Genomic DNA, 80,950 nt, shown 5'->3' with positions numbered 1-80,950 from the left:
AACTCTTTCACCCACTGGGTGAAAACAATATTTTAATAGATTATTGATATACTGGGCCTGACAATTTATTTCGTGGTTGCTATGAATAATTCAGGTATAATTAACACAATCAAGTTATAATTAACACAATCAAGTATAATAGAAATAAATTCATCTGAAAAGATTTAGAAAAAGGAAGTTGGGGCACTATTGCAGATATTTGCTAAGCTTAAAGAAGTTTTGAGATTACCGGATATGGGCGGGAATGGTGATTACATATTTAAAGTAAGAGAACAGATAAATAAAAAAACAAAGGCTAATCTTGTCATGTCAGTAGATGGACCAAGTGGACCTCAGCATGAAATTAAAGATGTAATGGAAGCAAAAATAAGAGATAATTAGTTTTAATAATTAAAAACCCGGGCATCAGCATTATGGAAAAAGTTGGCCCGGGTTATTTTATATGTTTTAATAATTAAATTCTGCCCAGCTAGGGTCAATTATCCGATTATCTTGATTTAGCTGATCCATTTTTTCTCTTGCTTCAGCAGGCAATTCCCAGCCGAAAAGATCAAAATTTGCTTTTAAGTGTTCACTGGAACTTGCTTTAGGGATTGCTACAATATTTTTATCTATTAACCATTTAAGAGCAAGCTTAGAAGCTGATCTGTTATATTTTTCTGCCAGCTTATTAATAACTTCATTTTCAAAAATTTCTCCTCTGGCCAGTGGACTGTAAGCTGTCAGCACAATTCCATTTTCCTGACAGAAATTAAGTAGTTCTTTTTGATAAAGTGTCGGATGGAATTCTACCTGATTAACTGCTACTAAGTCAGGATAAATTTCCATTGCGTCTCGAAGATGATTTACTGTAAAGTTACTGACACCAATATTTTTAGCTAAACCCTCTTCTTTGATTTCTTTTAAAGCTTTTAAGCTTTCTTTTAGAGGTATTTTTTTATTGGGCCAGTGAATTAAAAGCAAATCCAGATATTCTATCTCTAATTCATCCAGAAATCTCTCTGCATCTGCCTTTATATCATCATAATGCAAATTTTCTGGCTTTATTTTAGAGGTTATAAATAGTTCTTTTCTGTCAATATTAGCTTTCTTAATTCCTCTACCAACAGCCTGATGATTGTCATAGCCGTCAGCAGTATCAATGTGATTATAACCGATATCCAAAGCTTCTTTAACTGACTTTGTACATTTTTCTCCTCTTAACTGCCAGGTTCCCAGACCTAAAAGTGGCATCTGATCCCCGGAATTTAATTCAACATATTTCATTTTATCAACCTCCAATTTTAATCTTAATTTATGCTTTAAATTAATTATAATCAAATTAAGAATTATTATCAACATTTATCAAGAAAAAAAGGAGATTTAGTAACTATGTTGAAATTAATTGTTAGAAGCATTTTGATTCTGCGGGAAAGGAAGTGTAGTTTTGAAATTTAAATTTTTACATAATATAGAAAATAAAATATACTTTATACCTTCAATTTATGCTATTGCAGCTACTCTGCTTTCAATTCTGGTAATATTTATTGAATATCAGTATACAGAGACCCTGGTAAATGTACTTCCATCTTATTTTTTCACTTCCTATGATCTATCAAAAACAATTTTATCAACTATAGCTGGCTCTTTATTTGCTATGATTACAGTTTCTTTTTCCACTATTATGGTAGTGCTGACTATGTATTCCTCACAATTTTCTCCAAGAACAATGCAAGATTTTCTAAAAAACAAAGTAACTTTAAAAGTGCTGGGTATTTTTATTGCAGGTTTTATTTATTCAATTTTAACTCTTCTTTTTATTGATGATAGCCTGCAGGGAAGTGGAGAATCTACAATTTTTTCTGCAATGATAGGTGTTATTGTAGCAATTGTCTGTCTGGGATATTTTGTTTATTTTATTCATCATGCTGCTAATTCTGTTCAGGTTAATTTATTAATAGAAAATCTTAAGGAAGAAGTTATAGAGATTGTTGATTCCATTGAGGCTAGAAATAATAGTAATGATCAGATTCGTAATGATCCTCCAGAGAATTTAAAAGAAAAGCTTGATCACAAATCATATGATGTTCACCCAAAGCAAAGTGGTTATATTCAGGTTATCTATGATATTGAGCTAACCAAGCTGGCAGATGAATATGACATAATAATTAGAGCTGAAAAAATGATTGGTGATTATGTAACTGAGAATACAATTGTTTTTAAGTTCTGGCAGCTGAATCAGGAAGTGGAAGAGTTTGAGAAAGAGGAAATTGAAACCATCGAAAATAAAATTATTGATAATCTGGTAATCAATAATGAAAGAAGTAAAAAAAATGATATCGAATTTGGACTTTTAAAATTGACCGAAGTGGCCTTAAGAGCGATTTCTCCCGGTATTAATGATCCTAATACAGCTATTTTTTGTATCAATCAGCTGGGATGGGTTCTATCACGGATTGCAGTCGCCAATTTGGAAAATACTTATTATTATAATGATAAAGATGAGCTCTGTTTTATTTTAGAAGATATTTCTTTCTGGGATCTGCTTTATAAAACTTTTTATCAGTTAAGTCATTATGGTAATCAGGATGTATCTGTTGCTGGCTCAATAATTGATGCCCTGGTAATTATTGCAGAAGGTAGTCCTAAAGATATTAAAGAACAGGTCTGGAAATTTAGCCATTATATATTGGGAGGTTTTGATAAAAATGTACTGGAACAGGAAGACAAAAAATTCTTAAATCATAAAATTTATAGACTGGCAAAGGAGACTGGCAATAAAGAAGAAAGAGAAAAATATTTTCAGGTGGAAAATTTTAAAATCAATTAGTAAGCTTTTAACTTAAAAACTAATTAATTATTGTTATGCTTATTTACAAAGATTAAAACATTAAATCAGAGGTGAGCTAAGAATGAAATTAAAGGGTAAAAATATTGCAATGTTAATTGGTCCGGGTTATGAGGATCTTGAATTCTGGGTTGTCTATATGCGAATGATAGAAGAAGGTGCCAGTGTAGATGTGATAGGAATGAAAAAAAATAAAGAATATAGCAGCAAACATGGCTGTCTGACTAAAAAGGCGGATTTTACTGCTGCAGAAGTATTAGATAAAGACTATGATGGAGTCTTAGTACCTGGTGGCTGGACACCAGATAAAATTAGAAGAGATAAAAATATAGTTGAGCTGGTACGTCAGAATTATGAGAAAGGGAAAATAATTGGTTTAATTTGTCATGCCGGTCTGGTAGGGATATCTGCTGGTATAGTAAATGGTAAAGCTACTGGATCTGAGGGTATTAAAGATGATATTATTAATGCCGGAGGCAGCTGGGTTGACAAACCAGCTTTTAGAGATGGAAACATAGTCTGGGGTAGAGTTGTTAAAGATATTCCAGCTTACTGCAGGGAACTGGTGGCAGCACTGGCTGATTAATTGTTTGGCAATTTAATTTGTAATTTAGATTTACTTCAAAATATATAAAGAGGTGATCATATGGCAGAAGAAGAGTTTTACAGACAGAAAGCAGTCGATATTTTAGATGATTTGAATACATCAAAAAAGGGGCTGTCTCAGTCTGAAGCAGATAAAAGACTTGCCAGAGATGGCAAAAATGTACTGCAGGCAAAAGCAGATAAATCACTATTTAAAATTTTTTTAGAACAGTTTAAGGATGTACTGGTAATTTTACTTTTAGTAGCTGCAGTTATGTCCTTTGCAATTGGAAGCTATCGTGATGGTACAATTATGGTTATTATTGCTGTAATTAATTCGGTTATAGGTTTTCGCCAGGAATATAAAGCAGAAAAGATTATGGATTCGTTAAATAAACTGGTTAAGTCTCCTTCTAAGGTTATCAGAGATGATCAGATTGGGGAAATTGCCCAGGAAGAGCTGGTTGTTGGAGATATTGTCAGTCTGGAAGAAGGAGATAAGATTCCAGCTGATTTAAGAATTATTGAGTCATTTAATTTAAGGACAAATGATGTTTCATTGACTGGAGAATCAATGCCTCAAGAAAAACAGTCCAATCATATTGAGGAAGAAAGGCCTCTTGCTGATAGAGATAATATGGCTTACTTAGGCACCACAGTAGCCTCTGGCTCAGCTAAAGGTGTTGTTGTTAGGACCGGTATGGAAACCGAAATGGGAAAAATTGCTTCTATGACACAGGAAGAAGATAAGTCTAAATCTCCTCTCCAGTCTGAGCTGCAGTCTGTAGCAAATAAGATTGCCACTTTTGCAGTAATTATTGCCCTTGCCTTATTTGGAGTTAGCATTTATCAGGGTTATGGATTAGATTTTGCTTTGATTTATGCTCTGGGGATAGCTGTTGCTGTTGTACCACAGGCTCTCCCAATGCAGGTAACAGTTGCTTTATCTCAGGGAGTTGATCGTCTGGCAGAAAAAAATGCGGTAGTTAAGAAACTTTCTTCTGCCGAAACTTTAGGCTCCACAAATGTAATCTGTACAGACAAAACCGGAACCCTGACCAAAAATGAGATGACAGTTAAAAAGGTGTTTTTTGATGGTAGTGAGTATCAAGTGACCGGACTTGGTTATGAGCCAGAAGGAGAATTAATAGGTGAAGATGGAGATCCTTTAACTGAAGAAGAGATTGCAGAAATGGAGATTATTTTTGATGCTGCAACCATGGCTTCTAATGCTGAGATTCATGAGCCAGATGAGGAGCATCCTGGTTGGTATGCAATTGGTGATCCAACAGAAGCGGCTTTAATTACTCTTTCAACTAAACTTGGTACCCGTTCTCCTACTGAAGATGAAGATAATCCTGAGTTACATGAGTTTAGTTTTGATTCTGATCGCAAAAGAATGAGCTCAATCAGACAATTCGAAGATGGCAATTATCTTAAGATGAAGGGTGCCTTAGGAAGTGTACTTTCTATTTCCAAACATATCTTAAAAAATGGTGAAGTAGTAGAAATAACTGAGGAAGATAAAGAAAGATTAAATAAATTAAATGAAAAATATTCTAAAGATGCAATGCGGGTACTGGCAATAGCCTATCGTAAATTAGAAGATGATGAAACAGATTATGTATTAGAAGAGATTGAAAAAGATGTTATCTTTTTAGGTCTGGTTGCTATGATTGATCCACCGAAAGAAGGTGTTAAAGAGGCTATTCAGGAATCTCATGCTGCGCATATTGATACCTATATCATGACTGGTGATCACGCAATTACAGCCCAGGCAGTAGGAAAAGAAATAAGCCTTTCTGTTGATGAAAATGAGGTGCCTGTATTTACCAGTGAAGATTTAGAAGCAATGAGCGAAGATGTTCTGCAGGAGAAAATGGAACAAAATGAATCTCTAATATTTTCCAGAGTTTCTCCGGAAGATAAATTAAGGATTGTTAAAAATCTAAAAGAGCAGCAGAAAATTGTTGCGGTTACTGGAGATGGAGTAAATGATGCACCGGCACTAAAAAGTGCTCATATCGGAGTTGCTATGGGACAGATGGGGACAGATGTTTCTAAAGAGGCCTCGGAATTAATTTTGCTCGATGATAGCTATCCAACTTTAGTTTATGCAATTAAAGAGGGTAGAACAATTTACAATAATCTGAAGAAAACAGTAATTGCTTCTCTTACAACAAACGGAGCTGAACTAACAATTGTGCTGCTGGGTCTTTTAGCTGCAGCAATACTGGGGACTCCAATCCCAATTTTAGCTATTCAGATACTTTCAATTGATCTTTTAGCTGAAATTTTACCACTGACAGCACTAACTTTTGATCCGGCTTCAGAACATTTAATGAAATCACCACCTCGTAAACAGGATGATCATATAGTTAATACGAACAGTTTTAGTGAGATAATGTTTCTGGCTATTCTGATGGGGGGATTGGCTTTTACTAATTTCTATTTATTTATTAACGATCAGTCAGCCGCAGTTAGAGCGGGAACCCAAATCTATGCTCGAGCAACAACCATTTCATTTTTAACAATTGCTTTTTCTCAGTGGGTTAATATTATGTCCCGCAGATATGAATATAAGAGTATTTTTAACAAAAATTTCTTTAGCAATACCAAAATGCTTTATTCAATCTTAATCTCAATTGCCATGGTTTTATTAATTATTTATTCACCAGTCAATAGTTTTCTTGGTTTTGCAGGAGTTACCATAGCTGACTGGGGAAGAGTTGTAATTGCTGGAGGTATTTTCTTGATTGGTCATGAAGTTATCAAGTTTTTCAAAAGAAGAACTGAAACCGAATAAAAGATAATTTTAAAAGTAGATTATAATGGGGGTAAGCTAAATGTTTAATATTAAATTAAAAAGAGATGGCAAAGAAAATTTATATATCCAGATCTATGAGGCAATCAGGGCAGAAATTCTGGCAGATAAGTATACACCAGATACCAAGATGCCTTCAATTCGAAAGCTTGCTTCCCGGTTGAATGTTAATACAGAAACAGTTGTCAAGGCGTATGATCTTCTGGCAGTCGAAAATTTAATCTACAAAAAAGAAGGCAGTGGGAGTTATATAGCTCCTGCTGCAGCTTTAAAAAGCAACAGTGATGATCATCGCCTGAGAATTTTGAGTTCTAAAAAGTTTTCCGCTCCTAGCAAAATAATTGATTTCAGTGGGGCTGAAAATACAGGGGAATTTTTAGAAGAGTATTCCTGGGACTTAATTTTTGACCGTTTTTACTCAGAGTTTAAGGGGAATGTTTTTAGCAGTATTGCATCTGATAATTCTTATTTTAAATTTCTCCAGGACCAGTATTCAGATTTAAATAAAAATAAATTATTTTATAGTTCGGAAACAGGTTTAAGGGATATTATGAGTGAAATAGTTAGAGGTAAAAAGGAATTCCTTTTTACCAGAGAAAATAATATTTCAGTTTTTAATAATTTTTTTAATCTAGCAAGTATGGGTTCTGAAAAAAATAATTTTCAGACTGGTTTTGATTCGGAAGCTGAACTTAATTTTTATCTGAGCCCATCTGATTATGAGAGTTTAATGGATTACCTGGAAGAAAATAAAATTGATTATTTATTTATTAGTGATGAATCGACAGCTGATGGAGTGCTGGATTGGAGCCTTTCAAAGCTTAAATCACTGCTGGAATTGGCCCGAATGTTAAAATTCAAGCTAATTATTTTTGAGTATTTTGGATTTTATCAACAAAATCCCAAAATCAAAGAGTTATTAGATTCTAAATTTGCAGATCAAATAATTTTGATTCAGGGGCTTACAGAAAGAGTTTTTCCGGGCTTAAAAATGGGATTGGTTTATCTTAAAGAAAAAGATTTAAGCAGAGATAAGGGACTAAAAATTATTGATAAGTATTCTTTAACTAAATATTTGTCCCAAAACAGCTTTTCCGCAGGAGATAATTTAGTTTATAATCTGCTGAGTTATTATCTTAATAACGGTTATTTAAAAAAGAGACTTAAGTTATTAAAGCAGAGACTGAAAAACAAAAAGCTTTTACTGGCTGAAAATGTAAAAGAACATTTTCGGGGAGTGCAGGCTGTAGAAATCAATTCTCTGTTTTATCTAAAATTAGTCCTTAATCAATCAATAAATCAACATGATTTTAAAGTTTTTGCTGAGAAAAATTCTATTTTGCTTCCTCTATATTGGAATTTTGCCGCCAGAGATGAGAGCAGTCAATTAATTATTTCGCCGGCAACATTAAATCAGTTTTCAATTAAACAGGGAGTTATGGCTCTGGCAAAAGTATATTGGCAGTTTATCAGTTAAAAAATAACTTTATATTTTATAAATTTTTGATAAAATATAATTATAGAAAAGATACTTAAATTCTTTTTTAATATTTGTCTTAGTAGTAGTCAAGAAGTAGTGAGTAGTATATTTAAATTTAATAGGGGGTTAAAAAGATGACAGAAATTAAACTGGAAACTTTAAAGGATCTAATTCAATGTCAGGAGAGTCCCTGTGTTTCAATTTATATGTCAACTAAGGCGGTTCATAAAGGAGAATTTAAAAAGCTCGAAATTGAATTCAAAAATTTGCTGCAGGAAGTTGAAGAAAAATTAGAAGAGAACTGGGACTTCAAGCAGCGAGATGTTGATAAATTTCTAAATCAGGCTTACACTCTGGCTGCAGATAGTGCTTTCTGGCAGGAACAGAATGAAGGCCTGGCAGTATTTATTTCACCTGATAGATTTGAACATTACAAACTCGCAGTTGATACCTATGATAAATCGCATGTAAGTTACAGTTTTAATTTAAAACAGCTGATTGCAGAGTTAAAGGATAATCAGCAGTATTATTTGCTTGCTTTAAGCCCCAACCATAGTCAGCTGTATCTGGCTGATCGTAATAAAATAGAAGAAGTTAATGTAGAAGAAATGCCGGCTAATATTAAAGAATTTTTAAATTTAGATGAAGAGGCAGCAGAAAAATATCAGTCTGTTAATACCGCAGGAGGCTCATCGGTATTCCATGGACAGGGAGCAGCCTCAGATGATGATAATGAAGATTTGATCCACTATCTCAAAGAAATTGACAGGGTCATTAACAGAGAATTGAAAGACTCAAATAATTATTTAGTGGTAGCCGCTGATGACAGTGTCTTTTCCCTTTATAAAAATATAAATAATTATGATAATTTACTGGCAGCTAATTTAAGTGGCAACTCCAGACAGATGAACAAAAAAGAACTTCTTCAAAATAGCTGGCAGATTGTGGAACCTCATCTTCATGATTATTTAAATAAGGACAAGGAAAGATACCTTGAACTTCAGGCAACTGAAAAAACAGCCAGTAATTTAGAAGATATAGTTGAAGCTGCTCATTACAGTAAGATTGATATTCTCTTTTTAAATAAGAGAGCGGAAAAAGCCGGAGTTTTTGTTGAAGATGAGAACGAAATTAAGACAATGGGTAATAATAAAGACTATGATCTTTATAACTTTTCCGCAGTTGAGACACTTGTTAATGGTGGAGAAGTTTATCCTTTAGATAGTGAAGAAATGCCTGTTGAGAGTGATATAGCTGCTATTTTTAGATATTAGCTTATTTCTGAGCCGTTAAAAAAATAAAATTATTTTTAATAAGCACAGTCAATCTGCATCAGTTACCAGAGGTATATTTACTGGTGACTGATGCTTAATTTTATTTAAAAATGTAATATCTTCTAAATATCTAAATAATATACAGAAAAAATATTTAAATTGATAATAGAGTAAAATTATGATTAAATAGTTTTATATAATTTTATAGAAGGATAATCTAGTGGGAGGAATTTATGGTGATAACAAAAACAAAGGAGAATAAGAGTGGTTTTAGTTTAAGTTTAAATTATAAGTTGATTTTTATTATGCTGGCAATTAGTTTAATTCCAATTACCTTACTGGGGTATGTAATTACCAATCAGAGCAGTGAAGCACTTAGAGAGGCTAATTTTAATCAGTTAGATTCAATCCGGACAAATAAAGCCAATCAAATTGAGACTTTTTATAATGATATTAAGGGAGATGTGGAGGTTTTAAGTAGGACCCCGATTATAATTGATGCTTTTAATAATTTTAATAATGCTTTTTCATCCGGCGGCTCTGAGGGTGTAATGTATCAAATTTTTATCGAACAATTTGGTCCTTATTTTAATACATATGCAGAAGAAAATAACTATAATGATATATTTTTAATTAACCCGGAAGGAGATATTATTTTTTCTCAGTCTCAAAATAGTGATTTAGCTCAAAACTTAACTAAAGGAGATTTAGCAGATTCAAATCTGGCAGAGGCATATAAACAGGCAATACAGGGTAAAGTTTCGCTGGTAGACTATCAATATTACGCACCGGTAAACTCCCCGGCCCAATTTGTAGCAGCTCCGATACTGGAGAGTGAAAAAATAATTGGAGTAGCTGTTCTTCAGATTTCAACACAGCCGATTAACCGAATAATGGGAGGTGTTTCTGGACTGGGAGAGAGTGGAGAAACATATCTGGTTGGAGAAGAGAGGCTGATGCGTTCTAATTCTAGATTTACAGATTCAAATGAAATATTAAAAAAGGAAATTAACACTCTGGCTGTTAATCAGGCTTTAGCAGGTAATGAGGGGAGTCAAATTATTAAAGACTATCGGGGAGTAGAAGTTTTAAGTTCTTATTCTAACCTTGATATTAAAGAGATTGACTGGGCCATTATTGCTGAAATTGACAAAAATGAAGCGTTTGCGGAAATAAACTCTATGAATAATAATACTCTAATCATCATTTTAATTATAGCTCTCCTGGTAATTGTTATTGCATATTTTTTCTCTAGCAAAATAACTAGACCAATCGCGCAAGCAGTTGAAATGGCAGAAGAAATTTCCTCAGGAAATCTGGCTGTTGATAAAATTAAGATTAAATCTAATGATGAAATTGGGACCCTGGCAGTTTCTTTAAATAAGATGCTGGACAATTTAAAACTTATTATTGAAAATGTATCAGATATTGCTGCCGGCCTTTCGGTATCCAGTCAGGAACTATCTGCTTCTGGTGAAGAAGTTGCGGTTTCTGCAGATCAGGTAGGAGATTCTATTCAACAGGTAGCTTCTGGAGCTGAAGAACAGTCAGCTCAAGTTGAAGAAGCCAGCAGTATTATTAATCAATTGATTGATCAGATTTCAAAAATTAACAGTATTTCGGTTGATATGAATTCACAGGCGGATACTGTAATGAACAGTATAGAAAATGGGAGTAGTTCAATTAATAATTCGGTAGTACAGATTGAGAAAGTAAAGGATAATTCGGCTGAAGTCTCCAGTGGCATAAATGATCTGGGAAAACTTTCGGCAAAAATTGGAGAAATAGTGCAGTTGATTAATGGAATTGCAGAACAGACTAATTTACTTGCTTTAAACGCAGCCATAGAAGCGGCAAGAGCTGGTGAAGCTGGTAGAGGATTTTCGGTTGTAGCTGATGAAATCAGGGAACTTGCTGAAGAATCTTCGAATGCTACTGATCAAATTGGCTCTTTAATCAAGGAAATTCAAACTGGAGTAGAAAATGCAGTAGCCAAAATGAATACTACAGAAAAAGTAGTTAATAATAGTGTTAATGCAATTGATGAAACAGGTGATTCGTTCAGCAAAATCAATCAGGCGGCAGCAGAATTAAGGAGATTAATAGAAATTATTTCCAAAAAAGCAGAACAGGTTAATCAAAATAGTGAACTTGTTGATTCTACTATTTCAGAAATTGCATCTGTTAGTGAAGAAGCTGCCAGTAATTCCGAAGAGGTAGCTGCTGCCAGCGAAGAGCAGTCTGCATCTACTGCTGAAATCGTAAACGCTGCCGATCAACTCTCTGATATGGCTGATGAACTTAAAAAAGCCATTGATCAGTTTAATTTATAATCTTTGAGAAATCTCAGTTCCTGCTGCATAAGCAGTAGAAAATGCAGCCTGCAGATTGTAACCACCTGTATCACCATCAATGTCTAAAACTTCTCCTGCAGCAAAAAAGTTAGCAATAATTCTGGATTCCATAGTCTGGGGATTGATCTGACTGAGGTCAATCCCACCTCTGGTAACCATTGATCGATTAAAATCAGCAAGAGATTTAATCTTAAATTCCAGACTGGAAAACAATTCAACAATTTCTTTTCTTTCTTCTTTCTTTAAGTGAGCAGCATTCTGACTGCCATCAATATCTGCAAGTTCAAGTATTTTTTCAATCAACCTCTGGGCCAGCGGATATTTAATTAACAGATTAAGCAGGTTTAATCTGCCCTCTCTTCTAATTTTTTTGATTATATTATCCTCTAATTCTTCTTTAGAATAATTTAAGAGCTTGATTTTGATAACATCACCCCGCTGCATATAACGCGAATAATTAATTATTCCGGGACCGGAGAGGCCTCTGTGGGTTAGCAGCAGATCATCTTTCCATCTTTTTAATAATTCATCATTCCTCCAGAGAGAAATTTCTTTATTTCTGAGCGAAATTCCACTCAGCATTTTAAATTTATAGTCTTTAATAATTACAGGTGCCAGAGCAGGGCGGGGTTCGATAATATTATGGCCCAGACTGCTGGCAATCTTAAAACCATCACCGGTTGATCCCGTTTTCGGGAATGATTTTCCACCTGCTGCAAGTAGAAAATATTTACTTTTAAGAGTTTGAGCTATAGTTTTAATTTCAAAAAATTCATCTTTTTGCCTAACCTTTTTTATTTCTGAATTATAGATTATTTCGATATTTCTATTTTTTATTTCTTTTAATAAAACATTTAAAATATCTGAAGCCTGATTTGACTTAGGGAAAATCTTACCACCTCTGGCTGTTTCAAAATTAATTCCTCTATCTTTAAAAAATTGCATTAGCTTTTGATTATCAAAGGTATAAAGGGCCCCCAGAAGGAAATTATGGTTTTCTCCATAATGATCAAAAAACTGAGCAATATCTCCTTCATGGGTCAAATTGCACTGTCCGGAGCCGCTGATCAAAAGTTTTTTGCCGGCACTGGAGTTTTTTTCTAAGATTATGATTTTTTTATTTTCATTATTTTCTGCAGCCTGAATGGCAGCAAATAGTCCTGCTGGTCCAGCACCTGCAATAATTAAATCAGCTTTCATTTTTTCATTCCTCCGTATTTATGATTTTGTGCTTCGAGATAAAAATATAAGATTACCTGATTTTAATAGAGTTTAGTTATGCCTGTCTTCATTCTGGATTTTTTAGTACTTTTACAAGAAGAGCAGTCAATTAATCTATTTAAAAACTAAAAAAATCTCCTAAAAAGGAGACTTAAAATAGTGTTATAAGTGTTGATATGTATTAAACTGGTGCCGAAGGTGGGACTCGAACCCACACGTCCGTGAGGACAACGGATTTTGAATCCGTCGCGTCTGCCAATTCCACCACTTCGGCATCAACACCATTTATTTTAACATAGAAAAATCTTAAAAGCAAGAGCTGTTATTTGTAAAATGAGATTATAGATCACAGACTGCTGTAATTATTTACTAAAAGGGTTGAATTATATAACCTGCTTTAGTACAATATAATTAACATAAAAAGAAAATATTTCAATTAAGGGCAAAACTGCTGAAAAGCAGTGACGCAAAGCTATGGGTCTTTTTGAGATCGCCAGGCTGCAGAGATGACTGCCCGACCTTTTATGGTCGGTTTTTTTAATTTTAGAATTTATTTAGCTGTAAAGTTATTATTTATCTGGAGGGTCAGCAGTGGATATTATAGAGAAATTTAAATTACAAATAGAAGAATCTACTCTATCAGAAACAAGTTTCAAAAAGTTTAATCTCATAGAAGAAATGATTGATGTCGGAATTTGGGAGTATAATTTAGAAAAAAAACAGCTATATTTATCTTATTGGGCTCAAAATAAACTTAATATTAATCAGAAATATACCAGCCAGGATCCCATTGAGTCAATTAAAGATTATATTCATCCAGATGATCGGAGAGAAGCTCAAAAAAACTGGGAAAGTTTCATTGAAAATAAAAAGGGTAAATATAAAAATATCTTCAGGATTAAAAATAAATCCGATTATATTTATATCAAACAAAGTGGTAGATTTTTAAAAGATAATAAAGACTCAGCTATTAGGGTAATAGGTACAACTACAGAAATCACAAGGGAAAAGCAGCTTGAAAACAAATTGTATCAGCTAGCTTATTTTGATGATTTTACCAATTTGCCCAATGAAAAATATTTTTCAAAAAAGTTAGAGCAACTGATTAGATCAGTTGAGAAAAGTCAGCAAACTCAGAGATTTGCTGTTTTTTATATCGAAATAATGGATATGGATAACATTTCAAATGTAGTTGGTTCACTGCATGGTAATCAAACAGCTAAAAAAATTGCAGACAGCTTAAAATCTGATCCTGATCTTAGTTTAATCAGTCATTATTATGGAAATAAATTTTTACTTTTATTTAAAAATATATATCAGAAAGAGAAAATTAAGCAAAAAGCAAAAAAAATAATAGAAGCAATTAAAGTTCTCTGGCAAGAAAATAAAATTGATTATTTTTTGGATTTCAAAATAGGAATTACAGTTTATCCTTTTGATGGGGAAAATGCCCAAACATTGATCACCAGAGCTCACCATGCGGTTCATACAATTGAAGACAGCAATCAATTTTATCAAATATATGATAAGAATATTTATTATGAGAAACTAAATAATATACATCTTAAAAATGATTTAAGAAAAGCTGTAGAAGCAGAAGAATTAAGTCTGGTTTATCAGCCCAAAATTGATTTGAAAGATGAACAAATTGTTGCATTAGAGGCACTTCTTCGCTGGCACCATCCTAAATTTGGCCAGATATCTCCAGAGTATTTTATCCCAATTGCTGAACAAAGTAATCTAATAACTAAGATAACACGCTGGTTAATCAAAAAAGTAATAAAAGAATTTAATCAGAATCAATTTTTAAGAGAATCTGAAAAGATAATTTCAATTAATCTTTCTGCTTATGATTTAAAGGACGATACTCTTATCACTTTTCTTGAAAATTTAATAGAGGCAGAAAAATTGTGTCCTCATCAAATTGATTTTGAGATTACAGAATCTATTTTTCTAGATGCTAAAGAACAAGATTTAGAAAATTTACATAAACTAAAAGAATCTGGGTTTTATATTTCTCTTGATGATTTTGGTAAAGGGTATTCTTCCCTTTCTTATTTAGCTAAACTTCCCATTGATATATTGAAACTTGATATGTCATTTATTCGAAATTTAGAACAGAAAAAAACTAGGATTCTGATTGAAAAAATTATTGAACTTTCACATGAACTTGATTTTAAGGTGGTTGCAGAAGGTGTAGAAACAGAAAATGAACTGAATATATTAAAAAAATTGGACTGTGATTATGTTCAGGGATATTATTATTATCGACCAAATTCCCTGGAAAAACTGGAAACTATTATCTGTAATGATTGCAATATGCAGACTGTATGATATAATTTTACTATAACAGATAAAAAAGGTAGGGATTAGTTATGCTGAAATCAATTAAAGCCAAAATGTTGCTTGCAATATCAATATTAATTTTAATTATTGTCGGGGGAACAGCTCTAACTTTGTATGATCAGTCAACAAATATTTTAGAAGATACAATAATGTCCAGTGCAAAGGAAAGCGCCAGGCAAAATTCAAATACCATTAATGAATGGTTAAATGGAGTGGAAGTGTTTTTAAGAGATTTAGCTAACTCTAATGATGTTAAAACAATGATGTGGAGCAGTCAGGAGAGATATTTAAAAGAAGCTGACCATTCTGATCTGGAAAATATTATTGTAGCTCGACCTGATGGCAGGGCCAATGTTGTTGGAGGGAAAAGCATTAATGTTGCAGAAAGAGAATATTTTCAGAAAGCAATGGAAACTGGCAGGGTAACATATTCTAATACTCGTCCCAGTGAGTTAAGCGAAGGTAATGTTATATCGATTGCTGTACCAATTATAGATTTTGGAGAACAGGTTGGAGTTTTAATTGGAACAATTTCTACTGAATATTTACAGCAATTAATTACCAAAATGAATATTAACGGAGCAGGTTATGGCTGGATTATTAATCAGAATAAAAATACTATTGCTTATCCGGAAAGAGATTACATAGCAAATACTGAGCTGGCAGAAAGCAATCAGGATTTACAGGAAATCACTGATAAGATGGTAGCTGAAAAAAGTGGTGCAGTTAGTTATAATTTTAATAACCAGGAAAAAATAATGGCCTATCATCCGGTAGAAATTAATGGCTGGTCTGTTGCCATGACAGCAGAACGTTCTCAGGTTATGAGTGGTCTTGATAATCTGCGTAATATAAGTCTAATAATCGCAGGAGTTGCCCTGATTTTTGGTATAATTGTTACTATTGTGATAGCAACATATATTTCCAATCCACTTAATTATGTTACTGATATAGCTCAGAAGTTAGCAGATGGCAATTTCAATTTAGATATAGAAGCTAAGTATTTAAAACGAAAAGATGAGATTGGTAAATTAACAAACTCATTTTCAGAAATGATTAATAATTTAAAGGCAATGATTCTGGAGGTTAAAAATGTATCAGATAAGGTAGCAGCTTCAAGTGAAGAATTATCTGCCAGTGGAAATCAGGTTGGAGAAAGTGCGGATGAGGTAAGTAGGGCTATTCAGGAAGTTGCTTCTAATACGGAAGAACAATCAGCTCAGGTAGAAGAGACTTCTGCTATAATGGATGAACTAATTAAGCAAATAAAAATGATCAATACCTCTTCTGATGCTATGGACAGACAGGCTGAAAATGTAATGGAAAATATTGAAAAAGGTAATCAATCAATTGATCAGTCTGCTGCTGAAGTGAATAAAGTTAAGGATAATTCGGAGCGGGTTGAGAAGGTTGTTCATTCTCTGGCAGAATCATCTCAGAGGATTGGCGAGATAGTTAATATGATAAAAGAAATATCTTCTCAAACCAATTTGCTGGCTTTAAATGCAGCAATTGAGGCAGCAAGAGCGGGCGAAGCAGGGCGAGGATTTTCTGTAGTTGCAGATGAAATTCGCGAACTAGCAGAAGAGTCAAATCAGGCTACAGATGAGATAACCGAATTAATTGAAGGTATTCAAAAAGATGTCAGAGCTTCAGTAGAGAATATGGAAGAAACAGGAGAAGTTGTTGAGTCAAGTGTTAGTTCTATTCAGGAAAGTGGCACAGCTTTTGAAGAAATTGAACATACAGCTGAAGTTTTAGGTAGAATAATTAGAAATATTAATAATAAAGCTCAAGAAATGACTGCAAATAGTGATAATGTAGAAATAGCAATTGGAGAAATTGCTTCTGCAAGTGAAACAGCCGCAGCAAATGCAGAAGAAGTTGCAGCTTCAAGTCAGGAACAGAATGCAGCTACAGATGAGATTATAACAGCTTCTCAGGAACTGGCCGAAATGGCAGAAGAACTATCAGCTTCAATTTCAAAATTCAAACTGTAAAATTGGTTCCTGGTTAATTTTCGATTCGCGATATAATTGGAAAAATGATTAAGTAGGCTGTTACAATGTATATCAGGCTGGTCAGTAACCCGGTTTTATAATTAAAATTAAAAAAATGATCTAAATAAGTATTTATTGAGACTGAAAGAATTATTAGCGATAAAGCAGGAAGCAGGAGCGAAAGCTGTTCCCAGATTGTGACTGAATAAAAATCTTTTGTTTCAGTCTTAAAGTTTAACTTACTCCTTTTTAGATCTTTAAATATTACTAACCATAATATTTTTAGAGAGTAAGCGGCGGTTAGAATACTTCCCAGGTGCAGTAAAAATTCAAATATTGGAATACTGCTTAAAGAATATTTTATTAAATCTTTGCTATTATAGCCAATAAAAAAAGGGAAGGCCATTAATGATAAAAAAGAAAGTAGGGTACTGAAAGTAGTTATTTTGTGTCTGACTGTACAGTACTTAAAATCAAAAATAGAAGTAGACTTAAATTCTTTAATCCAGTTTCCAGCACCATTAAATAATGTCGATTTAGCCAAAGCATGAGCAATAATCTGAATAACTGCTCCATAATAGCCATAGATATTACCACTGCCAATTGCCAGGGCTATAAATCCAAATTGACTTATTGAACTATAAGCTAAAATTAGCTTATAGTTTTTTTCTGCAAGAGCTTTTATTCCACCATAGAAAATCATAATTAATCCTAAATATAAGAGTAATCTATTGCCATTTGTAATAATTTTCAGCAGAGAAATATAACCGAGTTTGGCGACCAGGCCAGAGGAAATTGCACAAAAGCCAGTTGATGCCTGTTTATAAATATAAGGTAACCAGCTGTGCAGGCCGATAATTGCACTTTTAACCCCCAGTCCAATAATAAACATTAGCTGCAGCCAGACCTCCTCTACAGCCCCTATAACTTGATATCCGTTTGTATAAGCTGTTAAAACAGTAAATATTAAAAAACTTCCTCCTACAAACTGAATCACAAAATATTCCCAGGCAATATTTTTATTGTCCCAGAACAGCATTAAAGTGGTAGTTAATGTAGCAAGTTCCCAACCAAGCACAAAAACGAACCAGTTTTTGGTAGTAATTATAAGAGAAAAGCTCATAATAAAAATTACTGTAATTGTTAAAAAGATAGCTCGGTAATTTTTAATTTTTCTCCAGTTGGAGACCAGAGTAAAAAAAGTTACCAATAATCCAGTAATTAAAAATAAGCTATTAATTTTATTAATACTAAAATTGCTGGAAATAAAATAGACCATTTTAACTCCTCCTTCCCAGAATTATATCACAACTATTAATTTACTAAAAGCAAATGCTTAATTAATTGAGTCAGAAAAATTTGACAAATCCGAAATCTAATGATATATTTAAAGCACTGAGTATTCTAAACTAGTTACACTTACTCAGGTTAAATTTTAGGAGGAAGATATTAATATGGTTTACACAGGAAAAGTTAAGTGGTTTGATGAGAAAAAGGGTTATGGATTTATTGAAAGAGAAGATGGCGACGATGTATTTGTACATTTCTCTGCTTTACAGCAGGAAGGTTTTAAAACCTTAGAAGAAGGTCAGGAAGTTGAATTTGAGATTGTTGAAGGAGATCGTGGACCTCAGGCAGAGAATGTTGAAGTTATATAAGTAAAAAATTATGGAAATTACCCTGGCTATTAACTTAGTCGGGGTTTTTTTATGTTTAATAAAAAAATAATTTATTAGTTGATTTTTGTTTTCAATAAAGATAAAATTATATAATAGATAATCAAATAAAGAAAGTTTAAAAACCAAATATGGAGGTTAATTATGAACTTTAAAATAATAGTTGATAGCTGCTGTGATTTAACAGATGAAATAAGAAATAAATTTGATATCTCGACAGCACCTCTGTCAATAGATATTGGAGATAAACATTTTGTGGATGATGAGAATTTGGACCGTGAGGCTTTGTTAGCTGAAATGCGTAATCATAATCAGGCTCCAAAAACTGCCAGCCCGGGACCGGGTCGTTTTTTAGATTTATATAAAAAATATGAAAATATTTTTGTAGTAACTCTTTCTAAAGAATTGAGCGCAACTTATCAGAATGCTGTTCTGGCAAAAAATATGCTAGTTGAAGAGTCTGAAAATAAATTTATTAAGGTATTTAATTCTTTTAGTGCTTCAGTCGGAGAAACAATGATTGCTTATAAACTGGGAGAGTTAATTGAATCTGGTTTAAAAAAAGGGGAAATTATAGAAAAAACTGAAGAATATATTGCAGGGATGCAGACATTATTTGTTTTAGATTCTCTTGATAACCTCATTAAAGCGGGAAGAATGGGAAAATTAAAAGGGAAAATAGCTTCTTTTTTTAATATTAAACCAGTTTTAGGTGCAACTCCGGAAGGTACAATAACTCTTGTTGATAAAGCCCGGGGAAGTAAAAGAGCAATTAGAAAATTGGTAGATAAAATTGGAGAAAAAGGGGAAAAACTAGAAGAAAAAGTTCTCGGAATTGCTCACTGCAATGCTCTAGAGAAAGCAGAATATATTAAAAAACAGGCTGCTCAAAAATATAATTTTAGAAAGATTATTATCGTAGAAACAGCTGGGATTAGCACAGTCTATGCTAATGAAGGTGGGATAGTTATAGCATTTTAGAAAAAGCCGGTGTAGCTCAAATGGTAGAGCAGTGGTATCGTAAACCGAAGGCTGCAGGTTCAAGTCCTGTCATCGGCTCCATATATAAATTTTAAACAGATTATTTTATTCTTTCCAGGCTTCTACCAGTTTTGTCAGCCCCTGAAGGAAAAAACCACCTGCCACCCAGTAGTATACAAGTTCTGGATTGGAAATAATTAAGATTCCTACAATAATATATATTAATCCAGAAAATACTAAACTAACTTTGCTAGTTTTATCAGCTTTGTTTGCCAATTTATCCACCCCCAGAACAAAAGCATTTGAATTATAATGTTTTAATATTTTGTTTTTAGGATTAAATTCGCCAAGATGTGACCGCAGGTCTTTCCAAAAATCTGGAAAGAATATTATATTTAAAAATATTCCACCAAGTAATAAACTAAGGAGATAAGTTGAACTATTCCAGTAATTTCCCCAACTTAAAAGCAATCCAATTTCATCCATAAATAAACCAAGACCAATACCATAAATTAGAGCATTATCCCTCTGGTCAATAAATTGTGTCCTGGTTATAGAAAACCAACCTGCCAGAGCAATTAATGCAATTCCAATATACAGGTGATGAATATGATAACCAAAAAGTATAATATTGGAACCTATATAAAACTTTATATCACCAGTCTTAGCAGCATTGGATGCTGCACTACCTGCAGAACCAGCTATCATTACAGCCAGTCTAATTAATAAAAAGCTTAAAAGATAAGAGCTGCTGATAATGAAGGGAATTGACTTATCATTTTCTTGTTGAACTTTTTGAAAGTTTTCCTGACTATTAATTGGAATCACCTCCAGAGAACTAATTTACTTAAGTATAGGAAAAACAGGCATTTATTGCAAGTTCTTAAGCTGGGTTAATAGGATATTTTGTCTTTATAATAATTTTGATTTTTACAAAATAGAGGATAATTATTGTTGATCAAGAATATACATAAATAGAGAAATAATTCTGGAAATTGAATATATTTTTAAATTCGTTATGTGAGGTTGGGTATAACGGGTTAATTTTTAATGAGGTGGAGCCGGATGGCAAAGAAAAAGATAATTATATTAATTATTTTAATTATATTTATTTTGACTACAGAAGTAACTGCTGTTTCAACATTTAGAATAATGGCAGCTTCCAGTTTGCAGGAACCTTTAAATGAGATAAAAGATAAATTTGAGGCAGAAAGCAGAGATTATAGCTTGGAAATTAATTATGCAGGAAGTCAGATGCTTTTCAGTCAAATAAAAATGGGAGTAGATTTTGATCTCTTTTTATCTGCAAACTATAATTATTTAAATCAGTTATCCCGTGAAAATATAATAGCAAAAGAAACGATTTTTGCCAGAAATGAATTGATTATTATAATAAATTCTCAAAATGAGAAAATAAATAATCTGGAACAATTAATAAGCAGTGATTATTCTTTACTGCTTGCTGATAGATCTGTTCCTGTTGGCGATTATACCGGCAAAATGATCAAAAACTTTTTAGATTCAATTGCTGATCCAAAAATTAGACAAAAAATTAAAACAGACTTTAATTCTTCAATAGTTTCCAGAGAATTTGATGTAAAAAGTGTATTGAACAAAGTTAAACTGGGAGCAGCTGATGCAGGGATTGTCTATTTAAGTGATTATAATGATGATCAGGATTTATATCGAGTTAAAATCCCTGCAAAATATAATATAGAAGCAAAATATTATATGGGATTAAGTTATAATTCTACATCAGGATCAGAAAAAGTTTATAATTATATTTTAAGTAATGCAGCACAAAAAATATTTTCAAAATATAATTTTAAGAGAGTGAAAACAAATGAGTAAGGATTTAGTTCTGGATACAGAAAATCAAAAAAGAAAACAGCAAAGAATTTCTTTATTTCCACCGGATTATTTTTCGAAGCCTGAGAAATTTACCTTTTCCGATGAGTTATTAATTTTGATCCCTGCAGTTTTAAGTATCCTCTTTATTTCACTCATAATTCTTTCTTTATTTGTAGAAAGTTCAGCTGCAGAAATTATCAGCATATTTAAAAGTATGGATATTTTATCAGCTTTTAAAATTACTTTTTTGTCATTAAGTATTTCAGCTCTATTAACAATTGTTTTAGGGGTCCCATTTAGTTATTTTAGCAGTCGTAAAAATAGAAATATAAATAAAGTGATAAATATAGTCATCAGTCTTCCACTACTGCTTCCTCCAAGTATTACTGGCCTGGCTTTACTATTAACTTTTGGCAGCAGAGGAATTTTATCTAAACTGACTGACAACCTGGCTTTTACCTTTACAGCTTTAATCATTGTTCAGGTATTTGTTATGCTGCCTCTATTTATTCATACTTTAAAAAACTCTTTTGCAGCAGTTAATAAAAATATAATTGAGGCTGCTCTAGTTGAAGGAGCTGCCGAAAAAGATCTGTTATTTAAAGTATATTTACCTCTGAGTGGGAGAGGATTTATTACTGCGTTAATTATTTCTGTCCTTAGAGCTGCTGGGGAATTTGGAGCAACAATTATTTTTGCTGGCAATATGAGCGGTAAAACTCAAACACTAACTACAGCTATTTATAGTCTTAGTCAGACCAATATAACTCAGGCAATCGCACTGGCTGTTATTATGTTGAGTGCTTTTTTGCTTCCTTTGTTTTTGCTTGAGTTTAAGATAAGGGAAAAAACATAAAATTACTGGCGGAGAAAATTTAATATTTAGTCTGAAAGTTCAAACTGGCTATTTTTACTGCAAAATATTAAAATTTGATTAATACTTCAAAAAAAGAGTTTGTAGTTCCTATTTAACTATAATCACTTTAAATCAGAAATGTTAGGGCTATTTCTTTCAATAATTAGCTTGACAATCTCCTATAAAAAGTTATAAAATCTATATTAGACCGTAAAATTGTGGGAGTGATTTTTGTGAGTGATTTATTAATAATGACACCCGGTCCAACTGAGGTCAGCGAAGAAGTTAGACGGGCGATGAGCCGCAAAATTACCAACCCGGATCTTGATCCTGATTTTTTTGATTTTTACCTGGATGTTAGTTCAAAACTGCAGCAGATATTAAGGACAAAAAATGATGTGATTATTATGAGTGGGGAGGGAATTTTAGGCCTTGAGTCTGCCTGTGCTTCTCTAATTGAGCCCGGGGATAGAGTTTTAGTCCTGGACAATGGAATCTTTGGCAGAGGCTTTGCAGATTTTGCTGATCTTTATGGGGCAGAGGTTATAAGATGGGAATTCCCCTATAATAAAGAGATTGATATCGATAAATTAGAAGCAAAGCTGGCAGAGGAACATGATTTTAAATTTGCTACCTTTGTTCACTGTGAAACTCCTACTGGGGTAATAAATAATGCTGAAGCAATCACCAGTTTATTAAATGAATATAATATTTTATCAGTTGTAGATTCTGTTTCTGCAATTGGTGGTGTACCTATTGAAGTAGATAACTGGGGAATTGATATAATACTCGGTGGTTCGCAAAAGTGTCTTTCTGTACCACCAGGACTTACTTTTATGAGTGTTAGTGATGCAGCCTGGGAGGCAGTTAATAACCGAAAAACAGCTGTTAGAGGTTATTATACTAATTTACAGCTCTGGCAGAATTGGTATGAAGAAAAATATTTTCCCTATACTCAGGCAGTTAGTGATATTTATGCTCTGGATGCTGCTTTAAATAAGTGGCTGGCAGATAAAGAAGTATTTAAGCGTCACAGTAAAATTGCCAGTGCAGTCAGACATGCTATCAAGGAATCTAATTTAAATTTATATGCTGAAAATGGTTATTCTGACACAGTGACTGCAATTGAAATACCAGAAGGTATAAGTTATCAGGAATTAAATCAGCTGATGACAGAAAGTCATAATGTAATGATTGCAGCTTCTCTAGGAGAGTTTGAAGATAAATTAATTCGGATTGGTCATATGGGAGAAAATTGTTACGAAGAAAAACTTTACAGAACTTTAAAAGCATTTGACCACAGTTTAAGAGAACTAGGTTTTGGGTTAAATGTTGAATTACATAAAATTTTTGTAAATAAAATGAATTAAGGGGATGGAGCTCCCCCTTTAACCACTGTTAAATAGCAGTTGATGGCTCCTATCTTTTTAGGGTTTACCCTATCTAGATAGGGGCCTTTTTTTATTGCATTTGTTACCAGTTATTTAAAAATTATTTCTAAGCATAGGCTACAAAAGATTAAGAGAGGAGAGATTACTTTGGCTTTAAGTTTAGCTTTAATTATATTATTTGCTTTATTATTTGGTAGATTTTTTGATCGTTTAAAATTACCCGCTCTGCTGGGAATGTTGTTAATTGGAATTTTGTTGGGGCCATATGGTTTTGATCTGATAAGCCAGGATATTTTAAACATATCTTCGGATTTAAGAATGATTGCTTTAATAGTAATTTTAATTAGAGCAGGACTGGGAATTGAAAAAGAAACTCTAAAAAAAGTTGGTGTTCCGGCAGTAAAATTGAGTTTTATTCCCGGTTTAATGGAGGGAGCAGCTGTTATTTTAGCTGCTGTTTATTTTTTGAATTTTGAATTTGTGGAAGCGGGTATTCTGGCTTTTATAATTGCAGCTGTTTCCCCAGCTGTAGTTGTGCCTCAGATGTTAGCTTTAATTGATCAGGGGAAAGGTGCAGATAAAGGAATTCCCACTTTAGTCTTAACAGGTGCTTCGGTTGACGATGTTGTAGCAATTACAATATTTTCTGCATTTTTAAGTATTTATGGTGGACAACAGATTAATATATTCAGACAGATTTTAAATGTACCGGTTGCCATTTTGTTGGGGATTATTCTGGGAACAGCTATTGCTTTATTTTTAATCTATATTTTTAAAAAATATCATATTCGTGATACAAAAAAAGCACTTTTGATTTTAAGTTTTGGTATTTTAATGAATTCTTTGGAAAATTTACTGGATGGAATTATTCCAATTGCTACTTTATTAGGTATAATGGTAATTGGCTTTGTAATTCAGGAACGCTATTCTATTTTAGGAAAAAGACTATCATCTAAATTTAATAAAATTTGGGTTTTTGCAGAACTAATGTTATTTGTTTTAATTGGGGCTGAAGTTAATGTTCAGCTTGCCCTTGAATCAGGTTTATTAGGCTTAATTATTATTGCAATAGGTTTAAGTGCTAGGTCTATTGGAGTTTTTATCTCTCTTGCAGGAACACAGCTCAATTTAAAGGAAAGAGTTTTTTGTGTACTGGCCTATACCCCTAAAGCTACAGTTCAGGCAGCAATAGGAGCTATTCCACTTGCAGCTGGTGTGGCTTCTGGAGATCTAATTCTGGCTCTGGCCGTTTTATCGATTGTTGTTACAGCACCGCTGGGGGCGGTTGCAATTAAAACTGCTGGTAGTCACTGGTTAAAAGCCGATTCTAATTTATAAGTTGCTATCTCAAACTTCGCACTTGCCAAAAGATTCTTAGAGTGCTAAGTTTGAGTTTATTATTAAGATAATAGTTAATTTTCAATTTTTTTATATTTAACCAAGTTAATAACATTTGCTTATAATGGTTGAGATGTGATATTATTAACTTAGAGAAATTTGGATTAAAGGTACCTTGTGAGTACAATAGTCTGAAAATTCATGAAAGTATAACAAAATTAGTTAAATTTATCACAAAAAGGAGGGGGATTAAATGAATGAAGTTAAATCTTTATTTTACCGGGAGAGTCTTTTAGAAAAATTGCATGAAATTCAAAACAGTTATGGTTATATTCCAGAAATTGAGATTGAAAATCTGGCAGAAAAATATATGCTGCCGAGAGCCAATGTATATGGTGTTATATCTTTTTATTCTATGTTTTATACTGAACCAACAGGTAAATATATAATTAGAATTTGTGATAGTATATCCTGTCATCTTAATCAATCTGATTCTGTTTTAAATGCTGTAAAATCTTTTCTAAATTTAGAAAGCCATCAGACTACAGAAGATAAAAAATTCACCCTGGAAATAGTAGAGTGTCTGGGCCACTGTGGTGAAGGTCCTGTCATGATGGTTAATAATAAAATATATAAAAAAGTGAATAAAAACACGGCTCTTGAAATTTTAAATAACTGCTTATAATTATTTGATTTGTAATCCTCATTAAGGAGTGAGATTATGATACAGGAAAAATTATATCTAAAAGGTGATAAGTTACTGGATATATACGGTTATGAATTTAAGGCAATAAAAAATGCCCTAAAGTTGGGCAGAGAAAATACAATCAAGAAAGTCAAAGAGTCAGAGTTAAAGGGCCGGGGTGGAGCTGGTTTTCCAACAGGAATCAAATGGGAAATGGCAGCAGATATTAAGGCTGAACAAAAATTTATTGTCTGTAATGGTGATGAAGGTGAACCGGGAACATTTAAGGATAGATATCTTTTAGAAGAGAGACCACTTAAAGTTCTAGAAGGAATTATGATTGCAGCTTATGCTGTGGGAGCAGATAAAGCATATATTTATATTCGGGGTGAATATTCAAAAGCAATAGATGTTTTTTTAAAAACAATTGAAGCTGCAAGGAAAGAAAAAATTTTAGATGATTATTTTGAGGGTAGTGACTTTAAATTAGAATTAAAATTAATCAGAGGTGCAGGGGCATATGTCTGTGGTGATGAGACTTCATTAATAAATTCCATTGAGGGAAAACGAGGTCGTTCAAGGATTAAACCACCTTACCCAATTGAAAAAGGTCTATATAATCAGCCAACAGTAGTAAATAATGTTGAAAGTCTATGCTGTACTGCAGAGATTTTGAACCCTGATTCTGAAGAATTTTCTCAACTTGGTATTAAGGGGAGTCGGGGAACAAAACTTCTGTGTTTAAGTGGTGATTTGAATAAACCTGGCTTGTACGAAGTTGAGTTTGCCAGCGTCACTTTAAAAGAAATTATTTATGACCTGGGTGGAGGTTTAAAAGAAGGAGAAAATTTAAGATTTGTCATACCTGGCGGAATTTCAACTGCAATAATTAAATCTGAAAATTTAGATTTTCCCTACAGCTATCAGGATTTTGAAAAACGAGGAAATAGTCTTGGCTCTGGTGCAGTTATCGCAGTCAGTAAAAAGCATGACTTATTAGATCTAATGTTAAATGTATCTAGATTCTATATGGATGAAACCTGTGGAACCTGTTTCCCCTGTCGTGAAGGAAATAGACAGATTAATAAAATACTCAAATCATTTAAAAATGATGGTAAAAAAATAGATGCGGAATTAGTTTCGGATATTGGTAATACAATTAGACTGGCAGCTCGCTGTGGACTGGGGCAATCTTCTCTTAATTTTATAATTTCAGTTATTGAAAATTATCAAACTGATTTAGAGATTGGAGGTAAATTATATGCTTAGGACAGAAATTGATGGAATTAAGATAGATCTGGACGAAAAGATGAGTATTTTGGAGGCAGCAAAAAAAGCAAAAATAAATATCCCGACTCTCTGTTATGAAGATGGTCTATCAATTTATGGAGGCTGCAGATTATGTGTTGTGGAGGTTGAAGGAGAGGAACTACTAAAACCTGCCTGTGCAACTGAAATTAAAGCTGGAATGAAAATTAAAACTCACTCTAAAAAGGTTAGAGAACTGAGGAAAAACTTATTTGAATTAATTATTGCAACTCATAATATTGACTGCCAATTAAATTGTTTAACCTGCAGTCGAGCCAGCAACTGCGAATTAAAGGAAATTGCTGAAGATATAGGAGTTTCAAAAATGAGATTGGAGCCAATAAAACGTGGTGATAGTGTTGATAATTCCAGTTATGCCGTTATTAGAGAACCCGAAAAATGTATAAGCTGTAATCGCTGTATTAGAAAATGTGAGGAAATTCAGAGTATTGGTATATTTACCACAGCCAATAGGGGACCGGAAACTGTTGTTACCACCTTTAAAAATAGAGGTCTGGGAAATGTCGAATGTACAAACTGTGGCCAGTGTATTCTTTCGTGTCCTACAGGAGCTTTACACGAACTTTATCAGAAAGATATTGTTTTAGATATTTTAAATGATGAGAGCAAACATGTAGTAGTTCAGACTGCTCCTGCAGTAAGAATTGCAATCTCGGAACCTTTTTCTAATCAGGCGGGAGATATAGCTACAGGCCAACTGATTACAGCTTTAAAAAGACTTGGTTTTGATGCAGTTTTTGATACAAATTTTACTGCTGATTTAACTATCATGGAAGAAGGAACAGAATTAATTGAGAGAATCAAAAGTGGTCACAGATTGCCGCTTTTTACTTCCTGTAGTCCAGGTTGGATTAAGTTTATTGAACATTTTTATCCTGAATATCTGGATAACCTTTCTTCAGCCAAATCTCCTCAACAGATGTTTGGAGCTTTAGCAAAATCATATTATGCTAGAGAAAAGGGAATAGATCCTGAAAATATAGTTGTTGTTTCTGTTATGCCCTGTACAGCTAAGAAATTTGAGGCTAAACGTGAAGAAATGGCCGGAGATGTAGATTATGTTCTAACTACCAGGGAACTGGCTTCAATGATTAAATCAGCCGGGATTGATTTTCTTAATTTAGAAAAAAGCGAATATGACGAGTTGTTGGGAGTTTCTTCTGGTGCAGCAGATATTTTTGGAACTACTGGTGGAGTTATGGAGGCTGCTCTTAGAACTGCTGCAGAAATTATTACAGGTACTGAACTTAAAAAAATTGAATTTGAAAAGCTAAGAGGTTTAGAAGGAATTAAAAAAGCTGAAATAGAAATTGATGGTTTAAAATTAAAGGCTGCAGTTGCAAATGGTTTGGGTAATGCTCGTAAAATAATGGAAATGATTAAAGCAGGCGAAGAATTTGACTTTATAGAGTTTATGGCCTGTCCCGGAGGTTGTATGGGTGGCGGTGGTCAGCCTATCTCCTGTGATGATAATATATTAGAAAAAAGACAGAAAGCGCTTTATAAAATAGATAAAAATAAAAAATTAAGAAAATCGCACGAAAATCCTTATATTAAAAAATTATATGATAGTTATTTAGAAAACCCGGGCAGCGAAATAGCTCACAAACTGCTGCATACTAAATATAAAGCAAGAAAAATTTAAATTTAATTACAAATGAGTTCTTAAAGTTAAATTTAAATTAATTTTAAAATAATTAATTTTCTAAATCTTAGTTTCTCTATTGACAGCATTATTTTTTAATGGTAAACTATATCACAATAATAAAAGAATAGAACTTCCTTTTAAATCAGTCCAGAGAGGCTGGCAAAGGTATTTAAAGTTAACTCTAATTAAATTTGAGGTGGGGCTAACTATATCATTTTTGACCTTCAAACCATTCTTTCTGGTGAGAGGGTTTTATTTTTATCAATAAACTTTAGTAGTTTACTTTAAAAGTGTGTTAAAGAATCAAAGTAGTAAAGTAAAATTACTAAAATCAAAGCAATGATTCTAGTAAAAGAAAAAAGTGGAGGTAGTTAAATGAAAAAAGCAAAACTTGTTCTAGAAGAAGGGAGTATTTTCGCAGGAAAACTTTTTGGTGCTGAAAAAGATAGTGCTGGAGAAATAGTTTTTAATACCAGCATGACTGGTTATCAGGAAATCCTTACTGATCCTTCCTATAAAGGAGAAATAGTATGTATGACTTATCCTTTAATAGGTAATTATGGTATTAACGAAGACGACTTCGAATCTTTTAAATCCCATGTTAATGGTTTTATAGTTAGGGAATTTGCTGAGGAACCAGAAAACTGGCGTTTACAAAAGAGACTTGAAAAATACTTAAAAGAAAATGGAATTACAGCAATTAGCGGCATAGATACCAGAGCTCTGACTAAAATACTGCGACGACAGGGAACAATGCGTGGAATCATAACTACTGAAAATTTAAGTAACGATAAATTAATAGCTAAAGCAAAAAAAGCACCCGGGTTATCCGGTAGAGATTTAGTTTCAATGGTCAGCCGAAAGACAGTAGAAAAGTTCGGAACCCAAAATAAGTATCGAGTAGTTTTAGTAGACTGTGGAGCTAAAAATAATATTAAGGACTCACTGCTGGAGCGTAACTGTGAAGTTATTATAGTGCCTGCCAGTACTACAGCCCAGAAAATTTTAAATTATAAACCGGATGGAGTAATGTTCTCCAATGGACCTGGTGATCCGGAAGATGCTGACTATGTTTCTGAGACCATAAAGGAACTGTTAGGAGAAGTCCCGATTTTTGGAATTTGTCTTGGGCATCAGCTTTTGGGTAGGGCCTGTGGTGCAGAAACATATAAATTGAAGTTTGGTCACCGGGGAGCAAATCATCCGGTTAAAGATTTGAGTGGCAATCGAGTCTATATAACTTCCCAAAATCATGGTTTTGCAATTAAAGAAGAGTCGCTAGCAGAGCTTGATTTAGAGCTGACTCATATTAATGTTAATGATGGTACAGTTGAAGGCTTTAAACACCAGAAATATCCTGCTTTTTCAGTTCAGTACCATCCAGAAGCTTCTCCGGGGCCCGAAGATTCACACTATTTATTTGATCAATTTGTTGAAATGATGCGCTGATTGTAAACTTATGTTTTCGGGTGATTTGCAATATTTTCAGTTGAATATTCTAATATTTTATTGCAGACAAATTTTAAAAAATTTAGGGAGGAAAAGATGCCGAAAAGAGAAGATATTAATAAAGTTATGGTTATTGGTTCAGGACCAATTATTATCGGACAGGCAGCAGAGTTTGATTATTCTGGTAGTCAGGCCTGTCGGGCTCTGAAAGAAGAAGGTTTAGAAGTTGTTTTAGTCAACAGTAACCCTGCTACAATAATGACAGATGAGAATATGGCAGACCGTGTATATATAGAACCCTTAACTGTTGAAAGTATAATAGAAATTTTAAAAAAGGAAAACCCAGATGGATTAATTCCTACTCTGGGAGGTCAGATTGCGCTAAATTTAGCTATCGATCTTGCCGAAACAAATATTTTAGAAGATTTGAATGTAGAACTTTTAGGTACTCCAATTGAGACCATTGAGAAGGCAGAAGACAGAAATACTTTTAAGAAGTTAATGAATGAAATTGGAGAACCAATATTAGATAGTAAAATTGCAGAAAATATTGATCAGGCAGCTGAAATTGCAGCTGGGATTGGATATCCTGTTATTGTGCGACCGGCCTATACTATGGGAGGTACCGGTGGTGGAGTTGCAGATAATTTGGAAGAATTAAAAGAAATTACAGCCCGGGGATTTAAACACAGTTTAATAGGTCAGGTTTTAATAGAAAAAAGTATTAAAGGCTGGAAAGAAATTGAATATGAAGTAATGCGAGATAAAAATGATAACTGTATAGTTGTCTGTAATATGGAAAATTTTGATCCGGTTGGAGTTCACACTGGTGATAGTATTGTTGTTGCTCCCAGTCAGACTCTAACAGATAAAGAATATCAGATGTTTAGAAGTTCTGCTTTAAAGATTATTAGAGCTCTTGGAATTGAAGGCGGGTGTAATGTTCAGTATGCACTTGATCCGGAGAGTTTTCAGTATTATATAATTGAAGTTAATCCTCGTGTTAGCCGTTCCAGTGCCCTGGCTTCCAAAGCAACCGGTTATCCGATTGCTAAAGTTTCAGCCAGAATTGCTTTAGGTTACAGCCTGGATGAAATAGAAAATGCAATCACAGGTAAAACAACTGCCTGTTTTGAGCCAGCATTGGATTATGTAGTATTTAAGATACCACGCTGGCCTTTTGATAAATTTCATTATGCTGACCGAGATCTGGGAACTCAAATGAAGGCAACCGGTGAAGTAATGGCTATTGAACGTAACTTAGAAGCTTCTATGCTAAAAGCAGTTCGTTCTCTGGAGATTGGTCGTTATGGATTTTATTTAGAAGAGTTTAGAAAGATGACGGATTCGGAAATCAGAGAAGCTTTATTTAAAGCAGATGATAATCGACTTTTTGTGATTGCAGAAGCTTTACGGCGGGGTTGGTCAGTAGATAAAGTACATCAAATTACAGAGATCAGTACTTTTTTTCTACACAAACTAAATAATATTATTAATCTGGAATATAAGCTGGATGCAAATAAAAATAAGATAGAATCGGAAAGAGAACTCCTAAAACGGGCTAAAGAAATAGGGTTTTCAGATTCTGAAATTGCACTTATAACTGAAAAGTCGGAAGAGGAAATAAAAGCTATCCGTGATCAGCTTAATTTAAAACCAGTTTATAAAATGGTTGATACCTGTGCGGCAGAATTTGAAGCAGAAACCCCTTATTATTATTCTTCGTATGAGAAAGTTAATGAAGCGGAACCAACTGAAAAGAAGAAAGTTATGGTTATCGGTTCAGGACCAATTAGAATTGGTCAGGGTATTGAATTTGATTATTGCAGTGTTCATTCTGCCTGGACTTTAAATGAAGAAGGTTATGAGTCGATTATTGTTAATAATAATCCGGAGACTGTAAGTACAGATTTTGATACTTCAGATAGATTGTATTTTGAACCTTTAACTAAAGAAGATATAATGCATATCATTGATAATGAAAAACCAGAAGGAGTAATCTGCCAGTTTGGTGGGCAGACAGCAGTTAACCTGGCTGAGCCGCTGGCAGAAGCTGGAGTTGAAATATTAGGGACCTCAGTTGATTCTATTGATCTGGCAGAAGACCGGGATCGTTTTATTGGACTTTTAAATGAGCTTGATATTCCTGTACCAGCAGGTGAGGTTGCTGCTTCACTAACGGAAGCAGAGAAAATAGCTGCAGAGATTGGTTATCCAGTGCTGGTTAGACCATCTTATGTACTCGGTGGTCGGGCAATGGAGGTTGTATATAATGCAAAAGAGTTAGAAGAATATATGAAAAATGCAGTTAAAGTTTCACCTGATAGACCTGTACTGGTAGATAAATATCTGACTGGAACTGAAATTGAGATTGATGCCATTTCTGATGGTGAAACAGTGATTGTACCTGGCATAATGGAGCATGTAGAAAGAGCGGGTGTCCATTCCGGTGATAGTATTGCTGTTTATCCTCCTCATCGTCTGACAGAGAATTTAAAAGAAAAAGCTGTCGAATATACAGAAAAAATATCAAGAGCACTTAATGTTAAAGGAGTCGTTAATATTCAGTATGTTGTTAGCGAGGGGAAAATTTATGTAATTGAAGTTAATCCCCGTTCAAGCCGGACAATACCTTATTTAAGTAAGGTGACTGGAGTACCAATGGTTGACCTGGCAACAAAGGCTCTGCTGGGCAAAAAACTTAAAGATCTGGGCTGGGAAAGCGGTCTGGTGCCTGAGAAGTCTCATTTTGCAGTCAAAGTTCCAGTTTTTTCTTTTTCTAAATTAACTCAGGTTGATACTAATCTGGGGCCTGAGATGAAATCAACCGGAGAAGTTCTGGGTCTGGCTGACAGCTATGAGAAAGCACTTTATAAAGGCTTGATAGGAGCCGGTCTAGAAATTCCTCGACAGGGAACTATTCTGGCCACAATAGCAGATAAGGATAAAGATGAGGCGGTAGAGTATATTAAAGATTTTGCAGAGCTTGGTTTTAAAATCGCAGCTACTGAAGGAACAGCTGCTGCTTTAAATGAAAAAGGTCTTAAAGTAGAAATAGTAAAGAAATTGGGAGATGGTTCACCTGATTCGCTGGAGTTAATTTCTGATGATCAGATTGATCTGGTAATTAATACTCTGACAAAAGGAAAGATTCCAGAAAGAGATGGTTTTAAGATCAGAAGATCAGCAGTAGAAATGGGAATTCCTTGCCTTACTTCACTGGATACCACTCGAGCTATGCTCAAGGTCTTAAAGGAAATTGAGCATGGTGAAAGAATAGAATATAAAGCTTTACAGGATTATCAGAAGTAAATAAATATAACTATACCGGGGGCAGAATCAATTATTTTCAGCACCCGGTATTTTTATTTTAGATTTATACTTTCATTCACTATAACCAGGTCCAAAACTCTCATTTTATACCTGGTTCAGAAATTAACCCTTGACTTAAAATCTTGATTCTGATAAGATAAATTCAAATAAGATAATTGTTCTTTAAATTAGTCCAGAGAGGCTAGTAAGGGAAAATATAAATTTTAGCAACCTTCTTACTATGCCGTGAGAAGGTTATTTTTTTGCCGCTAGAAAATATTCTCCCCACAAAGGAGGTAATTTTTTTGGATAAGTCAGAGATGGTAGTCAAAAAAGAGCTGATTGATTCAGCCGCAATGGGCAGAGCTATCACCAGAATTGCTCATGAGATTTTAGAAAAAAATAAGGGTACTGAGGATCTGGTTTTAATTGGAATCAGAACCAGAGGGGTACCACTTGCCGAAAGACTGGCAGCAAAGATTGAGGAAATTGAGGGAATTGAAGTTAAAACCGGTATTTTAGATATCACCCTTTACCGGGATGATCTCTCTACTGTTGCTCAGCAGCCAATTGTGCACCGGACAGAAATACCTTTTGATATCACCGGGAAAAAGGTTGTACTGGTTGATGATGTGCTTTATACAGGTCGAACTGTCAGAGCAGCCTTAGATGCCTTAATTGATCTGGGCAGACCGCTGCAGATTCAGCTGGCAATTATGATTGACCGCGGTCACCGTGAGCTGCCGATTAGAGCAGATTTTGTCGGTAAAAATCTTCCAACATCTAAAACTGAAGTTGTAGATGTTAATTTTAAAGAAATTGATGAGAAAGATGCAGTCTTATTGCTGGAAAAAAGCTAGAATAAAAATAATTAAATATCGTATCCTTTAAATTGGTCCAGAGAGGCCGGTAAGGAATAGAAGCTCGAACTGTGTTTGGCTAAAAGTTTAGATTTAAAACGGCCAGCAAAGTAGGGCAGCTACTAATAGATTTTAAACTCCTTATCAGGCTCAAACTGGTAGGGAGTTTTTTTAATAGCTTAAGTTATTAGTCAAAGCAAGTTAAATCAAAGAGGGAATTAGACAAATATTTTTCGAAATTTGATCAAAAAAGTTTTTCAATAATTTTATAACATCCAGGAGGTATAAAATGAAAATTTTAGCACAGAGTAAAGAAAATTTAAATCAATTAGAAAAAGATGGGATTACAAAACACCGACTATTTATACTGGCACTTCAACATATGTTTGCGATGTTTGGATCTACAGTTTTAGTACCAGCACTTACAGGTTTAAATCCAGCGGTTGCCCTTTTTACATCAGGGCTTGGTACTTTGATTTTTCATTTAGTTACAAAAGGAAAAGTACCTGCATATTTAGGCTCTTCATTTGCTTTTATCGGGCCAATAATTGCAGCTCAAGAACAGTTTGGTAGAGATGGTGCAATGCTTGGAATTGTAACTGCCGGTCTTGTATATATTCTGATGTCAGCGGTGATCAGAATGCTGGGAACAGACTTTTTTCGAAAACTTCTGCCTCCTGTAGTAGTTGGACCGGTAATTATAACAATTGGGCTTGGTCTTGCACCAACAGCGAAAGATATGGCTTCAGAACATCTATTAGTTGCGGCTGTAACTCTTGCAATTGCAGTTGGAGTTAGTGTTTTTGCCAAAGGAATAGTTAAGGTAATACCAATTTTACTCGGAATCATTGGTGGTTATGCATTTGCAGCCTTCTCAGGTCTGGTGGATTTCACACCGGTAATGGAAGCTTCCTGGTTTGCTTTTCCAAAATTCGCACTACCAGCTGTAGAAGGAAATTTAAAAGCGATTTCTTTAATAGCTCCAATTGCCCTAGTTACAATGGTTGAGCATCTGGGTGATGTTGTAGCAATTGGTTCAACTGTCAAAAAAGATTTTGTAGCTGAACCTGGTCTGCACAGAACTCTCTTGGGAGACGGAGTTGCAACTCTGGCTGCAGGACTTTTTGGTGGACCACCTAACACAACTTATGGAGAAAATGTTGGGGTTTTAGCTTTAACAAAAGTATATAACCCAATGATTATTCAGCTGACTGCAGTAATAGTGATTTTGACCTCCTTTGTTCAGAAAATTGGAGTCCTAATCAGAACCATCCCGACAGCAGTAATGGGGGGGATTGTATTCCTACTCTTTGGAATGATAGCTTCCATCGGGCTTAGAACTTTAGTTGAAAATAATGTAGATTTATCTAAAAATAGAAATTTAGTTATTGTCTCTGTAACTCTGGTAGTGGGAATTTCAAATCTGACTTTAAGTTTTGCCGGTCTGGAATTTGGCGGCATGGGACTGGCAGCAATTGTTGGGATTGTTATGAACCTGATTTTACCTGAAATTGAAAAAGATGAATCAGAAATTACAGAAGAAGAATTAGAAATCAATTCGGAGTTAAGATATGAAGCTAATTAAAAAAGTGAATAACGGGCAGGAGGTAATTGAATGTCATTAAAAAGGAAAGATTTTTTAGGCCTTTATGATGTGTCAGCAGAAGAAATTAATCAGATTCTTGATACTGCAGTGGCTATGAAAGATATTCTGACCAGAACAGTTAAAAAAGTACCCACCCTGCGGGGGAAAACAGTAATCAATTTATTTTATGAACCTTCAACAAGAACCAAATTTTCTTTTAATCTTGCAGCCAAAAGACTTAGTGCAGATGTAATGAGTATTTCTAAATCTTCAAGCAGTATTGCAAAGGGGGAAAGCCTGCTTGATACAGCCAAAACTATGGAAGTTATGGGAGCTGATGTAGTAGTAATTAGACATAGTGCTCCCGGAGCAGCTAAGTTTTTGGCGGATAATATTTCGGCAAGTGTATTAAATGCAGGAGATGGGGCTCATGCCCATCCAACTCAGGCTCTGCTTGATATCTACAGTATTAAAGAAAAGTTGGGAGAGATTGCTGGACTGAAAGTTTTAATTGTAGGAGATATTGCTCACAGTCGGGTGGCTCGATCTAATATCTGGGGGTTGAATAAACTGGGAGCTGAAGTTGCAGTTGCCGGTCCTCAGACTTTAATCCCCAGAGAAATCGAAAAAATGGGAGTTAAGGTTTATTCTGATCTTGATCAGGCGCTGGAGAATGTAGATGTAGTTAATATTTTAAGGATTCAGATGGAAAGACAGGAAAGCGGACTTTTTCCTTCAATCAGAGAATACAGAGAGATTTATGGAATGAATGCAGAACGTCTGGAAAGGATCGGAAAAAAAGCAATGATCATGCATCCGGGCCCAATGAATCGAGGTATAGAAATTGAGAGCTCAGTTGCCGACAGCCCCCAATCTGTAATCACTGAACAGGTCAAAAACGGTGTAGCAATCAGAATGGCACTGCTTTATCTGCTGGCCGGGAGGGAGATAGATAATGAAGACCTTAATTAAAAATGGAAGAGTTTATGATTCAAAAAATGGACTTGAAGGTAAATATGATATCTTAATTGAGGGCAATAAGATTTTTGCAGTAGAAAAAGAAATCAAAGATCAGGGATATCAAATTATAGATGCTGAAGGTAAAATAATTATTCCAGCTCTGATTGATATGCACACTCATTTAAGGGAGCCCGGTTATGAAGAAAAAGAAACAGTTAAGACCGGCTGTGAGGCAGCAGCGGCAGGGGGTTTTTCAGCAGTGGCAGCGATGCCCAATACAAAACCAATTGCTGATAATCCAGCGGTAGTTGAGCATTTAAAATTAAAATCTGAAAAGGCAGCAGTTAGAGTCTATCCAATTGGAAGTATTACTCAGGACAGTAAGGGAGAGGTGCTTTCAGAGATAGGAACTCTAGCAAAAACTGGAGTTAAGGCGCTTTCTGATGACGGCAACCCGGTCATGAATTCGGAAATTATGCGGAGAGCAATGGAATATGCTTCAGCCTTTGATCTGCCGGTGATTGATCACTGTGAAGATGAAAATTTATCTCAGGATGGAGTAATGCACGAAGGTTATCACTCTACAATTTTTGGCCTGAAGGGAATTCCGGCAGCAGCAGAAGAGATCATGGTGGCTCGAGATATAGTTCTGGCTGAAATGACAGGAATTCACCTCCACATCGCCCACCTGAGTACAGAGGGCAGTTTGAATCTGGTAAAGGAAGCAAAGGCCAGAGGAGTTAATGTGACCTTTGAAGTAACACCACATCACCTACTTTTGACTGATCAGGCAGTTGAAGATTATAATCCGGATACTAAAGTTCACCCTCCACTGCGCTCAGAAAGAGATAAAAATGTACTGGTTGAGGCTTTAAAGGCTGGACAAATTGATGTGCTGGCTACAGATCATGCCCCTCATACTTATGAAGATAAATTAGGTGAGTTTGACTATGCAGCATTTGGAATTTCGGGTCTGGAAACAGCACTTGGACTTTTATATTATAACTTTATTAAGACCGGAATCATTGACTGGAATGACCTGCTTAGAATGTATTATTATAAGCCGGGTGAGATATTAAAGATTGAATCTGAAGGCCTGAAACAGGGATCCAGAGCAGATTTCTTAATTTTCAATCCCGAGCGAGAGTGGACAGTTGATAAAAACAAATTTAAATCTAAAGGAAAAAATACTCCATTTGCCGGCTGGAACTTAAAAGGAAAAAATGAAATTACCTTTGTCGGTGGTAAAATGGTTTATGATGACCGGGGAGGCAAAAATGAAATACTTTATTGATCAGCTGCAGCAGAAAATTGAAGAGAAAGATTCCAGAATTTGTGTCGGACTGGATCCTCATCTTAATCTGCTGCCGGAAAAGGTACTGGCAGCTGAATTACTGGAAGATCTGGAAGCAAATCAGAAAGAAATTGCAGCAGCTGTTTTAACTTTTAACAAAAATATTATTGATGCAGTGGCTGATATGACAGCGGTAGTGAAACCACAGATGGCATTTTACGAAAAACTTGGAATACCGGGGATGGAAACTCTTTGGCAGACAATGGCCTATGCTAAAACTAAAGACTTGATTGTACTGCTGGATGGTAAAAGAAATGATATCGGTTCAACAGCGGGTGCCTATGCAGAAGCCTATCTTGAAAATAAAAAGACAGAGATAGATTCGATAACAATCAATCCCTATTTAGGTAGTGATGGAATTCTTCCATTTTTGCGGAATAAGGAGCGGGGAGCATTTGCTCTTTTAAGAACTTCAAATCCTTCGGCAGTTGAACTTCAGGATCTTAAGCTTGCTGACGGAAGAACTGTTTATCAGGCAGTCGGAGATTTTCTGAGGGATCTGGGTAGTGATTATCTTGGTGAATGTGGTTATTCAAATCTGGCAGCAGTGGTTGGAGCAACCTATCCGAAAGAGCTGAAAGAAATTAGAGCCCAGCTGGATTCTGTATTTTTCTTAATTCCCGGGTTTGGTGCTCAGGGTGGGGGCGCGTCAGATATTAAGGCAGGTTTTGATAGTTATGGTAGAGGTGCAGTTGTTAATTCTTCGCGCGGAATTAATTTCGCCTATCGTAAAGAAGAATATGCTCACTTTGGAGCAGATAATTATGCTAAAGCAGCAAGAGCAGCTGCTGAAAAAATGAAAAAAGAAATCAATGAGGTTTTGAGATAGCAAGAAATGGTAGGTGCTTAGTATCTAGAAATTATTTCTAGATACTTGGTATCAGCATTCCAAAGGAGGAGTTTATGTTTAAAATTATTGCTAATAGAGAGGTTGGACCCGGTATTTTTCAGCTTGTTCTGAATTATGATCAGCTGCCACAGAAGCCGGAGCCGGGACAGTTTTTTAATATCAAAGTCAGTCAATCTGGAAGTGATGACCCACTTTTGAGAAGACCGTTTAGTATTTTTGATTTTGATGCAGCCGAAAAAAAGGTGGAGTTTATCTATCGAGTTGTTGGTAAGGGAACTAAAATACTTTCTGAATTAGAAGCCGAGACTGAACTTGATCTACTGGGACCTCTCGGAAGTCCATTTTCTCTAAATAAAAACAAAGGTAATGTACACTTAATTGGTGGAGGAATGGGCATAGCTCCTTTATACTATCTATCAAAAGAGTTAAAAAGCAGCAATCAAAAAGTATATCTGGGAGCAGCAAATAAAGCCGAACTAGAATTTTTTGAAGAAAAATTTAAAGGGTTGGGAGTAGAATTGCATCTGGCTGCAATGGAAGAAAAACTTGAGATTAAAGGTTCAGCCCTTGTTCTCTGGTTAAATTATCTGGAAAAAAACACTCCGGATTATGTCTACACCTGTGGACCCGAAAAAATGCTGGTTGCTGTTGAACGAGAATGCCTTAAAAATAATATAGGTGGTGAGCTTTCTATAGAAAAAAGAATGGGCTGTGGAATTGGAGTATGTTTATCCTGCAGTTGTGAGACAAAAGCAGAAGACCAGAAAAATAAGAGAGCCTGTGTGGAAGGTCCAGTTTTTGGATTGGGGGAGGTAGTACTTAGTGCCTGAAAAGCAATCAAAACTTGAACAAAAAATAACTAAAGCAGAATTAAATTTATCTGTAGTAATGCAGTCACAACAAAAAAGCAAGCAAAATAATTTAAATTTAAAAAATCCTTTGATTACTGCATCGGGAACTTGTGGTAATGGTCAAGAACTTGCAAACTTTTATGATATTAACCAACTTGGTGCTTTTACAACTAAAGGGATCACAGTTAAAGCCCAGTCTGGAAACCAAACTCCCCGAATAGCTGAAACATCAGCAGGAATTATTAATTCAATTGGTTTAGAAAATCCTGGAGTAGAGAATTTTATTCTCGAGGTACTGCCAGAAACTAAAGAATATACTCTGCCTATTCTGGCAAATATTTCTGGTTACAGTGAGCAGGATTTTGAAGTTCTGGCCGAGAAATTAGAAGGGAGAGAAGAACTTGCTGGAATTGAAGTCAATCTTTCCTGCCCTAATATTAAAGGTGGAGGTATGATTTTTGGGACTGAGCCAGAGAAAGTCTATCAGATAACTAAAAAAGTGAGAGAAATTTATTCAGGCTATATTATTGTTAAGTTGACTCCAAATATTACTGACATTACAACTACTGCTCTGGCTGCCGAAGCAGCAGGAGCTGATGCAGTAGCTATGATCAATACTCTTTCGGCAATGAAGATTGATATTGAAGCCCAGAAACCTCTTTTAGCTAATACTTTTGGTGGCCTTTCGGGGCCAGCAGTGCGACCGATAGCAGTAAAAATGGTTTATCAAACATTTAAAAAAATAGATATTCCCATTTTAGGGCTGGGCGGAGTTAAGAATGGCAGTGATGTAATTGAATTTATGCTTGCTGGAGCGACAGCAGTTGGAATTGGAACGATTAATATGACTGATCCAGCGGCAGGACCAAGAATAATAAAAGAGGTAGAAGAATATATGCTTAAACATCAGATTAAAGATTTAAGCTCAATTATTGGGGCAGCCCATTAATTATAAAAAATTGGTATTAATTAGCTGGAAAATTTAATTAAAATTTATATTCTTTCAAATTTATCATCAGGAGTGGGTTAAATGACTAAAGCAGAAATTAGAAAATTATTGGTAGAGACAGATGTGATCCAGGAAGGCCACTTTGTTTTGAGTTCAGGCCGTCATGCTGATATTTATATGCAGTGTGCTAAGGTTTTACAGTATCCTGAACATGCAGCAACACTGGCTGCTGAGATTGCAAAAAAATGGGAAGATGAGCAGATTGATGTGGTCATTGGACCGGCACTGGGAGGGGTTGTATTATCTTATGCAGTAGCAGAAGAACTCGGTGTCCGCTCAATTTTTAGTGAGCGCAAAAATGGAGAGATGAAGATCAGGCGTGGTTTTGAATTAAAACCTGGGGAAAAGGTGTTGGTTGTAGAAGATGTTGTGACAACTGGTGGTTCTGTCAAAGAAGTGCTGGCAGTTCTAGAAGGACTCGATGTAGATATAATAGGTTTGAGTTCCATAGTTGACCGCAGTAATGGTCAGGTTGATTTTAACTATGATTTTAAGGCCCTGCTTCCGATCGATATTAAATCATATAAAGCTGGTCAGTGCAAACTTTGCAAACAGGGTGTTGCTATTACTCGACCAGGCAGTAAAGAAAAATAAAATATTCGTAAAAAGATAAAGAGATATTATTTTAGCTCCCGAAAAGTAGGGAGCTTTTTATTTGCAATTTAATTGATAAATCTTTATAATTAAAATCAGAATAAAAATTATTAAAGGAGTAGTGATAATAAATGCAGAATTATGATTTCGTTCATTCATGTATTCGGGTTATGGATTTAGAGAAATCTATTGAGTTTTATCAGGACGCTCTAAATCTAAAGGAAAGCAGACGTAAAGATTTTCCGGAAGCTGAATTTACCCTGGTTTATTTAACAGATCAAAATGAAAGTTTTGAGTTGGAATTAACTTATAATTATGATCGAGAAGAACCCTATACTATTGGCAATGGCTACAGTCATATTGCAGTAGTTGTTGATGATTTAGAAAAATCATATCAGCGTCATCAAGAGGCTGGTTATAAAGTTGGTGACCTCAAAAGTTTAAGTGAAGATTCTTCAGGATATTATTTTATTACAGACCCAGATGGTTACCGAACTGAAGTTATAGCGAGATAAAAGAGTATCAGCTACTTATAGCGTATTGAAATAAAATTAAAATAATAATCTACAAAAAAGCTCAACTTCTGTCAGAGAGCCAGTGGTTGAGCTTTTTTATTTTAAAGGCAGGTAAAAACACTGATTATCTTGAATAATATTAAGTAGAGAAGAATTAAAGCTATCTAAAAATAAAAATTGAAAGGAAGATTTATTTGTCAAAAAAGAATTCATATTTATCTTTATTTTTCAAGTCAATTCCGATTGGACTGGCCAATACTCTGCCCGGTGTGAGTGGAGGTACACTGGCTCTGGTTTTAAATATTTATGAAACTTTAATAAATGCAATCAAAGATATTAAAATCAAGAAGCTCTTTGTCATTGGAATAGGTGCTGCAGTGGGTGTTTTATTTGGCTCAGCTGTGATTACTGATCTTTATCAAAACCAACCTTTGTTTGTAAATTATTTTCTCTTTGGTCTGGTAATTACCTCAGCCCATTCTACATATAAAAAAATTGGGCATTTAAGCTTTTTAAAACTTCTGGTTATGGTTTTAGCCTTTGCTTTTGCCCTCCTTTTTGCCCGAGAAATTCAGTTTGGTTTTTTAAATGCAGAAGGATTAATGCTTTTCTTTATAGCTGGTTTTTTTGGCAGTATAGCAATGATTTTGCCAGGTATTAGTGGAGGGACTCTTTTAATTTTAATGGGAGTTTATCACCCGGTTTTAAATGCAATCAATAATCTGGAATTCTTAATTTTAATTGTGTTTGGGGCGGGTGTAGCAGCAGGTTTATTAGTTTTTGCCTGGCTTTTTTCCTATTTGCTGCAGAAACATCAGAAAGAAATAATGGTTATTTTAACTGGTCTAATTCTGGGCTCTTCAGCAGCTGTATTTCCAGCAAGCTTTAATATTGGGGGACTGGCAGCATTTGCAGCCGGTGCTGTCATAATTATTATTTTAGAAATCATTGGACAAAATACTTAATTTTTATCAGCTAGCTCTATTTTAGTTTTGTTATCTGGATGAACTTTCTAATAATAGTCGATCAAAATTAATTTTCAATTGAGGATGAAAGTTATGGAATTAAAAAATAATTTAAGCTTTAAATATTACAGTTATAATCAAAACTTATTTAAAGAAATAATTTCGGAAGAGCCAGAAATTTATATCTTTGCCGGTTATAATGATTTAAAAGAGGCACTTAAATATTATCAGCCTCAGCCTCTCAGTCAGCAGAGCCAATTTTTTAGTCTAAAAGAATTTAAGGAGCGGATCTTGAGCAGTGATCAGATTCTGCTTAAAGAAGAAAAACTTCCCCTGCTTTTGTATTCTGTTTTAACAAAAGAGGAAAAAAAGAAGCTGCGGTTGGATAGTTATCAGGATATTTATCAGTTTTCATCTCGCTTTTTTGCTTATTTTAAACTGCTGCAGGATTATCATCTAGACCAGATTAAAGGTCTGGCAGACTGGCAGCAGGAGAGAGTAGAAAGACTGGAAAGTATTAAAGTAAGATATCAAAAACGCTTAAAGGAACTTGGCTTTGTTGATCAGCTTCTGCTCAGGGAAGAGAAAAAATTAAATTTACAATTTTTAAGCGAGTTTAAAAAGATTAATTTATTCAACATAATGGATTTTACTCCTTATTTTAAAGAATTACTGCAGGAGATAGCTCAGAAATTTGAAGTTAAGCTTCATCTACAGCTCAAAAAATCGGATTTCAATCAAAAAAAATTAGAAATTGAAAAGCTAACTTTACCGGAAAAAACAAATATTATTGAAATTAAAAAATTGAATTCGAAGCTTAAAGGCCTGGCAGCTCTCTTAAATGAGAAAGAAAATTCGCGGCAAGAGGTTCAGCTGTTGGATGCAGGTAGAGAAATTGATTCAGCTGCTATTTTAAGTGACCACTTAAATCTTAATTCCTATCAGAGCTTAAGTGAAACTGCAGTTTATAGGCTGCTGGAATCCCTCTATCAGCTCTACCAACAGGGAAAAAGCTCCTCCCAAATTTTAATCGAATTAAAAGAGCTCTATGATTTATCTACTCAGAGTTTATTTAAAGAATGGATTGGATTGGGGACAGAAAGTCTACAAAAAATAGAAAACCTTCTGCGTAATGACTATTATTATCTCGATTTGGATTTGATTGAGTCAGAACTTCCGGCTTTAAAACCTCTTTATCATTTTCTTAAGAAATTGAGAAAGATCAAAAATATTTCAGATTTAAGTGAGTTACTAACGGAAATCTCAGATTTTGCTCTTGATAAAGAAGCTAAAGAAACAGCAGAGAAATTTAATGACAGCCTGCTGGAGCTGAAAAGCATCGAAGAAATGGGTATAGTTTCAAGCTGGAATGATTATTATGCTGATCAGGGAGCTGGACTTTTTTCCTTATTTTTAAATCACTTAAGTTTTAAATCTATTTCCCTCAGTAAAAATGATGAGGCAGCTGAATTTTTAAATCTGGAAAAAGCTCCTCAAACTAAGCGCAAAAAGCTGTTGGTAAATAATTTAATTCAGGATAATTTTGCTCAAAAAAATGATGGTCTTTACTTTTTAAGTGAAAAACAACTTAGAAATAATAAGCTGTTTTTACAGCACAAAAATCAACTTTTAAAAAAATATAAGTTTTTAAGACATATTTTGAATGCTGATCAGAGTATTATCTATACTGTAGAGAATGAAGATCAGAATATTTCACCTGCAGTTATTTTGGAAGAACTTGCTTTAGAATATGGCCTGAACTATCAAGATAGTAAAGTAAACAGCTTGAGTGAAAAAGAAATTTTAAATAATTTATTTAATTATAAGACTGAAGTAGATTTAAAAGTTAATAGCTCAGCTGGTTTTAATCAGAATCTAAAAGTAGAAAAAGAAGATTTTGGCAGCAGCTTTAATTTTAGCTATTATAAATATAAATATTTAAAAGACTGCTATCATCGCTTTTATTTGGAGCAGCTGGCTCAACTTGATACCTCTCTGGAGATAAAACCTTCTCTTTCTTTAATGGCACTAGGGATTTTAACCCATGAGATTTTTGGTGAGCTGATAATTTATGCCAGAGAGCAGAATCTTGCTCCCAGGGAGATTCCCGCAGAGAGCCGAAAAAAAATTATTCAGCAGGTAATTGAAGATAATAATTTGAAAATTGATCAGGATTATTTAAACTATTATCGGAAGATCATTTTTAAAAGTCTGGAAAAATCTTTTATCCACTTTTCAGAACTACTGCATAAATATTTGCCCGAAGATTATCAGGATGTTCTGGTAGAATGGCCGGAATGGAACTATCAGCGCCAGAAATATTTTTCAGCTCAACAGACTAAATTTTATCTTTCCGGTAGAATAGATCTGCTGTTACTAAAACAGGCTGAATATTTTATTGTTGACTTTAAAACAGGCAGTGGAGACAGCAAACAGCTTGATTTTTATTCACTTTTTCTGCGCCAGAATTATCCGGAAAAACTTCCGTCTGAGAGTAGAAAGGCAATCTATAATGTCTTTGATCAGGCTATGGAATACTCATATAATAAAAGGGAACGAGAAGATAGATTGGGTGCAGAGCTGCAAGAACTGACAGAACAACTTTTTGCAGCTGGAGAATATAAGCGTATTTATAAGTCTCGCTGTCAGCGCTGCCCTTACAGAGATATTTGCAGAGTGGAGGTTTTAAGTGATGAAAAAAGTAATTAAAGCCAGTGCCGGGACAGGTAAAACGTACAGACTGTCTCTGGAATATCTGGCTGCACTTTTAAATGGGATAGATTTTTCGGAAATTATTGTTATGACTTTTACTAAAAAAGCAACTGCAGAAATTAAAAATAGAATTCTGGACCATTTGCGGGCTATAATTACTGAGGGCCCGGAAAAGAAAAATATAATCAATTCACTTAAAGATATTTATCCGGAGCTTGAAGTTGAGCCGGAGAAACTTGAAATAATTTATCGTAAAATGATTTTGAATGATGAGGATATAAAAATATTTACCATTGATGCTTTTACAAATCAAATTTTTAATAGAGGAATTGCCCCCTATCTTTCTCTCTATAACTACCAGATTATAGATGACAGCCAGAATCAGGAGATTATAGAAGAGTTATTAAAAATAATATTGAATAATCAGGATTACTATGAGAGTATGCAGAGTTTTTTAGAAGCCAACAGTGCCCGGAATCTGGAGCCTTATTTGAAATTTATTAGAGATATTGTTGACAACGCCTGGAAATTTATGCTTTTAGAATCATCAGATTTAAAGTTAAAAGAAAAATTACCACAGGCAGAGATATCTGACTTATTTGAAGAGAGCTACCAGACTCTTAAAGAAGTTGCTAAATTACGAGGAGAAGAATTTTCTTCATCCTATTTTGTCAAAGCCGGTCTTCCATTTTTTGAACAGTACCCTGAACTTAATTCAAGAACGAAAAAAAAGAATTTTCTTTACCAGAAAAGAAACTATTTATTAAACAACAGCTACTGGAGTGGAAATAAATTAAGGGCGCAAAAAACTGCAGATTTAAAAGAAAAATTAGAATATGAATATCAATTGTTTAGAGAAAAACTGGCTGCAGAAGTTTACAATCAGGAGGTAATTCCGGCCGAAAAAGAAATTATTAATTTTGCCAGCCTGGTTCTGGATATTTACGAACAGCTCAAATTTAAAACAGGTAAATTTACTCATTCTGATATCAGTAATTATACTTTTAAGTATTTAAAATCTGAAAAAATTGGCCTGATTAAAGTTGGTCAGGCAAGCAGTTATCTGCTGGATTTGCTGGGGGGAGAATATAAGGCTCTTTTTATTGATGAGTTTCAGGACACCAGTATTCTTCAGTGGAAAATTTTAAGACCGCTGATTAAAAAGGCCAGTGATTTTATTGCTGTTGGAGATGAAAAACAGTCTATTTACGGATGGCGGGGGGGAGAGAAGAAGTTATTTGCCTCTCTGGAGGAGATTATAGAAGCTGAAACCGAAAGGCTGGAGTGCTGTTACCGGAGTGATCAGAATATAATTAAGCTTTTAAATAATTTTTTTGAACAATCAGAAGTCGATTGGGAGTATCACCCGGTTGAGGCTAATTCTAAGGACTCAGGTTTAACTAAGGTGATTTATGGTGGCAGTTCTGCTTTTTATAATACTGATACCAAAACCTTTGAGAGTCTGGGGGCAGAAAAACAGAGGGAGATAGAAGACTTAAACAGTAAAATTAAAGAAAATCTCCCGGCTGAGATAGCAGCAGATATTAAAGCAAAATATGCTGCTGATTATGGTCAGGTTAGTGTGCTGGCCCGTACCTCAAATGAATTAAATACCATTGCAGAAAGTCTGGAAAAAGAGGGAGTGCCCTACATTTTGGAAAATAGAAATTCACTGCTTGCGGCAGCCTTGCCGAAAGCAGTTTATGATTTTTTATATTTTGCAGCTTACAGAGATTTTTATTCCCTGCTTAAGTTTTTGCGCAGTGATCTGGTCAAAATTGATAATCAGATTCTAAAATTAATTTTAAAAAAACAGAAACTTTTAAAAGACTATTTCACCTCCAGGCAAAAAATTGAATTAAAGCAGGAGTTTAAGCTGCTGTATACAAACGATAAGCAGCTGCCGGAAAATAAAATGAATAATTTAATAAAAACCTTCAAAAAAATTAAAAAACTAATTGATGGAGATTATCAGGAAATTATAAACTATCTTTATCAACAGACAGAGCTGCTTGGGCTTGCAGCAGATAATAGTCTTAGCTTAAAAAATCTTTATTCATTTTTCGAAATTCTAAATTCTTTTTCTTCTTTAAAAGAGCTGCTTAATTATTTAGCTGAAAATAGAGAGAGTGAGGAATTAAAACAGCAGAAGGTAGAAAATAAAGATGCAGTTAGCTTAATGACTATCCATCAAGCAAAAGGACTTTCGCTGCCTGCAGAGTATTATTATTGGAATCCAGGCCGCAGAAGTGGAATGAGCAGTGGTGGCATAAATTTTTATCTTGATTTTGATCAGAAATATGAAAAGTTAAATGATTATTTGTTTATCCAGGACCAGTACCTTGCTATTTTAGACTGGCTTGATTATGATTTTAAGGAAAAGGCAGAAAAGAAAGCAGAAATGGAAGAAATTAATAACCTTTATGTTGCCCTGAGTAGGGCAGAAAAGGATCTGCATTTATATATAGAAGCACCTCGAAAAATAAAGCCTGCTCAGGATTTGATGTGGGCTGGCAGCAGTTATGATTATTATGAAAAGATGCTTTTAAATGCGGTTGCGGGAGACAAATTAACTGATCTTTTAGAGCAGGAATCGGTTGGAGAGCCACTGCAGATTGAAGAAGATAATTCAAGTGGAAAGCATAAGTTGAACCCTCTCAATAAATATTTAAAGCAGAAAAAACACGAGCCTAGAAGTGAGGAAAATGAAGAAAAATATGCCTATTTTAAAAAGCAGAGCAGCAGTTTGAAAATTTCAGCAAAGAAACTAAAAGGCCTGGCTCTCCATTATTATCTGGAAAATATTAAGTATAATAGTGAGAAAGAAAAAATTTCTGCCCGCAGACTGCTTAAAAGTAAGTATGGAAATCTGCTGGGGGAAGAAAAGATTAAAGCTGTAATAAAGAAAGCTCAAATCTTTATTGCAGATAATCCGGATATTTTTTCAAAAAAGTATCAGATTTTTAATGAGTATTTATTAAAAGAAAAAGATATAGCTGAAGAAAAACATTATCGAATAGACAGACTGCTGGTTGACAGAGCAGAGAAGAAAATTAAAATAATCGACTATAAAAGTGGTAGTTATCGCAATCCGGAACAGCTTAAAAAGTATAAGCAGCTGCTCACAGCCGAACTTAATTCGGAATGGGAAATAACAGTTAGTTTTGTTGATGTTTAAATTTGTAAATTAATTAATATCTACTTTTTGGATTAAAATGTTATAATAATAATTAGGATAAATAATGCTAATAAATATAAACTTTAAAATATGAAAGGGTGATTTGATGAAAATTGTACTGGTTCGTCATGGGGAAAGCAAATGGAATCTGGCCAATAAATTTACAGGTTGGACAGATGTAGATTTAAGTGAACAGGGAGTAAAGGAGGCGGAAGAGGCAGGTCAACTATTAAAAAAAGAGGGTTTTACCTTTGATCTAGCCTACACTTCTTATTTAAAAAGAGCAACTAAAACTTTAAATATTATTCTGGATATTATGGATTTGCACTGGATACCGGTAATTAAATCCTGGAAATTAAATGAACGTCACTATGGTGCTTTACAGGGGCTGAATAAAGCTGAGACTGCAGAAAAGGAAGGGGCAGAACAGGTTCATATCTGGCGGAGAAGTTTTGACACTCCTCCACCCGCTTTAGATAAAAATGACGAACGTTATCCGGGCCATGAGGAAAAATATGCTGAACTTAGTGATGAACAATTACCAACTGCAGAAAGCTTAAAAATGACTATTGAGAGAGTAATGCCTTACTGGGAAGATGAAATAGTGCCCAGAATGAAAGAAGGTAAAAAAATAATTATTTCTGCTCACGGCAACAGTCTGCGGGCTTTAGTAAAACATCTGGATGGAATTTCTGATCAGGATATACCATCTGTCAATATTCCGACCGGAAGACCATTAGTTTATGAGTTTGATCAGGAGATGAATGTTTTAGATAAATATTATCTTGGTGATCAGGAAGAAATAGAAAAAGAAATGAATAAAGTTAAAAATCAGGCCAAAAAGTAATTTAATCTAAATTTAATTTTGGCTTAATTATTCTTTAATTTATCTCTGCTATATTATAATTGTAAGCTGAAATAAAGCCTTACTTTAAATTGGATTGATCAGTAATATCATGTTAATATTTAATTTTAAAGTCTGGCTAAAAAGCTAAAACTCAAAGCAGAAATAAATTCCCTCCTTAAGGTGTTTTATTATTCCCCGTTTAAACGGGGGATAATAATTGTTTTGAGTATTTTTAATTAAATCAAATTTTAAAAGGATGGTGTTAGTGATGAAAATAAAGAATAATTTATTAAAGAAATCATTGTTGGCTCTTATTGTCTTATCATTAGTAATATCTGCTGCTCCTGCTGTACTGGCTCAAAATGGGGAAAGTGAAAATATTTATGCAACTAACTATTTTGCTAATATTGCTCAGAATGCAGATAATGGAGTCGTAAAAGTCACTTCAACAATTAAGAGTTCAGGGGGCCAGCAGCTGCCTGAAATGTTTAATGACCCATATTTCAGGTTCTTTTTTGGTGATCGTTTTCAGGCGCCAGAACAGCAGCCTCGTGAAAGAAAAGGTTTTGGTTCAGGTTTTATAGTATCAAAAGATGGATATATAGTGACAAACCAGCATGTAATTGATGGAGCTGATAAAATAGAGATTGCAATCAATGGAGTTGAAGATCCCATTCCGGCAGAGGTAGCCTGGTCTGATTTTAGTCTGGACCTGGCAATACTAAAGGTTGATACTTCAAAAATTGATCAGGAATTAAGTCCTTTAGAAATGGGGGATTCTGATAAATTACATCCCGGAGACTGGGCAATTGCAATTGGTAATCCATTAGGTTTTGAGCATACAGTTACAGTCGGAGTAATTAGTGCCCTGGGAAGACCTATTCAAATACCAACAGATGATCGTCAGGTTAGAACTTATCAGAATTTAATTCAGCTTGATGCAGCTATTAATCCAGGTAATAGTGGAGGACCACTTCTAAATAATCAGGGTAAGGTAATTGGTATTAACACTGCTGTTTCAGCAGCAGGACAGGGAATTGGTTTTGCAATTCCTGTGAATGAAATAAAAGATATTGTTACAGAATTACAGAAAACTGGCGAAGTAACAAGACCATGGGTTGGAATTGCCTTTAGCGAAATCACTAAAGAAGTACAGGAATACTTTGGTTTAGAGGATCAAAAAGGTGTAGTAGTTATTGAAGTTTATAAGGATAGTCCGGCAGAAAAAGCTGGTATCCAGACTTATGATATCATTACAGAGATAGACCAAAAACAGGTTAATTCAACTTCGGATGTCAGTGACATTATTACCAAAAAAGAAGTTGGAGATAAGATTATGTTTAAAGTAATTAGAAATGGTCAGAGCAAAATTCTCTTTGGCCGAATTGGTGATAAGCCTAATGATGTTTAATTAAATATCTAAATTGGATTATACTTTTCAGAATGATCCCGGGCCTTATCTGGTCCGGGATTTAGTAAATTATAATAATAGATTTTAAATTTTATTATTTTATTGATATAATAAGAGGGGTGAGTAAATTGCAGAAAAAAATACTGTTAATTGAAGATGATGTCCAGATTGCTCGTTTTGTAGAATTGGAACTTGAGCATGAGGGTTATCAGGTTAAAAAATTTGATAATGGTTATGATGGAATTAATAAACTTAAAGAAGATGATTATGATCTGCTATTATTGGATATCATGCTGCCCGGGCTTGATGGTTTTGAAGTTTGCAGTAGAATTAGGGAATTTTCGGATATTCCGATAATTATGCTGACTGCTAAATCTGAGCTGGATGATAAAGTAGAAGGTCTTGATATAGGAGCAGATGATTATTTAACAAAACCTTTTGAAATTGAAGAACTGCTGGCTAGAATTCGTGCCCATCTAAGAAGAGATGAGGGTAATGTTGAATCAGATAATACTCTTAAGACTGCTGATCTAGAAATAAATTTAGATGCTCATGTAGTAAAAAGAGCTGGAGAAGAAATAGAATTAACGAAAAAAGAATATGATCTTTTAGTTTACTTAGTCAAAAACGAAGGTATTGTAGTCAGTAGAGATAAATTATTAAATAATGTCTGGGGCTATGATTATACGGGAGAAACCAATATAGTTGATGTATATATTCGTTATTTACGCAGTAAAATAGATGATCCTTTTGAGCAAAAGTTAATCCATACTGTTCGCGGGGTTGGCTATGTTTTGAGGTCAGATAAGTATGTTTGATTTTGTGAGTAAAAAAAGTAAAATTTCCTGGAAGATCACAATATTATATGCTTTTATGTTTATGATGCTAATTTTCTTAATTAATCTTTCAATTTACTTTTTTCTGTCCAGTTTTATTGATGATAATATTAAAAGAAGTATCAATAATACTACTGAGCTTGTTCTTTCGCAGTTTTCTGGTATTGGAGATCCAGTTAATTTTTTTGATACCGATCTTCTGCAGCAGATAAGTCGTAGTGAGGAAAATATTTTTTTTAGAGTACTTGATAAAGATGGACAGGTTAATGCTCAATCTAAATATTTGGAAGATATGGATATACCAATCAGTGCCAAAATTGAAGAATTTCGTTCTGGTTCAAAAATGCTTACAGTTAAAACAATACCAATGAATAATTTTGTCTTTTCAAGAGGTTATCTTCAGGTAGTTAGGGATATTACTTTTGAAAAAAACTTTCTGGATTTTTTAATCATTGTTTTGACTATTGCAGCTGGAATTGGAGCTTTAATTTCGGTTTTTTTAGGTTATTTTACTACTAAGAAAATGCTGTCACCAATTAACAAAATTACTGAGACAGCTAGAGAAATTAGTTCCAGTGATTTAGGACGTCGGCTGGAGGTTAGTGGGCCTGATGATGAGCTAAAAAAACTTGCTCTGACATTTAATTCGATGCTTGATCGTCTGGAAAAATCTTTTCAGAGACAGAAACAATTTGTTTCTGATGCTTCTCATGAACTCAGGACACCTATTTCTGTAATAAAAGGTTATGTTGATTTACTTGATCGCTGGGGTAAAGAGAGAGAAGATGTTAGGGATGAAGCAATTGAGGCTATTAAAAAAGAAACAGTTAATATGAAACAGTTAATGGAAAATTTACTTCTTTTAGCTCGCGGTGATGATAGTGAACTAAAAAAAGAGGAAAAACTTTTTGAATTTAATAGTCTGATTGAGGAAATAATTAAAGAGTTTGAGCTGGTGGAAAAGGAAGTTAAGTTAAAATTTATTGAAGAAGCCAAAATTGAGTTTTATGGAGATCAGAATCTCTTTAAACAGCTGCTGCGTATTTTTCTGGATAATGCAATTAAATTTACTTCGCAGATGGGTAAAATAGAAATCAAAATTGATAGGGTTGACTCCAATAACTTTTATTTTTCTATAGCAGATAATGGACCGGGGATTCCGGAAGAAGATTTGCCTTTTGTTTTTGATAGATTTTATCAGGCAGATAAATCGCGAACCCGAAAAGATAATCAGGGTTCCGGTCTGGGGCTAGCTATTGCGCAACAGATTGTCGAAAGTTACAGTGGTGATATCGATGTTGAAAGTGAAACAGGAAAAGGCACAAAATTTATTATTATTTTACCATTAAATCAAAAAAATAAGATAAATGATTGATCAAAAATCAGTTTAAATAGATGTTTAATTAGGAGATGATATTTTTGGCAAATAAAGAAAACAAGGAGAAAAAAACACTTTTTTTACTGGATGGGCACAGTTTGACCCACCGTGCTTTTTATGCACTACCATTACTGACCAATGATGAGGGAGAATATACTAACGCGGTTTTTGGTTTTGTAAGAATGCTATTTAGTCTTACTGATGAATGGAATCCGGACCGAATGATTATTACTTTTGATAAAAAAGCACCAACGTTCAGACACGAAGAATATGAGGATTACAAAGGGACCAGAAAAAAAATGCCAGAAGAACTGGTGCCACAGATTCCTCTTTTACAGCAGACAATCGAAAAATTAAAAATACCAATGCTCGCTAAAGAAGGTTTTGAAGCAGATGATTTACTGGGAACACTTTCAAAAGAGGCGGCCGAAGAAGGATATATGGTTTATATTGTTACAGGCGATAGAGATGCCTTGCAGCTGGTTTCAGATAATGTAAATATTTTGTATACCCGGAAAGGTATTTCCGATTTAGTTAAATTTGATTTGGAAAAAGTAATGGAAAAATATGAACTACCACCAGAAAAATTAATAGACCGCAAAGGTTTGATGGGTGACAGTTCTGACAATATTCCTGGAGTTCCTGGCATTGGCAAAAAAACTGCTTTAAAACTATTAAAAGAATTTGGCTCTATGGAAGAAATTCTCGCTAATATTGATCAGGTTTCAGGTAAAAAGAGAAAAGAGAATCTGCGAAAATATGCAGATCAGGCCAGGATGAGTTACAGACTGGGTAAAATTAAGCGCGATGTTCCTGTAGAGATTAATTTTGATAAATGCCGCCTGGATTCTTATGATGATAAGGAAGCTGCTGAACAGTTTGAAAAACTCGGTTTTACTTCTCTGCTAGATCGTTTTGACTTTAAAGAAGCAGTTGAATTTTCAGATTTAGAAATTATTACTTTAAATCAAAGATCATTAAAAGAATTACAAGAAAAAGCAGTTAAGGCAGGAGAAATTGCGGTAGCGGTTAAATTGAAAAAAAATACCAAAGCAATTCAGGGTAAAATTGAAGCAATCTACTTTGCTTTAAAATCTGAAAGTGAAATTTATTCCTATCCGGTTGAAGATAAAGAAATAGATCCTCTGATAGAGGATATTCTGTCAGCAAAAGAGATTGCAAAACTAATCATTGATGCTAAAGAAGCATCTCTTGCTTTATTAAAACATGAGCTAGAGATTTTGAATATTAGTTTTGAGCCACTGCTTGCCTATTATTTACTGCAGCCATCCTCATCTCTGCCTGAGCTGGAGCAAGTATTAAGTCAGGAATTAACAATTAGTTTTGAAGAAATTAAAGAGCAAGAGAAGCTGCTAATCGAAATCTCCAGGCTTTTTGATTTAAGAGATAAATTAATGCCAAAATTAGAAAAAGATGAGCTGCTTAAATTGTATAATGAGATCGAATTACCTTTAATTAAAGTTCTGGCTCGGATGGAATATAATGGTGTTAAAGTTGATCGAGACTGGCTAAATAATCTTTCAGAAAAACTTGGCGAAAGACTTGATATTATAACCGAAAAAGCACATCAACTTGCTGGTGAAGAGTTTAATTTGAATTCCCCCAAACAGCTGGGAGAAATTTTATTTGAAAAATTGGGTTTGCCAGTTATCAAAAGAACAAAAACTGGTTATTCAACTAATGCCAGTGTCTTAGAGAAACTGGAAGGAAAACATGAGATTATTCCACTTATTTCAGAATACAGAGAGTTATCAAAATTAAAATCAACCTATGTCGATTCCCTACCACCACTCATTAATCAGGAAACAGAAAAAATCCATACTTCTTTTAATCAGATGGTAACTGCTACCGGTCGTTTAAGTAGTACAGATCCTAATTTGCAGAATATACCAATCAGAACTGAAGAAGGTAGAGAAATTAGAAAGGCCTTTATACCTTCGGAGAAAGATATGTTACTGCTGGCGGTAGATTATTCTCAGATTGAGTTGAGAGTTTTTGCTCATTTGAGTGGTGATAAAAAACTTAAAGAAGCTTTTAATAGCGGTGCTGATATTCATACCGAAACGGCAAGTGAGGTTTTTGAGGTAGAACCAGAAGAAGTTTCTCCCAATCTTCGCCGACATGCAAAAGTTATCAATTTTGGTATAGCCTATGGAATGAGTTCTTATGGTTTAAGTCAGGACCTGGATATTCCAGTTGAGGAAGCTCAGGATTATATTGATAAATATTTCAATCGATTTTCTGGAGTTAAAAAGTATATGGATCAGACAATCGAAAGAGTTAAAGAATGTGGTTATGCGGAGACTATGTTTGGCCGCCGCCGTTATATACCAGAAATTAATAGTAGTAACTATCATCGACGTTCTTTTGCTGAAAGAACAGCAATTAACACACCGGTTCAGGGGACAGCTGCTGATATTATGAAAAAATCAATGATTGATGTTTATAATGCTTTAGAAAACGCGAATTTAAACCTGAATATTCTACTGCAGGTACATGATGAATTAGTATTTGAAGTGGCAAAATCTGATTTAGAACCGGCAGCAGAATTAATAAAAGCTAAAATGGAAAATGCAGCTAAACTGGATGTTCCACTTTTGGTTGATCTTCAGACAGGGGAAAACTGGAGAGATAAAAAGGATTATGAGGTGAATAAAGATGCCTGAACTTCCAGAAGTTGAAACAGTGGTTAAGGGTTTAAGACCTCTGGTAGAAGATAAAGTAGTTACTGGAGTAGAAATTAGAGAAAAGAATATGATTGCCTATCCGGAAGAAAATATTTCTGCTTTTAAAGAAAAATTAATTGGTTCCAAAATTGAAGCTGTTAATCGTAGAGGTAAATATATTATTTTTGAATTAAACAGTGATCAAAATATGATAATTCACCTCAGGATGACAGGTAAACTTCTGGTTAAAGAGGTTAAAGAATTTAGAGATAAACACACTCATGTAATTTTTAGTCTTAATGATGGACAGGAAATCAGGTTTAACAATATCCGTAAATTCGGTCGGGTTTATTTAATAGATAAAAACCACCCTGAACAGGCAGGAGGGTTGGCAGAATTGGGACCTGAGCCTCTGAGTGATAGTCTGAATCTGGAAGGTTTCAAGAAATTATTTGTAGGTCGGAGAGCAATCATTAAATCACTGCTTTTAAATCAGCATTTTGTTGCTGGAATTGGTAATATTTATGCCGATGAAATACTTTTTAGAGCAGGAATAAAACCTGATAGAACAGCTGATACCTTAAATGATTCTGAAAAGGAAAAGATTTATTATAATATGCGGGATGTTCTTCAGAAAGGAATAATTTATGGAGGTACTTCTTTTAGTGATTATGTTAATGCCTTTGGTGAAAAAGGTTCCTTTCAGGAAGAGCTGCAGGTCCATCAGCGTCAGGGAGAGGAATGCTACAGCTGTGGTACTACTATCGAGAAGATAAAGGTTAGTGGGCGTTCAACTTATTTTTGTCCTCAATGTCAAAAATAGAGATAGAGAAAGGGGATTATTATGATTATTGGTTTAACAGGTGGAATTGCTACTGGTAAATCTACAGCAGCAGAATATCTTGCCCAAAAAGGGGCCAGAATTATTGATGCAGATCAGATTTCCCATAAGATTAGTCGTCAGGGAGAAAAAGGATGGCAGCTGGTTGTAGAGGAATTTGGTGATCAAATATTAAAAGCGGATGGAGAGTTTGATCGAGAAAGACTGGGAGAAATAGTTTTTTCTGATCCAGTTAAGAGAAAAAAATTAGAATCTATTCTCCACCCCCTGATAATTTATGAAATGAAAGAACAGGCACATCAGTATCTAGAAGATGACGAAATAGTTGTTTTTATGGCACCATTACTTTATGAAACAGGACTTGATCGTTTCTGTGATCAGATCTGGGTCATTGCCAGTTCAGAAGAACAGCAGATAAATAGATTAAAAAAGAGAAATGATTTTACTCGAAAAGAAGCACTGAAAAGAATAAATTCTCAAATGCCGCTGTCAGAAAAGAGGAAAAGGGCTGATAAAGTAGTTGAAAATAATTCAACAATAGAAGATTTAAAAACAAAACTGGACTTAAACTGGGAGAAAGTATTGAAGGGAGTAGATGATAAATTGATTAGAATTGCCTTGATAGCTCATGATGAAAAAAAAGAAGATATGATTAGCTTTGCGAAAAAACACAGAGAGGTTCTGGCAAAAATGCGTTTAATTGCTACCGGTACTACAGGTCAGCGTTTAATTGATGAGACCGGATTGGATGTAGAACGAATGGCCTCTGGCCCAATCGGTGGTGATCAGATGATTGGAGCTGAAATTGCTAAAGATCGTCTGGATGGAGTGATTTTCTTGCGGGATCCTCTGACAGCTCAGCCACATGAGCCCGATGTAAGTGCTCTTTTGAGACTCTGTGATGTACATGAGATCCCACTGGCTACTAATCTGGCGACTGCAGAAATGATTATTCACTCTCTGGCTGAAAAAAATAGGGCTTAACTAAAGGGAGGATAAATTAAGTTGGTGAGAAAATACTTAATTAAAGGAATTATTTTTCTTCTTTTATCAATTATATTGTTGATCACCATAAATAGCAATTTTGATTTCTGGACTATCAGGAGAAACTTAGAACCGGTTAAATATAAAAAGCAGATTGATAAATATTCTAAAGAATTTTCTCTTGAACCTGAACTACTAGCAGCTATAATTTATGTTGAAAGCAGATTTAATAAGTATTCAATTTCTCCTAAAGGAGCAGTTGGCCTGATGCAGCTGATGCCAGCTACAGCAAACTGGGTTGCAAAAGAGCTGGGTTATAAAAATTTTAGTTTAAAAGATTTAGACAATCCAGATTTGAATATTAAATTTGGCAGCTGGTATTTTAGCTATCTTTATCAGAAATTTGACCAAAATCTTATTAAAACTATTGCTGCTTATAATGCGGGCGAAAGAAATGTTCAAAAATGGATCAATAACGGCTGGAATGCTGATCTAAAAGAAGAACTTCCATTTGCAGAAACAGATAGTTTTGTGAGAAGAGTTATCTCAACAAAAGATTACTATAGTAAAAACAACCTTAAAATATACAGTTTATCTACTTTCGATCTGCTTTTGGCTAATTTTTCTGAATAATATATCATAAATAGAAATTATTGTCTTATTTTGTATGAAAATTATATATAGTTGGATACAACTTGATTTTTTCAGTAAATAATTATATAATTTAAGTTAGTAAAAAATTTAAGTTTTAAATTATTAAGTTTAGTTTTTCTTTTTAAAACAACAGACACATCTGATAAGGGGGTGTAAATTTAAAAAGAGAAGAGATTAGAGATAAGAGAGTATAGATAATTTAAAAATATTAGGAGGGAATTTCGAGTATGCAAAAAAAATTAGTAGTATTTTTAACTTTATTATTAGTAGTTTCAGTATTTTCCGTAGTAGGAGCTCAGGAAGTTACAAACCCTGATACATTTGTTGAAGTTAATATGGGAACAATTGATAGTTTAGATCCTCATTTTCAGTATGATTCTGCAAGTGCAGAGATTATTGATAATGTATATGAAAATTTAATTAAATTTAATGAGGGAGATATTACAGATTTCATGCCTCATCTTGCAACAGAGGTACCAACAGAAGAAAATGGTTTAATTAGAGAAAATGGTACCGTTTATGAGTTTCCTATTAGAGAAGGAGTTACTTTCCAGAATGGTGATCCTTTAACTCCAGAAGATGTTAAATACAGTTTCTTGAGAGCTCTAATTCAGGATAGAGATGGTGGCCCTGTTTGGATGATTTATGAACCATTATTCCAAAAAGGTTCATTAGCAGATGTTGTTACTGAAGTGCTGGGAGAAGAAAAAAGCCCATCTGATTTAACAGCAGCTGAGTCTGAAGAAGTTTATGCTTATTTAGAAAAAGCAGTTGAAGTAGATGGAAATAGTGTAGTATTCCATTTACCAAAAGCTTTCCCACCATTCTTAAGTATTATTGCTCAGGGTAATGGCCTTGGCGCAATTGTTGACAAAGAATGGTCTGTTGAACAGGGAGACTGGGATGGTCAGCCAGATTCAATAGCAGAGTATACCAACCCAACTAAAGAAGATGATCCACTGTTTGATAAAATGAATGGTACTGGACCATATGAATTAGTAGAATGGGTAAATGGTGAAGAAGTAATCTTAAATAGAAATGATGATTACTGGCGTGAACCTGCTCCTATTAAAAAAGTTATAATTAGAATGATTGATGAATGGTCAACACGTAAGTTAATGTTACAGCGTGGAGATGCTGATATCGTTTATGTAGACAAACAGTACATGAGTCAGGTAGAAAACATGGATGGAGTTGAAGTTATTACAGGACTTCCAAACATTTACATGGGTGCTGGACTTATGAACTTTAATATTGTAACAGAGGGTAATCCTGATGTTCACAGTGGTAAATTAGATGGTAATGGTATTCCTTCTAACTTCTTTAGTGATATTGATGTTAGAAAAGGATTCCTTTATTCAATGAACTATGAAGCATTCATTAATGATGTATTGAATGGTGATGGTCAGAAGGGACGTGGACCAATTCCTGAACCATTATTAGGATATGATGAAAATTCTCCAACTTATGAGTTAGATCTGGAAAAAGCAGAAGAGCACTTTAAGAAAGCTTTTGATGGAGAATTATGGGAAAAAGGATTTGAAATCACAATTCTTTATAACTCAGGTAATGACGTGCGTAAGAGTGCTGTTGATATGTTGAAATATTATGTTGAACAGATTAATCCTAAGTTCAAAGTTAACGTTCGTGGTATTCAGTGGGCTACTTATTTAGACAAGTTAATTGCTAATAAGTTTACTTTAGGTTTTATTGCCTGGGGTGCTGATTATGCCGATCCTCACAACTTCGTTGTACCTTTCTTAGGTAGTGACGGAACTTATGGTGGATTCAAAGGTAAGGATTATATTAATTTCGCTAAAGAAAATATTGATCCACTAATTGACGAAGGTATTTCTTCAACAGATCCAGCAAAACGTGAAGAAATTTATAAAGAATTACAGCAGATTGCATATGATCAGGCACTTGATTTCTATCTGTATCAGCCATCTGCTCAGGTAGTTATGAGAGACTGGGTTGAAGGATGGTACTATGATCCAATTAGAGATCCAGGCCAGTACTTCTACTCACTAGACAAGTAATATTGAATCAGTAAAAATATTACAATAAATATCTGGGGGGATATTTAACCCCCCAGATATGTTATTGTATATATAATAAAAAAGTTGGAAAGGATGAATTTAGAGGATGATTTCTTATATTATAAGGCGTTTTTTGATACTTCCAGTAATCCTCTTAGGAGTAAGTTTATTAATATTTTCTATGATTATGATGCTGGGACCTTACCAGAGGTTGAGTACATATATCACTGATCCTGCTCAATTAAAAGGAGCAGAGGATATTGATCAGCTGGTGACCAAATATGGACTTGATGATCCCTGGTATGAACAGTATGGTCGTTGGATTAGCGGAGTTGCACAGGGTGATTTTGGTTGGTCAGAATCAGCAGGTGCACCAGTAACTAGGGCGATTGCTGATAGATTTCCTGCAACAATCGAATTAGCACTTTTATCCTTAATACCTGTTATATTTGGCGGGATTATATTAGGGGTTGTGTCTGCCGTTCATCACAACAAGATTATTGACCATACTATTAGAATTTTTGCTGTGATTGGATGGTCGTTTCCATCATTTGTTTTTGGATTATTAGTGTTAATGATTTTCTATGGGGTTTTAGGCTGGCTGCCACCAGGAAGGCTTTCGAATTGGGCAACAGAAATTGTCAGATCTGCAGAATTTGTAAATTATACCGGTCTATATATTCTGGATGGGATCTTAAACCTTGATTTTTCAATAGTTTTAGATGCTATTAGACATATGATTGCCCCGGTAATTACAATTTCTATATTATGGTGGGCTTTTATATTAAGAATAACTCGTTCAAATATGCTGGAAACATTAAAAAAGGACTATATTAGAACTGCAAGAGCTAAAGGTTTAGCTGATAATATTGTTGTTTATAAGCATGCTGTTAGAAATGCTCTAATACCTGTTGTAACAGTAGCAGGACAGATGGTTTTAGGACTTGCAGGTGGTCTGGTAATTGTAGAAAGTATTTTTAATATAAGAGGATTAGGACAGTTTATGGCTAATTCAGCTCAGCAGCTTGATTATCCGGGTGTACTGGGTGGAGCTTTATATTTTGGATTTTTATTAATCCTGATTAACCTCTTTGTTGATGTTTCTTATGCTGTAATTGACCCAAGAATTAGATTGGAGTGATGGTTTAAGTGGAATGGCAAGAAGTTTTAAAACGTTTATTACAAAATAAAATCTCATTATTAGGTATTTTAATTATTTTATTTTTTATTGTTGTCGCTGTTTTTGCACCCTGGATTGCACCACCCCGGGATGCAGACGAACCCTATTTAATCCCCAGAGGTGGCTGGGCAATTCAACCACAGCCGCCAAGTGAAGAATATATTTTTGGTACTACAGAAGGACAATATGATATATTTTATGGAATTGTTTGGGGAACCAGAACAGCTTTTAGAATTGGTTTGATTGTTGTTGGAATTAGTAGTTCTATCGGGATCATTGTTGGTACAATTGCTGCCTATTATGGTGGTTGGATTGATGAAGTCATTATGAGAATTACAGATGTCTTCATGTCTATCCCTTTTATTATTGCCACAATAGTACTGGTAACTATTTTAGGACAGGGTATAACGAATGTAATGATTGCTTTAATCACCTTTAGTTGGATGAGTACCGCCAGATTGATGAGATCGCAGGTGTTATCAGTAAAAGAAGATGAGTTTGTTCAGGCAGCTTTAGCTCTTGGAGCAAACGATTTTAGAATTATTTTTAGACATATTATTCTAAATACAATATTCCCGGTTGTAATTCAGGCTTCAATGAGAATGGGCTCTATGGTTATTACCGCCTCAACTTTAAGCTTTTTAGGGGTAGGCGCACCAGAAGGCTATGCTGACTGGGGTCAGATGATTTCTTTTGCTCGTAACTGGATCTTGGGAGTTGAGGGTGACCCACTTCATTACTGGTATACTCTGGTTATTCCAGGAGTTGCAATCACACTTTTCTGTTTATCCTGGAACTTAATTGGTGATGCGTTCCGTGATATTTTAGATCCAAAACTTAATTAATTATAAATTTAGCCATTAATAAGGTAGGTGAATTTTTTGAGTAAAGAAGCTTTAGTAGAAGTTAAAAACTTAAAAACATATTTTTATACAGAAGAAGGAGTAGTTAAGGCGGTAGATGGTGTTGATTATGAGATCTATCCTGGCGAAACTTTAGGTATTGTAGGTGAGTCTGGCTGTGGTAAAAGTGTTACCTCATTATCAATTATGAGGCTGGTAGAATCTCCTCCGGGTAGAATAGAGGCTGGAGAAATTAATTTTCAGGGAAAAGATTTAACTAAGTTATCAGAAAAAGAAATGCGAAAAATTCGTGGTAATGATATTTCAATGATCTTCCAGGAACCGATGACTTCTTTAAACCCGGTTTATACTGTTGGAGATCAGATTATGGAAGCAATTATGCTGCATAAAGGTGTGGACAGAAAAGAAGCAAGACGTCAGGCTGTTGATATGCTTCAGAAAGTAGGTATTCCTCTGCCCGAACAGCGTGTAGACGAATATCCTCACCAGCTGTCAGGTGGTATGAGGCAGCGGGTAATGATTGCGATGGCCTTAAGCTGTGATCCACAGCTTTTAATTGCAGATGAGCCGACAACAGCTCTTGATGTAACTATCCAGGCTCAGATTCTGGAGTTAATGAACTCCCTAAAAGAAAGTTACGGTATGTCTATTATGATGATTACTCATGACTTAGGAGTAATTGCTGAGGTTTCGGATAGAGTAGCAGTAATGTATGCTGGTAAGGTAGTAGAATATACAGATGTAGATACATTATTTGAAGATCCTAAGCATCCTTATACCTGGGGACTAATGAACTCAATTCCTAAATTAGATAAAGATGTTGACCGGCTGGAAGCAATTCCAGGTAGTGTACCTTCACCTCTTAATTTTCCGGAAGGCTGTAAGTTTAATACTCGCTGTCCTTTAGCTGAAGGTAAATGTTTTGACGTAGAGCCACCTTTGGAAAATGCAACTGAAGGACATAAGGTACGCTGCTGGAGATATAAAGACTTAGAAAAAATAAAAGAACGTGGAGAAAGAATTTATGAGGATCGAGGTGTTTTAGACTAATGGCTGAGAATTTGTTAGAAGTAAAGAATTTAAAAAAATACTTCCCAGTTAAAGCAGGTGTTTTTAAAAGAACAGTAGCCCATGTAAAAGCTGTTGATGATATTTCCTTTGCAGTAGAAGAAGGAGAAACACTCGGTCTGGTTGGAGAATCCGGTTGTGGTAAATCGACAACTGGCAGAACCATTCTTCGTCTTTTAGAAGCTACTGAAGGTAAAGTTATTTTTGATGGTAAAAATGTTATGGATTTAGATAAAAAAGAAATGCGGGCAATCAGACGTGACATGCAGATCATTTTTCAGGATCCTTATGCTTCTTTAAATCCAAGGATGACTGTTGCAGATATCGTAGGTGAGCCTTTAGATATCCATAATCTTGCTAAAAATAAGCAGGAAAGAAATGAAAAAGTTAAAGAAATTCTGGAAAATGTAGGTCTGGGAGAGGAATATATGAACCGCTATCCTCACGAATTTTCTGGAGGGCAGCGCCAGCGGATAGGTGTAGCTAGAGCGTTAGCAGTTGATCCTAAATTAATAATTGCAGATGAACCTGTATCTGCCCTTGATGTATCAGTTCAGGCTCAGGTTGTAAACCTGCTGCAGGATTTACAGAAAGAATATGGTTTAACCTATTTATTTATTGCTCATGATTTAAGTGTAGTAAAACACATTAGTGATCGAGTAGCAGTAATGTATCTTGGTAAAATAGTGGAACTGACTGACAAAAAGGAATTATTTAAAAATCCAATGCATCCTTATACTCAGTCTCTTTTATCTGCAATTCCAGAGGCAGATCCGAAAAAGAAGAAGGATAGAATCGTACTTGAGGGAGATGTACCTTCCCCAGTAGATCCACCTTCTGGCTGTAGATTCCATCCCCGCTGTCCTAAAGCTTTTGAACCCTGTCCTGTTAAAGAGCCAGAGTTTAAAGAGTATGGTGATGGCCACTTTGCAGCCTGTCATTTATTAGATAAATAAAGTAAAAATATATAGATGTTTCTGAATCCCTGCCTGCTAATTTAGTTAGTAGACAGGGATTTTTTTGTTTTTATAGAATAATAAAATGAGCAGACAATTATTTTTACTATAAAAATATAAAGGGGTAAAAAAATGAGATATCCTAAAATGATTTTGATAATAATTATGGTTTTGTTCATATTTTCATTTACTATTCAGGCAGCTAACTATGGTGGAGAACTGAATATTAAATTACAGCAGCGCCCAATCAATTTAAATCCAATTTATGCAGCAAATAAAGCGGAAAAAATAATCAGTCAGCAAATTTTTGATAGTCTGGTAACTTTGAATGCAGAAGGAGAGCTAATTCCTAACCTTGCCAAAACATGGGAAATCAATAATCAGGCCAGAGTGTTTAGATTTAAGTTAAGAGAAAATATATATTTTCATCCCTTTCAGATTAATGGAACTCTAAGTTCTTTATCCAAAAGAAGAGTAACAGCAGCAGACTGGAAGTGGTCTCTAGAATATTTAGCCGCCCCAGAAAATAAATCTCCTTACGCTAATCTGTTGAATAAGGTTAAAGGTTATGAAGAATACAGGCAGGGAAGGAGTAAAGAAATATCAGGAATTAAAATTTTGGATGAATATTTGTTGGAAATAGAACTTAAAGAATCTTATGCTCCATTCATTTATAATTTAACTGAAAATGCTGCCGTTGTTTTGCCAGAACAAGCAGTACTAAATAATTCTAAATTTTTTATGGAGCCAATTGGTACAGGAGCATTTGTATTAAATAATTTTAATCCAGATCAGATTATTTTAAAAAAAATTGATAATTACTGGAAAAATAATTATCGCAAAGAGAAATTACCCTATTTAGATAGAATAAAAATTGATTTTTCTGCTAATGAGTCTGAGATAAAAGAATATCACAATTATGACATTTATCAATTGAGTTCGGAACTTTACCAGAAGTATTCGGAGCTTGAAAAGACAGATAATTATCAGCTAAAAAAAACAGCAGAAAATATTTATTATTATCTTGGTTATAATTACAATAGTTCTTTAAAAAAAGTTATCAGTGATCAAAATATCAAAGAATATTTAAGAAACAGCCTGAATGAGATTAACTTGGAGCAGAATGATGACTTGTTAAGTTTTATTTTTCCTTTTCAGTATTCAAAGGAAGCTTCTTATATTGACCAGATTAATAATTTGGTTAAAAAAAATAATGATAATAATTTAAAAGATGAGGCTTATCCCGAACAACTTAATTTAGTGAGTAATGATTCTAAAAATAATAAAGTAATTGCAGATTTAATAAAGAATGAATTACAGGAAAAAAAAAATTAAGCTTAACTTAAGTCAATTTAGTTGGTCAGAATATTTAAATCTTATTAAAAGTAAAGATTTTAAAAGCGAGCTATTTATAATGTCATATAATTATCATAATAAATTTGAATTTTTAGCTGATAATTTTTATTCCGAATCAGAACTGAATTATTTTAATTATAGTAATCGCAGAGTTGATAATTTAATTGACTATTTAAAATTAGTGAGTAGTAAAAAAGATCAGGAAAAGGCATATAAATTAATTGAAGAAATCTTGCTAGAAGATAATCCCCTGATTTTAGTTTTACAGGGGGGAGATCCTTATTTATTTTCAAATAAAATTGCAAATCAAAAGCTGGAAAAGGTTCTAATGAGTGATAATTTGGAACAAATAAATTTTAAATAAAATATATTCAATATAACCCTGGAAATTTTGAAAAGCATTTCATTATTTTCAGGGTTTTTTCAAGACTTAAATTAACAGAAATTTATCAATATTAAAAATAAAACATATTTTTTTATAGAAGCGGTTTTTAAGTTCTAAAAAAGGCTTTTTTAGTGAAAATAATGCTCTTTTTGACATGATTAAGCAAAATAATCAAAAAAATTTGATTTTTGTGCAGGAGATTTTAACTTTGCATTGAATATATTAAATAGTGAAATGGATTTCATTATTTTCGAGGAGCGACAATTATGGATGTAACTATGAAAGATGTAGCAAAATTAGCAGGAGTCTCATTAAGTACAGTTTCTCGTGTTTTAAATGATAGCTCACTGGTAAGAGAAGAAACAGCCAGGAAAGTTCAAAAAGCAGTTGAGAAACTGGATTATCAGATTAATGATTCTGCTCGAATATTAAGAACCAATACAAGTAATCTGATTGGAGTTATTGGTGCAGGCATGGAGAGGCCGTTTCTGGCAAATTTGCTAAAAGGAATTGAAGCAGAAGCTAGAGAACGGGGCTATGCACTTATTTATGGGGATTCAGATGGCGAGTTCGAGAAAGAACAAAATTATCTTAATATTATGAAGCAGAAAAAAATTGATGGAATTATTTTAATTACAACAAATTATTATAATGATTTGCTTTCAATTGTCAAAAACTATCAAATTCCAGTAGTTTTTGCTTCAGGATATATTAGTGATCCGGAAATTAGTTGTGTGACAGTTGATAATGTGGCAGCTGCCTATGATATTGTTGAATTTCTCTGTCAGGCGGGCCATAAAGATATTGCTTTCATTAAGGGACCTGATTTAGATTTACTTGCCAGTCAGGAGAGACTTAGAGGGGTAAAACTTGCTTTAAGGCTCAGTGAGATCAAATATGATCCTAATCGCTTTATTGAGGGAGATTTCACTTTTGAAAGCGGTTATTCAGCTGCCAAAAAAATTATTAGAAAATTCCCGGATGTGACAGCTATTTTTGCTTTTAATGATGAAATGGCAGTGGGAGCAATTAGATATCTAAAAGAACAGAATATCAAAATTCCAGAAGAAATTTCAGTTGTTGGCTTTGATGGAATCGAACTGGGCAAATATATTGATCCTGCTTTAACTACTGTAAAACAGTCAGGCTATCAGCTTGGTTTAAAAAGCATAGATATGTTGAACAAAATTATTAATAAAGAAAAAATTGAGGATAATAAAGTCTTTATTCCACACAAACTTGTGGTTAGAGAAAGCACAAATAAATTAAATGAACTTACTACTAAAGAGGAGGTGATAATAAATAATAGGGGGTAGTTAAGATATTTTCTTAACATAATTTTATTTATTAACAACTTTAGAGGAGGAGAATTATTAATGAGAAAAAATTTGCTTTTAGTTTTAGCTTTAGTTTTTATTATTGCATTTAGTGGTGTGGTAATGGCTCAGGAAGAAGATGAAATTACATTAACAATTGCTGCCGGTGCAGTAGGTCAGGAAAAAGCAACTGCAGAAGAAGCTGCAGCAATGTATATGGAAAGAAATCCGGGGGTAAATGTAGAAATTTTAGATACTCCAGACCTTGCTAATGATAGATATGGATTATACCTTCAGTTTTTAGAAGCTGAAAGTTCTAAGGTAGATATTTATCAAATTGATGTAATCTGGCCTGGTGAATTAGCAGAACATTTTCTAGATCTTTATGATTATGGTGCTAAGGAAGTTGTAGATAAACACTTCCAGGCAATTGTTCAGAACAATACAGTTGATGGAAAATTAATTGCTTTACCATGGTTTACTGATGCAGGACTTCTCTATTATAGAACCGATTTATTAGAAAAATATGACCGTGAAGTTCCAAAAACCTGGGATGAATTAGAAGAAACAGCTCGCTATATTATGGAAGAAGAGAGAGCTGCAGGTAATGAAGATTTTTATGGTTATGTATGGCAGGGTAATGCCTATGAAGGTTTAACCTGTGACGCCTTAGAGTGGATTTATTCTAATGGTGGTGGCAAAATAGTTAGTGATGATAAGAAAATAACTATTAATAATGACAAAGCAATTGAAATAATTGATCAGGCTGCTGGCTGGGTTGGCGGCATTTCTCCTGCAGGAGTAACCGGTATGGGAGAAGAAGATGCTCGTTCAATGTGGGAAGCTGGAAATGCTCTGTTCATGCGTAACTGGCCTTATGCTTATGCTTTAGGAAATGAAGAAGGTAAACCTACAGCTGGCAATTTTGATGTATCTCCTCTACCTGCTGGAGATAGTGGAAGTTCTGCCGGTACTTTAGGTGGCTGGAATCTCGCAGTAAGTAAGTATAGTGAACATCCTGAAGAAGCAGCAAAACTGGCTATGTTTATGGCTGGCGAAGAAGTTCAGAAATTACGCGCTGTAGAAGCTACTTTAAATCCAACAATAAAATCATTATATGAAGACGAAGATGTATTAGAAGCGGCTCCATTCTTTGGCAGCCTATATGATGTATTTACCAATGCAGTAGCTCGTCCTTCAACAGCAACTGCTCCTAAGTATAATCAGGTTTCAGAACAATTCTTCCAGGCAGTACATTCAGTACTAACTGGTGAAAGTGATGCTCGTTCGGCTATTGAGTATTTAGAATTAGATCTGATGGATACTACAGGATTTGAAACTGGAGAACCAACACAGCCATAAGTAAAATTATTTAAAAGTGCTTATTAGCTGGAGAGGGAAATTTCCCTCTCCAGATTTTATAAAGGGGGGAATTTAAATGGCCATAAGTAGTTCGTCAAATCTGGCAAAAGAAGAGCAGAAATTAGCTTTTAAATTGTTATTACCAGCATTTTTAATTCTCATTATAATTGCTTTATATCCTCTGGGCCAGGTTTTTTATACAAGTTTTACCAATCGAGAATTTGCATCCAGTACAAAAACCGAATTTGTTGGTCTGGATAATTATCAGGCATTACTGTCTTTTACTGTTAAAGAGCTTGATCCTATTATTGATCAAGAAACAGGGGAACAGGCAGTCGATGAAGAAACTGGTGAAAAACAATTTCAGCGCCCAATAAGAGTTTTACCCAGAGATCCTCATCTCTATCGACCTGCATTTGAATTCAGTTTTTTTGGCAACAAGTATGTTGTAGGAGCAAGGACACCTGATTTTATTAGGTCAGTTTGGAATACTCTGGTATTCACTTTTTTCTCTGTCTTTTTTGAGACATTGCTGGGGTTAATTGTTGCTTTAGTAGTTAACAGTGAATTTAAAGGTAGAGGTGCAATGAGAGCAGTTATGTTAGTTCCCTGGGCGGTCATTACTGTTGTTTCTGCAAGAATGTGGGAATGGATGTTTGAGCCAACCAGAGCAGGACTGTTTAATATGCTGGGAGATAGATTTGGTTTGATCGATGGCAGCTATTCATTTTTAAGTAGTGCCAATCTGCAGCTGCCAGCAATTATTGCAGTTGATGTCTGGAAAACAACACCTTTTATGGCATTATTGATTCTGGCTGGTTTACAGTTAATTCCAAACGAACTTTATGAAGCTGCTGAAGTAGATGGAGCCAGTAAATTTAGACAGTTTTTTAATATTACTTTGCCTTTATTAAAACCTTCACTGGCAGTTGCTTTAATTTTTAGAACCCTGGATGCTCTAAGAGTATTTGATGTTTTTCAGGTTATGCTGTCACAGAAGAGATATTCAATGGCAAGTTTTAATTATTTTCAATTGATTTCAGCCAGAAAAATGGGAATGGCATCTGCAATAGGTGTTATAATTTTCATCATTATTTTTGCTTTTGCTATTCTTTATATGAAATCCCTGGGAGTTGATACAGAATGACAAGAGATCAGAAAAAAATACTTAAAAAGGTTCTTTTTTACCTTGTGCTGGCCATAATTGTAATATATTTATTATTTCCATTTTACTGGGCAATATCTTCTTCTTTAAAAACTGAAGCCCAGTTAAGTATGACACCAGCTACTTTGATTCCTAGAGATCCTGATACAGGTGAAATATCGATTTTTACCAGAAATTATAAAGCTATTTTTACAAATGGTGGATTTATTAGAGGTTTGATTAACAGTACTATTGTAGCAACTTCAACTACAATTCTAGCATTGTTGACCGGTTCTTTTGCGGCTTTTGCTTTAGGGAAGCTTCGCTTTAAAGGTAAAGCTCCTGCTTTATATACAATACTGGCAATGACCATGTTTCCTCAGGTTACTGTTCTCTCAGGATTATACGCCGTAATTAATGCTTTAAACTTAAGTGCCAGGGTAAGTATGATTTTTACATATCTCTTATTTACCCTACCTTTTACAACCTGGGTATTAACTTCATTTTTCCGGGATTTGCCGGATGAAATTATGCAGTCAGCTCAGGTAGATGGAGCAACTCCATTTCAAACTTTCCATATGATTTTGCTGCCGCTTACTGCACCGGCTCTTGTTACAACAGGGTTATTATCTTTTATTCAGGCCTGGAATGAGTATTTATTTGCCTTAACATTTACCTCGATAGATGTTGAAGCGAGAACTGTACCGGTAGCTATTCAGTATTTTTCCGGTGAGTTTGCTCGCCAGGAACCTTTTGGAGAGATAATGGCTGCAGCTGTTGTAGTTACAATTCCAATTGTGGTTTTGGTCTTAATTTTCCAGAAGCGAATTGTAGCAGGTTTAACTGCAGGTGCTGTTAAAGGATAATTTGGATATTTATTGTATTTATATTATATGAGAATATGGGATTAGATAATTTTAAATCTTAAAAATTAAAAATATAATATAAGTCTGATTAGAAATAAGAGAAAATCAGGCCATCAGATTACAGGAGAACTATAATTTGGTGGCCTAATTTATTTGTTAAATTTTAAGAGAAAATAACCGGGATATTTATAAGTCCCTCAACTATTGTTAAGGAGGTATAAAATTGAATCATGAAGATTTTTTTAAAATAAAAGATGGCTGGAATTTAAAGATTGAGAGTTTAAAAGAGGAACAATTAGTCCATTATGGGAGTAACCTTTTATGTGGGAATGGATATCTGGGTTACAGAGGTACGCTGGTAGAATGGAATAAGAATCAGTATCAGGCCTGTGTAATTACAGATACCTATGATATGGCAGATGATAAATGGAGAGAACTTTCTAATTCTCCTAATGCACTGGCAACAGAAGTCCGCTTAAATGAGAAAAAGCTGGGGGATTATCCCGGAGAAGATCAGATGGAAACAGAATTGAATTTCAATTATAAATATGGGATATTTAAAAGAAATTCAATCAATGACGAAAAAATTAATATTGTCTCTGAGAGGTTTGCTTCTTATTCTAATTTGCATTTGATAGCCAATAATTATCAAATAAAAAATTTAAGCAATCAAAAGGTAGAATTGAAACTTGGAATAAACGGGGATGTCTGGGATTTAAATGGAAGTCACCTGGAAAATTTTAGTGGAGAATATGATTCAAGTGAGAATACTCTTTATTTAAAGGCTGAAACTGTAGAAAGTAATATCACTCTGGTAACAGCTCTTTCATTTAAATTTAAAAAAGGTAAAATACAGAATCTTAAAGTTGAAAATGAAAAAAAGTCTATTTATCTTTTAATGGATATTGAAGCTGAAGCAGGAGGAATTGAACTTGATAGAAATATGATTGTCTACTCCAGTAATGATCGGGAAGAACCTTTAAAAGCAGCCTTAAATGATGCCAGTTCAGCTTTGAAAACCGGTTATCAAACTTTAAAAAATGAACATCAGGCGGTCTGGGATAAAAAATGGGAGCTGATGGATATTAGAGTCAAGGGGAATATTTTAGATCAGCTGGCAGTCCGATTTAATCTTTATCATAATATTATTGCTACACCTGCTCATAGTGAGCGTTTACCAATAGGAGCTCGTGGCTTATCCTGTCAGGCTTATCAGGGAGCTGCTTTTTGGGATCAGGAAATTTTTAATTTACCCATGTTTCTTTTTACGGAGACAGAGACTGCCAAAAATATACTAAAATATCGTTATCATACTTTAAATGGAGCCCGCAAGAAGGCGAAAGATTTAGGATATGAAGGAGCATTCTATGCCTGGATATCGGGTAAAAGTGGTGCTGAATTATGTCCTTCCTTTTTCTTTAAAGATGTAATCAGTGGACGTAAGATTAGAAATCATTTTAATGATTGGCAGATTCATGTTTCTCCGGATATTAGCTATACGATCTGGAAGTATTATCTGGCAACAGATGATATTGATTTTGTTGTTGAATATGGAAGTGAAATTTTATTTGAGGTGGCACGTTTTTTACATTCCAGAGTTTACTACAATCAGTATAAAGATCAGTACGAGATAATTCGACTTCTGGGACCAGATGAATACCATGAGAATGTAGATAATAATGCGTTTACCAATTATCAGACTCAATTTGCTCTAAAAAAAGCTCTGTATTTTTATTATAAAATGGAGAACGAATATCCCGATAAACTATCTGAATTAAAAACAAAAATTAATCTAAATGATTCCGAAATTACAGCCTGGCAGCAGATAGCAGAAAAAATATATCTGCCCCAACCAAATGGAAATAATTTAATTGAACAGTTTGATGGATATTTTGACTTAGAAGATACAACAGCTGAAGTGCTGGAAGATAGGTTAATTGATAAAGAAGAATACTGGGGTTGGCCTAATGGAGTAGCTGTATTTACTCAGGTAATTAAGCAGGCTGACGTGATTCAGTTATTTACTCTTCATGATACTTTTAACGAGGAAGTTCTGGCTGCAAATTATGATTATTATGAGCCAAGAACTCAGCATGGTTCTTCTCTGAGTCCATCTCAGTATGCGATTGTGGCGGCCAGATTAGGAAGAGCAGAAGAGACCTATGATTATTTTAAAAAATCAGCTTTTATAGATCTTATGAGTACTAATAAAGCGGTTAGTGGTGGGACTTTTATTGGGGGAGTTCATACTGCAGCTGCAGGCGGAATCTGGCAGTTAATTGTTAATGGTTTTGCCGGAATGAAAATTGATAAAAAGGGACTGTCATTTAAACCGACTCTCTGTCAGGAATGGGAAGAATTAGAATTTAAATTAAACTATAAAGAGAAAAAATTTAAAGTTTCTCTAAATCAAAATCAATTCAAATTAAAGGCAGCTACTAGTAATCAAACTGAGCTGGAATTTAGAGTTTTTGACCAAAAACAGGTTTTGAAACCTGGAGCTGAATATAGTCTTAAAATATAAATTAATATAAGTAAAATTACTTTTTTAAAATTAAATTCTTTTTTTAGAATAACTTTGGACTATAAAAGGGCTCCCATCTGGGAGCCCTTAATTTTTAGACTGAAAGTAACATTCGGTCATTATTAAATTTACCACCATGTTTAATTTCAAACATTTTAAGCAGTTTCTCAATAGTTAAATCTGCTTTTTCAGCAGCTGGAATATCATAGATTATTTTTCCACCATCCATCATAATTAGTCGGTTACCCATTTTAATAGCGTCTTCCATATTATGAGTAATCATTAAAGTAGTAATATTATTTTCGTTAACCAGTTCTGCAGTTAAGTTTTTAATTTTTATTGCTGTAGCAGGATCTAAAGCAGCCGTATGCTCGTCTAATAAAAGTAAGCGCGGATTAGCTACAGTAGCCATTAAAAGTGTTAGAGCCTGTCGCTGACCACCAGAAAGCAGTTTAACTTTAGTGGTTAGTCTTTTTTCTAAACCTAAATCAATTTTTTCTAAATGTTTTCGCATAATTTCTCTTTTGTGTTTACTTAAACCCCATTTAAGGGAAAGATTATTAGATTTCGATATTGCCAGTGATAGATTTTCTTCAATAGTCATTTCAGGTGAAGTTCCAGCAAGTGGGTTCTGAAAAACTCTTCCAATTTTTTGAGCACATTTGTACTCTGTTTTTTTAGTAATATCTTCATTATCTAAAATAATAGTCCCATTTTCAACTGGGAAAACACCTGCAATAGAATTCAAAAGAGTTGATTTTCCGGCTCCATTACTCCCTACTATTGTAATAAAATCGCCTTCATTGACTGTAAGATCAATCTTATTAATTGCTATATTCTCATTTGGAGTTCCTCTGTAAAAAATTTTTTCTAAATTTTTGATTTTGAGCATTTTATTTTCACCTCAATGCCTTTTTAATTCTTGGAGTTGATAGGAATATTATAACTAGTATAGCTGTCAGCAATTTTAAATCAGAAGCTGCAAGACCTAAATTTAATGCGATTGAGATACTAAATCTATAAAGTATAGAACCGACAATCACTCCAATAGTAGCTATCATTATAGATTTCTCTCCAATTACAACTTCTCCAATAATTACTGATGCCAGACCAGCTACAATTGTACCAACACCCATATTTACATCTGCAAATCCCTGATACTGTCCTACAAGTGCACCGGATAAAGCAACCAGAGCGTTAGAAATAATTAAGCCCAGCATTTTCATTGAATTAGTGCTGATACCCATACTTCTAATCATCTGTGGATTATCACCCGTAGCTCTGAGAGCAAAACCAATTTGAGTATTCAAAAAGGCATCCAGAATTAATTTAACAGCAACTATAACAATGATTAATAAAAGTAAATTATTCCAGGGATAAGGAATACCGAGATCTCTAATGAAAGAGAAAATAGTTTCCTTACCTATTAGAGGAATGTTTGGTCTACCCATTACTCGTAAATTAATTGAATATAAAGAAGTCATTGTTAAAATACCTGATAATAGAGGAGCTATTTTTAATTTAGTGTTTAAAAAGCCAGTAATTGCACCTGCCATTCCACCTGCAATAATAGCAGCTCCCAGAGAAAAAAATGGATTCATTCCCATAGTCAGTAATCTTGCTGAGACAGCAGCACCTAATGGTAAACTGCCGTCAACTGTAAGGTCAGCAAAATCAAGAATCCTAAAAGATATAAATACTCCCAGGGCCATAATGCCAAAGGCAAGCCCCTGTTCTAAAGACGTTATTGCAAAACTTAAATTCATAACACACCTCACACCATTTCTACACTACAATTTTATTTTTTCTTATTCCTGTGTAATTTCATCATAAACAACGTTAGCTCTATTTAAGACTGCTTCTGGCACTTTTAAACCAAGATTTTCTGCAGCCTTTGTGTTTAAATATAATTTTAATTCATTAGAAGATTCAACTGCCATGTCCGCAGGATCAGAACCATTTAATACTCTGGCTGCCATTTTACCAGTTTGAATTCCAAGCAGTTTATAATCAATTCCTAGAGTAGCAATTGATCCCTGTCTGACCTGACCATTTTCAGATGCAAAAACAGGAATATTATTTTGATTGGTAATATTTAAAACAGAAGGTAGAGCAGATACAATAATATTATCTGTTGGAACATAAATAGCATCAACATCTCCGATTAGAGAGGAAGTCGCCAGACTAACTTCGCTGCTGTTGCTGACAGTGCCCTCATGTAAATTAATTCCCATTTTTTCAACTGTTGCCTTAACGAGGTCAACTTGAACTACGGAGTTTACTTCACCAGGATTATATAAAACTCCCAGATCATTTAATTCTGGAATAAACTCTTTTATTAATTCGATTTGTTTTTCTACAGGATTCATATCTGTAGTTCCTGTCAGGTTTCTACCTGGAACTTCCATACTATCTACTAAACCAGCTTCTAGCGGATCGGTAACTGCGGTAAACAAAACAGGTGTTTCTGTAATTACGTTGGCAGCTGCCTGAGCATTGGGAGTTGCAATTGTTAAAATAAGATCTAAATTTTGACTTTTAAATTTCTGGGCAATTGACTGAGCAGTTGCAAAATCAGCCTGAGCATTTTGCTCTATAAACTCTACGTCTTCAATTCCCTCTTCCGCTAAACCTTCAATGAAGCCTTCACGTGCTGCATCAAGAGCGGGATGTTCAACAAATTGAGAAATCCCAATTCTGTATTCCTGAGCACCAGCTGCTGAAGCAGCAAACAAAACCATTAAAGCAGTTAAAACAATTAAAATTGAAAAAGACTTTTTCATTTTTATTCCCCTTTCTAACTGGTAGTGGGGATAATAATAAAAAAACACTCCTGGTGGAGTGTTAATTAGCTGTCAGCTAGAACATCTAAAATTAGGTATAAATACCCCTTGTCTAAACAAAATAGCCTCAGCTTTCCTACAAATTTCTCCTACCGTATTACCATGCTACCAGTTATTTAATTTTCTTTATTATACTATTAACTTCATACATTTGTCAACTGTATATCCAAATAGCTTTAATCTAAATTCGAGTCTTTTTTAAGCTTTTTCATCCAGTAAAGAGCGGTGACTTAAGCCAACAGTTACCTCGTTTAAATTGAACATGCCAACTCCAAAGAAAACTGCAACAACAATATGCTCACCACTGCGGGCAACACCAATTTTACCACCTACATTTAGACCCATAGTTCGGGGCATGATCTGAGTTACTGCATCATGTGCTGCTCCAGCAACCGCACCCTGAGCTACATGAGATTCACTAATTATATTTTCACGTTTAGCTGCAATAACCGCTCTTTCAATAATTTCGGGGACTGATTTATTAAATTCTCCTCCAAAATCAACAGCAGCAGTATTTATATCATCATCAGCAAATGTTTTTTTTAATTCTTTTTCTTCACTTCTGGTAGAAATAGCCATTTTAATGGCAGCCTTTGCTGTTTCAAGACTGTTGTGTTCCATAAATTTTCCTCCTTAAGTAATTGTTTATTTTATTATAACAAATATTTATTAAAAGTGAAACTGAGTATAAAAATTTTGTAATTAATTTTATAATTTAACTATAATGTAACTTAAACCTACCAAATATGATTAATTCAATTGAATTTTTAAGCTCAATATTTTATAATATATTAATGTTAAATATAATTTAGCCATATTTAGTTACATTTTGATTTAGTCAGATCGTGAAACTTAACATTTAATAACAGATCATTGGGGAGGGGTTTAAAATAAATATTTTATTAGTAGCACTGGCATTAGCACTGGATGCAGCCGGGGTAACAATGGCCATCGGTTGTGGTACCAGAACAAATTTGAAAGAGAAGTTAAAAGTTATTTTTTCCTTTGGATTTTTTCAATTCTTTTTTGCCTTAACCGGAGGCTTAATGGGAAATTATATCGATCAGAATTTCTTTACAATATCCAATTATTTTAGTGGAACAGTAATTTTTTTGCTGGGTATATTTTTGATTCGCGAAGGATACAAAAATGGGGAAGAGTGTATTTATAGACAGCTTAGTTTTTGGACAGTTGTAGTTTTAGGGATTAGTGTAAGCATTGATGCCCTTGGTGTTGGATTTTCGCTGCTATTTCATTTAGATTATGGTCTGATTTTTGAGGATTCTTTAATAATTGGTTTAATAGCAGCTGTAATTACGGCTGCAGCTTTTAAGATAGTCCATTATATTAAGCATATAGCTTTAGTAGAAAAATATGCTGATTATGTTGGGGGATTAATTCTCTTACTGATTGGTTTAAATACCTTTTTGCTTTAATGGACTGGATTAAGGTAAAATTAAAAACGGCCGCTGAAGTCTGGACTATTCCCGGACATCAGTGGCCATTTTTTTATTTAGATATTTTAAAATTGAAATTATACCTTCTTTAAATGGGTAATTACCTCCAGATGTTTTGTATGCGGGAACATATCTACAGCTTTGAATTTCTCTAATTGATAGTTATGAAGCTGTAACTCCTTTAAGTCTCTGGCCAGACTTTTTGGATTACAGGAAATATAAAGAATTTCCTCTGCTCCGGCAGCAGCAATTTTGTTTAGAGCTTTTGGATTAATGCCCGGTCTTGGTGGATCAATAATGATTAAATCAGCCTGCTGATCGATATTATTAATTTCCTCCAGAACATCACCTGCAATATATTGAGTATTATCCACTTTATTCAGCTGGGCATTTTCTGCCGCTCTGTCTGCAGCGGCCTGATCAATTTCAATACCGAATATTTTTTTAGCTTCAGCTGCAATACTTTGAGAAATAGTTCCTGCTCCACAGTAGAGATCATAAACAATTTTATCTTTAGCGTTACTTATATATTTTTGTGCCTCAGAATATAATAATTCTGCTCCTCTGGTATTAGTCTGAAAAAAGGATAAAGAATCAATTTTAAATTTATTTTCCAGTAAACTGTCATAAAAATAATTTCGACCATAATAAATTTTCATCCTGTCACAGCTTACCTGATCTGAGTAGTCATCATTAATAGTCTGGACAAAACCTACAAGTTTACCCTTTAGATCGAGAGCTTTTAATTCTTCAGTTAGAGGAGAGAAATCATGATCAGACTGACTGGTTGTTATTAGATTTGCTACTATCTCACCAGTGTTGATTCCCTTTCTGATAACTAGATTGCGTAAAAAACCTTCCCTTAATTTAATATGATATTTTTTAAAGTTGTTTTGACGGCAGTATTTTAAAATTGTACTTAAGATATCTCTAAAATCCTGATCGACAAGTAAGCAGTTGTCAACAGTTATTACATCAAATCTTCTGCCTCGAGGATGCATTCCCAGCTGGAGTGTACCTCCTTTTTTCAGATCACCAAAACTGAACTCCATATTATTCCGATATTCATAAATATCAGGACTTGCCAGTATCTCCTCAAAATTGTCAATTTCAATGTTTTTATCTTTAAAGATCTCTAAAAGAGTATTTTTTTTATCCTTCAGCTGTTTAGAATATGAGACTTCCTGAATTGAACAGCCTCCACAGCGATCATAATGAACACATAATTCTTTGTTTTCTACCAATATTGAACCTCCTATGATTTTTAAATTTATTTAAAATGTTTGATAAATGTTTAAGAGCATTATTAATAATACAGCAGCTGGAACAATATATTTCAATAACAGTGAATAAATATTTCCAATTTGGAAACGGCTGTTTAAATTTGCCTCTTTAATCGCATTTTTACTTCCCCAGATATGGCCGACAAAAATAGAAGTTAAAATACCCCCTGTTGGAAGAAAGATATTATTAGAAAACCAATCATAAGTATCCAGAACATCCATTCCTAAAAAACTGAAGTTAGAAAAAGAACTGTAACCCAGAAGTGGAGGAATACCGACTAAGAAGATAAAAAATCCCATTAGATATGATGCCTTTTTTCGATTCCAGTTATATTCGTCCACTAAAAAAGCTACTACAACCTCAAGCATCGAAATAGATGAGGTTAGAGCTGCGATTGTCAGCAGTAAAAAGAAAATTAATGAGAAAAAAGTACCAAAAGGCATCTGAGTAAAAACAGCTGGTAGAGTAATAAAAGTTAAACCAGGGCCTGAGGCAGGATCAAGACCAAAAGCAAAAACGGCCGGAAAAATTGCAAAACCAGCAAGTAAAGCTACAGCAGTATCAAAAACTAACACATAAGCAGCACTTTCATTGATACTTTCTTTTTTACTAAGATAACTTCCATAGGTAATCATAGCTCCCATTCCCAGACTTAAAGTGAAAAAAGCCTGAGATATTGCATCTGTAAAGGTCTGAAAACTAATTGCAGAGAAGTTAGGTTTCAGGTAAAAACTAAGTCCGGCAGCTGCTCCTTCCAGAGTAACAGAACGGATAATTAGTAAAAAAATTATTGCAAATAAAATTGGCATTAATATTTTGACCAGTTTTTGGATTCCATTGACCACTCCTGCTCCAATTACAGCAATTGTAAGAAACATAAAAATACCATGCCATAAAATTGGTTCAGTTAAACTGCTAATATGAGCTGAAAAAATTGCCGGGAAATTACTTTTTGAAGTAAAAGATAATGATTTAAAAATATAAGACATTCCCCAGCCTGCTACAACAGAATAATAGCTTAAGATTACAAAACCCGATAAAACTCCAAGAGCACCAACCAGGGGCCAGGCAGTATCTGGAGCCATTTTTTTAAAGGCACCAATTGGGTTTTTTTGAGTAATCCTTCCCAGAGACATTTCGGAAACTAAAATTGGATAACCGATAAATAATATTGCAGCAAGATAAATTAAAATAAAAATTGCGCCTCCATTTGTTCCAGTAATAAATGGAAAACGCCAGATGTTACCTAGTCCAATGGCAGATCCAGATGCAGCCAGTATAAAGCCGAGTCTGGAAGTCCAGTTTTCTCTTTCCATAGAAAATCCTCCTTGTTATTTCGCTTCTTTTATTTACTTTTGCCTGTTTATTTTATCATATTAGTATACTGGCATCAATGTTTTTAAAATTTTAATACATTTTTTGATTTTTGTCATAAAAGCTGGAAATTATTCTATTAATTTGTTATCCTGAATTATTCATAGCAACCACGAAATAAATTGTCAGGCCCAGTATATCAATAATCTATTAAAATATTGTTTTCACCCAGTGGGTGAAAGAGTTTTATTAAAATTTTTCTCTAAAAGCATAGAAAAGGGAGCCCCTTTCCTTTATAATAATAGTAACTACACCAAAATTAAAAGGAGGGACTCCATGTGGTTACTATATCTGAAAAAAAGGTGAATTTCAAGTCGAATATAAGAATAAATTTTAATGGTGGTGATTTAACTTCCGATTCCGGTCTGCTAATTTTTAAAGAATTTGATAATCAAATTGGCTTCAGTCAGGAAATAAAGAACGTTTTAGAATTTG

64 protein-coding genes, 2 tRNA genes, 1 pseudogene and 2 riboswitches are annotated in these 80,950 nt (G+C 34.3%); of the genes and pseudogenes, 56 read left to right on the top strand and 11 right to left on the bottom strand.

Features of this window, described 5'->3' with window-relative positions; all coding sequences use genetic code 11:
• Positions 1-189 precede the first annotated feature (189 nt).
• A complete protein-coding gene (locus BW929_RS09800) occupies positions 190-381 on the top strand; it encodes a hypothetical protein (RefSeq protein ID WP_076545308.1) in 192 nt (63 codons plus the stop codon).
• 66 nt (positions 382-447) lie between these two features.
• Here the strand turns inward: BW929_RS09800 and BW929_RS09795 are convergent, their stop codons facing one another.
• Entirely contained in the window at positions 448-1,266 is an 819-nt protein-coding gene (locus tag BW929_RS09795) for an aldo/keto reductase (RefSeq protein WP_076545307.1), read from the bottom strand.
• A 160-nt stretch (positions 1,267-1,426) separates the two neighbouring features.
• Here BW929_RS09795 and BW929_RS09790 point away from each other — a divergent pair, with 160 nt between their 5' ends.
• From BW929_RS09790 to BW929_RS09765, 6 genes are all read left to right on the top strand, one after another.
• On the top strand, positions 1,427-2,809 hold the full coding sequence (locus BW929_RS09790; RefSeq protein WP_076545306.1) for a DUF2254 domain-containing protein: 1,383 nt from the start codon (positions 1,427-1,429) through the stop codon (positions 2,807-2,809).
• A gap of 82 nt (positions 2,810-2,891) precedes the next feature.
• Entirely contained in the window at positions 2,892-3,413 is a 522-nt protein-coding gene (locus BW929_RS09785; protein WP_076545305.1) for a type 1 glutamine amidotransferase domain-containing protein, read from the top strand.
• Between the two features lie 60 nt (positions 3,414-3,473).
• The gene (locus tag BW929_RS09780) at positions 3,474-6,218 is read left to right on the top strand and encodes a cation-translocating P-type ATPase (protein ID WP_076545304.1); all 2,745 of its coding nucleotides are present in this window, start codon (positions 3,474-3,476) and stop codon (positions 6,216-6,218) included.
• A gap of 40 nt (positions 6,219-6,258) precedes the next feature.
• Positions 6,259-7,713: a GntR family transcriptional regulator gene (locus BW929_RS09775; RefSeq protein ID WP_076545303.1), complete on the top strand. Its 1,455-nt coding sequence runs from the start codon at positions 6,259-6,261 to the stop codon at positions 7,711-7,713.
• Positions 7,714-7,850: 137 nt separating this feature from the next.
• Positions 7,851-8,990: a baeRF7 domain-containing protein gene (locus tag BW929_RS09770; RefSeq protein WP_076545302.1), complete on the top strand. Its 1,140-nt coding sequence runs from the start codon at positions 7,851-7,853 to the stop codon at positions 8,988-8,990.
• A 236-nt stretch (positions 8,991-9,226) separates the two neighbouring features.
• Complete coding sequence (locus BW929_RS09765; protein WP_234978090.1) at positions 9,227-11,323, top strand: methyl-accepting chemotaxis protein; 2,097 nt, start codon at positions 9,227-9,229, stop codon at positions 11,321-11,323.
• Here the strand turns inward: BW929_RS09765 and BW929_RS09760 are convergent.
• Positions 11,318-12,544 carry a BaiN/RdsA family NAD(P)/FAD-dependent oxidoreductase gene (locus tag BW929_RS09760; RefSeq protein WP_076545300.1) on the bottom strand — a complete coding sequence of 409 codons (1,227 nt, stop codon included), beginning with the start codon at positions 12,542-12,544 and terminating at the stop codon, positions 11,318-11,320. The genes BW929_RS09765 and BW929_RS09760 overlap by 6 nt on opposite strands.
• Positions 12,545-12,752: 208 nt before the next feature.
• Positions 12,753-12,839: transfer RNA gene (locus BW929_RS09755), tRNA-Leu, on the bottom strand.
• A 157-nt stretch (positions 12,840-12,996) separates the two neighbouring features.
• Positions 12,997-13,071: riboswitch (cyclic di-GMP riboswitch) on the top strand.
• 85 nt (positions 13,072-13,156) lie between these two features.
• On the opposite strand from BW929_RS09755, the gene BW929_RS09750 reads away from it, so the two are divergent.
• Both BW929_RS09750 and BW929_RS09745 read left to right on the top strand, forming a co-directional pair.
• Positions 13,157-14,899, top strand: coding sequence for a bifunctional diguanylate cyclase/phosphodiesterase (locus BW929_RS09750; RefSeq protein WP_076545299.1), 1,743 nt, complete (start codon positions 13,157-13,159; stop codon positions 14,897-14,899).
• Positions 14,900-14,940: 41 nt separating this feature from the next.
• Entirely contained in the window at positions 14,941-16,911 is a 1,971-nt protein-coding gene (locus BW929_RS09745) for a methyl-accepting chemotaxis protein (protein ID WP_076545298.1), read from the top strand.
• Positions 16,912-16,924: 13 nt separating this feature from the next.
• Here BW929_RS09745 and BW929_RS09740 read toward each other — a convergent pair whose 3' ends face one another.
• The gene (locus BW929_RS09740; protein ID WP_076545297.1) at positions 16,925-18,190 is read right to left on the bottom strand and encodes a complex I subunit 5 family protein; all 1,266 of its coding nucleotides are present in this window, start codon (positions 18,188-18,190) and stop codon (positions 16,925-16,927) included.
• A gap of 175 nt (positions 18,191-18,365) precedes the next feature.
• On the opposite strand from BW929_RS09740, the gene BW929_RS09735 reads away from it, so the two are divergent.
• From BW929_RS09735 to BW929_RS09725, 3 genes are all read left to right on the top strand, one after another.
• Positions 18,366-18,569, top strand: coding sequence for a cold-shock protein (locus BW929_RS09735; protein WP_076545296.1), 204 nt, complete (start codon positions 18,366-18,368; stop codon positions 18,567-18,569).
• A gap of 162 nt (positions 18,570-18,731) precedes the next feature.
• Entirely contained in the window at positions 18,732-19,568 is an 837-nt protein-coding gene (locus tag BW929_RS09730; RefSeq protein WP_076545295.1) for a DegV family protein, read from the top strand.
• 5 nt (positions 19,569-19,573) lie between these two features.
• Positions 19,574-19,649: transfer RNA gene (locus tag BW929_RS09725), tRNA-Thr, on the top strand.
• A 24-nt stretch (positions 19,650-19,673) separates the two neighbouring features.
• Here the strand turns inward: BW929_RS09725 and BW929_RS09720 are convergent.
• Positions 19,674-20,396, bottom strand: a complete 723-nt coding sequence (locus tag BW929_RS09720; RefSeq protein WP_076545294.1) for a hypothetical protein — start codon at positions 20,394-20,396, stop codon at positions 19,674-19,676.
• Positions 20,397-20,633: 237 nt separating this feature from the next.
• Between BW929_RS09720 and modA the strand changes: the two genes are divergently transcribed.
• The 42 genes and pseudogenes from modA (at position 20,634) to BW929_RS09515 (ending at position 73,557) form a co-directional block, all read left to right on the top strand.
• Positions 20,634-21,419, top strand: coding sequence for a molybdate ABC transporter substrate-binding protein (gene modA / locus BW929_RS09715; RefSeq protein WP_076545293.1), 786 nt, complete (start codon positions 20,634-20,636; stop codon positions 21,417-21,419).
• The gene (locus BW929_RS09710; protein WP_076545292.1) at positions 21,412-22,275 is read left to right on the top strand and encodes a molybdate ABC transporter permease subunit; all 864 of its coding nucleotides are present in this window, start codon (positions 21,412-21,414) and stop codon (positions 22,273-22,275) included. Before modA ends, BW929_RS09710 begins: the two co-directional genes overlap by 8 nt.
• A gap of 233 nt (positions 22,276-22,508) precedes the next feature.
• The gene (locus BW929_RS09705) at positions 22,509-23,645 is read left to right on the top strand and encodes a pyridoxal-phosphate-dependent aminotransferase family protein (protein WP_076545291.1); all 1,137 of its coding nucleotides are present in this window, start codon (positions 22,509-22,511) and stop codon (positions 23,643-23,645) included.
• Positions 23,637-23,704, top strand: a riboswitch (Fluoride riboswitch). It overlaps the preceding gene by 9 nt.
• A gap of 109 nt (positions 23,705-23,813) precedes the next feature.
• On the top strand, positions 23,814-25,004 hold the full coding sequence (locus BW929_RS09700) for a cation:proton antiporter domain-containing protein (RefSeq protein WP_076545290.1): 1,191 nt from the start codon (positions 23,814-23,816) through the stop codon (positions 25,002-25,004).
• A gap of 253 nt (positions 25,005-25,257) precedes the next feature.
• Positions 25,258-25,689 carry an NADH-quinone oxidoreductase subunit NuoE gene (nuoE, locus tag BW929_RS09695; RefSeq protein ID WP_076545289.1) on the top strand — a complete coding sequence of 144 codons (432 nt, stop codon included), beginning with the start codon at positions 25,258-25,260 and terminating at the stop codon, positions 25,687-25,689.
• Between the two features lie 36 nt (positions 25,690-25,725).
• Complete coding sequence (locus BW929_RS09690) at positions 25,726-26,958, top strand: complex I 51 kDa subunit family protein (protein WP_076545288.1); 1,233 nt, start codon at positions 25,726-25,728, stop codon at positions 26,956-26,958.
• The gene (locus BW929_RS09685) at positions 26,951-28,663 is read left to right on the top strand and encodes an NADH-dependent [FeFe] hydrogenase, group A6 (RefSeq protein ID WP_076545287.1); all 1,713 of its coding nucleotides are present in this window, start codon (positions 26,951-26,953) and stop codon (positions 28,661-28,663) included. The genes BW929_RS09690 and BW929_RS09685 overlap by 8 nt, the downstream gene beginning before the upstream one ends.
• A 378-nt stretch (positions 28,664-29,041) precedes the next feature.
• Positions 29,042-30,115, top strand: a complete 1,074-nt coding sequence (gene carA / locus BW929_RS09680; RefSeq protein WP_076545286.1) for a glutamine-hydrolyzing carbamoyl-phosphate synthase small subunit — start codon at positions 29,042-29,044, stop codon at positions 30,113-30,115.
• A gap of 96 nt (positions 30,116-30,211) precedes the next feature.
• On the top strand, positions 30,212-33,427 hold the full coding sequence (carB, locus tag BW929_RS09675; RefSeq protein ID WP_076545285.1) for a carbamoyl-phosphate synthase large subunit: 3,216 nt from the start codon (positions 30,212-30,214) through the stop codon (positions 33,425-33,427).
• A 320-nt stretch (positions 33,428-33,747) separates the two neighbouring features.
• Positions 33,748-34,287 (top strand): bifunctional pyr operon transcriptional regulator/uracil phosphoribosyltransferase PyrR, encoded by a 540-nt coding sequence (gene pyrR, locus BW929_RS09670; protein WP_076545311.1) that lies wholly within the window; start codon positions 33,748-33,750, stop codon positions 34,285-34,287.
• Between the two features lie 289 nt (positions 34,288-34,576).
• Positions 34,577-35,872 carry a uracil-xanthine permease family protein gene (locus BW929_RS09665; RefSeq protein ID WP_076545284.1) on the top strand — a complete coding sequence of 432 codons (1,296 nt, stop codon included), beginning with the start codon at positions 34,577-34,579 and terminating at the stop codon, positions 35,870-35,872.
• A 30-nt stretch (positions 35,873-35,902) separates the two neighbouring features.
• Positions 35,903-36,844 (top strand): aspartate carbamoyltransferase catalytic subunit, encoded by a 942-nt coding sequence (locus tag BW929_RS09660; protein ID WP_076545283.1) that lies wholly within the window; start codon positions 35,903-35,905, stop codon positions 36,842-36,844.
• Complete coding sequence (locus BW929_RS09655; RefSeq protein WP_076545282.1) at positions 36,828-38,126, top strand: dihydroorotase; 1,299 nt, start codon at positions 36,828-36,830, stop codon at positions 38,124-38,126. Before BW929_RS09660 ends, BW929_RS09655 begins: the two co-directional genes overlap by 17 nt.
• Positions 38,110-39,015, top strand: a complete 906-nt coding sequence (gene pyrF / locus BW929_RS09650; RefSeq protein ID WP_076545281.1) for an orotidine-5'-phosphate decarboxylase — start codon at positions 38,110-38,112, stop codon at positions 39,013-39,015. The genes BW929_RS09655 and pyrF overlap by 17 nt, the downstream gene beginning before the upstream one ends.
• A gap of 74 nt (positions 39,016-39,089) precedes the next feature.
• A complete protein-coding gene (locus BW929_RS09645) occupies positions 39,090-39,866 on the top strand; it encodes a dihydroorotate dehydrogenase electron transfer subunit (protein ID WP_076545280.1) in 777 nt (258 codons plus the stop codon).
• 58 nt (positions 39,867-39,924) lie between these two features.
• Positions 39,925-40,836: a dihydroorotate dehydrogenase gene (locus tag BW929_RS09640; protein ID WP_084566160.1), complete on the top strand. Its 912-nt coding sequence runs from the start codon at positions 39,925-39,927 to the stop codon at positions 40,834-40,836.
• A gap of 81 nt (positions 40,837-40,917) precedes the next feature.
• Entirely contained in the window at positions 40,918-41,490 is a 573-nt protein-coding gene (gene pyrE / locus BW929_RS09635; RefSeq protein ID WP_076545279.1) for an orotate phosphoribosyltransferase, read from the top strand.
• Between the two features lie 131 nt (positions 41,491-41,621).
• Positions 41,622-42,005, top strand: coding sequence for a lactoylglutathione lyase (gene gloA, locus BW929_RS09630; protein WP_076545278.1), 384 nt, complete (start codon positions 41,622-41,624; stop codon positions 42,003-42,005).
• Positions 42,006-42,199: 194 nt separating this feature from the next.
• The gene (locus tag BW929_RS09625) at positions 42,200-42,970 is read left to right on the top strand and encodes a DUF368 domain-containing protein (RefSeq protein ID WP_076545277.1); all 771 of its coding nucleotides are present in this window, start codon (positions 42,200-42,202) and stop codon (positions 42,968-42,970) included.
• 93 nt (positions 42,971-43,063) lie between these two features.
• Positions 43,064-45,679: a PD-(D/E)XK nuclease family protein gene (locus BW929_RS09620; RefSeq protein ID WP_076545276.1), complete on the top strand. Its 2,616-nt coding sequence runs from the start codon at positions 43,064-43,066 to the stop codon at positions 45,677-45,679.
• Positions 45,663-48,860, top strand: a complete 3,198-nt coding sequence (locus BW929_RS09615) for a UvrD-helicase domain-containing protein (RefSeq protein ID WP_076545275.1) — start codon at positions 45,663-45,665, stop codon at positions 48,858-48,860. Before BW929_RS09620 ends, BW929_RS09615 begins: the two co-directional genes overlap by 17 nt.
• Positions 48,861-48,966: 106 nt before the next feature.
• A complete protein-coding gene (gene gpmA, locus BW929_RS09610) occupies positions 48,967-49,707 on the top strand; it encodes a 2,3-diphosphoglycerate-dependent phosphoglycerate mutase (RefSeq protein WP_076545274.1) in 741 nt (246 codons plus the stop codon).
• A 268-nt stretch (positions 49,708-49,975) separates the two neighbouring features.
• A complete protein-coding gene (locus BW929_RS09605) occupies positions 49,976-51,118 on the top strand; it encodes a S1C family serine protease (protein WP_076545273.1) in 1,143 nt (380 codons plus the stop codon).
• Between the two features lie 128 nt (positions 51,119-51,246).
• The gene (locus BW929_RS09600) at positions 51,247-51,936 is read left to right on the top strand and encodes a response regulator transcription factor (protein WP_076545272.1); all 690 of its coding nucleotides are present in this window, start codon (positions 51,247-51,249) and stop codon (positions 51,934-51,936) included.
• On the top strand, positions 51,929-53,329 hold the full coding sequence (locus BW929_RS09595; protein WP_076545271.1) for a sensor histidine kinase: 1,401 nt from the start codon (positions 51,929-51,931) through the stop codon (positions 53,327-53,329). Before BW929_RS09600 ends, BW929_RS09595 begins: the two co-directional genes overlap by 8 nt.
• A 44-nt stretch (positions 53,330-53,373) precedes the next feature.
• Positions 53,374-56,019, top strand: a complete 2,646-nt coding sequence (polA, locus tag BW929_RS09590) for a DNA polymerase I (RefSeq protein ID WP_084566158.1) — start codon at positions 53,374-53,376, stop codon at positions 56,017-56,019.
• The gene (gene mutM, locus BW929_RS09585) at positions 56,012-56,842 is read left to right on the top strand and encodes a DNA-formamidopyrimidine glycosylase (RefSeq protein WP_076545269.1); all 831 of its coding nucleotides are present in this window, start codon (positions 56,012-56,014) and stop codon (positions 56,840-56,842) included. Before polA ends, mutM begins: the two co-directional genes overlap by 8 nt.
• A 21-nt stretch (positions 56,843-56,863) precedes the next feature.
• Positions 56,864-57,409: pseudogene (gene coaE / locus BW929_RS15650) on the top strand (dephospho-CoA kinase); the annotation flags it as partial.
• Positions 57,410-57,466: 57 nt separating this feature from the next.
• Entirely contained in the window at positions 57,467-57,844 is a 378-nt protein-coding gene (gene mgsA, locus BW929_RS15645) for a methylglyoxal synthase (protein ID WP_369862662.1), read from the top strand.
• A 24-nt stretch (positions 57,845-57,868) separates the two neighbouring features.
• Positions 57,869-58,477, top strand: a complete 609-nt coding sequence (locus tag BW929_RS09575) for a lytic transglycosylase domain-containing protein (protein WP_233493768.1) — start codon at positions 57,869-57,871, stop codon at positions 58,475-58,477.
• A 248-nt stretch (positions 58,478-58,725) separates the two neighbouring features.
• A complete protein-coding gene (locus BW929_RS09570; RefSeq protein WP_076545267.1) occupies positions 58,726-60,537 on the top strand; it encodes an ABC transporter substrate-binding protein in 1,812 nt (603 codons plus the stop codon).
• 106 nt (positions 60,538-60,643) lie between these two features.
• Positions 60,644-61,678: an ABC transporter permease gene (locus BW929_RS09565; protein WP_076545266.1), complete on the top strand. Its 1,035-nt coding sequence runs from the start codon at positions 60,644-60,646 to the stop codon at positions 61,676-61,678.
• A gap of 8 nt (positions 61,679-61,686) precedes the next feature.
• Entirely contained in the window at positions 61,687-62,562 is an 876-nt protein-coding gene (locus BW929_RS09560; protein WP_076545265.1) for an ABC transporter permease, read from the top strand.
• A 36-nt stretch (positions 62,563-62,598) separates the two neighbouring features.
• Positions 62,599-63,630: an ABC transporter ATP-binding protein gene (locus BW929_RS09555; RefSeq protein ID WP_076545264.1), complete on the top strand. Its 1,032-nt coding sequence runs from the start codon at positions 62,599-62,601 to the stop codon at positions 63,628-63,630.
• Positions 63,630-64,604, top strand: coding sequence for an ABC transporter ATP-binding protein (locus BW929_RS09550; RefSeq protein WP_076545263.1), 975 nt, complete (start codon positions 63,630-63,632; stop codon positions 64,602-64,604). Before BW929_RS09555 ends, BW929_RS09550 begins: the two co-directional genes overlap by 1 nt.
• 132 nt (positions 64,605-64,736) lie before the next feature.
• Entirely contained in the window at positions 64,737-65,939 is a 1,203-nt protein-coding gene (locus tag BW929_RS09545) for an ABC transporter substrate-binding protein (protein ID WP_076545262.1), read from the top strand.
• A gap of 79 nt (positions 65,940-66,018) precedes the next feature.
• Positions 66,019-66,324 (top strand): hypothetical protein, encoded by a 306-nt coding sequence (locus BW929_RS09540; RefSeq protein WP_143414028.1) that lies wholly within the window; start codon positions 66,019-66,021, stop codon positions 66,322-66,324.
• A gap of 287 nt (positions 66,325-66,611) precedes the next feature.
• Entirely contained in the window at positions 66,612-67,661 is a 1,050-nt protein-coding gene (locus BW929_RS09535) for a LacI family DNA-binding transcriptional regulator (protein WP_076545260.1), read from the top strand.
• Between the two features lie 60 nt (positions 67,662-67,721).
• Entirely contained in the window at positions 67,722-69,023 is a 1,302-nt protein-coding gene (locus tag BW929_RS09530) for an ABC transporter substrate-binding protein (protein WP_076545259.1), read from the top strand.
• 76 nt (positions 69,024-69,099) lie between these two features.
• Positions 69,100-70,170, top strand: a complete 1,071-nt coding sequence (locus BW929_RS09525) for a carbohydrate ABC transporter permease (RefSeq protein WP_076545258.1) — start codon at positions 69,100-69,102, stop codon at positions 70,168-70,170.
• Positions 70,167-71,033, top strand: a complete 867-nt coding sequence (locus tag BW929_RS09520) for a carbohydrate ABC transporter permease (RefSeq protein ID WP_076545257.1) — start codon at positions 70,167-70,169, stop codon at positions 71,031-71,033. Before BW929_RS09525 ends, BW929_RS09520 begins: the two co-directional genes overlap by 4 nt.
• A gap of 223 nt (positions 71,034-71,256) precedes the next feature.
• Positions 71,257-73,557: a glycosyl hydrolase family 65 domain-containing protein gene (locus BW929_RS09515; protein WP_076545256.1), complete on the top strand. Its 2,301-nt coding sequence runs from the start codon at positions 71,257-71,259 to the stop codon at positions 73,555-73,557.
• Between the two features lie 94 nt (positions 73,558-73,651).
• Here BW929_RS09515 and BW929_RS09510 read toward each other — a convergent pair whose 3' ends face one another.
• The 4 genes from BW929_RS09510 to BW929_RS09495 form a co-directional block, all read right to left on the bottom strand.
• Complete coding sequence (locus BW929_RS09510) at positions 73,652-74,449, bottom strand: ABC transporter ATP-binding protein (protein ID WP_076545255.1); 798 nt, start codon at positions 74,447-74,449, stop codon at positions 73,652-73,654.
• A 7-nt stretch (positions 74,450-74,456) separates the two neighbouring features.
• Positions 74,457-75,323, bottom strand: coding sequence for an ABC transporter permease (locus BW929_RS09505; RefSeq protein ID WP_076545254.1), 867 nt, complete (start codon positions 75,321-75,323; stop codon positions 74,457-74,459).
• Between the two features lie 42 nt (positions 75,324-75,365).
• A complete protein-coding gene (locus BW929_RS09500) occupies positions 75,366-76,340 on the bottom strand; it encodes an ABC transporter substrate-binding protein (RefSeq protein ID WP_076545253.1) in 975 nt (324 codons plus the stop codon).
• A 258-nt stretch (positions 76,341-76,598) separates the two neighbouring features.
• Positions 76,599-77,021, bottom strand: a complete 423-nt coding sequence (locus BW929_RS09495) for a HutP family protein (RefSeq protein ID WP_076545252.1) — start codon at positions 77,019-77,021, stop codon at positions 76,599-76,601.
• Between the two features lie 323 nt (positions 77,022-77,344).
• Here BW929_RS09495 and BW929_RS09490 point away from each other — a divergent pair, with 323 nt between their 5' ends.
• A complete protein-coding gene (locus tag BW929_RS09490) occupies positions 77,345-77,836 on the top strand; it encodes a manganese efflux pump (protein WP_076545251.1) in 492 nt (163 codons plus the stop codon).
• A 98-nt stretch (positions 77,837-77,934) separates the two neighbouring features.
• Here the strand turns inward: BW929_RS09490 and rlmD are convergent, their stop codons facing one another.
• On the bottom strand, positions 77,935-79,101 hold the full coding sequence (rlmD, locus tag BW929_RS09485) for a 23S rRNA (uracil(1939)-C(5))-methyltransferase RlmD (protein ID WP_076545250.1): 1,167 nt from the start codon (positions 79,099-79,101) through the stop codon (positions 77,935-77,937).
• Between the two features lie 30 nt (positions 79,102-79,131).
• Complete coding sequence (locus tag BW929_RS09480) at positions 79,132-80,457, bottom strand: sodium-dependent transporter (protein WP_076545249.1); 1,326 nt, start codon at positions 80,455-80,457, stop codon at positions 79,132-79,134.
• A gap of 336 nt (positions 80,458-80,793) precedes the next feature.
• On the opposite strand from BW929_RS09480, the gene BW929_RS15640 reads away from it, so the two are divergent.
• The coding region (locus BW929_RS15640; RefSeq protein WP_200805233.1) for a transposase at positions 80,794-80,950 on the top strand (157 nt) is incomplete at its 3' end.

Origin of the sequence: Halanaerobium kushneri (assembly GCF_900156285.1) — a bacterium.
Taxonomy (GTDB): Bacteria; Bacillota; Halanaerobiia; order Halanaerobiales; family Halanaerobiaceae; genus Halanaerobium; species Halanaerobium kushneri.
Note: the sequence above shows the minus strand (reverse complement) of the source record. Positions and strands in the feature narration are given on the sequence as shown.

Excerpts from the sequence above, each read along its gene's own strand:
- BW929_RS09795 (WP_076545307.1), bottom strand. The coding sequence starts at position 1,266 with ATGAAATATGTTGAATTAAATTCCGGGGATCAGATGCCACTTTTAGGT.
- BW929_RS09785 (WP_076545305.1), top strand. The coding sequence starts at position 2,892 with ATGAAATTAAAGGGTAAAAATATTGCAATGTTAATTGGTCCGGGTTAT.
- BW929_RS09780 (WP_076545304.1), top strand. The coding sequence starts at position 3,474 with ATGGCAGAAGAAGAGTTTTACAGACAGAAAGCAGTCGATATTTTAGAT.
- BW929_RS09775 (WP_076545303.1), top strand. The coding sequence starts at position 6,259 with ATGTTTAATATTAAATTAAAAAGAGATGGCAAAGAAAATTTATATATC.
- BW929_RS09770 (WP_076545302.1), top strand. The coding sequence starts at position 7,851 with ATGACAGAAATTAAACTGGAAACTTTAAAGGATCTAATTCAATGTCAG.
- BW929_RS09760 (WP_076545300.1), bottom strand. The coding sequence starts at position 12,544 with ATGAAAGCTGATTTAATTATTGCAGGTGCTGGACCAGCAGGACTATTT.
- BW929_RS09745 (WP_076545298.1), top strand. The coding sequence starts at position 14,941 with ATGCTGAAATCAATTAAAGCCAAAATGTTGCTTGCAATATCAATATTA.
- BW929_RS09740 (WP_076545297.1), bottom strand. The coding sequence starts at position 18,190 with ATGGTCTATTTTATTTCCAGCAATTTTAGTATTAATAAAATTAATAGC.
- BW929_RS09735 (WP_076545296.1), top strand. The coding sequence starts at position 18,366 with ATGGTTTACACAGGAAAAGTTAAGTGGTTTGATGAGAAAAAGGGTTAT.
- BW929_RS09730 (WP_076545295.1), top strand. The coding sequence starts at position 18,732 with ATGAACTTTAAAATAATAGTTGATAGCTGCTGTGATTTAACAGATGAA.
- modA (WP_076545293.1), top strand. The coding sequence starts at position 20,634 with ATGGCAAAGAAAAAGATAATTATATTAATTATTTTAATTATATTTATT.
- BW929_RS09710 (WP_076545292.1), top strand. The coding sequence starts at position 21,412 with ATGAGTAAGGATTTAGTTCTGGATACAGAAAATCAAAAAAGAAAACAG.
- nuoE (WP_076545289.1), top strand. The coding sequence starts at position 25,258 with ATGAATGAAGTTAAATCTTTATTTTACCGGGAGAGTCTTTTAGAAAAA.
- BW929_RS09690 (WP_076545288.1), top strand. The coding sequence starts at position 25,726 with ATGATACAGGAAAAATTATATCTAAAAGGTGATAAGTTACTGGATATA.
- BW929_RS09685 (WP_076545287.1), top strand. The coding sequence starts at position 26,951 with ATGCTTAGGACAGAAATTGATGGAATTAAGATAGATCTGGACGAAAAG.
- carA (WP_076545286.1), top strand. The coding sequence starts at position 29,042 with ATGAAAAAAGCAAAACTTGTTCTAGAAGAAGGGAGTATTTTCGCAGGA.
- carB (WP_076545285.1), top strand. The coding sequence starts at position 30,212 with ATGCCGAAAAGAGAAGATATTAATAAAGTTATGGTTATTGGTTCAGGA.
- pyrR (WP_076545311.1), top strand. The coding sequence starts at position 33,748 with ATGGTAGTCAAAAAAGAGCTGATTGATTCAGCCGCAATGGGCAGAGCT.
- BW929_RS09665 (WP_076545284.1), top strand. The coding sequence starts at position 34,577 with ATGAAAATTTTAGCACAGAGTAAAGAAAATTTAAATCAATTAGAAAAA.
- BW929_RS09660 (WP_076545283.1), top strand. The coding sequence starts at position 35,903 with ATGTCATTAAAAAGGAAAGATTTTTTAGGCCTTTATGATGTGTCAGCA.
- BW929_RS09655 (WP_076545282.1), top strand. The coding sequence starts at position 36,828 with ATGAAGACCTTAATTAAAAATGGAAGAGTTTATGATTCAAAAAATGGA.
- pyrF (WP_076545281.1), top strand. The coding sequence starts at position 38,110 with ATGAAATACTTTATTGATCAGCTGCAGCAGAAAATTGAAGAGAAAGAT.
- BW929_RS09645 (WP_076545280.1), top strand. The coding sequence starts at position 39,090 with ATGTTTAAAATTATTGCTAATAGAGAGGTTGGACCCGGTATTTTTCAG.
- BW929_RS09640 (WP_084566160.1), top strand. The coding sequence starts at position 39,925 with ATGCAGTCACAACAAAAAAGCAAGCAAAATAATTTAAATTTAAAAAAT.
- pyrE (WP_076545279.1), top strand. The coding sequence starts at position 40,918 with ATGACTAAAGCAGAAATTAGAAAATTATTGGTAGAGACAGATGTGATC.
- gloA (WP_076545278.1), top strand. The coding sequence starts at position 41,622 with ATGCAGAATTATGATTTCGTTCATTCATGTATTCGGGTTATGGATTTA.
- BW929_RS09620 (WP_076545276.1), top strand. The coding sequence starts at position 43,064 with ATGGAATTAAAAAATAATTTAAGCTTTAAATATTACAGTTATAATCAA.
- BW929_RS09615 (WP_076545275.1), top strand. The coding sequence starts at position 45,663 with ATGAAAAAAGTAATTAAAGCCAGTGCCGGGACAGGTAAAACGTACAGA.
- gpmA (WP_076545274.1), top strand. The coding sequence starts at position 48,967 with ATGAAAATTGTACTGGTTCGTCATGGGGAAAGCAAATGGAATCTGGCC.
- BW929_RS09605 (WP_076545273.1), top strand. The coding sequence starts at position 49,976 with ATGAAAATAAAGAATAATTTATTAAAGAAATCATTGTTGGCTCTTATT.
- BW929_RS09595 (WP_076545271.1), top strand. The coding sequence starts at position 51,929 with ATGTTTGATTTTGTGAGTAAAAAAAGTAAAATTTCCTGGAAGATCACA.
- mutM (WP_076545269.1), top strand. The coding sequence starts at position 56,012 with ATGCCTGAACTTCCAGAAGTTGAAACAGTGGTTAAGGGTTTAAGACCT.
- BW929_RS09570 (WP_076545267.1), top strand. The coding sequence starts at position 58,726 with ATGCAAAAAAAATTAGTAGTATTTTTAACTTTATTATTAGTAGTTTCA.
- BW929_RS09565 (WP_076545266.1), top strand. The coding sequence starts at position 60,644 with ATGATTTCTTATATTATAAGGCGTTTTTTGATACTTCCAGTAATCCTC.
- BW929_RS09550 (WP_076545263.1), top strand. The coding sequence starts at position 63,630 with ATGGCTGAGAATTTGTTAGAAGTAAAGAATTTAAAAAAATACTTCCCA.
- BW929_RS09545 (WP_076545262.1), top strand. The coding sequence starts at position 64,737 with ATGAGATATCCTAAAATGATTTTGATAATAATTATGGTTTTGTTCATA.
- BW929_RS09540 (WP_143414028.1), top strand. The coding sequence starts at position 66,019 with ATGTCATATAATTATCATAATAAATTTGAATTTTTAGCTGATAATTTT.
- BW929_RS09535 (WP_076545260.1), top strand. The coding sequence starts at position 66,612 with ATGGATGTAACTATGAAAGATGTAGCAAAATTAGCAGGAGTCTCATTA.
- BW929_RS09530 (WP_076545259.1), top strand. The coding sequence starts at position 67,722 with ATGAGAAAAAATTTGCTTTTAGTTTTAGCTTTAGTTTTTATTATTGCA.
- BW929_RS09525 (WP_076545258.1), top strand. The coding sequence starts at position 69,100 with ATGGCCATAAGTAGTTCGTCAAATCTGGCAAAAGAAGAGCAGAAATTA.
- BW929_RS09520 (WP_076545257.1), top strand. The coding sequence starts at position 70,167 with ATGACAAGAGATCAGAAAAAAATACTTAAAAAGGTTCTTTTTTACCTT.
- BW929_RS09510 (WP_076545255.1), bottom strand. The coding sequence starts at position 74,449 with ATGCTCAAAATCAAAAATTTAGAAAAAATTTTTTACAGAGGAACTCCA.
- BW929_RS09505 (WP_076545254.1), bottom strand. The coding sequence starts at position 75,323 with ATGAATTTAAGTTTTGCAATAACGTCTTTAGAACAGGGGCTTGCCTTT.
- BW929_RS09500 (WP_076545253.1), bottom strand. The coding sequence starts at position 76,340 with ATGAAAAAGTCTTTTTCAATTTTAATTGTTTTAACTGCTTTAATGGTT.
- BW929_RS09495 (WP_076545252.1), bottom strand. The coding sequence starts at position 77,021 with ATGGAACACAACAGTCTTGAAACAGCAAAGGCTGCCATTAAAATGGCT.
- BW929_RS09490 (WP_076545251.1), top strand. The coding sequence starts at position 77,345 with ATGGCCATCGGTTGTGGTACCAGAACAAATTTGAAAGAGAAGTTAAAA.
- BW929_RS09480 (WP_076545249.1), bottom strand. The coding sequence starts at position 80,457 with ATGGAAAGAGAAAACTGGACTTCCAGACTCGGCTTTATACTGGCTGCA.